A 109,482-nucleotide genomic window follows, 5' to 3' on the forward strand; every position below is an offset into this window, starting at 1 on the left:
CCGTGAACTTGACCGCGTTGCCGACGAGGTTGACGAGGATGTCCTTGATCTGCCGGGCTTCGCCCTTCAGCCAGTAGGGCGTGCGCGGCGTGACGTGGACGCCGAGCCTGAGGCCTTTGGCGCGCGCCTGCGCCGTAAGCAGCCCGCGCGCTTCGGCGAGGACGGCGTGCAGATCGAAATCGACGTGGCGGACCGGCATCCGCCCGGCCTCGATCCGGCTGAAGTTCAGCAGTTCGTCGATCTGCGCAAGAAGCTCCCGCCCGCTGTTCCGGGCGGTCCGCGCCATGTCGCGCTGGTCGTCGTCGAGATCGGTGCTCTCCAGCAGCTCGGTCATGCCGATGACGGAGTTCAGCGGAGTCCGGAGCTCATGGCTCATGCTCGCCAGGAAGAGGCTTTTCGCCCGGCTCGCCTCCTCGGCGGCGACCTTGGCCTGCGACAGCTTGCGGATCAGGGTCGACGCATAGGCCGGGAGCACGAGCAGAGCGAGCAGGAGCCCGAGCGACAGACTGTAGTTCTCCCGCCAGTATGGCGTGAACGCCACGGCGAGCGCGAAGCCCACGACCGCGATCGCCGCCGAGACGCGCAGCGCGGGTATCCCGAAGCGGAAGCCGTTGCCGAAGACGATCCAGAGATACAGCGGATAGAGCACCGCCGTGGTCTGGCCGCCCACATGCATGGAGTAGGACAGAAGGCCGAGGTCGAAGAAGCGCGCGAGCTTCTGGCGCATCGCGGCTTTGCGTGGCCGCGCCAGCAGATGGCCGAAGAACAGGACGCCGCCGGCGCCGTAGGTCGCGGCGAGAAGAAACACCTCCCCCGAGGGGTCCGCGAACGTGAAGTAGCTGACCAGCAGCAGGCCCGCCGCGAGACGGTTCAGCGCCATCTCGTGCTCGCCGTTCGGGCTCTCGCGCAGCCGTAGGCGCACGGCGGCCGCGAGTTCGGACACCCGCCGGAACCGCGAGCCGGCCGTGGTGAGCGGTCTCATGCCGTCTGCGCGAGCAGCGACTCGCGCCGGACGAGGTCGACGAAGTCGGGCGCCGGCATCGGCAGGCCGAAGTAGAAGCCCTGCACCTCGTCGCATCCTTCGGCCCTGAGATGCGCCACCTGCGCGGCGTTCTCGACGCCCTCGGCGATGACGTCGAGGTCGAGGCTGTGGCCGAGGTTGACGATGGCGCGCACGATCGCGGCGTCGTTCGCGTCGGTCTTGAGGTTGTGGATGAATGACTTGTCGATCTTCAGCCGGTCGACGGGGAAGCTCTTCACATAGGCGAGCGACGAATAGCCGGTGCCGAAATCGTCGATGGAGAAGGTCACGCCGCGGCTCTGAAGCGCTTTCAGGGTCGCGACCACGCGCTCGGTGTCCTGCAGAAGGATGGTCTCGGTCAGCTCCAGCTCGAGCCGGGCCGGATCGAGGCCGGAGGCGGCCAGAGCCGCGAGCACGACCTCCTCGACGTTCTGGCGGCGGAACTGGCTGGCCGACAGGTTGACCGCAATGCGCAGCGGCGGCAGCCCGGACTGCGGCCACGACGCCGCCTGCGCGCAGGCCTCGTTCAGCACCCATTCGCTGATCGGAGCGATCAGGCCGCACTCCTCGGCGAGCGGAAGAAAATCGCCCGGCGAAACGAGGTCGCCGTTCTCCCGGCGCCACCGCACCAGCGCCTCGGCGCCGACGATGCTGCCCGACGCCAGCGCCACCTGCGGCTGGTAGTGCAGCACGAACTCGTCGCGCGCGAGCGCCTTGCGGAGATCGCTTTCGAGCACGGTGACGGCGCGGGCGCTGGTGTCCATGTCGGACGCGAAGGCGCGGTACCCGTCGCGCCCGCTCGCCTTGGCCCGGTACATGGCGAGGTCGGCGTTCTTCAGCAGCTCGTCGAAATCGAACCCGTGGTCCGGGAACATCGCGATGCCGATGCTGGCGGAGGTGGTGATCTCCTCGCCGTCGAGGCGGAACGGCTCGCTCAGCGCCTCCCGGACCCGGCGCGCGAGCTCGGTCGTGTCCTCGATCGAGGTCACGTCGGACTGCAGGATCGCGAACTCGTCGCCGCCAAGCCGCGACGCCGTGTCGGTCTCCCGCAGCGTGACGCGGAGGCGTTCGGCCACCGCCTTCAGCAGGCGGTCGCCGATGTGGTGGCCGAGGACGTCGTTGATGCCCTTGAAGCGGTCGAGATCGAACAGCAGCAGGGCGAACTTGCGGCCGTTGCGGCGCGCATGCGCGATCTCGTGGCGCACGCGCTCGTGCAGCAGCGCGCGGTTCGGCAGGTCCGTCAGCGCGTCGTGATGGGCGAGATGCCGGAGATGGCCTTCCGCGCGCTTGCGGTCGCTGATGTCGAGCGACGTGGTCAGCACCGCCACGATCTCGCCGGCTCCATCCCGCAGCGGCGCCTTGGTCGTCAGGAAATGCCGCCGCTCGCCCGCCCGCGTGAAGATCTCCTCCTCGAAGCTCGGCAGCGCCGCGCCGCTTTCGAAGATCAGCCGGTCGAGCGCCGCGCTGCGGCCGCCGTGCTCGGAGCCGAACATCTCGACCGCCGTGCGGCCGAGCAGCGCCTGCGGTTCGACGCCCTTGATGCGCGCCTGGTAGGCGTTGACGAAAATGCAGCGGCCGGATCGGTCGATCGCGCTGATCATCGCCGGCACGGTGTCGATGACCTGACCGAGCCGTTCGGAGCTGTCGCGCAGCGCCTCCTCGCGCGAACGCTCGCTCGACTGGAGCTTGCGTTCGAGCTGCATGGCGCGGCTCGCGATCAGCACCTGCTGGCGACGCATCTTCAGCAGGTTGCGCGCGCGCGTCAGGAATTCGTGGTGGTCGACCGGGCTCTGCAGGAAGTCGGTGGCGCCGGCTTCGAGCGCGCTCAGGCGGAAGCTGCGCTCCTCATAGACCGTGAGCACGACGACCGGCACATCCGCGCAGTTCGGCAGCTCGCGGAAGCGGCGGGTGAACTCCCCGCCGTCCATATCCGGCATCTTGAAGTCCGTGACGACGAGGTCGGGCGTGTTCTCCGACAGCCAGTCGAGCGCTTCCAGGGGCCCTGCGAACGTCCGCACCTCCACGTCCGGCTCGATCGACGCGGCGAGCTTCGCGAAGATGTTCCGGTTCGTGACCCGGTCGTCCAGAATGACAACGAGCGCCATATTCCGCCGCTACCGCCTCCGCCGACCGCTGTTCAGGGTTTCAGGCCGCTTAGTGCTGGGCCGGCTGATGGCTTCCGTCTATCAACAGCGGCTTAAGGAAAAGAGAATCAGATCGCCCGTAGACGGTTAACCTCCCGGCCGATCGCGGCCGAGGACGTCGATGACCTTTCAATCCGCTTCCGAAGTCGGGCTCTCCACGCCGCCTGTCGTCTGCGTCGTCGGCGGCGGGCCCGCGGGGCTTATGGCGGCGGAGCGGCTCGCGAGCCTCGGATTCCGGCCGACGCTGTTCGAGCGCATGCCTTCGGTCGCAAGAAAGTTCCTGCTGGCCGGCCGCGGCGGCCTGAACCTCACCCATTCCGAGCCGACCGAGGCCTTCCTCGGCCGCTACGGCGCGGCGCGCGCCGCGCTCGAACCGGCGCTCGCGCGCTTCTCCGCCGCCGACCTGATCGCCTGGTGCGAAGGCCTCGGCGTCGAGACCTTCGTGGGCTCCAGCGGCCGCGTGTTTCCACGCTCGTTCAAGGCGTCGCCGCTGCTGCGGGCGTGGCTGCGCCGGCTCGACGGCCTGGGCGTTCAACTCCGGGCGGGCCGGCGCTGGACCGGATGGACGGACGACGGCGCGCTCGCCTTCGAGGGACCGGACGGCGTCGAGACGGTCCATGCCGACGCGGTCGTGTTCGCGCTCGGCGGCGCGAGCTGGCCGCGGCTCGGCGGCGACGGCTCCTGGGTCGCTCCCTTCGCGCAGGCCGGCGTTCCCTCCGCCCCGCTCCGGCCGTCGAACTGCGGCTTCCTGGCGCGCTGGTCGCCCGTCCTCGTCGAGCGCTTCGAGGGCGAGCCGCTGAAGCGCATCGCCCTGAGCTTCGAGGGCGCCACGGTCCGCGGCGAAGCCATCCTGACCTCAGACGGAATTGAGGGCGGCGCGGTCTACGCGCTCTCCGCCCGTCTGCGCGACGCGATCGACCGCGACGGCGCGGCGCGGCCCATGCTCGATCTCAGGCCGGACCTCGCCGAGGAGGAGCTGGTCCGACGCCTTTCCGCGCCGCGCGGCGGGCGCTCGCTTTCCACCCATCTCCGCAAGGCCGCGGGCCTCGCGCCGATCGCCGCCGCCCTGCTGCGCGAAGGCCTGCCGTCGCTCCCGTCGGAGCCGCCGGCGCTCGCGCGGAGGATCAAGGCTCTGCCGCTCGAACTCGTCGGGACGAAGGGCCTCGAGCGCGCCATCTCCACCGCCGGCGGCGTGCCCTTCGGTGAGATCGACGACCGCTTCATGCTGACGCGCCGGCCGGGATGCTTCGTCGCCGGCGAGATGCTGGACTGGGAGGCCCCGACCGGCGGCTACCTGCTGCAGGCGACCTTCGCCACCGCCGTCGCCGCGGCGGACGGCGCGGCGAGCTGGCTCGCCGGGCGTTCGGGGACTTAAGCCGACAGCCGCTCCGCCGCCCGCGCGCGGCCGATGAACGGCAGCAGCTTCGCGAGCTCCGGGCCGTGCGGCTCGCCGGTCAGCGCGACTCTCAGCGGCGCGAACAGCGCGCGGCCTTTGGCGCCCGTGGCGGCGGAGACCGCGGAGGTCCACGCCTTCCAGGTCGCCTCGTCCCACGGCTCGGCCGGCAGCAGCGCCAGGGCTTCGGCGACGAGACCGGCGTCCTCCGGCGCGGGCCGCGGGGCGTCGGGCTTAAGCGGACGGGTCGCGATGCGCCACCAGTCGGCCGCCTCCCCGAGCGTGGCGAGGTTGCCGCGCACCGCCTCCCAGAACGCGGGCCCGCCTTCGACGCCGAGGGCGTCAAGACGATCGGCGACGGCGTCATACGGCAAGGCGTGCAGCGTCTTGGCGGACAGCGCCGCTAGCTCCTCCATGTCGACGCGGGCCGGAGCGCGCGACAGCCGCGAAAGCTCGACCAGGCCCGCCAGTTCGTCGAGCGAGGAGACCGGCCGCACCGCCTCCGCCGAGCCGATCAGCACGGCGTAGGCCGCGACCGCGAGCGGCTCGATTCCCTGCTCCCGCAGCGCTCGGAGCGACAGGCTGCCCTCGCGCTTCGACAGTCCGGCCCCATCGGCGGAGGTCAGCAGGTTGTGATGGGCGAAGGCCGGCGGCGGGGCGCCGAGCGCCGCGAACATGTCGATCTGCGCCGCGGTGTTGGCCACATGGTCCTCGCCGCGGACCACAGCGGTCACGCCCATGCCGGCGTCGTCGACGACGCTCGTGAAGACGTAGAGGAACGAGCCGTCGTCGCGTCGGACGACCGGGTCCGACAGGCTGGAGAGGTCGAAGCCCTGCAGCCCGCGCACGCCGTCCGGCCATTCGACGCGGCCGCCCGACAGACGGAAGCGCCAGTGCGGGCGCCGCCCCTCGGCCTCGAGCGCGGCGCGGCGCTCGTCGGTCAAACGGAGCGCGGCGCGGTCGTAGACCGGCGGGCGGCCGGAGGCGCGAGCGAGCTTGCGGGCGAGTTCGAGCTCCGGCTCGCTCTCATAGGCGGGATAGACCCTGCCCTCCGCGACCAGCCGGTCGAACGCCGCGACATAGGCGTCGCCGCGATCAGACTGCCGGACCTCGTCGTCCGGCGCCAGGCCGAGCCAGGCGAGATCCTCGCGGATGCCCTCGACATACTCCTCACGCACACGGGCGCGGTCGGTGTCGTCGAGCCGGAGCACGAAGCGCGCGGCCTGCTTGCGCGCCATCAGCGCGTTCAGCAGCAGCGTGCGGGCGTTGCCGAGATGGAGGAAGCCGGTCGGCGACGGCGCGAAGCGGTAGACGGCCATGCCGGCGCTCACCGGCCGCAGTCGCGGAGCCACATGCCGCCGGTCGGCGTCAGCTCCGGGTCGGGATTGCCGCTCCAGTAGGCGAAGGCGCGCTGCAGCTCGGGGAGGAACACCGCCGCCGGCGCGGGGGCGTCGAGCCCGGCGGGCTCCGCGCGCCGGAAGCGCTCGTCGAAGAAGTGGATCGGCGAGGCTGGGGCGTCGTCGTCCTGCGCCTCGGCCTCGGACCGGGCGCCGATGCGCCCGCCGGGCGTCGTCGGCGTCTTCGAGGCGCGGCGCTGATCGAGGACGAGCTCGGCGTAGCTTTCGCCCGTGCCGGTGGCGGCGGCGAGCCGGAAGCGGTACTGCGCGCCGGAGCCGAGCGACATGGCGAAACCGAACGGGCTCTCGGCGCTGGCGCGGCTGATTGGCGCGAAGCGGAGCGCCGCCGTCTCGCCTTCCGCCGGCCGGTAGGTGGCGGCGCCCAGCGTGCAGCCGGCGGCGTCGGCCTGTCCCGACAGCGCCGCGAGCATGGCGAGGGCCGCGGCCGCCTTCACCTCGCCGCTCCGGGATCGCGGAAGCGGTTGACGATGGGATAGCGGCGATCGCGCCCGAAGTTGCGCGCCGTCACCTTCACGCCGGGCGCGGCCTGCCGGCGCTTGTATTCGGCGAGATAGAGCAGCCGCTCGACCTTGCGCACGGTCTCCTCGTCGAAGCCGTCCGCCACCAGGTCGGCGACGCGCCGCTCGTCCTCGACAAGTCCGATCAGGATCGCGTCGAGCACGTCGTAGGGCGGCAGGCTGTCGGCGTCCTTCTGGTTCTCACGCAGCTCGGCGGTCGGCGGCTTGTCGATGATCGCGACCGGGATCACCTCGCCGTCCGGCCCGAGCGCGTCCTCCGGCTTCCAGCCGTTCCGGAGCGCCGAGAGACGGAACACCTGCGTCTTGTAGAGGTCCTTGATCGGGTTGAAGCCGCCGTTCATGTCGCCGTAGAGCGTGGCGTAGCCGACGGACATCTCGGACTTGTTGCCGGTGGTCACGACCATCGGCCCGAACTTGTTGGAGATCGACATCAGCAGCATGCCGCGGGCGCGGCTCTGCAGGTTTTCCTCGGTGACGTCGCGGTCGCGGCCTTCGAACAGCGGCGCCAGCACGGCCTCGAAGCCCTCGACCGCGGGCGCGATCGGCAGTGTGTCGTACCGGACGCCGAGCGCGCGGGCGCAAGCGTCCGCGTCCCGCAGGCTGTCGTCGGACGTGAAACGGTAGGGCAGCATCACGCAGCGCACGCGCTCGGGCCCCAGCGCGTCGACCGCCATCGCGGCGCAGAGCGCCGAGTCGATCCCGCCGGACAGGCCGAGCACCACGCCGGGAAAGCCCGACTTGTTCACATAGTCGCGGAGGCCCAGCACGCAGGCGCGATAGTCGGCCCGGTCGCCCTCCTCCAGCGTCGCCTTCGGCCCGCCCTCGCAAGCCCAGCGGCCGTCCGCGCCCTTACGCCAGACCGTGGTGACGACCTCGTCCACGAAGCCGCGCATCTGGAAGGCGAGCGAGCAGTCGGCGTTGAGCGCGAAGGAGCCGCCGTCGAAGACAAGCTCGTCCTGGCCGCCGATCTGGTTGAGGTAGACGAGCGGCAGCCCGCTTTCGACCACGCGGGCGGCGACAACGTTCAGTCGCGTCTCCGCCTTGCCGCGCCAGTACGGCGAACCGTTCGGCACGAGCAGGATCTCGGCGCCGGTCTCGACGAGGCAGTCGACCACCTCGTCGCCCCAGATGTCCTCGCAGACAGGCACGCCGACGCGCACGCCCCGCACCGCGATCGGCCCCGGCAGGGGACCGGCCGCGAACACGCGCTTCTCGTCGAACACGCCGTAATTGGGCAGGTCGACCTTGTAGCGCACGCCCGCCACCGCGCCGCCGGCGAGGTGGGCGTAGGCGTTGTAGAGCCCGCGTTCGTCCTTCCATGGCAGGCCGATCAGCACGTCCGGCCCGCCGTCGGCGGTGTCGGCGGCGAGTTCGTCGAGCGCGGCGCGGCAGGCCTCCTGGAAGGACGGCTTCAGCACCAGGTCCTCCGGCGGATAGCCGGCGAGGAACAGCTCCGAGAACATCACCACGTCCGCGCCCTGCCCCGCGGCCTCGGCGCGGAGACGGCGGGCGAGCGCGAGGTTGCCGCGCACGTCGCCCATGACCGGATTCGCCTGGGCGAGCGCGATGCGGAGCGTGTCGGGCGTGTGGGCTGCGGCCATGCCGCCCGTCTAGCGCCAAGCCGCCCCCGCCGCAATCGCGGCGAGGACGGTGAAGCGCGCCGTCCTCAGTTCAAGCGGATTTCGGCGCGCACCGGCCGGAAATCGGCCGGGCCGATCAGCGCCTTGTGCCCGACGCGCACGGAATGAAGCATCCCCTCGATCTCGCGCCGCCACCAGTCGAGGAAGGAGCGCAGGACCGGGTAGTCCGGCGCCCGGTCGTACTCCTGCCAGACATAGGCCTGCAGCAGCGCCGGATGGTCCGGCAACCGATAGAGAATCTCGGCGGTCGTCAGGCCGAAGCCGTCGAGCTGGCGGGCGAACTCGCCCGTCGGCCGCGTCAAGGCCGGTTTCGTCGTTTCGTCGGGGGTTGAGGAGATTCCGCGTCCGCTCATTTCGAACTCCCTCGCTGGCGGGCGCGGTCGCCAGCGCGCCCTAACCTCATGTTGAGACGTCGACACCGATCATGACAATTCTCTAAAGTTAAAAATCTATTGATATCATGTTGTTAGCAGCATTCCACGGCGAGTGCCAGCAGGGGCGCAAGCATTCGTCGATCCGTAAGGGAGCCGCCGCCGTATGTCGTCTTGGCTCCCGCGCCGACAACAACAAGAGACGGTCCCGATGCGCTCCGCCGCCCTCGCCTTCGCCTTCATGGCCGCCGCCTTGGCTACGGCTGCGCCCGAGGCGCGCGCCGGCTGCTTCAACGACTGCTTCGGCTCGAAGATGCAGGGCGACACCGACGACATCGCCGCGAAGGACTTCGCCCGCGAATGCCGCGCGACCTGCGACGCCCAGTCCGCCGACCGGATGGCGAGCGCCGGCGTAGACCCCGCCCGCCTGCAGACGTGCAAGGCCGAGCGGCTCAGCCTCGAGCAGTTTCGCGACGTGCGCGCCGCAAGCCCGTCCTACCGGGTGCAGTCGAACATCTTCCTGTGGGACGTGGTGAACCCCTACCCCGACAAGGCGCTGACCCGGATCGAGGTCTCGACCCAGACCCTGGAGCTGCAGGAGCTGACCCTGACCGGCACGGGCCTCGCGCCGCCCTCCTCGACCGCGACCTTCGTGATACCCGAGTTCTATGAGGGCTATCCCGCCGTGCGCTTCACCGCCAAGATCCGCGCGATCTGGGCGTGCGAGGTGAAATGAGCGAACTGTTCACGATCGGCTACGAGGGCGCGACGCCTTCGGCGCTCGCCGACGCGCTGGTGGAGGCCGGCGTCGAGGTGCTGGTGGACGTGCGGGCGGTGGCGAACTCCCGCCGGCCGGGCTTCTCCAAGCGCGCCCTCGCGGCGGGACTGGACGAGCGCGGCGTCGGCTATCTGCACCTGCGCGCCCTCGGCACGCCGGCGGACGGGCGGGCCGCGGCCCGCGCCGGGCGTCACGCCGAGATGCGGGCGATCTTCGAGGAGCACCTGCGCACCGAAGGCGCTCAAGGTGAACTGCGCGACCTGAAGGAGCTCGTGCGAAACGGCCGCCGGCTGTGCCTGCTCTGCTTCGAGCGCGAGCCGGAGCACTGCCACCGGCAGATGATCGCCGAACGCGTCGACGCGACGCTCGACGACGTCACGATCGCGCATCTGCACCCGCTGCCGGCGAGCTTCGTTCCGGGTTGACCCTTTGCTCTCCTCTCGAGAGCGCCTGCCGTCGACGACTTCTCGACCGCCCCTCAGGCCGCCGAGCGCGCGGTTCCGGCGGAGATCGCGGCGATGGCGGAGGCGGAATCGGACACCCAGCCGAAGATGCCGCCCTGCGCCTTGATCATCTTCAGCCCGTATTCGTGGAACTCCGCGAAGTAGGAGGCGCAGCAGTCGCCGAGGACCACGCAGCGGTAGCCGCGGTCGTTCGCCTCGCGCACCGTGGTGTTGACGCAGACCTCGGTGGTGACGCCGCAGACGAGCAGCGTGTCGATCCCGCGGTTCCGCAGCATCAGCTCCAGATCGGTCTGGTAGAACGCGCCCTTGCCCGGCTTGTCGATCACCGGCTCTCCGGGAGCCGGCGCAAGGTCGGCGATGATGTCGTGGCCGGCCTCGCCGCGGATCAGGATGCGGCCCATCGGGCCGGGCGCGCCGATGCGCAGCGACGGGTCCCCGCGCTCGACCTTGGCCTTCGGCGCGTCGGAGAGGTCCGGCCGGTGGCCTTCGCGGGTGTGGACCACCAGCAGGCCCGCGCCGCGCGCCGCCGCGAGGATCGCCTGGCACGGCCCCACCGCGGCGGCGAGGCGGCCGACGTCGTTTCCGAGCGTTTCGCCGAAGCCCCCCGGCTCCAAAAAATCGCGCTGCATGTCGATGATGATGAGCGCCGTCCTCGCGAGATCGACGAGGATGGGCTGCGGCTCTGCTGCGATTTCGATCACGGCGCACTCCTCGTCCGGGAATGAGGCGGTCAGGCCTCGTCGATCACGCTCACATGGGCCGCGACGACCTTCCATCCGTCGGGAAAGCGGACCCAGGTCTGGCTCTGCCGGCCGATCCGGCCCGGCGCGCCGTCGCGGCGGAACAGCGTGTTGGCGACCGCGAAATCGCGGCCGTAGGTGGTGATCAGCGTGCGTTCTAGCGCGCGCGCGAGGCCCTGCGGCGAGCGCGCCCGCCGGAACGCGCGGATCGCGTCCATGCCGTAGAGGTTCTCGCCGCCGCCGTAGCGCAGCGTCAGCGGATCGTCGCGGAACAGCGCCTCGAGCGTCGGCACGTCGTTGCCGACGAGCGCGGCTTCGTAGGCCGCGAACACGGCCTCGACCTCGGCCTTCACCTCGGGAATGTCGATCTCCAACGTCGCCTCCTAAAACGCCGGGGCGCGAACGCCGGCGACGCCGTCGCGCTCCAGCGCGCGGGCGACCCGCAGGGCGTCCGCCTCCCGCCACGGCGGCGCGATGATCTGCACGCCGAGCGGCAGGCCGTCGTCGAGCCAGACGGGCGCGGCCGCGACCGGCAGGCCGATGAACGAGATCGGCTGGGTGAACAGGCCGAGGTTCGGGCGCACCGGCATGGTCTCGCCGTCGAGCGTGAAGGTGGTCTGGCCGAGCTTCGGCGCGCGGCAGGGCGTCGCCGGCGCGATCAGGATGTCGACGTCCTCGAACGCCTTCGCGACGGCGCCGGCGAACCAGCGGCGGAAGCGCTGCGCCTGCGCGACGAAGGCGGCCGGCACCGTCGCTCCCGCGATCAGGCGGTCGCGCACCGCGGGGTCGAAGTCGTCCGGCCGCGTCCTTAGCCGGTCGAGATGCAGCGCCGCTCCCTCGGTCGCGGAGATCACATAGGCCGCCGCGCGGGCGCGCGCCGCCTCGGGCAAGGTGACGACCCGGTCCGCGCCGAGGCTGTTCGCGACGCGCGCCACCGCCTCGAAGCAGTCGGGCTCGCCCTTCTCGGCGAAATAGCCGCCGAGCGTCGCGATCCGCAGGCCAGCGACGCCGTCCTCCAGCGACGCGGTCGCGGGCTCCGGATCGCGCGTGGTCGTCGCGGCGTCGGCTGAGTCCGGCCCCTGCATCGCGTCATAGGCAAGCGACAGCAGCCACACGGAGCGGGCCAGCGGCCCGACATGGTCGAAGCTGTGGACGAAGGGAAAGGTCCCGGCGCGGGTCAGCCGGCCGTAGGTCGGCTTCAGGCCGAAGCAGCCGCACAGGGCCGACGGCACGCGGATCGAGCCGTTGGTGTCCGAGCCCAGCGCCACGTCGACGAAGCCGGCCGCGACCGCGGCGCCCGAGCCGCCGGAGGAGCCGCCGGTCATGCGGGTCAGGTCGTGCGGGTTGCGCGACGGGCCGTCATGGACGTTCTCGCCGGTGAAGTCATAGGCGTACTCGCCCATGTTCAGCCCGCCGAGCAGGACCGCGCCGGCCGCCTCCATGCGGCGGACGAGCTCCGCGTCGCGCTCCGCCGGGGCGCGTTCGCGGTTGATCTTCGATCCGGCGCGGGTCGGCAGGCCGGCGATGTCGAACAGGTTCTTCGCCGCGAAGGTGACGCCCGCGAGCGGTCCGTCGGCGCCGGAGGCGTCCTGCGCGCGCGCCGCCGCCACCGCACGGTCGGCGGTGACGTCGGTGAAGGCGCCGACACGGCCGTCATGCGCCGCGATTCTCGCGAGCGCCGCGGAAACCGTCTGCTCCATGGCGCCGGACGATGGGGATTTGACGGATGCGGACGCGGTCATGGACGGAACACCGGGGCAGGCTCCAGCTCGTCGTCGAACGCGAAGCGGGACACGAGACGCGCCGCGGCCATCGTCGCGGCGAGATGGGCGAGGGTCGAGGCGCGGGACTCCGGCGCGACGGTCAGGCCGAGCAGCGCGGTCGCCGCGTCGAGATGCGCCTCGAGTTCGGCCGGCGAGAGCGGCGGGACGGCGCTCATGCCGCGGCCCTCTCGCGCATGTAGGCGCGCCAGCCGCCGAAGCGGGTGATGTCGTCCGCGCCCTCCACGCCCTTGGGCTCGACCAGGAAGCCGAGCGCGGTCGAGCCGTCGGCGAGGACGAGCGTGCCGAAGCCGAGCGGTGACGGGACGCCGGCGATGAAAGGCCCGACCGCAGAAGCCGGCAGGGCCCAGACTTCGGTCGCGATCGCGGAGCCGCCCTCCCCGACCCGCAGCAATCCTGGCCGGGCGACCTTGCCGGGCAGCGCGAACAGGCGATAGAGCGGCGCGGTGTCGACCGCGCGCAGGAAGCGGCCGCCGTGGCGGGTCAGCTCGCCGTTGAGCGCCATGCCCGACAGATGGGCGCCGACGACCACCATCTCGATCTCGTCCGGCGCCGGCGCCGGCGCATGCTCCGGAGCGGAGGGCGCAGGCAGGCCGAGCGCGCCGATCGACGTGCCGCCCATGGCGTGCAGCCGCTCGCCGACCGCGGCGATCCGCGCGTCCGCGCCGGCCTCCGCGATCAGGGTCACGCCCGCCGGCAACCCGTCGGCGCGAGGGCGGCCGGGGACCGCCAGCGCGCAGAGATCGAGCAGATTGACGAAGTTGGTGTAGGTGCCGAACTCGCTGTTCAGGCCGACCGGATGCTCGGTCACCTCGGCGACGGTGCGCGGGCGCGGGAAGGTCGGCACCAGCAGCATGTCGACCGCGCCGAGGCTTGGCGCGAGCGTCCTCCGCATGGCGGCGAGCTCGTAGAGCCCGCCGAAGGCGCTCGCGGCGTCGAAGCGGCGCGCGCTCTCGATGATCTTGCGCGTCACCGGGTGCAGGGCTTCCGGTCGGCTCTCGATGAAGCTGCGGATGGCCTCGTAGCGTTCGGCCACGAACGGGCCGTTGTAGAGCAGGCTCGCCACCGCGAAGAACGGCTCGAAGTCGAGCTCGACGATCTCGCCGCCGAGCGCGCGGACATCCTCGAGCGTGGCGACGAAGGCGGCTTCGGCGCCGGCGTCGCCCCCGAAGCTGCGGCTCGCGGGCGTCGGGACGCCGACGCGGAAGCGCGCCGGAGCCGGGCCGACGGCCGCAGTCGGAACGGAGCGCGAGAACGGATCGGACGGCTCCAACCCCGCCATCGCCGCGAACGCGCGGTAGGCGTCGTCGACCGACTGCGCGAACACCGACACGCAGTCGAGCGTCCGGCAGGCCGGCAGCACGCCCTTGGTCGGCACGGCCCCGACCGTGGGCTTGAGGCCCACGATGTTGTTGAGGCCCGCGGGCACGCGGCCGGAGCCGGCGGTGTCGGTGCCGAGCGCGAAGCTGACGAGACCGCGGGCCACCGCGACCGCGGAGCCGGAGCTCGACCCGCCCGGCACGAGCGCGGGATCGACTGCGTTCAGCGGCGGCTGGTAGGGCGAGCGCAGGCCGACGAGGCCGGTCGCGAACTGGTCGAGATTGGTCTTGCCGACCGGGATCGCCCCCGCCGCCTTCAGCCGCGCCACGGCGACCGCGTCCTCCGCCGCCTCATGGGCGAAGTCCGGACAGGCGGCGGTCGTCGGCGCGCCCGCGACGTCGATGTTGTCCTTCACCGCGAACGGAACGCCCCAGAGCGGGCGCCCGTCCGGCGCGCTCCCAAGCGCCGCCGCCGCCGCGCGGGCGGTCGCGCGGTCCGGGATCGAGATGAAGATGCCTGCGTCGCCGCAGGCCTCGATGCGGGCGAACACCTCGTCGACCACGTCGACCGGCGACAGGCCGCCGGCGTAGGCGGCCGCCAGCGAGGCGAGATCGAACCGGAGTTCCCCAAGCGGCGTCGTCATTTCAATGCCCTGCCATGTGTTCGCCGATGACATGCACGTCGGCCTGCGCGATCGGCGTTTCGTAGACGAGCGCGCCGTCCGACATCACGAAGATGCGGTCCGACAGCTCGAGGAGTTCGTCGAGGTCCTCGGACATCAGCAGCACCGCGGCGCCGCCGTTCCGGGCCTTCATGATGCGCGCGCGGATTTCCGCCACCGCCGCGAAATCGAGCCCGAAGCACGGGTTCGACACCACCAGCAGGTCGACCTGGCCGGTGAGTTCGCGGGCGAGCACGGCGCGCTGCACATTGCCGCCGGAGAGCGACTGGATCGGCGACGACAGCGAGGCGGTCTTGACCTTGAACTGCTCGATCAGCCGCGTCGCGTAGGCGCGGATCGCGCGCGCGCTGATCCAGGCGACCGGCTTGCCGTCCGCGTTGAGGTCGAAGGTGCGGAAGGCGATGTTCTCCGCCACCGTCATCCGGGGGGCGCAGGCGTTGCGAAGCGGCTCCTCCGGGATGAAGCGGACGTTGAGCGCGCGCGACTGGGCGCGGCTTGCGTCATAGACCGTGTCCTTGACCACCACGGCGCCGCCCTCGCGCGCCCGCTGCCCGGCGATGGTCTCCAGGAACTCCTTCTGGCCGTTGCCGGAGATGCCGGCGATCCCGACGATCTCGCCGGCCCGCACCTCGAGCCCGTCGATCGCGATCGACTTCAGCCCCGTGCGGTCCTTGGCCTTGAGCTGCTTCACCGTCAGCACGGGCGTCGCGTCCGCCGGCGTCTCGGACCGGCTGTCGAGGGCGACGATCGGCTGGTCGCCGATCATCATCGCCGCCATCTGCTTGCGGTCGAGATCGGCGATGCGCCCGCCGCCGGTGCGGCGGCCCTTGCGCAGCACCGTGACGTCGTCGCAGAACGACGTCACCTCGTGGAACTTGTGGCTGATCATCAGCACGGTCAGCGCGCCGGCCTGGGTCATGCCGCGCACGAGGCCCAGCATCTCCTCCGCCTCGTTCGGCGTCAGCACCGAGGTCGGCTCGTCGAGCACGATGAAGCGGCGGCCGAGATAGAGCTGCTTGACGATCTCGAGCTTCTGCTTCTCGCCAGCCGCGAGCGCCGAGACCGGCTGGTCCAGAGGAATCTTGAACGGCATCGTCTCCATGAAGGCGGCGAGCGCCTTGCGCTCCTTGCGCCAGTCGATCACCCGCGGCGCGTCCTCGCGCGAGATGACGAGGTTCTCGGCGCCGGTCAGCGACGGGACCAGCGTGAAGTGCTGGTAGACCATGCCGAGCCCGAAACTGGCGGCGTCCTTAGGGTTGCGGATCAACGCTTCCTTGGAATCCACCAGCATCTGCCCGGAGGTCGGCGTGTAGAAGCCCATCATGCATTTGACGAGCGTCGACTTACCCGCGCCGTTCTCGCCGAGCAGCGCGTGGAACGAGCCGGCCGGGACCTTGATGGAGACATCGTCGAGCGCCGTGAAGGCCCCGAACCGCATCGTCATGCCGACCGCTTCGACGGCGACAGCGTCGCTCATGAACCGCTCCTGTCGAGGATGATGGCGACCGGGCCGCCGCCGGGCGGCCCCTGATGTTCGGCGCCGCCGGAGACGTAGATCTCGGTCTCGCCCAAGAGCCCCGCGAGCGCGCCGCCGACGAAGGCGCGGGCGTGGCGGGTCGAGGCGATGTCGGAATCGTCGAGCATGGTGTGGCGGCGCCCGCGGACCAGCCCCGAGGGATCGGCCTCCGCTTTCGCCAGCGCCGCGACCAGCGCGCCCGGCCCCATCCGCTCGCGAACCGCGGCGACCGAGCGGACGTCGATCGCGTCGCGCATCACGGCGTGGTCGATTGCGAGCGGCCCGGACCACGCCGCGCTCATGCCGAGCACCACGATCTCGTTGTCCAGCAGCTCCACCCCGGACGAGGCGGACGCGCAGGAGGAGAACAGGCCGTAGTCGCCGCAGACGTCGTCGTCGGACAGCCGGTCCAGCTCGATCTCGCCGAGCGCGGCCGCGACGCCGAGCGCCGACGCCCCGCGCGAAAGCCCCATGGACTTGAGCGTGTCCCGCGTCGCAGTCGTCGCGCCGCGCGCCTCGGCCGCTTCGGCGCGCGCCATGGTCAGCAGCGGGCACTTCACCTGCACGAAATGGACGTCGGCCGCGTCCGTCACGCCGGCGTCGGCCATGGCGCGGCGCACGCCGTCCGCGACCATCTCGGCGTGCGCGCGCCGGCCGAGGGCCTCGGCGGCGACCGCCGCGGTGCGGGCGACGCCGATCGCGAGCGCGCCCTCGGGCTCGTCGTCCACCTCCTCGCGGGCGAACACCGTCCAGTGCGGCGAGAGCGCGCCCTCGGTGCCGCCGGACATCACGATCGCCGCGCCGCCCGCGCCGTGGCGGGCGAACAGGTCTTCGAAGCAGCGCGTGGCGTACCCCCGCGTGAAGTCGTTGACGCAGCCGTTGCCTTCCGTCTTGCCGAGCACCGCCACGACGGAGGCCGGATCGAGCCCCTGCCCGAACAGCGCCTCGACGCCGGAGACGTCGTCCGGCCCGGAGGCGGGCACGCGACGCACGACGGCGCGCCTCGACGCCATCAGGAGATCGCCTCGATCAGGCTCGCCGAGGTCGCGACCGCGCCGAACACGCCGCCCTGCATCTTGATCATCTTGAGCGCGGCCTCGTGGTTGCCCCGGTCGGTCGCGGCGCAGCAGTCCTCCAGCATCACGCACTCGAAGCCGCGGTCGTTGGCCTCGCGCATGGTGGTGTGGACGCAGACGTCGGTGGTCACGCCGGTCAGCACGATGTTGTCGATGCGGCGCTGCTTCAGGATGAGCTCGAGGTCGGTGGCGCAGAACGAGCCCTTGCCGGGCTTGTCGATGACCGGCTCGCCTTTGAGCGGCGCTAGCTCCGGAATGATCTCCCAGCCCGGCTCGCCGCGCACGAGGATGCGCCCGCAGGGGCCGGCGTCGCCGATGCCGGCGCCGAACTGGCGCGACCGCCAGCGCTTGTTCTCGGGCAGGTCCGCGAGGTCCGGCCGGTGCCCCTCGCGGGTGTGGAAGATGTGGTAGCCGCCGGCTCGCATCGCCGTGAGCACGCGCTTGATCGGCTCGATCGGCGCGCGGGTGAGGCTGAGGTCGTAGCCCATGCCGTCGACATAGCCCCCGGGGGCGCAGAAGTCGGTCTGCATGTCGATGACGATGAGCGCGGTGTTTTCGGGCCGCAAATCGCCGTTGTAGGGCCATCGGTAGGGGTCGGCCTCCACGAAGCGCTGCTGGTCGAGGCGAGCGTGCATGTTCATGGCGCTGGCTCCGGCTTTCACTTGGTGATCGACAGCTCGCCCGGCGCGCCGGCGAGCTGCCGGCCCGGCGAGGAGGTGGCGATCATGATGACGAGGGTGAGGATGTAAGGCGCGGCGTAGAACAGGTAGTAGCCTTGGGTGACGCCGACCGACTGCAGAGCCGGCCCGAGCGCGCCCGCGCCGCCGAACAGCAGCGCCGCCGCGAAGCAGCCGAGCGGGTTCCAGCGCGCGAAGATGACGAGCGCGACCGCCATCAGGCCCTGGCCCGACGAGATGCGCTCGTTCCAGCTTCCGGGGTAGTAGAGCGAGAGGTAGGCGCCGCCGACCGCCGCGAGCGCGCTGCCGGCGGCGGTCGCGAACAGGCGCACCGTCGTCGGCGACAGGCCCATGGCGCGGGCCGAGTCGGCGCTGTCGCCGATCACCCGCACGATCAGGCCGAGCTTCGTGTTCTTGAACGCCCACCACAGGAACAGCGCCAGCGCGGCGCCGATGACGAACAGCGCGTTGACGTTGAGCGCCGCGCGCACCTGCGGGATCGACGACCAGTCGCCGAGCGGGATCGCAGGCAGGTGTGGGGCGGAGGGCTGGATGTACGGTTTGCCGAAGAAGAAGGCGAGGCCCATCCCGAACAGCATCAGCGCGATGCCGACCGCGATGTCGTTGACGCGCGGGAACGAGCAGATCCAGCCGTGCAGCAGGCCGAAGCCCGAGCCCGCGACCATCGCCGCGAGCACGCCGAGCCAGGGCGAGCCGGTCTCGACCGCGACGGCGTAGGCCGCCATGGCGCCGAAGACGAGCGTGCCCTCGAGGCCCAGATTGATGCGGCCCGAGCGCTCGGTGATCGCCTCGCCGAGGCTCACGAAGATGAACGGGGTCGAGACCCGGATCGCGCCGCCGAGCACGGCGAGGGGCACGCCCCAGAGGCCGATGTCGTTCTCCATCACGCCCTCGCCCAGCGGTCGGGGTTGAAGATCTTGAAGCGGCCGTAGAGCGTGTCGCTCATCAGCACGACGATGAAGAGCATGCCCTGCAGCACCAGGATGGTGGCGTCGGGCAGGCCCATGCGGCGCTGGATCAGGCCGCCCGCCGCGGCGATGCCGCCGAGCAGGAACGCGACCGGAATGCAGCCGAGCGGGCTCTGCCGGGCGAGGAAGGCGACCAGGATGCCGGCGTAGCCGTAGCCGGCGGCGAGCGAGGCGTTGGCGGAGCCCTGCACCGCCGCGACCTCGAACATGCCGGCGAGGCCTGCGAGCGCGCCGGCGAGCGCGCAGAAGCCGACGATCAGCGGCCCGACCGCAAGGCCCTGGATCTGCGCGGCGCGGACGTTGCCGCCCGCCACCCGCGCGGCGAAGCCCCAGCGCGTCTTGTCGATCAGCACCCAGCAGGCGACGCAGGCGACGACGCCGACCGCGAGCCCCCAGTGCACGTCCATGCCCGGCATCGGCCCGATGCGGTAGGCGGCGTCGAGCGGATGGGTCGACGGCTTGTTGAGCGACGCCGGGTCGCGCAGCGGGCCCTCGACGAGCTGGTTCATCAGCGCGATGGCGATGTAGGCCATCAGCAGGCTGGAGATGGTCTCGTTGACCGCGCGGTAGTGGCGCAGCGCGCCGACGGCGCCGATCCACAGGCCGCCGGCCGCCATGGCGGCGAGGCCCATCCCGAGAATGACGACCGGGTACGGCAGGCCCGAGAGCGCGTGGCCGAAGGCGGCCGCCGCGACGCCGCCCAGCACGATCGCGCCCTCGCCGCCGATGACGGTGAGGCCGAGCCGCGCCGGCAGCGCGACGCACAGCGCCGCGAGCAGCAGAGGCGTCGCCCTGAGCAGCGCGTTCTGGATCGAGAACCAGCTTCCGAAGCCGCCGCGCCACATCAGCTCGAAGAACTGGGCGGGGGATTTGCCGAGCAGCAGCAGGAACACGCTGAACGCGGCCATGCCGGCGACGAGCGCGCCGAGCGGGATCACGATCCCCTCGGCGCGGCGCGCCGTGAAGGCGAGCGCCGCCGCGAGGCGGGGCGGCGCCAGGACGTCAGAGGCGGTCACGTCGGCCATCCCCGCTCCCCCGGCTCAGGACGTGGAGCCCTGCACGCCCTCGACGAGAAAGCCCGTGCTCTCGAGCTCGATCGCGGTCTCCGGGAAGGCCTTGCCCGCGGCCGCGATCTCCTTGCCCTTGTTGTCCTTGAGCGGCCCCTTGATGACGGCGTAGCCGCCCTTCTTGATCTCGGCGAGCGTCGCCTCGAACTGGTTGCGGCCGGCGTCGGAGACGCCCGGCCCGAGCGGGCTCATCTTGACGAAGCCGTCGGCGAGCCCGCCGCGGGTGAAATTCGGCAGCGGCTCGCCGGCGAGGAGATGCTTGGCGTACATCTCGTAGACCGTCGCCCAGTTCCACTCGGCGCCGGTCAGGTATTTCTCCGGCGCGAGCAGCGCCTGGCTGGCGTGGTAGCCGCAGACGAAGGCGCCGCGGTTGGCGGCGGTCTGCACGACCACTTTCGGGCCGTCGACATGGCAGGTGATCACGTCGGCGCCCTGATCCACCAGCGCGTTGGTGGCCTCAGCCTCCTTGACCGCGAGCGACCACTCGCCGGTGAAGATCACCTGGCAGGTGATCGACGGGTCGACGGAGCGCGCGCCGAGCAGGAACGAGTTGACGTTGTTCAGCACCTGCGGGATCGGCTTGGCGGCGACGAAGCCGATCTTCTTCGTCTTGGTCGCATGGCCGGCGACGACGCCGTTCAGGTACTGGCCCATGGCGATGTAGCCGAAGTAGGAGCCGGCGTTGGCGGGATGCTTGTCCTTGTCCCAGAGGCCGCCGCAGTGGCGGAACTGAACGTCGGGGAACTTCTTGCACATGGCCAGCATGTGCGGGTCGAAGTAGCCGAACGAGGTCGGGAACACGAGCGTCGCGCCGTCGAGGTTGATCATCGACTCCATGGTCTTCTGGACGTCGACCGACTCCGGAACGTTCTCCTCCTCGACGACCGTGACGCCCTCCATGCCCTTCAGCATCTTGGCGCCCTCGGCGTGGGCCTGGTTGTAGCCGTAGTCGTCCTTCGGCCCGACATAGATGAAGCCGATGGTCGCCGACGCCGCGCGCGCGGGGCGGAGCGAGAATGGCAGACCCGCCATGCCGAACGCCGCGCCGGCGGCCGAGGTCTTGAGCAGGGTGCGGCGGGAAATCAGCGGATGGGACATGGGCGACGCCTCTCGGTGCGGAACGCGCGGACCCTCGGCCCACGCCAGCGGTATGCACGAGTTCCCGCGCCGGAGAGCGGCGCGGATCATTCAGCGGGAATGCAATGTCGGGGCCGGTTTCCGGTCGCGTTTTCCGCGGCGGCCAAGCCGGCGTGAAGCCATGCGCATCACGATCTTACGGCTCCAAAGTTGCATGCAATCGTGATATTTTGCATGCGCAAATGGTTGTCATGAATGCACAAAGAATGGAGCCGGGACGCGTGGGCCGCGAATGGCGGCTTGTCGCGCGGAGCCGGTTCGAAATGCAGGCGCGTTTCGCCGGCGGCGCGTCGAGCCACGCGCGCATCACGAGGGCGCCGGTCCCGGATGTGCTCGCGGCTTAGGCGCCCGCCCCGCGCCGGCGCGTTCGGAGGGCCGGCGCGCGCTGGATTTTGCGGGCGGCATCGGCCATTTCATTTGGGAGCGGAGCGGACGCGTTTCGAATCGCGCGGCCGCGCCGACCCGACAGCCTGCGAGACGAGATGAGCCTCGTTGAGTCCCCCACCCGCACCGACCAGCTCATAAGCGACCTGTCGGACGCGATCATCGCCGGCGAGTTCACCCCCGGCGAGCGGCTCGACGAACATTCGCTGGCCGAGCGGTTCGGGGTGTCGCGGACGCCGGTGCGGGAAGCGCTGCGGCAGCTCGCGACGACCGGCCTCGTCGACGTCCGGCCCCGGCGCGGCGCCGTGGTGGCGAGCCTGACGCCGGAGCGGCTCGGCGAACTGTTCGGCGCCATGGCGGAGCTCGAGGCGACCTGTTCTCGGCTCGCGGCCATCGGCATGTCGCCGGTGGAGCGGCGCAGGCTCGAGGCGCGGCACGACTCCATGGCCGCGCTGGTGGAGGCGAACGACGCCGAAGGCTTCGCCGCCGCGAACGTCGACTTCCATTCTCTGATCTACGCCGGCGCGCACAACGCGCCGCTCGCCGACATCGCGCGCGGTCTGCGCGAGCGGCTCTCGCCCTACCGCCGCGCGCAGTTCCACACCCCCGGCCGGTTGCCGCGCTCGCACGCCGAGCACGGAGCCGTGGTGACGGCGATCCTGAACGCGGACGCGGCCTCCGCCCACGCCGCGATGCTGCGCCATGTCAGCCTGGTCGAGGACTCGTTCGAACGCCTCGCCGCCACCTACGCCGCCTCCCCCCGCCGCGCCAGAAACAAGGGCTGAAAGCCCCTGGAGTTGCCCGGTCAGCGCAGGCTGTCGAGCCAGGCGCGCAGCGTGTCGCGCTCGTCCTGGGTCATCTCCGTGACGTTGCCGGGCGGCATCGAATGGGTCAGCACGGCGACCGTGCGTAGGCCCGCGGCGTGGGTCTCGATCTCGGCGAAGGTCTCGAGCTTGACGCCCTTCGGCGCGACGCCGACGCCGGGCCATGCGGGCTGTTCCGCGTGGCACATGGCGCAGCGGCTCTGGATCACGATCTCGGCGTTCTCGGCGAGCTCCGTCGTCGGGCCGGCGGAGGCCGCGGCGGCGCGGACCGGCTTGGGGCCGAAGCTCGACAGCGCCATGATCGCGAGGCCGCAGAGCGCGGTCACGCCCCAGGTCCACCACGGCGCCGGGCCGCCCTTGTGCTGGGTGTTGAAGAAGTGGCGGATCGCGACGCCCATCACGATCACCAGCGCGAGGATGATCCACGAGTAGCGGGTGGCGAAGGCGAGCGGGTAGTGGTTGCCGATCATCACGAACACGACCGGCAGCGTCAGGTAGTTGTTGTGCAGCGAGCGCTGCTTGCCCTTGGCGCCGAGCGTCGGGTCCGGCGTCTCGCCGGCCTTCAGCGCGGCGACCACCTTCCGCTGGTTCGGGATGATCACCATGAAGACGTTCGCGGCCATGATCGTGCCCATGATCGCGCCGACCTGCATGAAGGCGCCGCGGCCGGAGAACACGAACGAATAGATCAGCGCGAAGGCGACGATCATCGCGAAGCCGGCGAGCGCGAGCTTGAGGTCGCTGCGGGCGAGGTCGGATTCGCAGAAGACGTTGTAGATGAACCAGCCGAGGAACAGTCCGCCGAGGCTCGCGGCCACCGCCGTGGCCGGATTGATGTCGAGCACGGCCGGATCGATCATGTAGAGCCGCGCGCCGAGGTAATAGACGATCACGAGCAGCGCGAAGCCCGACAGCCAGGTGGCGTAGGCCTCCCATTTGAACCAGGTGACGTGCTCGGGAAGCTGCGGCGGCGCCACGAGATACTTGACCATGTGGTAGAAACCGCCGCCGTGCACCTGCCACTCGTCGCCATAGGCCTGCGGCGGCAGGCTCGCCCTCCGCTTCAGGCTGAGGTCGAGATGCACGAAGTAGAACGAGCTTCCGATCCACGCGACGCCGGCCATCACATGCGTCCAGCGCACGAAGAAGCTCAGCCATTCCCAGAAGATCACGTCCATGGGCTCAGGCTCCGAGAGGCAGGCGTCGTCACAGCGCAGATCATCGTCGTCATGCCCGGCGAAGCCGGGCGTCCACGACTTGAGCGTCGAGCGCTTCCCGCCGAAGGCGGTCGTGGACGCCCGCAAGTGCGGGCATGACGGCGGCGGGTCGGATCAGCGCTCGGCACTGGCCTGGTCCCGATCGTAGAGCTTCTCGCCCGCGACATAGGTCGCGCGCACCGCGCGGTCGTCGGCGAGGATCATCTGCACGAACAGCGCGTCGGACAGGGTCTCGACCGTGCGCATGCGCCGGCGGATCAGCGGCGTCGATTCGAGGTCGAGCACCACCACGTCCGCCTCGTAGCCGGCGGCGAGGTTGCCGATCCTGTCGTCCATCCGCAGCGCGCCGGCGCTGCCGAGCGTCGCGAGCCAGAACGCCTTGACCGGATGCAGGCTGTAGCCGCGGAGCTGCGCGACCTCGTAGGCCGCCTTCATGGTGTCGAACATCGACAGCGAGGAGCCGCCGCCGATGTCGGTCGCGAGCCCGACCCGGATCGGCGCCGCGCAGTCGCGCAGGCCCTTCATGTCGAACAGCCCTGACCCGATGAAGGCGTTGGAGGTCGGGCAGTGGGAGACGGCCGAGCCGCTCTCCGTCAGCCGCGCGATCTCGCGCTCGGTCAGATGGATGCAGTGGCCGAAGTTCGTCCCCTCCCCGATCAGCCCGAAGCTCTCATAGACGCCAAGGTAGTCCGGCGCGTCCGGATAGAGCTCGCGGACCCACGCGATCTCGGCGAGGTTCTCCGACATGTGGGTCTGCATCAGCGTGGTCGGATGCTCGCGCCACAGCGCGCCCGCGGCCTCGAGCTGCTCCGGCGTGGAGGTGATGGCGAAGCGCGGCGTCACCGCGTAGACGAGCCGCCCGCGGCCGTGCCAGGCCTCGATCAGCGCCTTCGACTGGTCGTAGCCGCTCGCGGCGGTGTCGCAGAGCGCGGCCGGCGCATGCCGGTCCATCATGTTCTTGCCCGTCGCGATCCGCATGCCGCGGGCGAGCGCGGCCTCGAACAGCGCGTCGACAGAGCCCGGATAGGTGGCGGCGAACACGCAGGCCGAGGTGATCCCGTTCGACAGGCAGCCGTCGAGATAGGCTTCGGCGCCGGCACGGGCGTACTGGTAGTCGGCGTACTTGGTCTCGGTCGGAAACGTGTACTTCTCCAGCCACTCCAGCAGTTGCTCGCCGTAGGAGCCGATGATCTCCATCTGCGGGTAATGGGCGTGGCTGTCGACGAAGCCCGCCATGATCAGCCCGCCGTCGTAGGCCTCGACCGCGACGCCGGGATGGCGCGCGAGCACCTCGGCCGCCGGCCCGACCTCGACGATCCTGCCGGCGGCGATCACCACCGCGCCGTCCTCTTCCGTCGCGATCGTCTGATCCGGCGGGACGCGGAACGGATCGTCGCGGAACGCGAGCGTGCGGCCGCGGAGGGCGAAGGTCGCAGAAGTGTTCATCAGCCGACGTCCGGCTCCGCGGTTTCCGTCGCGCCACGCGCCAGCCGCGGCGCGACGACGGTTCTTGAAGGAAGCGTCACTTCGGCAGCGAGCCTTCGACGCCCTGGACGAAGAAGTTCATCGAGAGCAGGTCCTTGTCGGAGGCCTTTTCGCCCTCCTTCAGCCAGGGCGAGCCGTCCTGCTTGTTGATCGGGCCGGTGAACGGATGCAGCTCGCCCGAGATGATCTTCGCCTTGGTGGCGTCCGCGAGCGTCCTGACGTCCTCGGGCACGGCCGGGCCGTAGGGCGCGAGCTCGACCATCTTCTCCTTGAGGCCGTCCCAGGTGTCCTTGGTCGCCCAGGTCCCGTCCATCACCGCCTTCACGCGGTCGATGTAGTAGTAGTTCCAGTCGTCGATGATCGAGGTGAGCTGCGCCTTCGGGCCGAAGGCCGCCATGTCGGAGGCCTGGCCGAAGGCGTGGATGCCGCGCTCCTCGGCGAACTTCATCGCGGCGGGGCTGTCGGTGTGCTGCATCAGCACGTCCGCGCCCTGGTCGGCGAGCGCCTTGGCGGCGTCGCTCTCCTTGCCCGGATCGAACCAGCTCGACACCCAGATCGTCTTGATCTTGATGTCCGGATTGACGGTCTTGGCGCCGAGATAGGCCGCGTTGATGCCCATCACCACTTCCGGGATCGGGAAGGAGGCGATGTAGCCGATCGTCCCGGTCTTGCTCAGCTTCGCGGAGATGATGCCGGCGATGTAGCGGCCCTCGTAGAACCGCGCGTTGTAGATCGAGACGTTCTTCGCGGTCTTGAAGCCGGTGGCGTGCTCGAACTTCACCTTGGGAAAGCGCGAGGCGACCTTAAGGGTCGGGTTCATGAAGCCGAACGAGGTGGTGAAGATCAGGTCGGCGCCGCCCTGCGCGAGCTGCGCGATCACGCGCTCGGCGTCCGGCCCCTCGGAGACGTTCTCCACGTAGGAGACCTTCACCTTGTCGCCGAACTCCTTCTCCACCGCCTTGCGGCCGACGTCGTGCTGATAGGACCAGCCGTGGTCGCCGATCGGGCCGACATAGACGAAGGCGACCTTCAGCGGGTCCGCGGCCTGCGCCGCGGCCGTCGCCCCGAGCGCCAGCGTCAGCGCCGCGCCAAGCGCGGCGAACATGCGGAAAGCGCGTTTCATCTCATGTCTCCCCAGAAAAAAAGGATGCGCAGGGCGTCGCTGCGGCGGCCTCAGCTCGTGGCGTAGAACACCTTGCCGAGGCAGGACGGCGCGTTGAGCTTCATCTTCACGCGGTCGCGCGAGATCACGACCAGGACCACGATCGTCGCGATGTAAGGCAGCATCGACAGGATCTGGGCGTCGATCTTCAGGCCGAGCGCCTGGCTGTGGAGCTGCATGATGGTGATGCCGCCGAAGAGGTAGGCGCCGCCCAGCACGCGCAGCGGCCGCCACGAGGCGAACACCACCAGCGCCAGCGCGATCCAGCCGCGGCCGGCGGTCATCTTCTCGACCCAGAGCGGGGTCTGGACCAGCGAGAGATAGGCCCCGCCGAGCCCGGCGCAGGCCCCGCCGAACATCACCGCGAGGTAGCGGATCGCGATCACGGGGTAGCCGATGCCGTGGGCGGCGTCGTGGTTCTCGCCGACCGCGCGCAGCACGAGGCCGGCGCGGGTCCTGGTCAGGAACCACGCCACGGCCGCGACGAGCGCGAAAGACAGGTAGACCAGCGCGTCCTGCCCGAAGATCAGCGGGCCGACGAAGGGGATCTCGCTCAGGACGGGGATGTCGAGCCGCGGGAACTGGGGCAGCGAGACGCCGGAATAGGCCTGCCCGATCAGCGCCGACAGGCCGAGGCCGAACAGCGTCAGCGCGAGGCCGCAGGCGACCTGGTTCGACATCAGCGTCAGCGTCAGCACGCCGAACAGCGCGGCCATGGCGGCGCCGGCGAGCGCGCCGGTCAGGATGCCGACGACGTAGCTGCCGGACGCGACCGTTCCCGCGAAGGCCGCGATCGCGCCGACGATCATCATGCCCTCCACGCCGAGGTTGAGGACGCCGGACTTCTCCGCCACCAGCTCGCCGATCGAGGCGAACACCAGCGGGGTGGCTGCGACGACGACGCCGAGCATCACGTTGAGCAGCAGGTCCATCGGCTCCGTCTCCTCACTCGGCGGGGGTCGGCGCCGCTGGCCGGGCGGCCGCGGCTGCGGGTTTGCCTGCGCGGGCGAGGCGGAAGTTCACCAGCACGTCGGTCGCGAGCAGGAAGAACAGCAGCATTCCCTGGAACACGCTCGTGGTCGCGCTCGGCAGGCTCATCTCGATCTGCGCGGTCTCGCCGCCGATGTAGGTGAGCGCCATCAGCAGCGCCGCGAACAGGATGCCGACCGGATGCAGGCGGCCGAGGAAGGCCACGATGATCGCGGTGAAGCCGTAGCCGACGGGCAGCGACGGCACGAGCTGGCCGACCGGCCCGGCGGCCTCGAACAGGCCGGCGAGGCCTGCGAGCCCGCCCGAGATCATGAAGCAGGTCCAGACGATCTTCTTCTCGGAGTAGCCGGCGAAGCGGGCGGCGCGCGGCGCCTGGCCCAGCACCTTGACCTGGAAGCCGAGCAGCATGCGCTCGAGGTAGACATAGGCCGCGACGACCGCGAACAGCCCGACGACGAAGCCCCAGTGCGCCCGCGTGTCGGGGATCAGCGCCGGCAGCAGCGCGTCATCCTGGAACAGGCGGCTCTCGGGGAAATTGAAGCCGTCGGGATCGCGCAAGGGGCCGTGGACCAGCAGGCTCAGCAGCAGCGTCGCGACATAGACCAGCATGAGCGAGACGAGGATCTCGCTGGCGTTGAACCGGGTGCGGAGAAAGGCCGGGATCGCCGCCCAGGCCATGCCGCCGAGCGCGCCCGCGAGCGCCATCGCCGGCAGCAGCAGCGGCCCGCCCTCGGGATAGGCCGCGAGCGCGACGCTGCCTCCGATGATGGCGCCGATCGTGAACTGGCCTTCCGCGCCGATGTTCCAGACGCCCGCCCGGAAGCCGATCGCGAGCCCGACGCCGATCAGCACCAGCGGCGTCGCCTTCACCAGCATCTCGGCGACGCTGTTGAAGTCGGTCAGCGGCTTGACGAAGATCAGGTACATCGCGTGCAGCGGGTCCTTGCCGAGCAGCGTGAACAGCAGGAAGCCCGCGACGAGCGTCATCAGCACCGCCAGGAACGGCGTGGCGTAGAGCATCGCCCGGTTGGGCTCCTTGCGCGGGACGAGCTTAAACACCGGCCGGCTCCGCGTTCGCGGCGTGCTTCGCCGCCTCGATCTCCTTGGCGCGGCCGCCCATGGCGAGGCCGAGCTTCTCGACCGTCAGCTCTTCGGTCGGCTGCGACGGGAACAGGTAGCCGCCGGCGATCACCGAGATGCGGGTCGAGATCGTGAACAGCTCGTCGAGGTCCTGGCTGATGATCACGACCGCCGCCCCGCTCTTGGCGAGGTCGATCAGGATGCCGTGGATCGCCGCCGCGGCGCCGGCGTCGACGCCCCATGTGGGCTGCGAGGCGATCAGCACCTTCGGGCTCTGCATGATCTCGCGGCCCATGATGAACTTCTGGAGGTTGCCGCCGGAGAGCGAGCGGGCGGCGGACTTCACGCTCGCGGTCTTCACCTTCAGGTCGTCGACCACCTTGGTCGCGAAGCGGTTGGCGTTGAAGAGGCTGATCAGGCCGCCGCGGGCGAGGTCGTTGGTCTTTCCGGCGGAGAGCAGCGTGTTCTCCCACAGCGCCATGCCTGGCACCGCGGCGTGGCCGAGCCGTTCCTCCGGCGCGAAGCACATGCCCATGGCGCGGCGCTCGCGCGGACCCGCCATTCCGATGTCGGCGCCGTCGAGCTGGATCTGGCGGCCGAACCGGCATGCGCGCTCGCCGATCAGCGCCTCCATCAGCTCGGTCTGGCCGTTGCCGGCGACGCCGGCGATGCCGAGGATCTCGCCCGCCCGCACCGCCATGGTGATGTTCTCGAGATCGACGCCGAACTGCTCCTCGCTCTCCATGAAGAGCTCCTGCACCTTCAGGCGGATCTCCCCCGGCTCCGGCAGTTCGCGCTCCGGCTTGTTCAGCGTCGCGCCGATCATCATCTCGGCGAGCGACTTCGCGGTCTCCTGCCGCGGGTCGCAGGAGCCGACCAGCTTGCCGCCCCGCAGCACCGTGGCCTTGGAGCAGAGGGCGCGGATCTCCTCGAGCTTGTGGGAGATGTAGAGGATCGAACAGCCTTCGGACGCCAGCCGCCGCAGCGTCTGGAACAGCACGGAGACCTCCTGCGGCGTCAGCACCGAGGTCGGCTCGTCCATGATCAGCAGCTTCGGCTCCGACAGCAGGCAGCGCACGATCTCGATGCGCTGCCGCTCGCCGACCGACAGCGTGCCCACCAGCCGGTCGGGATCGACCTTCAGGCCGTAGGTGGTCGAGACGTCGATGATGCGCTGGCGCAGGTCGCCGGTCTTCGCCTCCGCCGCGCTCAGGCCGAGCACGATGTTCTCGTAGACGGTGAGCGCCTCGAACAGCAGGAAATGCTGGAACACCATGCCGATGCCCTTGGCGCGGGCCTCGGACGGCTTCGAGGGCGCGAACGGCTCGCCCATGAAGCTCATCTCGCCAGAGTCCGGCTTCTGGACGCCGTAGATCATCTTGACCAGCGTCGACTTGCCGGCGCCGTTCTCCCCGAGCAGCGCGTGGATCTCGCCCTGCCCGACCTCGAACGAGACGTTTTCGTTGGCGACGACGCCCGGAAAGGTCTTAGTGATGCGGTCGAGCTTCAGGATCGGGACGCCGGTCATGGCCTCAGCTCCCCCGATAGGTCGCGTAGCCGAAGCTCTGCAGCAGCAGCGGCACGTGGAAATGCTCCTCCGCCGCGGCGACCCCGAAGCGGATCACCACGACGTCGAGAAAGGCCGGCGAGGTCGGCGACCGGCCCGACGCCGCCAGATAGGGGCCGACGTGGAAGCGCAGCTCGTAGACGCCGGCCGTGAAGGCCGCCCCTTCCAGCAACGGGCCGTCGGTCCGCCCGTCCGCGTTGGTGACGGCCTCGGCCGCCTTCTCGGCGGCGTCGCCCGCGATCCGGAACGCCTCGATCGTCACGCCGGCCGCCGGGCGGCCGCGTTCGGTGTCGAGGATATGCGTGCTGAGGCGTCCCATCGTCAGGTCGCAACCCGTGCGGCGGCCATTTGAACGATCGGTAAAATCAGGTCCCGGAAGCGAATGCGATCGAACACGCGGCCTCTCGTCGATTGTCTGGATGCGAGGCGCCCCGGCCCGCAGACGAAAGCTGCCACCAAAACGGGAAACTGCGCAATGCGTACGCAGGAATAAAAGTTCGGCGCCCCAAGGCGATCGGCGCCGCCGAAATCGGCGCCCGCCGCGCTGGCCCCGCCGCGGCTGCCGCGGCTACAACGATGTTTCCCGCCACCCCAAGGCCCGCGCGACCCCATGGACAACCCTGCCCTTACGCCCTCGTCCATGTCCGAAGCCGCGTTCGTCGCCGCTTATGGCGGGGTCTACGAACACTCGCCCTGGGTCGCGGAAGCGATCGCGGCGCAAGGGCTCACGGCCGCGGACGACGATCCCGCGCAGCTCGCCGCGCGCATGGCGGCCCTCGTCGAAGCCGCCGGCCGCGACCGCCAGCTCGCGCTGCTGCGGTTGCATCCGGAGCTCGTCGGCAAGCTCGGGGTCGGCGAGCGGCTGACGCCGGAATCGCAGCGCGAGCAGGCCTCCGCCCGGCTCGGGGAGTGCACGCCGGACGAGTTCGCCCGCTTTCACGCTCTCAACGACGCCTACAGCGCCCGCTTCGGCTTCCCCTTCATCGTCGCCGTCACCGGGCTGACGCGGAGCGACATCCTCGCCGTGTTCGAGGCGCGCGTCGCCAACGCGCCGGAGGCCGAGTTCCGCACCGCGCTCGATCAGGTGCACCGTATCGCGGGCCTGCGGCTGGAGGCTCTCGCCAAGGCCTGACCGATCGGTCAAATCTGGCATGCGGTTTGCCACGGCCGTTTGCAGGCGGCCGACAAGCGCCGGGGGAGCTCAAGGTTTGGACATCAACACCATCACCGACGTGGTGACGCGCCCCGACCGGAGCGCGCTCGCCGGCTGGCGCGCCGGCGACGCCTGGCTCGGCGGCGGCACTTGGCTCTATTCGGAGCCCCAGCCCGGCCTCGACCGGCTGATCGATCTCGCCGGCTTCGGCTGGGCGCCGATCGAGCTGACCGAGGACGCGCTGACGGTCGCGGCGACCTGCACGATCCGCGCGCTCCACGATTTCGCGGCGCCGGCGGACTGGGCGTCCGCGCGGCTGATTCCGCAGTGCTGCGGCGCGCTGCTGGGCTCGTTCAAGATCTGGAACATGGCGACGGTCGGCGGCAACATGTGCCTCGCGCTTCCCGCGGGACCGATGACCTCGCTCGCCGCCGCGACCGACGCCACCTGCCTGATCTGGACGCCGGAGGGGGATGAGCGCCGCGTCAAGGCGGCCGACTTCGTCACCGGCGACCGCACGAACGCGCTCCGGCCGGGCGAACTGCTGCGGGCGATCGCCTTTCCCGTCGCGAGCTTCCGGGCGCGGTCTGCCTTCCGGCAGATCTCGCTCACGCCGCGCGGACGCTCGGCCGCGCTGCTGATCGGACTGCGTGACGGCCGAGGCGGGCTCGCGCTGACGATCACCGCCTCGACCCGGCGGCCGGTGCGGCTCGTCTTCGCGGAGAGGCCGGACGCGGACGCCCTCGCCGGGGCGATCCAGAGCGCGGTCCCGCCCGCGCTCTGGCACGACGACGTCCACGGCCGCCCCGACTGGCGCCGGGCGCTGACCTTCCACCTCGCCGAAGACATCCGGGCCGAACTCGCGGCATGAGCTTCACCGTCAACGGACAACACCTCGACGCGGTGCCCCGTCCGGGCCAGTGCCTGCGCACCTACCTGCGCGAGCAGGGCTTCTTCGGCGTCAAGAAGGGCTGCGACGCGGGCGACTGCGGCGCCTGCACCGTGCATGTGGACGACGCGCCGGTGCACAGCTGCATCTTCCCCGCCCACCGGGCCGAAGGGCGCGCCGTCACTACGATCGAGGGCCTCGCCTCCTCCGACGGCGCGCTGTCGCCGACGCAGGAGCGCTTCGTCGCGGCGCAGGGCTTCCAGTGCGGCTTCTGCACCGCCGGCATGATCATGACCGCGTCGCGGCTGACCCCCGCGCAGCTCGACGATCTCCCCGGCGCGCTCAAGGGCAATCTCTGCCGCTGCACCGGCTACCGCGCGATCGAGGACGCGGTGCGCGGCGTCGCCCATGTGGAGGCCCCTCCCCCCGGCGCCGCGCCCGGCCGCAACGCGCCGGCCCCGGCGAGCCGGCGGATCGTGACCGGATCGGAGCCCTACACCTTTGACCTCGCGATGGAGGGCATGCTGCACATGAAGCTGCTGCGCTCCCCGCACCCGCACGCGCGAATCCTGTCGATCGACGCGTCGGAGGCCCTGGCCGTGCCCGGCGTGCGGCTGGTCCTGACCCACGAGGACGCGCCGGCGACGCTGATGTCGACCGGGCTGCACGAGCTCGACGCCGACGATCCGGCCGACATGCGCGTGCTCGACGACGTCGTGCGTTTCGTCGGCCAGCGGGTCGCGGCGGTGGTCGCGGACAGCGAGGCCGCGGCGGAGGCCGGCTGCCGCGCGATCCGCGTGACCTACGAGCTCTTGGCCCCCGTGTTCGACGCCGAGGCCGCGCTGCGCCCCGGCGCGCCGCTCGTCCATGACCGCCCCGGCCGCACGGACAACGTGGTCGCCGAGGTGCACGGCGACCTCGGCGACGCCGACGCCGGCTTCGCGGCGGCCACGGCGATCTATGAGGGCGTGTTCGAGAGCCACCGCATCCAGCACGTCCATCTTGAGACCCACGGCTCGCTGGCCTGGATCGGCGCGGACGGGCGGCTGAACGTGCGCACCAGCAGCCAAGTGCCGTTCCTCGCGCGCCGGCGCCTCGCATCCGTGCTCGGCCTGCCCGAGTCGCAGGTGCGGGTGATGTGCGCTCGCGTCGGCGGCGGTTTCGGCGGCAAGCAGGAGCTGCTGACCGAGGACGTCGTCGCGCTGGCGGCGCTGAAGCTCAACCGGCCGGTGAAGCTCGAATTCACGCGCGAGGAACAGTTCACCGGCGCGACCGTCCGGCATCCCATGCGGGTGCGGGTGAAGCTCGGCGCCGCCGCGGACGGCGCGCTGACCGCGATCGAGATGGAGGTGCTGTCGAACACGGGCGCCTATGGCAATCACGGCGTCGGCGTGTTTTTCCACGGCTGCAACGAGAGCGTGGCGCTCTACCGCTGCGCCGCCAAGCGCGTCGAAGGCCACGTGGTCTACGCCAATGTCGTGCCGTCGGGCGCCTTCCGCGGCTACGGCCTGAGCCAGACCAACTTCGCGATCGAGTCCGCTATGGACGAGCTGGCGCGCACGCTCGGGATCAGCCCCTACGAGATGCGCCGCATCAACGCGATCCGGCCGGGCGACGCCATGGTCGCCTTCGACGACCACCCGCACGACGTCGAATACGGCTCCTACGGCCTCGACCAGTGCCTCGACCTCGTCGAGGCGGCGATGGCGGAGGACCGCGGCGCGGCCGGCGCGCCGTCGCCCGACTGGCTGGTGGGCGAAGGCATGGCGATCGGCATGCTCGACACGATTCCGCCGCGCGGCCACTACGCCAACGCCGAAGCGCGGCTGACGGCGGCCGGCGCCTACGAGCTCGCGGTGGGCACCGCCGAGTTCGGCAACGGCTCGACCACCGTGCACGCGCAGCTCGCGGCCGCGGCGCTCAACACCACGCCCGACCGGATCGCGATCGTGCAGTCCGACACCGACACCTCGGGTTATGACACCGGCGCGTTCGGATCGACCGGAACGGTCGTCGCCGGCAAGGCCGCGCACATCGCCGCGATCGGGCTGCGCGCGGCGATCCAGAACGTCGCGGCGGAGCGTCTCGGCGTGACGCCGGAAGGATGTGAGCTTGTCGAGGACGGGGTGGCGGCCGGCAACGCCCGGCTGTCGCTGTCCGAGATCGGGTCGCCGGGCGGGCTGTCAGCCACTGGCTTTTCAGATGGCAGCCCGCGATCCGTGGCCTTCAACGTCCAGGCGTTCCGGGTCGCGGTGCACCGCGTCACGGGCGCGATCCGCATCCTGCGGAGCGTCCACGGCGCGGACGCTGGCGTGGTGATCAATCCGTTGCAGTGCCGCGGACAGGTCGAGGGCGGGGTCGCGCAGGCGGTCGGCGCCGCCCTCTACGAGCATGTGGACATCGGCCCTGGCGGAGAGGTCGTCACGCGCACATTGCGCAACTACCACATCCCCGCCTTCGCCGACGCGCCGCGCACCGAGGTGCTGTTCGCCGACACAAGCGACGCGCTTGGGCCGCTTGGCGCGAAGTCGATGAGCGAAAGCCCGTTCAACCCCGTCGCGGCGGCCCTCGCCAACGCGGTGAGGGACGCGACCGGCGAGCGGTTCTGCGCCCTGCCGCTGGCGGCCGACCGGATTTTTGATCGGCTGTCGCGGCAGGACGGAGAAGCTTAACCCGCGCGGTGGTCCGCGGTGGTCTTCTGCTCGAAGCAGCGCTGCACGATGCCGCTGCGGGCGTAACCGGTCACTCCGTAGGAATCGGCCACCGCGTTGCACGCCGCGATGTTGCGCTGCTGGGTCGAAAGGCTGTCGGTCGCCGCGAAAGCCGGGGCCGCGAAGGGGATCGCCGTTAAAGCGAGGATGAGTGCTGTCTTGCGCATTGCGCTTCTCCTAATCGTCTTGTGAGACGTTCGGCTGCACAATGCGCGGAGGCGCGGGGTGGTTCCCCTCTGAGACCGCAGAGGCGGCATGGAAGGCGCGCGTCCGGCGCATGGCGCGCCGGGCTTGCGGCTCAGCCCACGGGCGCGGCGGGGAACACGCCGGACATGGTGACGAAGCCCGGCGTGCGGCGGAATCGCTCCGACCAGCGACGGATGGCCGGGTAGTCCCTGCGGTCGACGCCGCCCTCCTCCGACAGCATGACGGCCGGGAACGGCGCGAGGTCGGCGAGCGTCGGGTGGGGACCGTCGATCAGCCAGTCCTGCCCGGCCTGCTCCTGGAACCAGAGATGCTCGTCCATCTGGCGCATCAGCCGGTGCGCGCGCTCCTGCGCCAGCGGCAGGTCGGCGTCGACGAACATCGCGAGATGGCGCCGGGCGAGGCCGGAACTGTCCTCCAGTTCGCGCCCCACGGCCATCCACTGCGCGATCGCGCCGGCCCGCGCCGGATTCTGCGGCAGCCAGCGACGGCTTTCGTCGTAGGTCGCCGCGAGATGGATCAGGATCGCCTGCCAGTCCCAGAGCGCGAGGCCTCCGTCCTCCAGCACCGGCACGCGGCCGAGCGGGCTCAGCCGCCGGAACGCCGGCGCCTCGTTGGCCGCGCCGGGATAGACGTCGACGGGCCGCGACTCATGCGCCAGGCCGAGGAACCCCAGCATCAGCCGCGCCGCATAGGCCTCGGACGAGAGTTCGTAATCGTGGAGGATCAGCACGGGCGGCTCCGCCAGTCAGGACGTCGCGTCGAATGAGCGGGCATCTCAGAGGTCCAGCACGAGGCGCGGGGTGAGCGAGCGCGAGGTGCAGGGCGTCATGCAGGTGTCGCTGGCGCGCTCGGCCTTGGAGAGGAACACGTCTTGATGATCCGGTTTGCCCTCGAGCACCGTGGTGATGCACGTGCCGCAGGCGCCCTGCTCGCAGGAGGTCGGAACCGAGACGCCGTGCTCGCGCAGGACGTCGGTGATGGTGCGCCCTGCGGGGATCGCGACCGTGATCGCCGAACGCGCCAGCGCCACCTCGAAAGACGTGCTGTCGTCGACCGCCTTGGCGTTGCCGAAATGCTCGAAATGCACCGCGGAATCCGGCCAGCCGGCCTGCTCAGCGCGCGCGACCGCGGCCTCGATCATCGGCGCCGGCCCGCAGACATAGACATGCGCGTCGTCGGCGCGGTTGGCGAGGATGGAGGCGATACGGTCGCCCGTCGAGGCCGGATCGAGCGCTATGTGCATCTGCACGGACGCGCCCAGCCCGCCGAGATCGTCCGCGAAGGGAGCGTGCTCGGCGGAACGCGCGAACAGGTGCAGCTCGAACGGCCGCCCCGACGCCGCCAGCGCCTTCGCCATGGCGAGCAGCGGCGTGACGCCGATGCCGCCCGCGAGCAGCACATGACGGCCGCCGCCGCGCGCGAGGCGGAAATTGTCGTGCGGCGGGCTTACGGCCAGCAGGTCGCCCTCGCGCACCGCGTCATGGACCGCCGCCGAGCCGCCGAGGGATTGCGGCTCGCGCTTCACGGCGACGACATAGGCGTCGCGCTCGGCCGGGCCGTTGGTCAGCGAATACTGCCGCACCAGACCGTTCGGCAGATGCAGGTCCACATGCGCGCCGGGCGCTGGGGGCGGCAGCGCGCCGGAGACCGGCTCCAGCCGCAGCGCGACGACGTCGGCCGCCACCCGCCATTTGCGCGCGACCCGCACCCGGATGGCCTCGCCGCTTGCGGCGCGCTCGCCGCCTGCGACGGTCGTGACCCGAGGCGAAAGCGGGATCTCGGCCTCTTCGACCGCGGCTGCCGCGTCGGGCTCCCGCGCGTCGGCGGCCTCCGCCTCCTCGCGCAAAGCGGTCAGCGCGGCGTTGTGCGCCTTGAGCGTCGCGACGCGCTCCGCCTCCGCGACGTCGCCGAGCAGAAGGCCGCGGATCACGCAGGCGCGCGCGGCGGTCGGCTGCACGAAGAACGCCGCGGTCTCCACCTCGCTGTCCCGTCGCCAGGACGCGCGCAGGGCGAACGCGCCGTCGGGCCGCAGATCGGTCGCCGGCTCCACGGCCTCGGCGCCGAGACGCGCGGCGTAGCTCCGGAGCGCCTCGACGACGCGCGACGCCGGCGCCGCGACCGGCATCGGCCGCAGCGCGAGAGGCTCAGCCGTTTCGAGCTCCGGGATGACCGGCGGTTCGGCCAGCGGCTCGATCGCGGACCAGATCAGCCCGTAGCGCTCGACCGAGCGGTAGACCCGGTTGCGGATCGTCCGCGCCGGGGCGTTGGCGGGATGCGCCGGGATGTAGAGGCAGCTCGCGTCGCCATTGGCGTAGCGCCAGCCGTGGTACTGGCACTTGAGCTCGGAGCCGAGATTGAGCCCGATCGACAGCCGCACCCCGCGGTGCAGGCAGCGGTTCTCCCAAACGTTGACCGCGCCGTCGTCGGCGCGCCAGACCGCGAATTCGAGCCCGAGAAGCTGTCCCTGGTAGACATGGCGGAAGGGAAGATCCCCGCTCGAGGCGACCGGGAACCAGAGCGCGCGAAGATCCTGCTGCATGATCGATCCGCTCACCCGCGCGCCGGGATGACGCCGTAGCCGACGCCCTTGGCCGAGAGCCAGCGCCGGTAGGCGATCGCGGACTTGTCGGCGCGGATCGGCGTCTCGGCCCGCGGGTCGAGCGGCAGCCGCTTCGGCACCTGGTTCTCGAGGATCGGCTTGTCCTGCGCGAAGATGGTCTGCTGGAAGTTGCGGAGATCGGCGTCGCTGCTGACGTCGTCGATCAGCGACAGCAGCATGTGCGCCCTGACCTGCTCCTCGCCGACCGGCTGCAGGAACAGCGCGATCACGTCCTGCCGTCCCGGCGCGGCCGGGCTGGACTTGTAGAGCACCGAGCAGAACGGATGCGGCACCCGGTAGACATACTCGACCTCGATGCCAGCCTTGGCGCTTGCGGCCGCCATCGGCTGGTAGAACAGGCAGCCGGTCGCCAGCACCTCGTCGCGCTCGGCCGAGACCTCGACGTCGTAGTCCTTCACTTCGGTGTGCGGCTCCTCGCCGAGGATGCCGGTGTGCACGAAGGGGAAGTGGCCCATGTCGAGGAAATTCTCGATCGCGCGCGGCGCCGAGACCCTGACGCCGATGGTGGCGCCGTGCAGGTTGCGGCGGTCGGGCTCGGCGAACTCCGGCAGCGGGAACAGGTCGCCCTCGGGCGCGCCGACGCTGGCCCAGACATAGCCGTAGCGCTCGATCGTGGGCATCGCCGCCCCGTCCGCGCGCCGCGCGACCGCGGCGCCGTCTTCGCGCGCGACGGTGATCGGCTCGCCGAACAGGACCGTGGCGACCCTGCGGCTCGCGGCGATCTCGTCGAGCGAGGACACCACCTGCCAGGCGTTCCGTTCGGCGGCGGACAGTGAAGAGGATTCGGTCATTGCGATCTTATCCAGATGCGTCGCGGAAGCCGGCTCAGGCCGGGATCGCGCCATAAGTGACGCCGAGTTCGCTCAGCCAGCGGCGGTAGGCGATCGAGGACTTGTCGGCGCGGATCGGCGTCTCGGCCCGCGGGTCGAGCGGCAGCCGCTTCGGGACATGGTTCTCGAGGATCGGCTTGTCCTGCGCGAAGATGAGCTGCATGAACGCCCGCACTCCGGCGGCCGTCAGCCCGTCCTCGACATAGGCGAGCAGCGAGTGCGCGACGCAGCGCTCCTCGTCCACCGGCTGCACGAACAGCGCGATGAAGTCGCGCCGGTCGGGCTGCTTCGGGTTGGTCTTGTAGAGCCCGACCGTGAACGGCCGGAACACCCGGTAGGCGTAGTCCGCCATGATGCCGCCGGACGCGCTCGGCGAGGCGACCGGCTGGAAGAAGCGGCAGTTCGTGACGAGGATGCCGCCGTCTTCGGCGCGCGCGACGTCGTAGTTCTCGACCTCGGTGTGGGCTTCGTCACCGAGAATGTCGGTGTGCACGAAGGGCAGATGGCCGAGATCGAGGAAGTTCTCGACCGCCCGAAGCCCGGAGACGCCGACGCCGATCGAGCCGCCGGTCACGACCAGGCGGTCGCTTTCCCGCGCCTCGGGGATGTCGACCACGTCCCGAGCCGGACGGCCGACGGAGGCGAACACCAGCCCGTAGCGTTCCACCGAGGGCAAGACCGCGCCGGTCGCGGAGAGGCTGACCCTCGCCCGTCCGTCGACGTCGAGGGAAATCTGCAGCGCTGCGCCGAAGAGCTTCGTTCGATACAGTTGGCCGAACTTCAGCCAGGACCGATCCACAACGACGTGCCAATCATCGACCAGCGCCCTGTCGGGAGCGCGTCCGGTCATTTGAAAGCTCGCGTTCTTGTACTGGCGAGGACTTAGCCGGCGCGCGCGAACTTTGCCAAGCACATAATTGCGGCCAGTTCTGCATTCTTTTTAATCGTGGCGAGAGATTGATCGAAAGGCGCGGCGTCCGCTAGCGTAACGAACGCGCATGTCCGCGAGGAAGCGCAGCCGCCCGCCGCGGCGGCTTCAACTCCTGTCATCGGACATCCGAGATGCGCTCCTTCGATCCAAAAGTCCTCGACCGCCGCCAGATGCTCGCCGGCCTCGGCGCCGCGGGCGCAGGCCTCGCCGCCGCGTCGCTCGCCGGCTCGCCCGCCCGCGCGGCGGCGCCGCTCAAGATCGCCGTCGCCTATGTGTCCCCGATCTCCGACATCGGCTGGACCAAGCAGCATTCGCTCGGCGTCGAGGCGATCAAATCGACCTTCGGCGACAAGGTCACCGTGACCGTGCTCGAGAACATCGCGAATCCGCAGGACGCGGACCGCACCTTCCGCGACCTCGCCGCCGGCGGCCACCAGCTCATCTTCGGCACCAGCTTCTCGCACGGCACGCCCTTGCAGAAGGTCGCGCGCCAGTTCCCCAAGGTGAAGTTCGAGCACTGCTCCGGCATCGTGCACCTGCCGAATCTTGGCACCTTCGAGGCCAAGTACTACGAGGGCACCTATCTCGCCGGCGTCGCCGCGGGCAAGATGTCGAAGACCGGCAAGATCGGCTTCGTCGGCGGCTTCCCGATCCCGGACATCGTGGGCCCCGCCAACGCGCTGCTGCTCGGCGCGCAGAGCGTCAATCCGGCAGCGACCTGCTCGACGATCTTCCTCAACTCCTGGTTCGACCCCGGCAAGGAGAAGGACGCGGCCGCCGCGCTGATCGCGCAGGGCTGCGACGTGATCTGCGGCATGACCGACACGCCGTCGAGCGTGCAGGCGGCGGAATCCGCCGGCGTCTGGGGCATCGGCTACGCCAGCGACATGTCGAAATTCGCGCCGACCAAGCACCTCACCGCCTTCACGCTCGACTGGACCAGCGAATATGTCGGCGCGACGCGCAAGGTGCTGGAGGGAACCTGGACCTCGGAGGAGCGCTGGGACGGCCTCAAGGAGGGCGTCGTGAAGATGTCGCCCTACAACGCGGCGATCCCGGACGACGTGAAGGCCATGCTCGCCGCCAAGGAGGAAGAGATCAAGGCCGGGACGCTCCACCCCTTCGGCGGCGAGATCAAGGACCAGAAGGGCGAGACCCGCGTCGCCGCGGGCGGCGTGCTCGACGCCAAGGGCATCCGCAGCATCAACTGGTTCGTGAAGGGCATGACCGGCAATCTCGGCTGACGCTTTCGGGCGGCCAAGGGGCGACCGAGGCCGCCTCGCCGTCATGCCCGCGCTTTTGCGCGGGTATCCAGGACTTGGGCGTCGAGCGCCGGCGCTGGCAGGAAGTCGTGGATGCCCGCAAAGGCGGGCATGACGGTCGATCCGATCCGAAGTCCTGGCGGCCTCTCCTCGCCGCGAGCGCTCAGTCCCGCGCCAGCGCGCCGCCGAGGGCGACGGCGGTGATGGTGTCGAGCGCGCTGTCGTAGTCGGCGGGCTCGAGCTTGGCTTTGCCGAGCAGGATCTGCATCTGCGCCGCGAAATCGGCGTAGGCCTGGGTCGAGGCCCACAGCATGAAGATCAGGAAGGTCGGGTTCACCGCAGGGCTGATCCGGCCTTCCTCGATCCAGCGCGCGATCAGGGCCGCCTTCTCCTCGAGCAGCGGGCGCGTGGCCGCGGCGATCTGGTCGCCGATGTGCGGCGCGCCGCTGATGATCTCGTTCGCGAAGATGCGCGAGAGCTGCGGCCGCGCGCGCGAAAACTCCATCTTCCTGCGCAGATAGAGCCGGATGCAGTCCTCCGGCGACTTGTCCTCGTCGATCAGCCGCAGCGTGTCGGCCCAGACCTTCAGGATGCCGTTGAGCAGCGCCCGGTAGAGCGCCTCCTTGCTGCGGTGGTAGTAGTAGATGTTGGACTTCGTCACGCCCGCCCGCTCGGCGATCATCGCCGTGGTGGCGCCGCGGAAGCCGTATTGCGCGAAGACCTGCTCGGCGGCGTCGAGGATCTTGGCCTCGGCGTTGGTAGCCCTCTCGCGCCCGCCCGCCTCGGCCGGCTCCTCGCCGTGATCGCGTCCGGGCCTCGCCTGATCCAACTGCGCCTCGACCTCTCGAAACGGCGGCGTCGCCGTCGAGGGCCTCCATACCCCATGCGGCCGGCCCGGCGCCAGTGCGTCCGTCCGGTCACGAAAAAACGGCCGGCGCGTGGAAAGCGCCGGCCGCCAGTTCGGGAGGAAGCGATAAGGGTCAGGACGCCCGGATCAGAAGCGCACCACCGCGAGCGCCTGGAACGCGCTCTCGTCGACGTCCTTGACGCCGAGCTTGTTGATCCAGAACTGGTATTCGGTGCCGAGGAAGAACACGTCCTTCTTGCCGGTGAAGGCGTAGCCCGCGTCCCAGCGAAGCTGCGGCTGGCCGAGGATCCAGTCGCTCTGCTTGGTGCCGAAAGTCTTGTTTCGCGAGTTGGCCGTGTATTCGACGTGGCCTTCGAAGCTGAAGAACTGGCCGGCGAGCTCGAACGGAGCGACGAACGACCAGTCCGCCTGCCAGCCGTCCTTCTGCTCGGACGGGGCATCGCTGTTATCGATCACGGCGGTGAACTGGGTGCGGAAGTGCACGAAGCCGGGCACCTTCCAGTCGACATAGACGCCCGGCAGATAGCCGAGATAGTTCGAATCCGCGCCGGCGTTCACGCCGGCGACCACGCCGACATCCTTGATCGGCCCGCCATACTGCATGCCGAGCAGCTTGGCGGAGCTGAAATAAGCGTAGAACTCGCCGTAGAATTCCTTGTCGTTGAAGTTGGAGACGTCGGTGCGGCGGTCGTCGAGATAGTCGACGAAGAAGAACACGTCGCCGAACACCCAGCTCGAGGCGTGCTGAAGCGTGACGATCGGCGTCCAGCTCTTGGTGTCGTTGAACGGGTTGTCGAGCTTGCCGAGCTGGAACTGGATCTCGGTGACGCTGAACGAGAACGGCGCAGGCGCCGCGGGCGCGGCCGGGTCAGCGAGATCGGCGGCGGAGGCGGCCGTGGCGCCGAACGCGAGCGCCGCCGCGGTCACAAGGCCAGCGCTCCAGCTCCGGCAGGTATTCAAGGCAGACGTCATTGTTAAGCGCCCCCGATCTGGTCGCAGATTCATGATTTCGCGCAGCATTCATGCGCGAATCTGTGTTTCGGATACATCAATCCCCGATGCGAAACGAAAGGTCACACGCCCTGACCGAACGGTCAATATGACTGGATTGCGGCTTCGCGTGTAATCCATAAGTGTAACCGGACAAACACAATGCCCATATGCGAGGCTGATCGCGCCGTTACTGGTCACAAAATGGTCAAGAGCTCGCCCAGGGTTGCGCTCTAGTGGTGCCGGGCGCCTCAAAGCGCGGCGCCGATCAGCGCCTTGGCCAGATCGGCGTGCCGCCGGAGGGCGCGCTCGCGGTCGACCGTGACGCATCGCCCGCCTTCGACCACCACCCGCCCGTTGACGACGGTGAGGTCCGCGCGCGCCGGTCCGCAGAACACGAGCGCCGCGACCGGGTCCCATTGCGCACCCGCGAAGGCGACGGCGCCCATGTCGAAGGCGGCGAGGTCCGCCGCCATGCCGGGCGCCAGCGCGCCGATGTCCGGACGGCCGAGCGTCTTCGCGCCGCCGAGCGTCGCGAGCTCCAGCGCCTCCCGCGCCGACAGCGCCGAGCCGCCGCGCGCGACCCGCTGCAGCAGCAGCGCCTGACGGGCCTCGTTCAGCATGTGGGCGGAGTCGTTCGAGGCCGAACCGTCGACGCCGAGCCCGACCGTCACGCCAGCGTCGAGCATGGCCCGGACCGGCGCGACGCCGCTGCCGAGCCGCATGTTCGAGCACGGACAATGCGCGACGCCGGTCCCGCTGCGAGCGAACAGGGAGATCTCGCCGGGATCGAGCTGCACGCAGTGGGCGTGCCAGACGTCGTGGCCGCACCAGCCCAGCTCCTCCGCATAGGCGCCCGGCCGAACGCCGAACTGCTCGAGCGAATAGGCGACGTCCTCCACGTTCTCGGCGAGATGGGTGTGCAGCCCGACGCCGTAGCTGCGGGCGAGCTCGGCCGAAGCCCGCATCAGGTCGCGGCTGACCGAGAACGGCGAGCAGGGCGCGACGCCGACGCGCACCATCGCGAACGGCGCGGGGTCGTTGAACGCCTCGATGACGCGGCGGCAGTCGGCGAGGATGGCGTCCTCCCGCTCCACCAGCGCGTCCGGCGGCAGGCCGCCCTGGGACTCGCCGATGCTCATCGAGCCGCGCGTGGGATGGAACCGAACGCCGATCTCGACCGCCGCCTCGATCGAGTCGTCGAGGCGCGCGCCGTTCGGATACATGTAGAGGTGGTCGGAGCTGGTGGTGCAACCGGTCTCCGCGAGCTCCATCAACCCGACCAGCGTCGAGACATGGATGTGCTCCGGCCCCATCCGCGCCCAGATCGGGTAGAGCGTCCTGAGCCAGCCGAACAGCAGCGCGTCCTGCGCCGCCGGCACGACGCGGGTGAGGTTCTGGTAGAGGTGGTGGTGGGTGTTGACGAGGCCGGGCGTCACCACGCGGCCCGTCATGTCGATCACCCGGTCCGCCTCCGCCGGCAGCTCCGCCGTCGGCCCCACTTGCTCGATGACGCCGTCGCGGGCGAACAGGCCGCCGTCGGGGATCTCGCGGCGCGCGCCGTCCATGGTCACGAGCACGTCGGCGTGGCGGATCAGAAGCGTGGGCACGGGCGGATCACCTGTGTCGGGAGGCCGGAGGCGGCGGGCCGCGACGATCCGGCCCGCGCGCCGCCAATTCAAGCGCCGTGCCAGCGGGGCCCACGCCGTTCGAGCGAACCCGCGGGGAAAACTAGGGCTCCCGGCTAGGTCCCCGCGCGTCACCGGCCTATGACGGGTGCGCGGCGCGCCGTCTGCGGGGCGCCAGCGCGGACGACACAAGGAGGCGGCGTGAGCGCGGAAGACAGACTGAAGGAGCTCGGACTGGAGCTCCCGGCGACCTACACCCCGGTCGCGACCTACGTGCCGGCGAAGCGCGTCGGCGACCTGCTGTTCCTCTCGGGCCAGGGCCCCCGCCTCGCCGACGGCTCGCACCATGTCGGCAAGGTCGGCGCCGAGGTCACGGTCGCGGAAGCCTACGAGCACGCGAAGATGGTCGGGCTCGGCCTGCTCGCCGCCATCAAGGCCGCGGTCGGCGACCTCGACAAGGTCGAGATCGTCAAGCTGCTCGGCATGGTCAACGCGGCGCCGGACTTCACGCAGCAGCCGGAGGTGATCAACGGCTGCTCGGACCTGCTGGTCGCGGTGCTGGGCGAGCGCGGACGCCACGCCCGCTCCGCGGTCGGCATGGGCTCGCTGCCGAACGGCATGACGGTCGAGATCGAGGCGATCGTCCGGATCCTGCCGTGACGACGCCGCTTGGCGCCGAAATCGCCCGAACCTTCGGGACTCCCGCGGTGGTGGTCGATCTCGACGTGGTGGAGGCCAACGTCGCGCGCGTGCAAGGCTTGTGCGACGCCGCCGGCCTCGCCAACCGCCCGCACGTGAAGACCCACAAGTCGCCGGAGTTGGCGAAGCTGCAGGTCGCGGCTGGCGCGAAGGGGATCACCTGCCAGAAGCTGGGCGAGGCCGAGGCTATGGCCGACGGCGGGCTCGACGACATCCTGATCAGCTACAATCTGCTGGGCGAACGCAATGTCGGCCGCCTCGGCGCGCTGCTGAAGCGGGCGCGGGTGACGGTCGCCGCCGACAGCCCCGTCACCGTGGACGGCCTGCGGCCCGCGGCGGCGATCGCCGGCCGCCCGCTCGACGTCGTCGTGGAATGCGACACAGGCCTGAAGCGCGCGGGCGTCGAGACGCCGGCGGAGGCGGTCGCGCTCGCGAAACGGATCGCGGCGACGCCCGGGCTCACCTTCGCAGGCCTGCTGCTCTACCCGCCGCCGGACCGCTGGCCGGAGACGCAAGGCTTCCTCGACACGGCCGCCGCGGGCCTCGCCGCGGAGGGGCTGAAGCCTCGCATCGTGTCGACCGGCGGCTCGCCGAACCTGAAGAACCTCGGCGCGCTGAACGGCGCGACCGAGCACCGTCCCGGCACCTATATCTTCAACGACCGCATGCAGATGGCGGCGGGGGTGGCGACGCTCCGGGACTGCGCCGCCCATGTCTACGCCACGGTCGTGAGCCGCGCGGGGCCTGAGCGCGGCATCGTCGACGCCGGCTCCAAGACGCTGACCAGCGACCCCGGCGGCCTCGACGGCCACGGCCTCATCCTCGAACACCCCGACGCCCGCATCGGCGCGCTCTCGGAGGAGCACGGGTTCCTCGACCTCCGGGCCTGCGCGGCGAAGCCCGCCGTCGGCGACGTGGTGCGGATCGTGCCGAACCATGTCTGCGTGGTGGTGAACATGGTCGACCGCCTCGTCGCCGTGCGCGGGGCTACGATCGTCGGCGAGATCCCGGTCGTCGCCCGCGGCCTGAGCGTGTGAGGCGCGGCGTTTCGCGCGGCCGCCATCCTCGCCGTCATGCCGCCTTTGCGGGCATCCACGACTTGGGGGGTCCGTCACAGCCCCCTCACCCGGAGGGCTGACGCCCTCCGGCCTCTCCCCGGCGGGGAGAGGTCGGCCCGTAGGGCCGGGTGAGGGGGAATAACGACCGCGCCCTACCCCGCCAGCACGCTCCGCGCGGCCTCGAACAGCACCTCGACCCCGAGCGCGAGGTCCTCTTCCTTGGTGTCCTCCGACCAGTGGTGGCTGATCCCGCCGATCGAGGGCGTGAACAGCATCGCGGCCGGCATGATGCGCGCGAGGTTCTGGGCGTCGTGGCCCGCGCCGCTCGGCATGCGCCGCCACGCGCCCGGCGCGAGGCGCTCGGCGGCCGCCGACAGCGCGTCCATCAGGCCGGGATCGCAGACGGCGGGGACGGCGCGGCTCAGGACCTCAATTGTGGTGTGGCAGCGCTCGCGGCGGTTGCTCTCCTGAACGAGGCGGCGAAGGCAGTCCTCCATCCGCTCCAGAACCGCGATCTCGACGTCGCGGAACTGGAACAGCACGTCGGCGGTCCCCGGAATGATGCTGGGCGCGCCGGGGTCGAGCGCGATGCAGCCCGTGGTCCAGGTGCTGCGCTCTCCGCAGACGCGCGGGAACTCGGCGTCGATCGCGGCGAGCAGCCGGACGGCGGTGAGGCCGGCGTCCCGGCGCTCGGCCATGGTGGTTCCGCCGGCGTGGTCCTGCGCGCCCTCGACGATCAGCCGGAACTGCCAGATCGCGACGATGCCGGTGACGACGCCGACGCGCTCGCCGGCGTTCTCCAGCGTCGTGCCCTGCTCGATGTGCATTTCGAGATAGCCGCGGTAGCGGGCAGGATCGAGCGTCAGGCGCGGGCGGCCTTCGAGCCCCGCCGCCTTCAGCGCGGCGCGCAGCGGCGTGCCGTCGGTGCGGTTGCGGGAGCCGTCGATCTCGGCTTCCGTCAGGTCGCCGATCGCCGAGCGGCTGCCGAGGAAGCCGACGTCGAAATGCCCCTCCTCGTCCGCGAAGGCGATCGGATCGACCGCGAGCCCCGAGCGCGCGAGCGCGAGCGCCGCGACCACGCCGAGCGCTCCGTCGAGCCAGCCGGCCTCGTTCTGGCTCTCGATATGGCTGCCGGCGAGCAGGCGGGGGCCGGCGCCCTCCCCGCGGCCGATCACCGTGCCGACGCCGTCCATCTCGGGGGCAAGTCCGATCTCCGCCATCTTCCGCATCAGCCATTCGCGGGACTCCATGTCCTGCGGCGAATAGGTCGGACGATGGACGCCGGTCTTGAACCGGCCGATCTGGCGCAGTTCGTGGAGGTCGGCGAGGAAGCGGGCCGTGTCGACGGTCGGGGCGGTCATTGCATGTCCTTGGAGATCAGGCGTCAGGCGGGTTGAGCGCGGCGCGCGGCCGCTCGAAGCTCCGCCGCCCGCGCTTCAGGCCCCAGAGCGGGGCCGCGATGTCGGCGAAGGCCTCTCCGGCGTCCGCCGCGTCGAGCACGACGAGATCGGCCGCGGCGCCGACGCGCAGGCCGTAGTCGTCGAGGTTCATCAGCCGCGCCGGCCCGTCGGTGACGAGGTCGAGGCAGGCGTCGAAACCGTCGGGGCCGACTTGCGCCACGTTGGCGTAGAGGTTCGCCATCCGCATCAGCGACAGGTCGCCGAACGGCGTGAACGGGTTCTGCACGTTGTTGGTGGCGATCGAGGCGGTGACGCCGCGGCGCGCGAGCTCGTGCGCGGGCGTCACGCCGCGGGGCCGGTCGGCGAAGCGGTCGCGCCCCATCAGGTAGAGGTCGGTGGCGGGCAGCGCCGTCAGCGCAACGCCGGCGCCCGCGAGCCGGGCCGCGGCGCGCTCGAAGGCGCTCGGCGTCATGGCGGAGAGTTTGGTCACATGGCCGACCGCGACCCGGCCGCCGCGGCCGAACGCCTCCGTCCGCCGGCAGACGTCCTCCAGATGGCCGGTGGAGGCGTCAAGATCGAAGTCGAGATGGAGATCGAGCGCGACGTCATAATCCGCGGCGAGCTCGAACAGGCGGTCGAGCTGGGCGATCGGGTCCGTGTCGGTGTAGGGGCAGCCGCCGAGAACATCGGCGCCCTCCTCCAGCGCCGCGACCAGCAGCTCCTCGCAGCCGGGATCGTTGGTCAGCCCCTCCTGCGGGAACACGCAGAGCTCGAGGTCGATCCCCCAGGCGTAGTCGCTGCGCGCCCGCTTCAGCGCGCGGAAGCTGCGCAGGCCGGCGCGCGGGTCGACCTCCACATGGGTCCGCATCCGTGTCGTGCCGTGGGCGATCGCGCGGTCGAGGCAGCGGCCGGCGCGGGCGAGCACGTCCTCTTCGGTGAAGTCCGCCTTCAGCCGCGCGACGGTCGCGATCGCGGCCTTCAGGTCGCCATGGGCGTGGCCGCAGCGCCCGAGCAGGCAGGCCTTGTCGAGATGGACGTGGGTGTCGACGAAGCCCGGAAGTCCCAATCGCCCGCCGGCGTCGATCACGGGCGCGTCGCACACGATCTCGCGTTCGATCGCCGCGATCCGTCCTCCGGCGATCCCTATCGCGACGGGCGCCGGGGCGTCACGCGTGTTGAGATTGGTGACGACGAGATCGAGGGTCATGCGCAGCGTCCGCGGAACATGCCCACAAAACTAGCGCCGGGGGCGCAAAATGCATGAACTAATTGCATGCACTTTGCCTCGCATTCTGCTTAAAGCTTGGACGTCCCGCAGCCGTGAGGATGAATCCGATGTCCGACGCCCTGTCCCCTGACGCCGCGCTGGTGCGCGATTTCCTCGAAGCCTCGATGGTCCCGGATCCCGAGCGGGCCGCGAGCTACATGGCCGACGACGTGCGGATCACCTTCACCGGCGGCCGTCCCTTCACGCATCCGAGCGGCCCCACCGCCTTCAACGCCATGCGCTACGCCTGGGTGAAGAAGCGGATGGAGCGGTTCGACGTGGCCCCGGGCGACGGCGAGACGGTGGTCTACAGCGTCGGCACGCTCTACGGCGCGTGGCCGGACGGCGAGCCGTTCGAAGGCAACCGCTACGTCGACCGCTTCCTGGTGCGCGGCGGCAAGATCGTCACCATGGACGTCTGGAACGACAGCGCCGAACGCATTCTTACGCGGCTCGGCGTCGAGGCCTGAACGGCCTCAGGCTCGTCGTCATGCCCGCCTTCGCGGGCATCCACGACTTCCTTTTGACCCGTAGCGCCAGACGTAAAAGTCGTGGATACCCGGCTTCGCCGGGCATGACAGGCGCTTGGGTCGCGCGCCCCGTACATTTTGCAAACGCAGTCACCGCCCTCCGCGCCCGCCCTTCGGCGGCGCGGCGTCGTGCGCGTAAGGGGCCAGCACGTCCATGATGTTACGCGGCTTCGACGTCGACTCGGACACCAGCGCGCGGCCGGCGACGGCTTCGAGGTGGTGGTCCATCAGGGCCGTCGCCCGTTCCGCGTCGCCGCCGGCGAGCGCCGCCACGATCTCGAGGTGCTCGCTGACCGCGCAGTCCGAGGAGTGCGGCCGGGCGAACAGCGCGAGCGTCAGGCAGCAGCGATAGGCGATCTCGCTGACGTAGCGGATGAGCACCGGGCTGCCGGTCATCTCGGCGAGGCGGATGTGGAACTCGGTCGCGAGCCGGATCGAGATCGGCTCCGGGCCGCCCTTCGCCTGCCGCTCGCGCTCGATGCCCTCTTCCAGCTCCGCCACCTGAGCGCGGGTCAGCCGGCCCGCGAGCCGCTTCACCACCAGCCGTTCGAGGCCGGCGCGCACGTCGAACAGATCGCGCGCCTCATCCCAGCTCGGGGTCGCGACCACGGCGATGCGGTTGCGGCGAAGCTCCACCAGCCCCTCGGAGCCGAGCTGGCCGAGCGCGTGGCGGGCGATGGTGCGGCTGACGCCGAAGCGCTCGCCGAGCGCGTCTTCGGGCAGCCGGTCGCCCGGCATGAGCGCCCGCTCGATGATCGCGCGGCGCAGCGCCTGACAGATGACGCCGACCCGGTCCGGCGCGGTCTTCGAAGCAGCGTCCACGTCCGCCTTCATCGCGCGAGTCCCTCCCGAGGCCGCTGAGCCCCTCGCGTGATAGCGCCGGGCGGCGGGACTGCGCAAGGCGATCTGGGGCCACGCTTGCATGCACTTTCGCCATGGAGGCGCATGCATGATGTCCGGAACACACCGTCACGACCCTGGCGCGGAGCGCGTCGCGATCGCCCTGTCCGGCGCAGCCGTCACCTTTGGCCGCGGCGCGCGGAAGACCGCGGCGCTCAGCCCGACCACGCTGAAGATCGCCGAGGGCGAGTTCGTCGCGCTGGTCGGCCCGTCCGGCTGCGGCAAGTCCACCATCCTCAAGCTCGCGAGCGGCCTGCTGCAGCCGAGCGAGGGCACCGTCATCGTGGGCGGCCGCGAGACCGCCGCCAAGGCGATGCGCATCGGCATGGCGTTCCAGAACCCGACGATGCTGCCCTGGCTCACCGTCGAGCGGAACATCATGCTGCCGCTCAAGATCGTGCGGCCGTTTCGCGGCGAGTACCGCGCCAAGCGGCGGACGGAGTTCCGCGACCGCGCCCACGCGCTGCTCGATCAGGTCGGGCTGAAGGGCTTCGCCGAAAAGTATCCGTGGCAGCTCTCGGGCGGCATGCAGCAACGGGCGAACCTCTGCCGCGCGCTGATCCACGAACCGCGGCTGCTGCTGCTCGACGAGCCGTTCGGCGCGCTCGACCAGTTCACCCGCGAGGAGCTCTGGGGCGTACTGCAGGACCTGTGGCTCGCGCGCAAGCCGACCGTGCTGCTCGTCACACACGACCTCAAGGAGGCCGGGTACCTCGCGAGCCGCATCTGCGTGATGAGCGCCCGCCCCGGCCGCATCCTCGACGACAGCCCGGTGGATTTCCCGCGCCCGCGCACCGTCGCCATGACGTTCGACCCGGATTTCGTCGCCCTCAACCAGCGCCTCAGGGCGCGCATCGTGGAGGCCCGCGGCGGCGCGGAGCAGAGCTGATGACCGATTTCGCCGCCGTACGCCGCAAGCTCTGGGCTGTCGCCCTGATCGTCGGCTTCTTCCTCCTCTGGGAGGCGCTCTGCCTCGCCCTCGACGTCTCGGACCTGGTGCTGCCGCGCCCGAGCCAGGTGTTCGCCACCCTGTTCGCGCGGCTGCCGATCCTGTGGCCGCACATCCTGCAGACGCTGATGACGACCATGATCGGCTTCGTCGGCGGCGTGGTGATCGGCGTCGCCATCGGCGCGCTGATCGGCGTCTCGAAGGTCGCCTACGACACCGCCTATCCGCTGCTCATCGGCTTCTCGTCGATCCCGAAGGTCGCCGTGGTGCCGATCTTCGTGCTGTGGTTCGGCTCCGGCACGGTTCCGGCCGTCCTGACCTCGCTCGTGATCTGCTTCTTCCCGATCGTCGTGAACGTCGCGACGGGCCTCGCCACCACCGAGCCCGAGCTCGAGGACGTGCTCAAGGCGCTCGGCGCCTCGAAGGCCGACATCCTCTGGAACGTCGGCCTGCCGCGCGTGACGCCGTTCTTCTTCGCGGCGCTGAAGGTTTCAATCACCTACGCCTTCGTCGGCACCGTGCTGGCCGAGACCGTCGCGTCGAACCGCGGCGTCGGCAACGTGATGATGAGCGCGTCGTCGAACTTCGACGTGCCGCTGGTCTTCGCCGGGCTGTTCGTGCTCGCGGGCCTCGGCGTCGCCCTCTACGTCGCCTTCTCCCTCATCGAGCGCCGCGTCACCGGCTGGGCCTCCCGCCGCGACGACTTCGCGGCCGCCTGACCATTCCCAAGCAGGAAGGATCCCCGAGATGCTCAAACCGCTCCTCGCCGCGCTCGCGCTCGGCGCCCTCGTCTCGGCGCCCGCCGCGGCGGCCGACACCAAGATCAAGTTCACGCTCGGCTGGAAGACCCAAGGCTCCGACGCCGCCTTCATGCTCGCCAAGGACAAGGGCTACTTCAAGGAGGAAGGGCTCGACGTCCAGATCGACCAGGGCGAGGGCTCGGGCGCGACCGTCACCCGCATCATGTCGGGCGCATGGGACGCGGGCTTCGGCGACGTCAACGCCATCATCCAGAACGCCGCCCAGCGCCCGGACGCCGCGCCGGTGATGGTCTACCAGATGTGGAACCGCCCGCCCTTCGCGGTCGTGACCAAGGCGGAGGCCGGCGTGAAGTCCCCGAAGGACCTCGAGGGCAAGACGCTCGGCGGCGCGCAGGGCACGCCGACCACGCGCCTGATCTCCGTCTTCGCCAAGACCAACGGCGTCGACATGGAAAAGGTCAAGCTCTCCAACATGGCCCCGAACCTTCAGGAGCCGATGCTGATCCGCGGCGACATCGACGGCGCGATGGTGTTCACCCTCACGAGCTACTTCAACCTCGTGCTGAACCGGCAGGACCCGGACAAGGACTACCGCTGGCTGAACTTCGGCGACTATGGCCTCGACCTCTACTCGAACGGCATGATGGTCTCGCGCAAGCTGCTGAAGGAGAATCCGAAGGCGGTGGCGGGGCTGGTCAAGGCCGTCAACCGCGCGGCGATCGAGATCGGCAAGGACCAGGAGGCGGGCATGAAGGCGATCGAGGCCTATGACAACCTCGTCAACCTCGCGGTCGAGAAGCGCCGCCTGCAGTTCGCCTACGAGAAGCTGATGGTCTCGCCCGAAGCCGCCGAGATCGGCCTCGGCGACATCAAGGACGACCGCATGAAGAAGGCGATCGACATCGTGGTTGCGGGCTACGGCCTGCCCCGCGCGCCGGAGCCGGCCGAGATCTTCTCGCGGGAGTTCCTGCCGGCCCGCGCCGAGCGCGAACTCGTCTACACGGCGAACTGACCATGGCCGGAGCCGTCGCCGCCGCGGCGCTGTTCGACGGCGAACGCCTTCGCCACGACGTCGCCCTCGCGCATGAGGGCGGCGGCGTCGCGGCGATCGAGCGGCTTGGCGAGCCGCCTCGCGGGCCGCGACGCCTGGTGACGCCGGCGCTCGTCAACGCGCACGACCATGCGCGGCCGCTGTCGACGACCTCGTTCGGGTCGGCCTTCCTGCCGCTCGAAGCCTGGCTGCCGCGCAACGTGTTCGTGACGCCGCCGGACCCCTATCTCGCGGCGATCGCCCCGCTCGCCCGCGCCGCGCGGGCCGGCTGCGGCGCGGTGATGGTCCATTACACCCGGCCGAGCGGGACGCTGTCTCCGGTCGACGAGGCCCGCTCCATCGCCCGCGCCGCGAACGACATCGGCGTGCGCATCGCCTTCGCGCCCGCCGTGCGCGACATGAACCCGCTGGTCTATGGCGACGAGACCGAGATGCTGGCGCGCCTGCCCCCGGCGACCGAGGCGCTGTTCCGCGAGGCCTTCGTCCGCGAGCCCACGACGCCGCAGGCCTATCTCGACCTCGTCGACGAGATCGCGGACGCGATCGCGGGGCCGCTTGTCGACGTGCAGTACGGGCCGGCGGGCCCGCAATGGTGCTCGCGCCCGATGCTGGAGGCGATCGCGGACGCTTCCGCCCGCACCGGGCGGCGCGTGCACATGCATCTGCTGGAGACCGAGCGCCAGCGCGCCTGGGCGGACCGGGCCTTCCCCGACGGCGTCGTCCGGCATCTGGAGGAGATCGGCCTGCTGTCGGAGCGGCTGACGCTCGCCCATTGCGTCCATGCGCGCCCCGACGAACTCGACCGGATCGCGGCCTCCGGCGCGCGGATCGTCACCAATTTCAGCTCGAACATGTATCTGCGCTCGGGCCTCGGCCCCATCCGCCAGGCCCACGCCCGCGGCTGCCGGGTCGCGGTCGGCGTCGACGGGCAGGCGCTCGACGAGGACGACGACCTGCTGCGCGAGATGCGGCTGGTGCACGGCGTCCACGCCGGGGCGAAGCTCGATCCCGCATGGACGCGCGCCGGCTTTCTGTCGGCCGTGATCGCCGCCGGCCGCGCCGCCGTCGGCGCGCCCGGAGACGGAGCGCTGACGCCCGGCGCGCCGGCGGATTTCGTGACGTTCGATCTCGACGCGCTTGACCGCGACCGGATCGCACCGGTCGATCCGCTCGACCTGCTGTTCACCCGCGGCGCCGCGGCCCATGTGCGCGAGGTCGTGGTGGCGGGCCGCACGATCGTCGCCGACGGCCGCGTCACGGGCGTCGATCTCGACGCGGTCGAGGCCGAGCTTCGGACGCTGTTCCGGGCGAACGCCGGCCGCCATCGCGCGCTCGAAGCCGCATGGGGGCCGTTCGACGCCGGCTTGCGCGACTGGTTTCGGGGCTGCCTCGGCTGCGGCTGAAGCCGCGGCCCGTCGACGAAGCGTGACTTGCCGCCCTCGCCCCGCGAGGATGAACTGACCGACCAGAAGCCGAACAACGACAGAGAGGACGAGACGCCATGCCGAAGGAGATTTTCGTGTCCTACGGGATCGACGTCGACGCCGTGGCCGGCTGGCTCGGCTCCTACGGCGGCGAGGACAGCCCCTGCGACATCTCCCGCGGCGTGTTCGCCGGCCGCGTCGGCTCGCCCCGCCTGCTGCGCCTGTTCGACAAGTGGGGGATCAAGACCACCTGGTTCATCCCCGGCCACTCGATCGAGACCTTTCCGGAGGAGATGAAGGCGGTCGCCTCCGCCGGCCACGAGATCGGCATGCACGGCTACAGCCACGAGAACCCGATCGCGATGACGCCGGAGCAGGAGGAGGCGATCTTCGACAAATGCGTCGAGGTGATCGCCGAGCTGTCCGGCCAGGGCCCCCGCGGCTATGTGGCGCCGTGGTGGGAGTTCGGCGCCAAGACCAACGAACTGCTGCAGAAGAAGGGCGTCCGCTACGACCACTCGCTGATGCACAACGACCATCACCCCTATTACGTGACGGTCGGCGACCAGTGGACCAAGATCGACTACTCGCAGCACCCCTCGACCTGGATGAAGCCGTTCACCTCGGGCGCGGAGACCGACCTGATCGAGATCCCGGCCTCGTGGCATCTCGACGACCTGCCGCCGATGATGTTCATCAAGGCCGCGCCCAACAGCCACGGCTTCGTCGATCCGCACGTCATCGAACGGATGTGGCGCGACCAGTTCGACTGGGTCTACGAGAACTACGACTACGCCGTGTTCCCGCTCACCATCCACCCGGACGTCTCCGGCCGCCCGCACGTGCTGCAGATGCACCAGCGGCTCTACGACCACATGCGCGCCCATGCCGGCGTGAAGTTCGTCGCGATGGAGGAGATCGCGGAGGATTTCGCCAAGCGCTATCCGCGCTCGGGAAGCGCGCGGCCGCAGTCCTGACGGCCATGTGCGGGCTCTGCGGGTCGTTCGGATCGGAAGCGCACTGGAGCGACGGCGTCGCGGACCCTGCGCTGACGCCGACCGCCGAGCGCCACCGCCGCGCGGCGGTGGCGAACGAGACGCTGGCGCTCTACGGTCTCGGCGTCCGCGAATGGGGCGGCCGCTTCACGCTGTCGTCCCGCACCGGCAAGGTCGCGGTGGTCGACACGCTCGGCGCGGTCTGGCCCGCGGCCGAAAAGCTGATCCGCCGCGACTGCGACCCGCTCGATCCCGCCGTCATCGCGGCGCTGGAGCGGTGAGCCGCCTTCCCGTCAACATCCTGACCGGCTTCCTCGGCTCGGGGAAGACGACGCTGCTGAAGCGCCTGCTGGCGGAACCTGAGCTCGCCAACACGGCCGTGCTGGTCAACGAGTTCGGCGAGGCCGGGCTCGACCACCTGCTGCTGGAGCGGATCGCCGACGACGTGGTGCTGCTGAAGAGCGGCTGCCTCTGCTGCACCGTGCGCGGCGATCTGCGCGACGCGCTGATGGCGCTACTCGGGCGGCGCGCCCGCGGCGAGATCGCCGGCTTCGATCGGATCGTGATCGAGACCACAGGCCTTGCAGACCCCGGTCCGGTCGTTGCGACCCTCGCCGCCGACCCGGCGCTGCGCCACCAGCTCCGCACCGGCGCGATCGTGACCGTGGTGGACGCCATGTTGGGCGAGGCGACGCTCGACGCCCACGAGGAATCCGTGCGTCAGGCCGCTGTCGCCGACCGCCTGATCCTCACCAAGACCGATCTTGCGCCGGAGGCCGCGGCCGCCCGCGTCAGGACACGGCTCGCGAACCTCAATCCGGCAGCGCCGGTGATCGAACTTTTCCCCGACGACGCGCCCTCGCCCGACCTGCTGCTCGCCGACGTCCATGACGACGCGACCCGCGCCGTCGAGGTCCGGCGCTGGCTCGCCGCGGGCGCCGGCCGCCACGGCGCCGTGCGCGCCTTCGCGCTCGCTGCGGAGCAGCCGCTGGACTGGGCGCGCTTCGGCCTCTGGCTGTCGATGCTGCTGAACCGGCACGGCGACCGCATCCTGCGGCTCAAGGGTCTGGTCGCGGTCGAGGGCGTCGACACGCCCGTCGTGATCCAGGGCGTGCAGCATCTGGTGCACGCCCCCGTCCATCTCGACGCATGGCCGGACGGGCGCCCCGCCACCAAGCTGGTGGTGATCGCGCACGGGCTGGACCCGGCGCTGGTGGAGCGCTCGTTCCGGGCGTTCTGCCGCGTCGCGCCGCCCGCCGCTCACGTCGCGGCCTGATGACGGAAGACGGCGCCGGCCGTTGACACCGCCGGCCGCCGCCCCCATCGTCTCGGAACCCGAGGGGTGCCCGCGAGGGCTGAGACGGCGAGAGCCGAACCCTTTGAACCTGATCCGGGTCATGCCGGCGAAGGAACGGGGGCGCCAGACCGACGCTTTCCGCATTTCGCCGGCTCGACCCGCCACACGCGGAAGCGAGCACCCGCGCCCATGCGCGTCACCGTTCTCGGCGCCGGCGTCGCCGGCCTGACCACCGCTCTGGAGCTTGTTCGTCGCGGCGCGACCGTCACGGTCGTGGACCGCGCGGCCGCGCTCGGCGCAGGCGCCTGCTCCTGGTCCGCCGGCGGCATGCTGGCGCCGTGGTGCGAGCGGGAGAGCGCCGAGCCGGTCGTCGCCACGCGCGGCGCGGTCGCGCTCGACTGGTGGGACGAAGCGACCGGCGCCGTGACGCGCCACGGCACGCTGGTGGTCGCGCCGCCGCGGGACTCGGCCGAGCTCACGCGCTTCGCCCGCCGCACCGAGCGCTACGAGACCATCGACGGCGACCGGGTGGCGGAGCTGGAGCCCGACCTCGCCGGCCGCTTCCGCGCCGGCCTGTTCTTCCCCGACGAGGGGCATCTCGACCCGCGCGGCGCGCTCGCCTCACTGGAGCGCTCCTTGCGCGAGCGAGGCGTCACGTTCCGCTACGGCGTCGAGGCCGACCCGGCGGAGGTCGGGGACGACGCCGTGGTGGACTGCCGGGGCTTCGCCGCCCGCGACGCCCTGCCGGACCTGCGCGGCGTTCGCGGGGAAATGCTGGTGGTGCGGACCGACGAGATCCGCCTGTCGCGGCCGGTGCGGCTGCTGCACCCGCGCATTCCCTTCTACGTGGTGCCGCGGGCCGGCGGCGTGTTCATGCTCGGCGCGACCATGATCGAGAGCGCCGAGCGCCGCGGCGCGACCGCCCGCTCGGTCGTCGACCTGCTGAATGCGGCCTATGCGCTGCACCCGGCCTTCGGCGAAGCCGAGATTCTCGAAGTGCGGGCCGACGTCCGTCCCGCCTTCCCCGACAACCTGCCGCGCGTTGAAAGACGCGGCGGAACAACCTACGTCAACGGTCTCTACCGTCACGGATTTCTGTTGTCGCCCACATGCGCTCAGCAGGCCGCGGAGATCGCGACGCGACCGGAGGACACGTCCCATGAAGCTGACCGTGAACGGCGACGAGCATGATCTCGCCGCGGCCGACCTCGCCGAGGCGCTGCGCCTGCTCGAGCTCGACAGCGCGGTGGTGGCGACGGCGCTGAACGGCGCCTTCGTGCCCGCCGCCTCCCGCGCCGCCACCGCGCTCGAGGACGGCGACCGCATCGAAATCGTTTCGCCCCGGCAAGGAGGCTGACATGCTGAACTTCTACGGCGTCGAGATCGCGTCCCGCCTGCTGCTCGGCACGGCGCAGTACCCCTCGCCCGCCATCCTCGCCGACGCGGCGCGGGCCTCCGGGACCGAGATTCTGACCGTGTCGCTGCGTCGCGAATCCGGCCGGCTGCGCGAGGGCCAGGACTTCTGGGGGCTGATCGCCGAGCTCGGCGTGCGGGTGCTGCCCAACACCGCCGGCTGCCACTCCGTGAAGGAGGCCGTGACGACCGCGCAGATGGCGCGCGAGGTGTTCGGGACGTCGTGGATCAAGCTCGAAGTGATCGGCGAGGCCGACACCCTGCAGCCGGACGTCTTCGGCCTGGTCGAGGCGGCGCGCATCCTCACCTCTGAAGGCTTCGAGGTGTTTCCCTACACCACCGAGGACCTGGTCGTGGCCGAGCGCCTGCTCGACGCCGGCTGCAAGCTGCTGATGCCTTGGGGCGCCCCGATCGGCACCGGCATGGGGCTCAACAACGTCTATGGGCTGCGGTCGCTCAGGGCGCATTTCCCGGACGTGCCGCTGGTGATCGACGCCGGCATCGGCAGGCCGAGCCACGCCGCCGCCGCGATGGAGCTCGGCTACGACGCCGTGCTGCTCAACACCGCCGTCGCCAAGGCCGGCGATCCGGTGGCCATGGCCGGCGCCTTCGCCCGCGCCATCGAAGCGGGCCGAGCGGGCTTCCTCGCCGACCCGATCGAGCCCCGCGACATGGCCGCGCCCTCGACGCCGGTCTTCGGCCGCGCGAGCCTCGCATGACGGCGCGGCTCGATCCGTTCTACCCCGTCGTCGACAGCGCGGACTGGGTGGCGCGTCTCGTGGGCGTCGGCGCGCGGCTGATCCAACTTCGGGTTAAGAACAAGCCGCAAGACGTTGTTAACCATGAAATTAACCGCGCGTTGCAGCTTTGCGCGACGGCCGGTGCAACTCTTGTCGTCAACGACTACTGGCAGGCCGCCATCGATCTCGGCGCGCCCTTCCTCCATCTCGGGCAGGAGGACCTCGACGGGGCCGACCTCAAGGCGATCCGCGCCGCGGGCGTTCGCCTCGGCGTCTCGACCCACACGCCGGCTGAGCTCGACCGGGCGCTGTCGGTCGATCCGCACCATGTGGCGCTCGGGCCGATCTGGCCGACGATCCTGAAGCAAATGCCTTTTGCGCCTCAAGGGCTTGAGCGCATCGGCGAATGGAAGCGGGTCATCGGCGACCGTCCGCTGGTCGCGATCGGCGGCCTGACGCCCGAGCGCGCCGCGCAGTGCCTCGCCGCCGGCGCGGACGTCGTGGCCGTCGTCAACGACGTGGTCGGCGCCGCCGATCCGGAAGCGCGCGCCCGCGAGTGGATCGAGATCACACGCGTTCAGGCCTGAAGTCGAGAGTATGTAGGCGCGAAGCGCAACCGCTCATCCCGCGGCGTCGTCGGATTCGCTGTCGAGCTTCTCCGGATCGATCGCGCCCGGCGCGCTCTTCGGCGTCTTGCGCGCGTCCCCGGCCCTGCGTTTCACGCCGGCCGTCTCGGCGGCGTCCGGAGGGCCGTCGGGAGCGTCTCCCTTGCCGGGGCCCGCGTCCGGTCGCCGCTCGAACTTCACGGGCCGGACAGCGTCCGCCTCGGAGGCGCCCGTCGCGGCGCTGCGGTCCTTCTCAGGTGTCGGCGAGCCCGCCATGCGTCATCTCCCTTGTTCGAGGGAGAAACCCGCCGGGCCGCGGTCGGTTCCCCTAGCCCCCCGCCCGCCTGCGCGGTCAGTGCAGGATCTGGCTGAGGAACAGCTTGGTGCGCTCGTGCTGCGGGTTGGCGAAGAAGGCGTTCGGCTCGTTCGACTCCACGATCTGGCCGGCGTCCATGAAGATCACGCGGTCGGCGACCTGACGGGCGAAGCCCATCTCGTGCGTCACGCACAGCATCGTCATGCCGTCGTTGGCGAGGCCGACCATGGTGTCGAGCACCTCCTTGACCATCTCGGGGTCGAGCGCCGAGGTCGGCTCGTCGAACAGCATGATCTTCGGCTTCATGCAGAGCGCGCGGGCGATGGCGACGCGCTGCTGCTGGCCGCCCGAGAGCTGGCCCGGATACTTGTGGGCCTGATCGGGAATGCGCACCCGCTTGAGGAAGTGCATCGCGATCTCTTCGGCGTCCTTCTTGGGCATCTTGCGCACCCAGATCGGAGCCAGCGTGCAGTTCTCGAGGATCGTCAGATGCGGGAACAGGTTGAAGTGCTGGAAGCACATCCCGACCTCGCGCCGGATCTCGTCGATCTTCTTGAGATCGTTGGTGAGTTCGGTGCCCTCGACGATGATCTGGCCCTTCTGGAACTCCTCGAGCCGGTTGATGCAGCGGATCATCGTCGACTTGCCGGAGCCGGACGGCCCGCAGATGACGATGCGCTCGCCGCGCTTCACCCTGAGGTTGATGTCCTTGAGGACGTTGAACTCGCCATACCACTTGTGCATGCCGATGATCTCGACCGCGATCTCCTTCGAAGGCGGCGCCTTGTCGACGGACGGCAGTTCTGAGGCTTCGACGACGGATTCGGCCATGACGGCGGCTCCCTGTGCTTAGCGCTTGTGGCCGGTGTCGAGCCGCTCTTCGACGAACCTCGAATAGCGGGACATGCCGTAGCAGAAGATGAAGTAGACGATGCCCGCGAAGGCGAACCCGGTGTAGACCGTCATCGGCGTCGCCCAGTTGGGGTCGGCGAAGGCCGCACGGATGATGCCGAGGAAGTCGAAGATCGAGACGATCGCGACCAGCGTCGTGTCCTTGAACAGGCCGATGAAGGTGTTGACGATGCCGGGGATGACCAGCTTCAGCGCCTGCGGCAGCACGATCAGCAGCATCATCGGCCAGTAGCGCAGGCCCATCGCCATCGCGCCCTCGTACTGGCCTTTCGGGATCGCCTGCAGACCGCCGCGCACCACCTCGGCCATGTAGGCGGCGGAGAACAGCGCGACGCCCACGAGCGCGCGCAGCAGGCCGTCGATCGTCCAGCCGGACGGCAGGAACAGCGGCAGCATATAGGTGGCGAAGAACAGCACGGTGATCAGCGGCACGCCGCGCCAGAACTCGATGAAGGCGATCGAGACGAACTTGATCAGCGGCAGCTTCGACCGGCGGCCGAGCGCCAGCAGAATCCCGAGCGGCAGCGAGGCGACGATGCCGGTCGTCGCGACGACGAGCGTGACGAGCAGGCCGCCCCAGGCCCGGGTCTCGACCGTGCGGAGGCCGAAATAGCCGCCGTGCAGCATCACGAAGGCGAAGATCGGGAACGCGACGAAGAACAGGAGCGCGTTCGCCTTCTTATAGGGCGCCTTCGGGATCAGCAGCGGAACGATCAGCGCGACCGCCACGAAGAACACCGTGGCCGGGCGCCAATGCTGGTCCGCCGGATAGAACCCATACAGCAACTGCCCGAAACGGTTGGTGATGAAAGGCCAGCACGCGCCGACGCCGGGCGCGACGCAGGCTTCGCGATTCGTTCCGGTCCACACCGCGCGCAGAAACAGGAAGTCGATGAAAACCCAGGCGAGATAGACGGCGAGCGCGGCGCAGACGAGCGTCAGCAGCGCGTTCATCGGACCGGAGAAGAGGTTCTGCCGCGCCCAGCCGGAGAAGCCCGACACCGCCGCCGGCGGCGGCTGCGGCGTCAGCATCTCGGTGCGGATGAAAGGACGGTTCGGTCCCGCGATGGTCGTGTCGGTCATGCCGCCGCCCTCACCGTTCGATCAGCGCGACGCGCTTGTTGTACCAGTTCATGAAGCCCGAGGTGACGAGGCTGATCACGAGGTAGATGCCCATCGTGATCGCGATGATCTCGATGGCCTGGCCGGTCTGGTTGAGCGTGGTGCCAGCGAAGACCTGGACCAGCTCGGGATAGCCGACGAAGGCCGCGAGCGACGAGTTCTTGGTCAGGTTGAGGTACTGGCTCGTCAGCGGCGGGATCATGACCCGAAGCGCCTGCGGGATCACCACCAGCCGGGTGGCCAGGCCGGGCTTCAGCCCGAGCGAGGCGGCGGCCTCCGACTGCCCGTAGTTCACGGCCTTGATGCCGGCGCGGACGATCTCGGCGATGAAGCCGCCGGTGTAGATCGAGAGCGCGATGACAAGCGCCGCGAACTCCGGCAGCAGCCGCGAACCGCCGTTGAAGTTGAAGCCCTTCAGGACCGGGTGGTCGATCGTGACGGGGAAGCCGACGGCGAGCAGCGCGACCAGCGGCAGGCCAATCAGCAGGCCGACCGAGGTCCAGAACACCGGAAACTGCTGGCCGGTCGCGTTCCGCCGGGCCGTCGCCCACTTTTTCAGGACCACCACGCCGACGATGGCGACGGCGAAGGCGATCAGCCCGACGCCGCTGCCCTCGCCGAATACGAACCTCGGGATGTAGATTCCGCGATTGTTTATGTAGATCTCACCAAACAGCGAATAGCTGTTGCGCGCCGCCGGCATCGCCGCGAGCACGGCGAGGTACCAGAACAGGATGTGGAACAGCAGCGGCAGGTTGCGCGTCACCTCGACATAGGCGGTGCAGACCTGCCGGACCATCCAGTTTTTCGAAAGCCGGCCGACGCCGACGAGGAAGCCGAAGATCGTCGCGAAGAAGATGCCGACGCCGGCGACCAGCAGCGTGTTGATGATGGCGACGAGGAGCGCGCGGCCGTAGGTCGAGGTCTCGTTGTACTCGACCATCGTCTGGTTGATGCCGAAGCCGGCGGTCTGGTTCAGGAACCCGAAGCCCGAGGCGATGCGCTGGTTGGCGAGGTTGGTCTGGGCGTTCCAGACCATCATGCCGATCGCGAAGACCACGATCGCGGCCACGACCGCCTGCGCGACCAGGCCCCGGAAGCGCGCGTCGTTCAGGATGGACGAGCGCGAGCGGGCCGGCTCAGCGGGGGCTGGACCTTCGTGAGTGATCGCCATTCGGGGCTCCACGAATGAGACGGGCGGGCCGCTGCGGCTCCGGGCCGACTGATGCCGCGACGGGACATGCGCCCATCGACGTCCGAGCCGGTCCCCGCGCCGTCGCGGAGACCGGGCGGCCGGAGCGGGACGTAGGACGCCCGCGCTCCGGCCGAACCGTCTTCAGCGGATCGGCGGACCGTACTGCAGGCCGCCCTTGGTCCAGAGCGCGTTCTTGCCGCGCTCGATCTGGAGCGGCGAACCGGCGCCGACATTGCGGTCGAAGGCCTCGCCGTAATTGCCGACCTTGCCGACGATGCGGACGACCCAGTCCTTGGTCAGGCCGAGCTGTTCGCCGAAATTGCCCTCGACGCCGAGCATGCGGCGGACGTCGGGGTTCGGCGAGTTCAGCATCTCCTGGACGTTCTTCGACGTGATCCCGGCCTCTTCGGCGTTCAGCATCGCGTAGTGCACCCACTTCACGACGTCGAACCACTGGTCGTCGCCCTGACGGACGGCGGTGGCGAGCGGCTCCTTCGAGATCAGCTCCGGCAGCACCATGTGCTCGTCCTTATTGGCGAGCTTCAGGCGCAGCGCGTAGAGCTGGGAGGAATCCGAGGTGAACACCTCGCAACGGCCGGACTCATAGGCCTTCAGCGTCTCTTCCTGGCCTTGGAAGGCCACGACTTCGTACTGGAGGTTGTTGGTGCGGAAGAAGTCCGCGACGTTGAGCTCGGTCGTGGTGCCGGACTGGGTGCAGACGGAGGCGCCGTTGAGCTCCAGCGCCGACTTCACGCCGAGCGCCTTGCGCACCAGGAAGCCCTGGCCGTCGTAATAGTTGGTGGCGGTGAAGTTCAGGCCCTGGGTCGCGTCGCGCGACGACGTCCAGGTGGAGTTGCGCGACAGCACGTCGACTTCGCCGGACTGCAGGGCCGTGAAGCGGTCCTTCGCGGTCAGGGGCGTGAAGCGGACCTTGGTCGGATCGTCGAGGATCGCGGCGGCGACGGCGCGGCACAGGTCGACGTCGAGCCCTGTCCACTCTCCCTTTTCGTTCGGGTTCGAGAAGCCCGGAAGGCCGGTGCTGACGCCGCATTTCAGCACGCCGTCCTTCTTGACCTGGTCCAGCGTGGCGGCGCCCGCCGCGCCGGACGCGAAGACCGCCGAAGCGCCGAGCGCCAGAGCGGTAAGGATTTTTTTCATAAATCTTCTCGCCTTGTTCGCCGCTCGCTCCATTGCGACCAAAGTCGCAACACCGGCGGCTTCCTGCCTTGGCATTTTCAACGCCCGCCAGCCCGGCGCTCGAAAGCCGCCGATGACCGACGCCTTATCTTTGCGCGAACCTCCGACGGCTGCGAGATGAATTTCGCGCCAGTTGCAATTATTGGTCAAGCTTGACGCCGCCCTATGGGCGAACGCATGAACGAAGGTCGTTCACGACCACGCGAGAGGTTCGCCGATGGCGCGAAAGAGCGGTCGCTCCTACGGGCCGATGACCTACCTCGTCCTCGGCGGGCGCGACGTCGTCGACCAGCACGGCTTCGTCAACCCTCCAATCGTGCGCGGATCGACCGTGCTGTCGCCGACGGTCGCCGACCTCACGAGCGGCTCGGGCCGATACACCTACGGCCGTCGCGGCAGCCCGACCTACGAGTCGCTGACCGAAGCGCTGCAGGAGCTTGAGGGCGGAGCGCACGTGGCGCTGACCCCGTCGGGCCTCTCGGCGGTGACGACGGCGCTGCTGTCCGTGCTCGGCTCCGGGGACCATCTGCTGATGGTCGATTCCACTTATCAGCCGACGCGGCATCTCTGCGATACGCTGCTCCGCCGGCTCGGGATCGAGACCACCTATTACGACCCGCTGATCGGGGCGCAGATCGCGGACCTGATCCGGCCCGAAACCAAAGCGGTCTTCGTCGAGAGCCCGGGGTCGCTGACCTTCGAGATTCAGGACGTCCCGGCCATCGCGGGCGCGGCCCATGCGCGCGGCGCGGCCGTCGTAATGGACAACACGTGGGCGACGCCGCTGCTTTTTAAGGCGCACGATCACGGGGTCGACCTGTCGCTGACGGCCGGCACCAAATATCTCGGCGGGCATGCCGATCTGCTGATCGGCACGATCTCGGCGAATGAATCCTACGCTCCGGCGCTGAAGGCGGCGCATGGCGCGATGGGAATTCACGTCGGTCCGGAGGATATATTCCTTGCGCTTCGCGGCCTTCGCACACTGGGCGTCCGGCTCGCGCATCAGCAGGAGGCGGGGCTACGGGTCGCGCGCTGGCTGAACAGCCGGCCGGAGGTCGCGCGCGTCATGCACCCGGCGCTCGAGACCGATCCCGGCCATGCGCTCTGGAAGCGCGATTTCGAGGGCGCGTCGAGCCTGTTCGGGGTCGAGCTCGCGCCCGGATCGCGGGCTGCGGTGGCCGCGTTCCTGGATGGGCTGGAGCTGTTCGGCCTCGGCTACTCCTGGGGCGGCTTCGAAAGCCTCGCGATCCCCTACGACGCCGGCCGCATCCGCACCGCGAGCCGCTGGGCGCCGGAAGGCCCGACGATCCGCATCCATATCGGGCTGGAGGAGGTCGAGGACCTGCTCGCGGACCTGGAAGCGGGCCTCGCCCGCTACACGTCGACGGCCTGAACGCCGCTCGACAGCGTCGGGAATGGTCCCTCGCCGAGCAGATGCGATCGACCCCTGCCCGGAAACGACGAAGCCCCGCGCGGCAGGGCCGCGCGGGGCTTCGAAACTGATCGTCAGAGCTTAGAAGCTCAGAGCTCAGCCGGGCTGTACGAGGTGACCTCGAGGCCAACGGGGGTCTCTTCGACGATCGGAGCGGTCCAAACGGCCATAGTAGCCTCCTGTGTTTGCCCGCGGCGGCGTCGCCGCGTGTTCGATGATTGAAACATAGGAAGCCCGCTTTCCCGCCGCCAGTTAATTCTCTGTCATGTTTCGAGAGCGGTCCCGCGGCTGCTCCCGCGGCGCAATGCGGACGCCGGGCGGCTGCGCCCTATAACGCGGGTCGCCCGTCACCGCGCCGCGAGACCCGATGCTGACCCCCTCTCCGCCGCCCGCCGCCCTGCTCGCGCCCGGCGACACCTGCTGGCGGATCGAGCGCGCCGACCGCTTCGCGCTGATCGTCGACGCCGCCGACTACTACCGCGCCGCCAAGCAGGCGATCCTGAAGGCGCGGCGCTCGGTCATGCTGATCGGCTGGGACTTCGACAGCCGGATCGAACTCGAGCCCCACGGCGCGACGATCGAGGGGCCCAACCGGCTCGGCCCCTTCCTGAGCTTCGTCGCGGACCGGCGGCCGGAGCTCAGCATCCACCTGCTGAAATGGAACCTCGGGGTCCTGGAGACGCTCGGTCGCGGCGAGACGCCATTCTACCTCGTGCAGTGGATGCTGAAGAAGAACATCCGCATGAAGCTCGACGCCAGCCATCCGCCGCTCGCCGCCCACCACCAGAAGATCGTGGTCGTGGACGACGCGCTCGCCTTCTGCGGCGGCATCGACATGACGCTCGGCCGCTGGGACACGCGCGAGCATCGCGCCGACGACAAGGGCCGGCGCTCGCCCTGGGGCCGGCAGCTTCAGCCGTGGCACGACGCCACCACCTGCATGGACGGCGCGGCGGCGCGGGCGCTCGGCGATCTCGCCCGCGCGCGATGGCGGATCGCGACCGGCGAGGAGCTGGACGCGCCGCCGAGCGGCAGCGATCCCTGGCCCGACGACCTGCCCGCCACCGTCGCGGACGTCGACGTCGCGATCGCGCGCACCTTCGCCGAATATGGCGACCAGCCCCAGGTGGCGGAGATTGAGCGGCTCTACCTCGCCGCGATCGCGCGCGCCGAGCGCTTCCTCTACATAGAGAGCCAGTACTTCGCCTCGCGCCGCATCGCGGAGACGATCGCCGCGCGGCTTTCCGAGCCGGACGGGCCTGAGATCGTGGTGATCAACCCGGAGTCGCAGGACGGCTGGCTCGAGGAGAGCACCATGGGCGCGGCGCGGGCGAAGCTCGTGCGCCTCGCCCGCCGCGCCGACGTCCATGGACGGTTCCGAATCTACTGGCCGGCGACGCCGGACGGAACGCCGATCTACGTCCACGCCAAGGTCATGATCGTCGACGACACGTTGCTCAAGGTCGGCTCGTCGAACCTCAACAACCGCTCCATGGGCTTCGACACCGAGAGCGACGTGGCGATCGAGGCCGCGGCCGACGACGACCGGCTGCGCGGCGTGATCGCGCGCATGCGCGACGACCTCCTGGCCGAGCATCTCGGCGTGACGGCCGACGAGATCGCCGCCGAGTTGTCCCGGACCGGCTCGCTGATCGCGACGATCGAGTCGTTCCGCGGCGCCGGCCGCCGCCTCGAACCGCTGGAGGCCCGCGAGGTCGACGACGTCGAGGACGCGCTGTCGGAGACCGATCTGGTCGATCCCGAGCGTCCCCCAAGCCTGTGGCGGCGGGCGCGGAGGCGGATCGGGCTGCGGTAGAAAGCTCTCCAGCTTCGCCGCCACGCGCTTTGCGCCGGAGGCGCGCGCCTCTATCGTCGCGCACCCGCAACGGCGCGAGGCTGCGTTGGAACCCGAGTACGGCCTGCTTCTGCTGGCGCTGATCATCGTCCCGATTCTCGGCGTCGTGGGCTTCGCGCTCGCTCTCGCGTCCCGGTCGCGCATCGCCGCGCTCGAACGGCGGATCGCGACGCTGGAGGCGGAGATCGGCCGGCGCGCCGCGGGCGTGGTTCCCGCCGACGCTCGCCCCTCCGCGGCGCCGCAACCGCAGCAAAAACCCGCGCCGCAGGTCGCGCCCAGACCGGCGAACGTCGTTCCCCCGACGCCGAAGCCCGCCGCCGCGCCGCAGCCTCCGAAGCGCTCGCTGGAGGAACGGCTCGGGGCGCGCTGGTCGGTGATCGTCGGCGGACTGGCGCTCGCGCTCGGCGGCGTGTTCCTGGTGCGCTACTCCATCGAGCAGGGACTGCTCGGCCCCGCGGCGCGCACCCTGCTTGGCGCGGCCTTCGCCTCCGGCCTGCTCGCGCTCGGCGAACGCATGCGTCGCGCCGAGGCGCGCGCCGGCCGCCCGCGCCGCGCGATCGATATCCCGGCCGTCGTGACCTCCGCCGGCGCCGTCAGCGCGTTCGCGACCGTCTACGCGGCCTATGCGCTCTACGGCTTCATCGGTCCGGCGCCGGCCTTCGTGCTGCTCGGCGCAGTCGCCGTGGCGACGCTGCTCGCGGCTGCCCTGCACGGTCCGGTGCTTGGAGCGGTCGGCCTCATCGGCGCCCACGCCGCGCCGCTGCTGGTGTCGTCCACCGAGCCGAACCTCTACGCCCTCCTGACCTACCTGCTCGCGCCGACGGCCGCGGCCTTCGCGGTGGCCCGCATCCGGAACTGGCCGGCGCTCGCGCTCGCCGCGGGCCTCGCAGGCGCCGCGTGGGGCGCGCTGGCCGCGACTGGCGTCGCCGAAAGCGGCGACGGTTTCGCGCTGATAGCCTACGCCTCGGCCCTCGTGGCGCTCGCCGCCGCGCTGCGGGCGGGCGAGGCCGCTCCGCCCCGGCCCCCCGTCGTTCCGAACGCGCTGATCGCGCTGTTTGGTCTTCTCGCGCTCGCCGGCCCGGTGATCGACGGCTTCGCCGCGCTGTCGCTTGCAGGGCTCGCCCTGCTGCTCGCGGCCATGCTCGCGCTCGCCGCGCGCGTCCCGGTCTTCGCGCCCGCCGCGGTCGCGAGCGCAGCCCTCGCCGGCCTCGCCGCTCTGTCGTTCGACGACGCCGCGCTCGCGCTGCTCGCCGAGACCACGACCTATCCCATGCCTGGCGACCCTGCCGCCACGCCGGTCGGCGTGGCGCGCTTCCTCGTCTTCGCGGCCGTCCTCGGCGCCGTCCATCTGGCAGGCGGGGCCTATGCGGCCCGCCGCGCGCCGGCGACCCCGCTCTGGAGGGCGGGCTGCCTCGCGGCGGCGGCCGTTGCGGCGCCGCTGGCGCTGCTCGGCGTCGCCTACTGGCGCGTCGCGGGCTTCGCGACCGATTTCGGCTTCGCGGCGTGCGCCGCCCTGCTCGCCGCGGTCTACGTCGCGCTGAGCGAGAACGCCGTCCGCCGCGAAGCCTCGGCCTCCGGAGGCCCCGCCGCCACGGCGGCCTATGTCACCGGCGCGGCCGCCGCTCTCGGCCTCGCGCTCGCTATGGCGATGCGCGACGGAGCGCTGACCGTCGCGCTTGCCTTCCTGACGGCGGCGCTCGGCTACGCCGCGACCGCGCGGCCGATCCGGGCGCTCGGCTTCGTCGCGGTCGCGGCGGCTAGCCTCGTGGCCGCGCGGGTCGCGATCGACCCCCGGATCGTCGGCGAGGCGCTGTCGTCGACGCCGGTGTTCAACGCCCTACTCTGGGGGTACGGCGCGCCGGCGGCCGCGTTCTGGTTCGCCTCGCGCCGGTTCGACCGCGCCGGACAGCCGTGGCCGGCGCAGGTTCTGGAGGGCGCGGCGCTGCTGTTCGCGCTGCTGCTCGGCTTCGCGCAGGCGCGCCATCTCGCGCACGGCGATCTCGTCGGCGACGGGGTGCGGCTGCTCGAAGCCGGGCTCGACGCCACCGTCGCCTTCGGGCTCGCGGCGCTGGTCGGGCGGCTGCGGCTGAAGCGGGCGAGCCCGGTGCTCGCCTATGGCGCGCTCGCCGCGGGCGGGCTCGGCGTCGCGGTCGCGCTGCTCGGGCTGTTCCTGGCCGCGAATCCGCTCTTCACCGGCGAGCCGGTCGGCGACGGCGTCCTGCTCAACGCGCTGCTGCCGGGCTATCTCGTTCCAGCGCTCGCCGCCGCGGCCGCTGCCCGCTTCGCCGCTCCGGAAGCGCCGACGTGGGTCGCCCGCGTCTTCGGCGGCGTCGCGCTGGCGCTCGGCCTCGCCTGGGCCAGCCTCGTCGTGCGGCGCGCCTTCGCAGGCGCCACGCTGGACGGGCCGATCACCAGCGATCCCGAATGGTACGCCTATTCCGCGGTATGGCTCGTCTTCGGCCTCGCCACGCTTGCGGCGGGCGTCGCGCGCCGGTCGAAGGCGCTGCGCCTCGCCTCAGCCGCCGTCGTCACCGCCGTGACGCTGAAGGTGTTCCTGTTCGACATGGCCGGCCTCGGAGGGGCCCTGCGGGCTCTGTCCTTCATGGGGCTCGGCGCGGTGCTGGTCGGCATCGGCCTCGTCTACCAGCGCCTGCTAGCCCCACGTGCGAGCGCATGACAATCTTGAAATGATGCGCTAAGCGCATTGCATCGGCGCAATGGATTGGGGGGCTGCGACGACGACATGCTCGCCTGGGATGATTTTCGCCTGGTGAAGTCGATCGCTGAAAGGCGTTCGCTGGCGGGCGCGGCGACGGTGCTCGGCGTCAACGCCTCCACGGTGTTCCGCCGGCTCGGCGCGCTGGAGCAGTCGCTCGGCGCCCGGCTGTTCGAGCGCGGCCGGGCCGGCTACGCGCTCACCCCCGCCGGCGAGGAGATGGTCGGCATCGCCGCGCGCATGGGCGACGAGATCGTCGCCTTCGAGCGCCGGGTGTCGGGCCAGGACCTCGCGCCTGCGGGCGAGCTGCGCGTCACCACCAACGATTCGCTGCTGATCCACCTGCTCACCGGCATCTTCGCGGATTTCCGCCGCGCCTATCCCGACATCACGCTCGACATCGTCGTCGGAAACGCCGCGCTCAACCTGTCGAAGCGCGACGCGGACGTCGCGATCCGCGCGACGGCGAGCCCGCCGGAGACGCTGGTCGGCCGTCGCATCGCCAGCATCGGCTGGGCGATCTACGGCGCGGCGCCGCTGGAGCCGGTCGACGACATCGCCGCGCTCGACGCGTTGCCGTGGATCGGACCGGGCGAGATGCTCGGGCCGCTGCAGAAGTGGCTGCGCGACGCGGTCGGCGAGCACCGGGTGGTCTACCGGCTCTCCACCGTGCTCGGCATGGCGGAGGCGATCGCCGCCGGCATCGGCGTCGGCCCGCTGCCCTGTTTCATCGCGAGCAGCGTGCCCAACCTCGTCCGCCTCTACGACCCGCCGGCGCAGGTGCCCGCCGCGCTGTGGCTGCTGACGCATCCGGACCTGCGCTCGAGCGCAAGGGTGCGGGCGTTCATGGACCACGTCGGACAGGAGCTCGCCCGCCGGCGCCACGCCTTCGAAGGCACCCGCGAACCCGCCTGATTCAGGCCCCGACCCCCACACGACGCCAAGACGTCCAAGGAGCACCCATGTCCCTGTCCGACGGTCCGACTGGCCTCGCCTCCGCCCTCAGCGCGCTGAGCGAGGCGCGCGCGAGCGGCCGGCGCCTGACCGCCCCGCCGGAAGGAGCCGTTCTCTCAGACGAACGGGAAGCCTATGCGGCGCATTTCGCGGCGGTCGCGCTCGTGGGCCCGATCCGCGGCTGGAAGGTCGGCGCGCCGTCGCCCGAGGCGGCGCCCGGCTACGGCGCGCTGACGGCGGACACCATCTTCGACGGCCCCGTCACGCTGCCGGCCTTCGCGCTCGGCGCGGTCGAGGCCGAGATCGCGGTCCGCTTCGCGCGCGACCTGCCGGCGCGCGAAGAGCCCTACGGCAAGGACGAGGTCTTCGCCGCGATCGGAAGCTGGCACGCGGCGATCGAGATTCTCGAAAGCGCCTTCGCGGACTGGAAGGCGGCCCCGAAGCTCTGGAAGATCGCCGACCGCCAGAGCCATGGCGCGCTGGTGCTCGGCCCCGCGGTCGACGCGCCGCCCTCGCCGCCGCTCGCCGAGACGCCGGTGAAGCTGATCGTCGACGGCGAAACCGTGTTCGACCATGTGGGCGGCAACACCGCCGGCGATCCGGTGCGGCCGCTGCTGTGGCTCGTCAACGAACTCCGCGACGGACCGAACCACATCAAGGCGGGCGACGTCATCACCACCGGCTCGACGACGCCGTTCCACGTCGCCGGCGCCGGCCAGACGGTTCGGGCCGAATTCCCGGAGCTCGGCGCCGCGGAGCTGACGCTGTCCTGAGGAGGAGCGCCGTCAGCCGCGCCGGAAGAATTGGAACCAGACGAGATAGATGATGATCGGCACGCCGACGATCAGGAACGGGACGAACGCGTCGTCCCGCCAGTGATTTGGTCCATCCGTTCGGGTCAGAAGTTTGACCGTCGGCAGCTCCGCGACCGTCAGAAGCGCGTCCATCGTTATTCGCCCTCGCGGCTACCGCAGGGAATCGAACGTTCCGCCGACATTGCCGCGGACATCGTTCAGCCGGTCGCCATAGTTGCGCCGGCTGGCGGGATCCACGATCGCGATGGGGGCGGTGACGATCGCGCCGGCGGCGGAGCCCGCCGTCGCCGCGGCGCCCGCCGCCGCCTGCCCGACGCGCTCGCCGAGGCTGAGCTCGTTGGCGGAGATTTCCTGCCCGGCCACCAGCCGGCCGCCGATCGCCTTCACCACCTGCGGGCTCGCCGCGAACTTGCCGTGGGCGAGCGGATCGGCGGTGCGCAGATCCGTCAGGTCGAAGGCGTCGATCTTCTGGGTCTCGAACTCGGAGCGGTAGGGCTCCGCCTTGGGATCGATCGCGCCGAGCCGCGGCACTTGCCCCGCGATCCGGCTCGACACCCTGAGCGCGGTGTCGTCGCGCGAAACGAACACCGTGAAGCGCGGCCGCCGCCCCGGCGCGCCCATTTCACCGAGCTGCTGCTTGAACACGTCGACGTCCACGTCCGGCGCCGCGAGGATGACGTTGCGGATCTTGGGCGCGATGCGGCCGTCCCGGATCGCCATCTGGCGCAGCGACTCCATCGCGAGGAAGCTGCCCATGGAGTGCGCGAGCACCGACACGTCCTTCACCTCGGGGGCGGCGGCGAGGTTCTGCAGCACCTCCTCAAGCGCGTCGCGTGAGTAGTTGGTGCTCTCGCGGTCGTAATTGTAGGCGAACAGGCTGCCGCGCGAGGGCCAAGTGAACAGCACCGGCACCGCGTCCGTCCCGCTGTCGTGGACGATCTGCGCGAAGCGGTAGACCGCGTCCTCATAGCCGTTGTTGAAGCCATGCACGAACAGCAGCACATGCTTCTTGCGGCCGGTGGTCTCGCTGCGGAACCACGCCCGCGCCTGCTCGCGGTCCATCTGACGGGCCGCCACCGTCGAGAACTCCTTCGAGGGGTCGGCCGGAAGACGGCGGGGCCACTGGACCTCGCCGGCCTTGCGGGCGGCGTCCGGCGGTATAGACACCGAGATCTGCGTCAGCGCCAACCGCGTGCCGCGTTCGCCCGAGAACAGCACGCCCGGCTGGACGGTGCTCTTGCGCGTCGTAGCGACCATCAGGTCGACGCGCGACGCGCCGGGCGCCTCGGCGGCCGAAGGAACCAGCACGCCCTCCGCGCGGCCCGCGCAGCCGGCGAGCCCCAGCACGAGCGCCAACGCCGCCCATTTCGCCCACTTGGCGCCCGCCATCGTCCTGACCCCGTTTCGGCCGCGCCTGCGCGCGGTTCATGCTGCGTTCAGATCGTCTAGCTCAAATCTGAGCCCATGAGCAAAACCTGCAGCATTTCGACCGACGCCCTCAAATCGTGAGGGAACGTTATGGCGAGTTCGAGCGTTCGGTGGAGCTAATGTCTGCATTCGACTTTGGTCAATGGCAGTCAGATACCGTTGAGCCAAGTTTGCTCCAAGGTCGAATAGCTCGGAAGCGACGCAAAAAAGCCACCATGACGGCGCTGTCCGCCGGAACTTGACTGCATCAACTGGGGCGAACAAGGCGCGCCGCGCGCTGTGCGACGACGCCGGAAACACACAAGGCTGGTGATGAAAACGACCCGACTTCTTCTCCTTGCGGGCGCCGCGCTGCCCGCTCTGGCGCTGTCCGCGCCGACGATCGCATTCGCCGACATGCGCGGAGCGACGGATCGTCCGATCGTTCTGGCGCAGTCCGACGAAGAGGGCCCACGCCGCGGCGGCGGGCGTGAGGAACGTGGCGGCGGACGTGAAGAGCGCGGCGGAGGCCGCGAGGAGCGCGGCGGCGGACGGGAACGCGCCGAGCGTCCTGAGCGGGCCGAGCGTCCCGAACGCGCGGAGCGCCCCGAACGAGCCGAACGTCCCGAACGGGCTGAACGCCCCGAGCGTACGGAGCGGCCTGAACGCGCCGAACGGCCGGATCGCGAACAGCGCCAGCAGCAGCGTGAGCAGGCGCAGGAGCAGCGTCAGCAGGAACGCCAGCAGCAGCGTGAACAGGCCCAGGAGAAGCGCCAGCAGGAGCGACAGGAGCAGCGCGAGCAAGCTCAAGAGAAGCGCCAGCAGGAGCGTGAGCAAAAGCGCGAGCAGGCGCAGGACAAGCGCGAGGACCGGCCGGCGCGTGACGCCGAGAAGCCGGGGCTCAACCGCGCGGAACGCCTGAAGGAGTATCAGGACGAGCAGCGCGAAAAGCGGCAGGACCGCCAGCAAGACCGCGGCGAGACCGCAGGCGACAAGCGTGACGAGCGCCGGAACGACGCGCGCGACAACGCGCAGGAGCGCCGGGAGAACCGCCAGGAGCGCCGCGAGGACGCCCGCGACGATCGCCAGGACCGTCTGCGGGAGCTTCGCGAAGAGCGGCGCGAGAACGCTCAGGATCGCCGCGATGAGCCGCGCGATCGCCGCGACAACGCCCGCGACGACCGTGAGGATCGTTTGCGGGAGCTGCGCGAGGATCGGCGCGACCAGGCGCGAGACGACCGTCGCGACGACCGGCGGGACCGCCGTCAGGAAGGCCGCACGGCCGATCAGGAGCGTCGCATCGAGCGGCTCGAGCAGCGGATCCGCGAGGAGCGCCGCGAGGACCGCGCCGACCGGCGCGACGAGCGGATCGACCGGCTGCGCGACCAGCGCCGCGAACGCCGCGACGGCGACCGGATCATCATCACCGAAGGCGACCGCACGATCATTCGTGAGGGCGGGCGCACCTACATCCGCCGCGACGAGGGCCTGCGCTTCCGCGACGGCTCCCGCGACTGGCGCGAGGAGCGCCGCGGCTCGGAGACGGTGCGCATCTCGGTCCGTCCCGACGGGTCGGAGATCTACACCTACGTGGACGACGACGGCCGCCTGCTGCGCCGCAGCCGCCGCTACCGCGGCGAGGAGGTCGTGCTGATCGACAACCGTCCGCGCGGCGGCTTCCGCGGTGGGGCCTTCGTGCCGCTCGACCTGCCGCCGCCGGTGATCGAGATTCCGCGCGAGGAGTACATCGTCGACGCGGACGAGGCCTCCTACGGCCAGATCGAAAGGGCGTTCACCGCGCCGCCGGTGCGCAAGCTCGAGCGCAAGTACACGCTCGACGAGGTGCGCTACAACCCGCCGCTTCGTGAAAGCGTGCGCAGCGTCGATCTCGACTCGATCACCTTCGACACCGGCTCGTGGGAGGTCCGCGACGACCAGATCACGAAGCTCGAGAACATCGGCCTCGCCATGGAGGACGCGGTCAAGAAGGACCCGAAGACGATCTTCATGATCGAGGGCCACACCGACGCCGTGGGATCGGACGACGACAACCTGTCGCTTTCCGACCGGCGCGCGGAGTCCGTGGCCTCGGTGCTGACGAAGTACTTCAACGTGCCCGCCGAGAACCTGACGACGCAGGGCTACGGCGAGCAGTACCTCAAGGTGAAGACGGACGGCCCGGAGGAGCGCAACCGCCGCGTCGCGATCCGCAACATCACGCCGCTGCTGCAGACCAGCTCGGCGGACTGATGCGACGTCGGGGCAGCGGCCCCGACCGCAACGAGACGAGGCGCGCCGGCTTCCCCGCCGGCGCGCCTTTTTTGTCCATGCCCGCCACGCAGGCGAAATTGCGGCGAGATGACGTCCCGCCTGCTGGTTGCGCCAACATCGCGCCCTAAGCTCACGTGGTAACGCAGCCGCCGACGCAGATGTGAACGGCCGGACAAGGGGAGCTTCGAGCACGATGACCGCAAGCGACGTCGCCGCAGGCCGGGGAGCGGACGGAGAACCGACCCTCGATCGTTCCGTCACGCTGTTCCAGATAACGCTCTACGGCCTCGGCTCGATGCTGGGCGCCGGCATCTACGGCCTGATCGGGCAGGCCGCCGGCCAGCTCGGCTCCGCGGTGTGGATGGCCTTCGTGGTCTCCATGATCGCCGCCATGCTGACCGGCCTGTCCTACGCCAACGTGGTGTCGCGGCATCCGAAGGCGGGCGGCGCGGCCTATGTGACCCAGCGCGCCTACGGAATTCCGCTCCTGTCCTACGTCGTCGGCCTCGCCGTGGTGTGCTCGGGCCTGACCTCGATCGCCACCCAGTCGAACGTTGTGGCGGCGAGCGTGCAGAAGCTGCTCGGGCTCACCGCCATTCCCGTCTGGATCCTCGCCTTCGGCTTCCTGCTGCTGATCGCCGGCATCCTGCTGCGCGGGATCAAGGAGTCGATGTGGTTCAACGTGCTCTGCACCATCATCGAGGCCTCCGGCCTGCTGCTGGTGATCGCGGTCTCCGTCAGCTACTGGGGAACCAACCCGCTGATCGAGTTCCCCCCGGAGGCGAGCCACAACGGCGAGCTCGGAACCATCGCGATCCTCGTCATGCAGGGCGCGGTGCTGACCTTCTTCTCCTTCATCGGCTTCGAGGACATGCTGAACGTGTCCGAGGAGTGCAAGGACGCGAGCCGCAACGTGCCGCTGGCGATCATCCTCGCCATGATCGGCGCCACCATCATCTACATGGCGGTCGCGATCTCGGCGGTGTCCGTGATGCACTACAGCGAACTCCCCTCAGAGCTCGCGCTGGTCGAGGTGGTGAAGCGCGCGGCGCCCTGGTTCCCGCCGATCATCCTGTCGGTCGTCACCATCTTCGCGGTGTCGAACACGGCGCTCGTCAACTGGATCATGGGTTCGCGCCTGCTCTACGGCATGTCGAAGCAGGGGCTGATGCCGCCGGTCCTCGGCAAGGTGCATCCCACCCGCCGCACACCCCATGTCGCCATCCTGACCCTGCTCGTGATCTGCGCCGTGCTGTCGCTGCTCGGCGACATCAAGGCGCTGGCGCAGGCGACGGTGCTCCTGCTGCTCACCGTGTTCACCGTGGTGAACGTCGCGCTGATCGTGCTGAAGAAGCGGCCGGGCGAGAAGCCGGGCCGCTTCGAGGTGCCGATCATCGTGCCCTATCTCGGCGCGGCGGTGTGCGCGACGCTGATCGTCGTCCGCCTGTTCCAGTCGGGCGGGTTCGCGGCTCCGGCCATCGCCTTCGGCCTGATCGCCGTGATCGCGGCGCTCTACTTCGTGACGGGCGCCGGCAAGGACCAGGAACGCCTGCAGCGCTTCATCGCTCAGGAAGAAGCGGCCGAGGCGTGAGGCCCGCAGGGAAGATCGCGTGAAGGTCGCGCTCGTCGTCAACCGCTCAGCGGGCGCGCTCCTCGGCCGGGCCGATCCGGCCGAGGAGATCGCGGAAAAGCTCGCCGCGGCGGGCTTCGAGGTGGGCGCTGTCTCGGACGGCGACGCCTCGGACGTTGTAGAGCGGATGGAGCACGCGCGCGACCTGCCGGTCGACGCGATCGTCACCGCAGGCGGCGACGGCACGGTCGCCGCCGCCGCCCAGCTTCTCGCCGGCACGGACAAGGCGCTCGCCGCCCTGCCCTTCGGCACCATGAACCTGCTCGCCAAGGACCTCGGGCTGCCGCTTGAGCTCGACGCGGCGATCGCCGCGATGGCCGCCGGCGAGACGCGCGCGATCGACATCGGCGAGGTCAACGGCCACGTCTTCCTGTGCAACTCCATGCTCGGCCTGCCCTCGCGCCTCGCCGAGCGGCGCGAGAAGAGCCGCGAGCACATGGGCGCGCTTGGCTGGTGGCGGCTGTTCGCGGCCGGTCTCAAGGGGCTCTACCGCTACCCGCCGATGCGGATCGGCCTCGACCTCGGCGATGGACCGACGGCGCTCCGCTCCAAGGCGATCGTGGTCGCCAACAACGCGTATGACGAAGGCTTCGGCCACGTGCTCACGCGATCGCATCTCGACCGCGGCGAGCTCGTCCTCTACGCCACGAGGCGTCTCAGCGTCTGGCCGCTCGTGCGCCTGTCGGTGCGCATGGCGCTCGGGACATGGACGAAGGACGTCGACCTCGAAACCCACTACGTCCGCGAGCTGCAGGTGACGAGCCGCCGCCGGCTGCTGCGGGTGATGAACGACGGGGAGACCATGTTGCTCAAGCCGCCGCTCCATTACGTGATCCGTCCGCTGGCGCTCAAGGTGCTCGCGCCCCGCCTCGCCTCCGCCGCGGCGCCGGGCGACGCCGCCCTCTCCGCGCGGGAGCCGGCCGAGGGCGCGGCGTGACCCGCCTCGTCCACATGTCCGACATCCACTTCGAACGTGTCGATCCGGTCGTGGTGGAGGCGCTCCGGGCGGAGATCAACGCCGATCCGCCGGACCTGATCATCGTCTCGGGCGACCTGACCCAGCACGCCTATCGCCACGAGTACCGCGCCGCCGGCGCCTTCCTGCGCAGCCTGAACGCGCCCGTGCTCGCCGTGCCCGGCAATCACGACATCACCTACATCCACCTCGCCCAGCGCTTTCTCGACCCCTACGCCCGCTGGCGGCGCTTCATATCGCGCGAGATCGAGCCGACCTGGACGGACGACACCGTGGCGGTGGTCGGGCTCAACACCGCGCGCCGCATGGCCTGGGGCTTCGACTGGTCCAAGGGCCGGTTCGGGCTCCGCCAGCTCCACCGGCTGAACAAGCGCTTCGAGGCGCTGCCGAAGGAGCTGTTCCGGATCGTGGTGGCGCACCATCCGCTGCACGCGCCGGAACACGCGCCCGATCTCGACATCGTGGGCCGCGCGGACGAGGCGCTCGCCTGCTTCCGGAAGAACGGCGTCGGGCTGGTGCTCGCGGGCCACCTGCACCGGGGATATGTCCACGCCCACGAGATCGCGCAGGAGGGGCTGCCGCCGCTGCTGGTGATCCAGGCCTCCACCGCCACCTCGACGCGGCTGCGCGGCGAGCCCAACGCCTATCACCGGCTGGAGGTCGACAAGTCCGGCACAGTCGCGCTCGAAGTGCGCGCCTGGGACGGGCGCGCGTGGCGTCAGGTCGCCACCCGCGAGCAGGGCGCGCGCAGGCCGAAGGACGAGCCGGGCGACTTCCACCGGCCGCAGGTGGTCGAGGTCGCCGGCCGAGAGAACGCCCCGGCCGGGCTGGGGTGACGCGCCGCGGCGACGGCGGCCGCTGAGGCGGTAGCCCTACGCCGCGCCGGCCCCGCCCAGCCTGCGAAGACGAGCCACCTGCAACGTCAGGCCGACGAGCAGCGCGATGAGCAGGCCGCCCTGCGCTCCAAGCAGCAGCGGAGCATGCGGGTCCGTCACGAAAGGATGGCCGTCCGGCACGCGCCGCAGCACCTCCGTCACCGTCGGCAGAAACAGCAGGAACGCCGTCAGGCTCAGGCTGATCGTCTCGACATAGGCCTTCGCTTTCGCGGACGCCGGGAGACGGTTCGCGCCGTAGCCGACGAAAAGAAGCAGCAACGTCGCCGCGCCGAGCCCGTAGCCGACCGGATCGCGCGTGACCAGAAAGACCGTGGCGGCGCCGATGAACATCGAGACGAAGTAGACGGCGCCGAGCTTTGAATGCGGCGTGATCCTGCCATGCCGCGCAAACATGTACAGGGCGATCGGAATGGCGGGCAGGCTGCCGAGCGTATGCGCCCAGCCGAGCGGAGAGATCCCGAACATGCGTATGTCCTTCCTCTGATGATGGCGGCGACGCCGCCATGGGCGGACGCTCGCGGAAGCGCGGCGTCCTCTGTGAAACCAAGTCTACCTACTGATCGGTAGACAACGGAGACGCAGACGCCCCCTCCTGCAAGCCGGCCTCAGGCTTGAACCATGAGGCGCTCCAGTGCCGGACGGGTGACGACGCCGAACATCCCCGGGTCGCCGTAGGCGCGGGCCGAAAGCATGGCACCATGGACGAGAGCCATGAGCGCTTCGGCCTCCGCCCCGGCGGAACCGGTCAGTTTGAGCGCGCCCTGCCGCGCGCCGCGTTCCAGAACCGAGGTCAGCCACGCCGAAAGCGCCCGGAAATGCGCCCGGACCTCGCTCGCGATCTCCTCCGGCAGGATCGGAATTTCGCTGGCGAGCAGCGCGCACACGCAGAACGGCGCGCTCGCGTCGGCGATGCAGGCGTCCCAGTGGCCGACATAGGCCCGGAGCTGATCTGCCGGATCGGGAACGCTCCGCTCCAGGTCGGCGATCCCGGCCTCGACCTCGGCGCGGTAGCGGACGACGAGCGTCCGGACCAGTTCCGCCTTGCTCGGAAAGTGATGGTGAATGCTGGCGTTGCGGATGCCGACCACCTTGGCGATGTCGGCGTAGCTGAAGCCCTTGTACCCGCCCGCCAGGATCAGCGAGCGCGCGCATGTCAGGATGTCGTCGGAGGTGGTCGAAGAGCTAGCCATACGTCTTCCTACATACTAGTAGGTAGTCGGTCAAGTTGAACCTGCCGGCGGTGACCTTGAGCGGCGACATCCCCAGATCGGGGGCGACGACGGTCGACCGACGGAAACAGTCACGGGGTCCAGATGAACGTCAGGCTTTTCGCGTATGTCGCCGCCTTCCTGACGAACCTTTTGGCGGCGATGTGTATCGCGCCGTCCGTGGTCGATGTCATCGCGCGGGATCGCTGCCTCGACGCCGGGGGCGCTTGGCGGGACGGCCGCTGCGAGCATTGAACTTGCCCCGCGGCGTCTTTTCGCTCACACCGCCCGCCATGACCGACGCCGCTCTCGCCACGCCCAAGACACCGCTTGCCCGGGAAGTCGCCCGCCGGCGCACCTTCGCCATCATCTCCCATCCAGACGCGGGCAAGACCACGCTGACGGAGAAGCTGCTGATGTTCGGCGGCGCGATCCAGCTCGCCGGTCAGGTCAAGGCCAAGGGCGAGCGGCGGCGCACAAAGTCCGACTGGATGGGCATCGAGCGCGAGCGCGGAATCTCAGTCGTGACCTCGGTCATGACCTTCGAATACCGTAACTGCGTGTTCAACCTGCTGGACACGCCGGGCCACGAGGACTTCTCCGAGGACACCTACCGCACGCTCACCGCGGTCGACAGCGCCGTGATGGTGATCGACGCCGCCAAGGGCATCGAGGCGCGGACGCGGAAGCTGTTCGAGGTCTGCCGGCTGCGCGACATCCCGATCGTCACCTTCATCAACAAGATGGACCGCGAAAGCCGCGACCCATTCGAGATCCTCGACGAGATCGAGAAGACGCTCGCGCTCGACGCCACCCCGCTGACCTGGCCGATCGGGCGCGGCCGAGACTTCGCCGGCACCTACGAACTCGCGACCGGCCGCATCCGCCTCGTCGACGGCTCGGGCGAGGTTGCGGGCGAAGGCATGGAGGCGCTGGCCGGGCTCGTCGACGCGAACCGGCTGGCGGAGGTCACCGAGGAGATGGAGCTCGCGGCCGGCGCGCTGAAGCCGTTCGACCTCGCCTCGTTCCGCGAAGGCCACCTGACGCCGGTGTTCTTCGGCTCCGCGCTTCGGAACTTCGGCGTGCGCGACCTGCTCGACGGCCTCGCCGATCTCGCGCCCGCGCCGCAGGGGCTCGAGAGCGACAAGCGCGCGGTCGCCCCGGAGGAGGACCGCATGACCGCCTTCGTCTTCAAGGTGCAGGCGAACATGGACCCGAACCATCGGGATCGCATCGCGTTCGTAAGGCTTTGTTCAGGAAAGCTCTCACGCGGCATGAAGGTGCGCCAGACGCGCACCGCGAAGACGATCGGATTGCACGCTCCGCAGTTTTTCTTCGCCCAGGACAGGGCCTTGGCGGAAGAAGCTTATGCGGGCGACGTGGTGGGCATCCCCAATCACGGCCTGCTCCGGATCGGCGACACCCTCACCGAGGGCGAGGACATCTCCTTCGTCGGCGTGCCGAGCTTCGCGCCGGAAATCCTGCGCCGCGTCCGGCTCGAGGACGCCATGAAGGCGAAGAAGCTGAAGCAGGCGCTGCAGGAGATGGCCGAGGAAGGCGTGGTGCAGGTGTTCCGTCCCTTCGACGGCTCGCCGTCGCTGATCGGCGTGGTCGGCCCGCTGCAGATCGACGTGCTGGCCGACCGGCTGAAGGGCGAGTACGGGCTCGAGGTCGGCTTCGAGCAGAGCCAGTACGCCCTGGCCCGCTGGGTTTCGGCGGCGAACAAGGCCGACCTCAACGAGTTCCTGAACGCAAACCGCTCGAGCCTCGCCGAGGACCTCGACGGCGATCCCGTGCTGCTGACCGGCTCCGCCTTCCAGATGACCCGCGCGCAGGAGCGCTGGTCCAAGATCGCCTTCACCGACATCAAGGACGTGCGCAAGCAGGCGGCTTGAGGGGGCGTCTCTTGTCGCGGCTCAAGGCCGAGACAGGTAGGGCTGCGAGATCCCGTCCAGCAGCGCCGCGACCTCGTCCGCGCCGTCGGGAAAGCCGGCCGCGATCCACGCCTCCTCCGCGGCCTTGAGCGCCTGTCCGAGCGCCGGACCGGCGGAGACGCCGCGGGCTAGGAAGTCCTTCGCCGCGAAGGGCTGCGCCGGCGGCGGCCAACGCTCGGGCAGCGCGAGAAGCCCGGCCCAACCCGCATCGCCCTCCCCGGCCCCAGCCTCGGCGCGAGCGAGCGTCGCGCGGTCGCGGAACGCCGGCGCGCCGAGCCGGTAGAGCGCGACCTTCGCGGCGGCCTCCCCCATGGCCGGCGCGAGCGGCGGGCGGGCGTCGCCGATCGCCGCGAGCCGACGCGCCTCCGTCTTCGAGAGCCGCAGCCACTCCTGAAGCCGCTCCGCGTCCTCGGCGACGAACAGTCCGAGCCCGGCCAGCCGCAGAAGGGCGTCGCCGCCGGCGTCGAGCGCCGCCAGCCGCTCGAAACGGACGAGACGCGCCACGCCTCCCAGCACGGGGCCGAGCAGCCCCGCCTCCGCCATCGCCCGCACGGTCCCCGGCGCGCCGGGAGCGACCAGCAGCTTCAGCAGTTCCGCCCGGACGCGTTCCCGCGAGAGCCGCCGCAGCCCGCCGCGGTTCGCGATCGCCGCGTGAAGTCCGGCGGCGTCGATCGGTCCGCGCGCGAAACGGGCGTGGAAGCGGAAGAAGCGCAGGATGCGCAGATAGTCCTCTCGGATGCGCTCGTCCGGATCGCCGATGAACCGCACGCGCCCGGCGTGGAGGTCGCCGAGGCCGTCGACATGGTCGTGCACGCAGCCGGCGCGGTCGAGATAGAGGCCGTTCATGGTGAGGTCGCGCCGGGCCGCGTCCTCCGCCCAGTCGCGGGTGAAGGCGACCGTGGCGCGGCGGCCATCGGTCGCGACGTCGCGGCGCAGCGTCGTCACCTCGAAGGGGTGGCCGCGCGCGATCACGGTCACGGTGCCATGGTCGAGCCCGGTCGGCGCGGTCTTCCAGCCCGCGGCGGACGCGCGGCGCACGACCTCGTCCGGCGTCGCAGTGGTGGCGATGTCGATGTCGCCGCGCGGCAGGCCGAGCGCCGCGTCGCGCACCGCGCCGCCCGCGATCCGCGCCTCCTCGCCGTCCGAGTCGAGGATGGCGAGGACGTCGGAGAGCGGCCGCCTGGCGAGCCAAGGCGCGTCGATCCGCGCCGTCGCGGTCATTGTCCACCGGGCTCCACGATCCGGCCCGGCACGAACACGCCGTCCTTCATATGCGCCGGAACATACAGCGCCTTGGTCGAGCCGCCGCTCGTAAGGCCAACCGCGAACAGGCTGCCGACCGTCAGCGCGACGCCGGCCGCGACCAGCCAGGCGAGCGGCACGCCGCGCCAGCGCTCCGGGGCGCGCCAGCCGTGGCCGGCGAAATGCAGCCAGATCCCATAGGCGATGAACGGGGCCAGAAACAGCAGCGCCTGGAAGAGGATGCGGGACATCAGCCGTAGAGCCTTTCATAGAGGTTCCGCAGCAGGCCCGCGGTAACCCCCCAGATATGGCGTTCGCGCCACGGCATGTGGTGAACTTTTCGCAAGCCGCCGGCCCATTCGCGCATCTCGACGCTGTGGTTCTCCTCCCGCATCAGAAAGCCGAGCGGAACCTCGAAGGCGTCGTCGACCTCGTCCGGCGAAAGCCGCAGCACGTACAGCGGATCGATCTCCGCGACGCAGCCGACGATCGCGAAACCGGAATTGGTGACGTAGAGGTCGAGATAGCCGAGCGGCCGGACCAGCCGGGCGTCGAGCCCGATCTCCTCCTCCGCCTCCCGCAGGGCCGCTGCGAGCGCCGAGGCGTCGGAGGGCTCGCGCTTGCCGCCGGGAAACGAGATCTGGCCGGCGTGCACGGGCAGATGCTTCGCGCGCTGGGTGAAGAGCAGCTGCGGTTCGTCGCGTGCGACCACGCCGACCAGCACCGCCGCCGCGCGCGGGACGCGGTCAGGCGCGAGCAGCGCGTGCTCCCCGATCGGCACGGTCTCGGGATCGTCCGGGTCTGGCTCATGGGCGAGGAGACGCGACGCGGCGCGGTCGCGGAAGTCGGCGAGCGAGAACGGCGCGGCGGCGGCGCGGACGTCGTTCACGCCAACGCCTCGGGCAGCGCGAAGAACCGCCCGCCGCCCCAGACGCCGAGCACGCCGTCGCGCTCCTCGGCAAGGTCGACGAGGTCATAGACGGCCGAGCGCGCGACCAGCGCCCAGAGATCGGAGCGGACATGGACGTAGGGCTTGAAGCCGCCGTCCGACGCCGTCTCGAACCTGAGCGAATGGTCCTCGCCCACGTCGACCACCTCGTCCACATTGGTGCGAAAGCGGATGCGGCGACCCTCGCCCTCGCCTTCGCTCGCCATCTCCACGGCGAGGAAGGGCGCGTCCTCGACCGTGATGTCGAGCTTCTCCGCGGGAGTGACCAGCACGTAGCCGTCCGGATCGCGCCGCAGCACGGTCGAGAACAGCTTCACCAGCGCCGGACGGCGGATCGGAGAGCCCTCGTAGATCCAGGAGCCGTCGGCGCGGATGACGAGATCGAGCGCGCCGCAGCGCTCCGGATGCCATTTGTGCACAGGCGCGACGCCGCGCGAGCAGGCCTCGCGGGCGGCGTCGGCGAGCGCCTGCATGCGGTCGGGCGCGGCGGCTGCGGCTGTGCGGTCTTCGGCCATCACGTTCGGTTTACGCTCCTCATGGGCGGAAATGGGCCTTGGTCTCGCCCCTTTCCTGCTCTCTGCCTAACGTTAAGGCGGCGATCGCGCGCGGTCAGCCTCCCCAAGGCCCGGCTCTCGACCTTTAGCCCAAAGGGCGCGAGGCTTGCATTGTGGGCCATACGGTCGTCCGATGCGTAACAGTCCGGCGACACAGCATGCGAGGAAAGCTCCATGATCCAGGCGGCAAGCGACGGCGCGACCGATCTCGACGCGGCCATCGTCAAGGGCGCGGAAGCGATCGGGGGCCATGTCGCGGCGGCCCGCGCGGCGATCGGGCAGGTGATCTACGGCCAGGACCAGGTGGTGGACCGCGCGCTGCTCACGGTGCTCTGCGGCGGCCACGCGCTGCTCGTGGGCGTGCCCGGCCTCGCCAAGACGAAGCTCGTGGAGGCGCTCGGCACCGTGCTCGGCCTCGACGCGCGCCGCGTGCAGTTCACGCCGGACCTGATGCCGTCCGACATCCTCGGCTCCGAGGTGCTGGAGGAGGACGACCACGGCCGCCGCTCTTTCCGCTTCGTCTCCGGCCCGATCTTCGCACAGTTGCTCATGGCCGACGAGATCAACCGCGCGAGCCCGCGCACCCAGTCGGCGCTGCTGCAGGCGATGCAGGAGTACCACGTCACCGTCGCCGGCCACCGCTACGACCTGCCGCGCCCGTTCCACGTGCTCGCGACCCAGAACCCGCTGGAGCAGGAGGGCACCTACCCGCTGCCCGAGGCCCAGCTCGACCGCTTCCTGATGCAGATCGACGTCGGCTATCCCGACCGCGACGCCGAGCGCCGCATCCTGCTCGCGACCACCGGCGCCGAGGAGGCGAAGCCGAAGGCCGCCATGTCCGCCGACGACCTGCTGTCGGCCCAGCGGCTGGTGCGGCGCCTGCCGGTCGGCGAATCGGTCGTCGAGGCGATTCTCGATCTGGTGCGCTCCGCTCGGCCCGAGACCGCCGAGAAGGGCTTCGCCGACAAGATCGCCTGGGGCCCCGGCCCGCGCGCGAGCCAGTCGCTGATGCTGGCGGTGCGCGCCCGCGCCCTGCTCGACGGCCGCTTCGCGCCCTCGATCGACGACGTCGCGGCGCTCGCCGATCCCGTCCTCAAGCACCGCATGGCGCTCACCTTCTCCGCCCGGGCCGACGGAGACACGCTCGACGGCGTGATCGGCAAGCTCGTCGAGCGGCTCGGCTGACGCCGATGGCGGTGAGGACCGGGCTGGTCGATCCTTCCGAGACGCGCGTCGCGCCCCGGCATGAGGAAGCGGCGCTCGGCCTCGCCGGAAGTCTGCCGCGCCTCGTGGTCGCGGCCCGCCGCGCCTCGGCGACCGTGGTCCACGGCCTGCACGGCCGCCGCCGCTCCGGGACGGGTGAGAATTTCTGGCAGTTCCGGCGCTTCTCCGCCGGTGAGCCGGTCGGCCGGATCGACTGGCGCCGCTCGGCCCGCGACGACCATCTCTATGTGCGGGAGCAGGAGTGGGAGGCCGCCCACACCGTCTGGATCTGGATCGACCGCTCCCGCAGCATGGCGTTCCGCTCCAGCCTCTCGCCAGTTCCGAAGATCGAGCGCGCGGCGGTGCTGGGGCTCGCGCTCGCGGACGTTCTGGTGCGCGGCGGCGAGCGCGTCGGACTGCTCGGCCTGACGCGGCCGACCGCGAGCCGAAACGCGGTCGAGACGCTGGCGCAGTCGCTCGGGGGCGCCGCGGCGGACGATTCCGGCCTTCCGCCGGCCGCGACGCCGATCGCGCGCCTGTCCGAGGCGATCCTGATCGGCGACCTGCTGGCGCCCGAGGCCGAAATCGCGGCCTCCGTCGGCAATCTCGCCGCGAGGGGCGGACGGGGCCACATGGTCATGATCGTCGATCCGGTCGAGGAGACCTTCCCCTTCACCGGCCGCACCGAGTTCCACGATCCCGATCTCGCCGGCATGAAGCTGATCGCGGGCCGCGCCGAAGAATGGCGCCAGGGCTACGCGGAGCGGCTCGCCCGCCACCGCGCGGCGCTCAGCGAGATCGCGCGCCGCCACGGCTGGAGCTTCACCATCCACCGCACCGATCGCCCGGCGACCGAACCGCTGCTCGCGCTGCACGGCCGCCTCGCCGAGGCCGCCGCATGAGCGCGCTCCCCCTCGCCTTCCTGAGCCCCTGGCTGCTGCTCGGCCTGCTGGCGCTGCCGGCGCTGTGGCTGCTGCTCAGGCTGACGCCGCCGAAGCCGCGGCGGGTCGACTTTCCGCCGGTCCGGCTGCTGCTCGAGGTCGCCGCCAAGCGCGAGACGCCGGTGACCACGCCGTGGTGGCTGCTGCTGCTCAGGCTCGGCCTCGCCGCGCTGATCGTGCTGGCGCTGGCGAAGCCGGTGTGGAACCCTTCCGCCGCGGCCCCCGCCGGATCCGGCCCGCTGCTGGTGGTGCTCGACAACGGCTGGGCGGCCGCGCCCGACTGGGACGAGCGGGTGCGGTCGGCCGACGGCGCGATCTCGGCCGCGGGCGACGCCGGCCGCGGCGTGGCGCTGGTCGCGACCGCCGAAGCGCCCCGCGACGTCGGCCTCGCCACCGCGGACGAAGCGCGCGAGCGCCTGCGCGTCCTCCAGCCGGAGCCCTACTCGGCCGACCGGCGGGCGCATCTGCCGTCGATCGAGCGCTTTCTCTCCGCGAACCGGGAGGCGGAGGCGGTCTGGATCGCGGACGGGCTCGGCTCCGGAGAAGCGCGCGCCTTCGCCGAGGCGCTGAAAGCCGCGCTCGGAAGCCGGGCGCTGACGGTGCGCGTCGACCAGACGGGCTCCGCCCGCGGCCTCGCCGGCGCCGACAACACGCCGGCCGCCATGACTGTGAAGGCTCTGCGCGCCGAAGCGGCCGGCCCCGAGACGCTGCGCGTACGCGCGCTCGACCTTCGCGGCCGGGCGCTCGGCGAGGCGGACGCCGCCTTCGGCGTCGGCGCGCGCGAGGCGACCGCGAGCTTCGAGATGCCGGTCGAGCTCCGCAACGACGTCGCCCGGCTGGAGATCGTCGGCGCGGGCTCAGCCGGCGCGGTCCAGCTTCTCGACCAGCGCTCCAAGCGGCGCGCCGTGGGCGTCGTGACCGGCGCGACCGCCGACACCGCCCAGCCGCTGCTGTCGCCGACCTACTACGTCACCCGCGCGCTGAAGCCGTTCGCCGACGTGCGCGAGGCGCGCGGCCAGGGCGCGAGCGCCGCGGTCGAGGGCTTCATCGAGCAGAAGCTGCCGGTGATCATGCTCGCCGACGTCGGCGCGCTGACGGAGACCGCGCGCGAACGCCTGCGCGGCTGGATCGACGCCGGCGGCGTGCTCGTGCGCTTCGCCGGCCCCCGCCTCGCCGGCGCCCCGGAGGACGGCCTGAGCCCGGTGCGCCTGCGCCAGGGCGGCCGCACGCTCGGCGGCGCGCTCGCCTGGGAGACGCCGCAGCCGCTCGCGAGCTTCGCCGCCGACGGCCCGTTCGCGCCGCTCGCCGTGCCCGGCGACGTGACGGTGAACAGGCAGGTGCTGGCCGAGCCCGACGCCGACCTGCCCGACCGGGTGTGGGCGACGCTCGGCGACGGGACTCCCCTCGTCACCGGCGCACGCCAGAACAAGGGCATGACCGTGCTGTTCCACGTCACCGCGGACACCCGCTGGTCGAACCTCCCGCTCTCCGGCGCCTTCGTCGACATGCTGCGGCGGGTGGTCGATCTCGCAGGCTCCGGTCCCGCCCCGACCGAGGCCGCCACTGCGCAGGGCGCGGCCGCGGCGGGCCAGCCGGCGCAGCCCGCGCCGCAGGGTCCGCGCGCGACGCTGCCGCCGACGCGCACGCTCGACGGCTTCGGCGCGTTCCGCAATCCGCCGGCGACCGCGAAGCCCGCGCCCGCCGAAGGCCGCGCCTTCGCCACCGCCGAGAATCCGCCCGGCCTCTACGGCCCGGTGGACGCCGGCGTCGCGATCAACGCGCTGCCGGCCGACGCGGCGCTTACCCGGCTCGATCTGTCTGGCCTCGACGTCGGCGTGGGCGCGGTGGTCGTCGCAGAGCCCACGCCGGTCGCGCCCTGGCTGTTCACGGCGGCGGCGATCGCTGCGATCGTCGACGGGCTGATCGTGTTCCTGCTCGGCGGCGGTGCGGCGCTGCTGGCCCGGCGGCGGCCGCAGGCGGCCGCTCTGGCGCTGGTCGCGGCGGCGCTGGCGCTCGCGCTCGGCGCCCAGCCCGTCCTCGCGCAGCAGACCGCGCAGGCGCCCGCGAAAGCCGCGGACGCTTTCGACGAACGCTTCGCGCTCGAGGCGACGCTCGCCACCCGCTTCGCCTATGTGGCGACCGGCGATTTCGAGGTGGACCGCATCGCCAAGGCGGGCCTCGAGGGCCTGACCCAGTCGCTCGCCGCGCGCACCGCGCTTGAGCCCGGCGCGCCGATCGCGATCGACCCGGCCAAGGACGAACTCGCCTTCTTCCCGCTGATCTACTGGCCGGTGACGGCCGACGCGGTCCAACCCTCGCCGGAGGCGTTGGCCCGCATCGACGCCTACATGAAGCAGGGCGGCACCATTCTGTTCGACACCCGCGACGGCTTCACCGCCGGCGGCGGGCCCGAGGGCGCGGCGCTGAAGCGGCTGCTGGAAGGGCTCGACGTGCCGGCGCTGGAGCCGGTGCCGCGCGACCACGTGCTGACCAAGGCGTTCTACCTGCTCGACGAGTTCCCCGGCCGCTACGCCGACAGCCCGCTCTGGGTCGAGACGCTGCCCGCGGCCGACGAGGGCGAGGAGCGCCCGGCGCGCGCGGGCGACGGCGTCTCGCCGGTTCTGATCACCGGCGCGGACCTCGCCGGCGCCTGGGCGATCGGCGCCGACGGCCAGCCGCTGTTCCCGACCTCGAGCGACGAGCGCCAGCGCGAGATCGCCTATCGCGTCGGGGTCAACATCGTGATGTACACGCTGACCGGCAACTACAAGGCCGATCAGGTCCACGTCCCCGCCCTGCTCGAAAGGCTCGGCCAGTGAGGGGCGCGCGATGAACCTCGACGTCGCCTTCGCGCCGCTGATCCCGCTCGTCCCGCTGATCGCGCTCGGCGTCGCCGGCGCCGTCGTGGCGGCGCTGTGCGTGCTGGGGCGCACGCGCGGCGCGTGGCTCCGGGCGGGCGCGATCGCCTGCCTGCTGCTCGCGCTCGCCAACCCGTCCTTCACGCGCGAGGACCGGGAGACGCTGACCAACATCCTGCCCGTGGTGGTCGACCGCTCCGGCAGCCAGACGCTCGACGGCCGCGGCGCCCAGACCGACGAGGTGCGCCGGCAGGTCGAGGCCCGCCTTCAGGGCCTGCCCAACACGGAGGTGCGCTGGATCGAAGCCGGTCAGGACGGGACCTCCGCCGACGGCACAGAGCTGTTCGCGGCGCTACGCACGGCGCTCGCCGACGTGCCGCCGGAGCGCGTCGCCGGCGCGCTCTTCGTCACCGACGGCGTGGTGCACGACGCGCCCGCCGACGCCCGCGACCTCGGATTCGCCGCGCCCGTCCACACGCTCGTCACCGGCCGGCCGGATGAGCGCGACCGCCGCGTCGCGCTGACGCATTCGCCCCGTTTCGGCATCGTCGGCCAGGCCCAGCGGGTCGGCTTCCGGGTGCATGAGACCGGATTCCAGGGCGGACGCCCGGTGCCGGTGGTGGTGCGGCGCGACGGCGAGGAGATCGAGCGCTTCGAGGCCTTTCCCGGCGAGGAGACGACGTTCGAGGCGCCGATCAGCCACGCCGGCGTCAACTTCATCGAGATCGAGGCCGAGACCGCGCCCGGCGAGATCACCGCGGTCAACAACCGAGCGGTGCTGCCGATCGACGGCGTGCGCGAGAAGCTGCGCGTGCTGTTGGTCTCGGGCGAGCCCCACGCGGGCGAACGCACTTGGCGCAACCTGCTTAAGGCCGACGCCTCGGTCGATCTCGTGCACTTCACCATCCTGCGCCCGCCGGACAAGCAGGACGGCACCCCGATTAACGAGCTGTCGCTGATCGCCTTCCCGACGCGCGAGCTGTTCGCCCAGAAGATCGACGAGTTCGACCTCATCATCTTCGACCGCTACGCGCGCCAAGGCATCCTGCCGATCATCTATTTCGAGAACATCGCCCGCTACGTGCGCAACGGCGGCGCGGTGCTGGTCGCCTCCGGGCCGGACTACGCCGAGCCCGGCTCGCTGTTCGAGACGCCGCTCGCGCAGGTGCTGCCGGCTGAACCCATGGGCGGCGTTCTGGAGCGGGCCTTCAAGGCCGAGCTTTCGCCCGTCGGCCGCAAGCATCCGGTCACGCGCGGGCTGCCGGGGTCGGAGACGACGCCGCCGAGCTGGGCGCCATGGTTCCGCATGGTCGACAGCCGCATGCACGAGGGCGAGTCCGTGCTCAACGGCCCGGACGAACGCCCCCTGCTCGTGCTCGCCCGCGAGGACAAGGGCCGCGTCGCCCTGCTGCTGTCGGACCACGCCTGGCTGTGGGCGCGCGGCTTCGATGGCGGCGGGCCGCATGTGGACCTGCTGCGGCGGCTGTCGCACTGGCTGATGCAGGAGCCGGACCTCGAGGAGGAGGCGTTGCGCGCCAAGGCGACCGGCAAGACCATCGTGTTCGAGCGCCAGACGCTGAAGGACGATGCGGCGCCGGTCGAGGTGACGCTGCCGAGCGGCGCGACCCGCCGGATCGAGCTTAAGGAGGCCGAGCCCGGCCTGTGGCGCGGCGAACTGGAGACGCCCGAACTTGGGCTGCACCGCGCGGTCGACGGCACGTTTTCGACGCTCGTCAACGTCGGCCCGCCGAACCCGCGCGAGTTCACCGAGGTGACGAGCACGGCGACCCGCATGACCGCGATCGCCAACGCCACCGGCGGCTCGGTGCGTCGCGTGGTCGCCGAGGCGGGCGACGACATCGCGATCCCGCGCGTCGTCCAGGTGGCTGCCGGCGCGCGCGCGTCCGGCTCGGACTGGATCGGCGTCCGGCAGGCCGACGCCTCGGTCGTGCGCGGCATCGGCATCCTGCCGGTGTTCGCCGGCGTGCTCGGCCTGCTGCTGCTGCTCGGCGCCTTCGCCGCGGCATGGGCGCGGGAGGGCCGGTGATCCCGGCGCCCGCCCGCGGCGGCCCCTGCTCCGCTTCTCTGTAGACGGCGCCCATGAGCTGGTGGATCGACCTCCTGCAGCAGTTCCTGCTGGTGTTCTCGGCGCTGTTCTCGATCGTGAACCCGATGGGCGGCGCGCTGATCTTCAGCCAGGTCACCGCCGCCCGCACGCAGGCGCAGCGCGCCGATCTCGCCCGACGCATCGGGATCTACGCCGCCATGGTGATGCTCGGCGCGCTGTGGATCGGCGTCTACGTGCTGAACTTCTTCGGCGTCACGGTCGACGCCCTGCGCGTCGCCGGCGGCCTCGTGGTCGCGGTCAACGCCTGGCAGTTGCTGTCGGCCCCGGAGGTGCACGAGGACCGCAAGCAGTCCCACGCCGACGAGGCGCGCACCGCGCCGCCGGACGTGGCGTTCTTTCCGCTCACTATGCCGCTGACCACAGGCCCCGGCACCATCTCGGTCGCAATCGCGCTCGGGGCCAACCGGCCTTCCGAGCCGTCCGGCTTCCTCGCCTTCACGCTCGCCTCGACCGCCGCGGCGGGCGCGCTGGCGCTCGTGATCTGGATCGCCTATCGCTGGGCGGACACGATCGTGAACCTGCTCGGCACGGCGCGGGTGCAGATCGTCGCCCGGCTCGCCGCCTTCCTGCTTCTGTGCATCGGCGTCCAGATCACCATAAACGGCTTCACGGACGCGCTGCGCCACGCCGGCATCGGCGCGTCCTGACATCGTCCGGAGATCCTTCGTGATCCGCCTCTTCGTCTCCGCCGCGCGCGTCGCGGCCCTGATCTGCCTCATCGTCGCGGCGCCTCACGCCGCGGCCGCGCGCGCGCCGGTCGTCCAGGCGATCTCGGCGGCGGAAAGCGACAAGCCGAAGGAAGACAAGAGCTGCCGGCAGGGCGCGCGCACGAAGGCCTTCGGCTGGATGCTGGTGGACTACGGCGTCGCGACGCTGAAATACGTCGTCGGCCTGTTCCTGATCCCGGTCGGGCTGCTGCTGGTCTGCATCGGCGTCGTGGTGGAAGTGGTAGAGGCGGTGGCCTGCTGAGGCGCAGGACCGCTCAGATCGCCCGGCGCGCCTCGCCGGCGACGCCCTCGGTCGCGCCATCGACGAGTGGCCGCCACAGCACCCGCCGCGGATCGACCGGGCCCGGCAGCGTCACCCGGCCCGTTGGGACGCGCTCGAACCCGACCCTTGCGTAATAGGGCTCGTCGCCGACGAGCATCACCAGCCGGTGTCCCGCCTTCTCCGCCGCCTCGAGCGAAGCGTTGAGCAGCGCCTGGCCGATGCCCTTGCTCCGGAACGCGGGGTCGACCACCAGCGGCCCGAGCAGCAGCGCGGGCGACGGACCGATGCGGATCGGCGTCAGCCGGTTCGAGCCCACGAGGAAGGTGCCGACCCGCGCCACATAGGACAGGTCGCCCGCCGGCGGCACGCCTTCCCGCAGCCGATAGGCCGAGCGCGCGAACCGCCCGGGGCCGAACGCGCGTTCGTGCAAATAGTCGACGGCGGGATCGTCGCCTGGCTGCTCGTGGAGAATAGCGAGAGGAAGGGAGGTCATGGATGCGCTCGGGCGAAAAGGGTCGTCGGGGCCGGCCGAGCGGAGGCGTTCCGTCAGCCGCGCGCGGTCGCCGCGCCGGAGGCGCGGAGCGGACGACGTCGTCGCGAGGGGGAGCGGAGAGCGCGGATCATGACGGCGGAGCGCGTAGCACGTCGCGCGGGCGCACGCAAAGCGCGGCGCGCGCGCATGAACGCGCCGCGCTATGTTCCAGACGCGCAGCGGAGGAGAAGAACGAATGGGATTGCTCGTCGACGGCGTCTGGCGGGACCAGTGGTACGACACCTCCAAGACCGGGGGGCGCTTCGAGCGCCAGGCCTCGCAGTTCCGCAACTGGGTGACCCCGGACGGCGAGCCCGGCCCGAGCGGCGAAGGCGGCTTCGCAGCCGAGGCCGGCCGCTACCATCTCTACGTGTCCTACGCCTGCCCCTGGGCGCACCGAACGCTGATCTTCCGCAAGCTGAAGCGGCTCGAGGACCTGATCTCGGTTTCCGTCGTCGATCCCCGCATGGGCGACGAGGGCTGGATCTTCGGCGATTTTCCCGGCGCGACGCCCGACGAGGTCAACGACGCGCGCCGTCTCTACGAGGTCTACGTCAAGGCCGCGCCGGAGGCGACGACGCGCGTGACCGTGCCGGTGCTGTGGGACAAGGCGCGCGGGACCATCGTCTCGAACGAGAGCGCCGAGATCATCCGCATGTTCAACTCGGCCTTCGACGACCTGACCGGCGACACGGGAGACTTCTACCCCGCGCGGCTTCGCGCCGACATCGACGCGCTCAACGCGCGGATCTACGAGCGCGTCAACAACGGCGTCTACCGCGCCGGCTTCGCGACCACGCAGGAGGCCTATGAGGAAGCGTTCGAGGCGCTGTTCGACGAACTCGACGCCCTCGACGACCGGCTCTCCGACCAGCGGTTCCTGACCGGCGACCAGGCGACCGAGGCGGACTGGCGGCTGTTCACCACGCTCGTCCGCTTCGACGCGGTCTATGTCGGCCACTTCAAGTGCAACCGGCGCCGGATCGCCGACTATCCGTCGCTCTCGGGCTACCTGCGCGATCTCCACCAGTGGCCCGGCGTGCGGGAGACGGTGCGGCTCGACCACATCAAGACCCACTATTACTGGTCGCACACCACCATCAACCCGACCCGCGTCATCCCGCTCGGACCGGTGCTCGACCTCGACGCGCCGCACGGACGCGAGGCGCTGGGCTGACGCCGCGGCGTCGACGCCGCCTCACCACCTCGCCGTCGGAGGGGCCCCGGCGGCGATTTCGTCGAGGCGTCGCCGCGTGGCGGCGGTGACGCCGTCAGGTAGGGCGTCGAGCGGAAACCAGCCGCGCTCGGCGATCTCCCGGTTCGGCGCGGGCTCCGGTCCGGCGCGGAACGCCGTCAGGCGGAAGGTCGCCACATGGTCGCGCCCACCGAAGGCGGGATTGTAGAGCATGCCGAGCAGGCTCAGATCTGCCTCTTCGCCGAAGACGCCGGTCTCCTCCCGCAGCTCGCGCAGCGCGGCTTCCGCCACCGTCTCTCCGGGATCGACCGCGCCGCCCGGCAGGTGCCAGCCGGGGGCGTAACCGTGACGCACCAGCAGGACGCGACCGTCGCCGTCGATGACGACGATCCGGACGCCCAGCGTCATGCCGCGCGCCACCCGGCCCCAGCGGGCGAGAAGCCAGAGGATAAGTCGTCGTTTTCGGATCATCGCCGCCCTTGATGCCCGCTCACCGCATAGGTCGCAGCAAGACCGGCAGCAGCTGCATACCCGTCATTCATTTGTCCGACTGTTCAAAATGCGGGCGGCCTGCCTATATGCGCGTCAGGAGATCGCTGAAGCGCCCTATGTCGATGGGCGTGGCTCTCCCTCTGGTGATGTTATGTTCTGGCTGTTTTCGTTCCGCTCGCGCAACCCGCAGGCGGAGTATTCCTGGCGTCCGAGCCTGCGCGCCCCCAACGGCCGCGCGATCGCCGCGCTGATGACCTTTTCGGGCAACTGAGCTTCAGGTTCCGCTTTCTCGGTTTTGCCGCCTGACGCCGGCCGCGCTCTCAAGCGCGCCGGCGTTTTGCATTTTTGAGCCACGGTCCGGTGCGCAGACGGCGCCGAAGCGGCTATAACGCCGTCCGTGACCGTGCTCGCCCATCTTTCCGACCCTCACCTCGGCCCCCTGCCCCGTTTCACCGCCTTCGAGCTGATGTCGAAGCGGGGCCTCGGCGCCATCAACTGGTTCCGCCGCCGCAGGCGCTGGCACGATATGGTCGTGCTGGAGAAGCTCGTCGCCGACGTGCTGGACGAACTGCCGGACGCGGTGGCGGTCACCGGCGACCTCACCAATCTCGGGCTCGAGGCGGAGTTCCTGCCGGCCGCGGCCTTCCTCGGGCGGCTAGGGCCCGCCGACAAGGTCGCGGCGATCCCCGGCAACCACGACGCCTATGTGCGGCGCGTGGCGAGCGCGCCGGCGCGGGTGTGGGGCGCGCACATGTCCGGCGACGACGGCGCGGTCGGCTTCCCTTACGTGCGCCGGCACGGGCGGATCGCGCTCGTCGGCCTGTCGTCTGCGGTCGCGACCTGGCCGCTGGCCGCGACCGGCGAGCTCGGCCCCGGCCAGCGCGACCGGCTCGCGCCGCTGCTGCGCTCGCTCAAGCAGGAAGGCCTGTTCCGGGTGGTGATGGTGCATCATCCCGTCGCGGAGGACGGCACGCCCTGGCTGCGCCGCCTGCGCGACGCGCCCGAGCTGCGCGCGCTGCTCGCCGCCGAAGGCGCGGAGCTTGTGCTTCACGGCCACAATCACGAGCCCGCCCGCCACGCCGTCACGGGGCCCGGAGGTCCGATCCCGGTGATCGCGGTGCCGTCCTGCTCATCAGGCCTCGTCAGCCACGAGCCGCTCGCGGCCTACAATCTCTACTCCGTGGACGGCGAGCCCGGCGCCTGGACCTGCGAGGCGGTGACCCGCGGCCTGAAGCCCGACGGGACCATCGGAGAAACCGACCGCTTCCGCGTGGTGTGAGACGGTAGCGTTCAGACCTCGGCTCAGCCGATCCCCGGCAGCACGCCCTTGGCGGCGGCGACCATGAGCGCGACCACCACGATCGCGCCGACCGTTCCCCCGATGACGAAGGCGCCCAGCACCGCGAGCGCGCGTACCCAGCGGCTGCGCGCCGGACGCGCGGCGACCGGCGCCGGCGCCGGCGCGACGTCGGCGGTAGGCGCGTAAGGCTGCGGCGCGGGCTCGGCGGCGGGCGCCGCCGCGACCGGCGCGGGGTCCGGCGACGGGCGGTGTTCGTGGTCGTCCTGCGCCAGCAGGCGCTCGCGCTCCACGAGCCGGCGCGCCACATAATCGGTGACGGCGGCGACGATCGGCTCGACCTGCTCGCTCTCGGCTGCGACCGAGCGGCCATGGCGGCCGTCGCGCAGGAAGCGGTAGACCTTCCGGTCGCGTCCCATCTCGACGAACGAGACCATGTCAACGAACAGCCGTGGCCGGTCGCCGGGCACGAGGCCAACGTCGAACAGGTCGACCTCCGGGGGCACGTCGGCGAACACCGGCGCCAGCGCGTCGCGCAGGATCTCAAGCCGGGCGATTTCAGCCTGCCGCAAGTCGATCACCACGTCGCTGCGCTCGGCCGCCTCGATCCGCGCGCGCCGCAACGCTTCGCGCAGCGGCCCGCTTGAAGCGGGGCGCGCGGATGCTGTTGCGCTCGGAACGTCGTCGGCCATGCGCGGCACGATAGCCGCTCCCGCGCTGCGGCGGGAGGGCTTCGCCTCATTCCTCCACGACGACGAGCAGATCCTTGGCGTCCACCGGCGATCCCGGCGACACCAGAACCTCCTTGACCACGCCTCCGCGCTCGGCGTGGATCGAGGTCTCCATCTTCATGGCCTCGATCGAGAGCACCACGTCGCCGGCCTCGATCTTCTGGCCCACCTTCACCGACACCGTGGAGATGATGCCCGGCATGGGCGCGGCCACATGACCGGGATCGCCGGGGTCCGCCTTGCGGCGCGCCTCCCTTGCGGCGGCGGAGCGGTTCGGCACCTTGATGATGCGCGGCTGCCCGTTCAGCTCGAAGAAGACCTTCACCTGGCCCTCCTCGTCGGTCTCGCCGACGCCGAGGTTGCGGATCACCAGCGTCTTGCCGCGCTCGATCTCGACCGGGATCTCGCCGCCGGCGCCGAGGCCGTAGAAGTAGATCGGGGTCGGCAGCGCCGAGACCGGGCCATACTTCTTCTCGGCCTGGGCGAAGTCCGAAAACACCTTCGGATACATGAGGTAGGAGGCGAGATCGAAGTCGCTCGGCTCGCGCTCGATCTTCTTGGCGAGTTCGGCCCGCGCGGCGTCGAAATCCACCGGCGGCATCAGGGCGCCGGCCCGGCCTTCGATCGGCTGTTCGCCCTTCAGCACCTTGGACTGGATGCCCTTGGGGAAGCCGCCCGGCGGCTGGCTGAGCTCGCCCTTCATGAGCTGGACCACGCTTTCGGGGAAGGACACGTCCACCGCCGGGTCCTCGACGTCCGCTCGGGTGAGCCCGGCCGAGACCATGGACAGCGCCATGTCGCCCACCACCTTGGAGGTCGGCGTCACCTTCACGATGTCGCCGAACATGTCGTTCACGTCGCGATAGGTGCGCGCCACGTCGTTCCAGCGCGTCTCCAGTCCCATGGAGCGGGCCTGCTCCTTGAGGTTGGTGAACTGGCCGCCTGGCATTTCATGCAAGTACACCTCTGACGCCGGCGCCAGCAGGTCGTTCTCGAACGCGGCGTATTGGGCGCGCGCCTGCTCCCAGTAGAGCGAGATCGCCCGGATGGCGTCGAGGTCGAGACCGGTGCTCCGCTCCGAGCCTTTGAGCGCCGCCACGATCGAGCCGAGGCAGGGCTGGGACGTCATGCCGGAGAAGGCGTCCATGGCCGCGTCCACCGCGTCCACGCCGGCGTCGATGGCGGCGAGCACGGTGGCGCCGGCGATGCCCGAGGTGTCATGGGTGTGGAGATGCAGCGGGAGGCCGGTCTCCTCCCGGAGCGTCTTCACCAGCAGCCGGGCCGCGGCGGGCTTCAGCAGGCCCGCCATGTCCTTCAGGCACAGCACATGGGCGCCGGCCTTCTCGAGCTGCTTCGCCAGATCGACGTAGTATTTCAGGTCGTATTTGGCCCGCGACGGATCGAGCACGTCGCCGGTGTAACAGATCGCCGCCTCGCAGATTTTGCCGGCGTCGATGATCGCGTCCATGCTGACGCGCATGTTGTCGATCCAGTTCAGGCAGTCGAACACCCGGAACAGGTCCACCCCGCCCTTCGCCGCCTGCGCGATGAAGAACGCCACCGCATTGTCCGGATAGTTGGCGTAGCCGACGCCGTTCGAGCCGCGCACGAGGCACTGCAGCAGCAGGTTCGGCGCGCTCTCGCGGATTTTAGCGAGGCGCTCCCACGGATCCTCGGTCAGGAAGCGCATGGCCACATCGAAGGTCGCGCCGCCCCAGCACTCTAGGCTGAGAAGCTGCGGCAGGCCCGACGCGTAGGACGGCGCGGAGGCCGCGATGTCGAAGCTCCGCACCCGGGTCGCCAGCAGCGACTGGTGCGCGTCGCGCATGGTGGTGTCGGTGACGAGCACCCGGGACTGGGCGCGCATCCAGTCGCCGAACGCCTTGGGCCCCAGGCTCTCCAGAAGCTGCCGGGACCCGTCGGCCGGCTCGCCGAACCGGGGCGCGGAGGGCGTGGGGATGCCGTCCTTCGGCTTCGCCCGGCCCTTGGCCTCCGGGTGGCCGTTGACGGTGACGTCGGCGATGTAGGTAAGCAGTCGCGTGGCGCGGTCCTGCCGCTTCTCGAACGCGAACAGCTCTGGCGTCTCGTCGATGAAGCGGGTGATGGTTTCGCCCGCCACGAAGGTGGGATGGCGCACCACGTTCTCAAGGAAGGCGAGGTTCGTCGCCACGCCACGGATGCGGTACTCGCTAATGGCGCGCTGCATGCGCAGGCACGCCTCCTCGGCCGTGGGCGCCCAGGCCGTCACCTTCTCCAGCATAGGGTCGTAGAAGCGGGTGATGACCGCGCCCGAATAGGCGGTGCCGCCGTCCACCCGGATGCCGAAGCCCATGGCGCCGCGGTAGGCGGTGATGCGGCCGTAATCGGGAATGAAGTTGTCTTCCGGGTTCTCGGTTGTGATGCGGCACTGCAGGGCGTTGCCGTTAAGGCGGATGTCGCCCTGCGCCGGCACGCCCGACTCCGGCGTCCCGATCGCCGCGCCCTCGATCACCCGAATCTGCGCCTTCACGATGTCGACGCCGGTGACCACCTCGGTCACCGTGTGTTCCACCTGGATGCGCGGATTGACCTCGATGAAGTAGAATTGGCCGCTGTCGGCGTCCATCAGGAACTCGACCGTGCCGGCGCCGAGATAGTCGGTGGCGCGGGCGATCTTCAGCCCGCTCTCGCACAGGGCGGCGCGGCCCTCGTCGTCGAGGTAAGGCGCCGGGGCGCGCTCGACCACCTTCTGGTTGCGGCGCTGCACCGAACAGTCGCGCTCGAACAGGTGCACCGTGTTGCCGTGGCGGTCGCCGAGAACCTGCACCTCCACATGGCGGGCGCGCTCGACCAGCTTCTCCAGATAGACCTCGTCCTTGCCGAAGGCGGCCTTGGCCTCGCGCTTGGCGTTGGTGACCTCGGACGTCAGCTTGCCCATGTCGCGGATGACGCGCATGCCGCGTCCGCCGCCGCCCCAGGAGGCCTTCAGCATCACCGGCAGGCCGATCTCCTCGGCCACCTTGCGGATGGCGTCCGGATCGTCCGGCAGCGGCGGGGTGGCCGGCATCACCGGCACGCCGACGCTGATCGCGAGGTTGCGCGCCGCGACCTTGTTGCCGAGCTTGCGCATGGTCTCGGGCGACGGCCCGATGAACAGGATGCCGGCCTCGGCGCAGGCTTCGGCGAATTCGGGGCTTTCCGACAGGAAGCCGTAGCCGGGATGGATGGCGTCGACGCCCGCATCGGTCGCGACCCGGATCACCTCGGGGATGGAGAGATAGGCCTCCAGCGGCCCCATGCCCCGGCCGACCTGATACGCCTCGTCCGCCTTGAAGCGGTGGAGCGAGAGCTTGTCCTCCTCGGCATAGATTGCGACCGTGCGGATGCCGAGCTCCGCCGCGGCCCGGAACACGCGGATCGCGATCTCGGAGCGGTTGGCGACCAGCAGCTTCTCGATCTTGCGGGGCGAAGCGACGGTCCGGGCGGCGTTCATGCGCGCAGGCTCCTTCTTGCCGTCGGCCGCGCGCTGCGACCGCGAAGGCGGCATTCTCGCAATTGCGGTAAGCCATGCAAGAGGCGGCGGGAACGCTTCGACCGCTCAGCGGGCCGCGACGGCGGCGATGCGTTCGGCGAGGCGTTCCGGCGGATCGGAGAACGGCGCGCGATCAGCCACCACGCCGTTCGCGTCGACCAGAAAGAGCGCCGCGGTGTGCTCGATCGTATAGCCGCCGTCCGCGAACGTCCGCCTGCGGGCGACGGCGCCGAAGGCGGCCGCGGCTTCCGCGAGCTGGCGCGGCGTCCCGGTCAGCCCCACGATGCGCGGATCGAAGCTCGACAGAAAGGCCGCCACCGCCTGCGGCGTGTCCCGCTCGGCGTCGAGAGCGACGAAGTAGACGCGGAAGCCGGCCGCCTTCTCGCCGAGGCCGCGCAGCGCCAGCGTCACGTCGGCGAGCGTGCTCGGGCAGACATCAGGGCAGTGGGTGAAACCGAAGAACACACCATAGGCCGCGCCGTCGAGATCGAGCCCGTCGACCGTCCTGCCGTCGACCGCCGTCAGCGTGAACGGCCCCGGCGTCATCACCAGAGCCGCGGGCGGCGGGGTTTTCGGAGCGGCCTCGGCGACGGCCGCGAGCGCCGCCATCGCCAACAGGACCAAGGCCGCGCGTCGTCTCACTGGACGCGGACGATCTTGGCGACGCTCGGCACGCCGGCCTTCGTCATCGCAAACAGCATCCAGTCGCCCGGCAGCAGCACCCCGCGGTCGCTCGGCAGCCGGAGCGTGTAGGTCGTTCCCCGCGTCGCCTCTATGGGCGCCGAGATGCGGCGCTGGTCGTTGTTGACCGAATGCGTCACCGCATTGAGCCGGATCATGGCGAAGGACGCCACCTCGCGGTCGGTCGCCACTGAAATCCGCTCTCCGTACCCGGCCGTCGCGGGCGCCGTGGTGATCGTAGGCCGGACCGCGGGGGAGCCATTGGCGTTGAGCAGATAGGGCGGCGTCAGGATCTGGGCGTCGGGATGATTGGTCGGGCAGTCGCCGCACAGGCCGCCGCCTCCGACCCAGACCCGGCCGTCGAGCATCAGCGTCGCGACGCTGTGGTAGTTGCGCGGGATCGTCATCGGCGCAAGGCGCTCGAAGTTTCCGGTCCGAATCCGCCAGATCTCGGGAATGTAGACGCCGCGGTAGTCGCTGAAGAGCTGGGCGTAGTTCTGCCCGCCGATCACGACCACGTCGCCGGTCGGCAGCACTACCGAGTTCACGAAGGCGCGGGCGAACGCCATCGGCCGCTGCTTCGCGACCTTCACTCGGGCGAAGGGACCTTCCGCGAAATCGATGCTGTAGACGCCGTCCACGGCGCGGACGAGCTCGTAGGCCGGCGCGCCGCCGAGCTTCAGCAGCTTGCCGGCGTCGTACATCACCACGTTGCCGTTCATGGAATAGACGTCGTCGCCGCGCGGTCCCGCGGACTTGATCGCGCCGCCGCCGGTGGTGCGGATCCAGTTCATGTCGACGCCAGGACCGGCGTGGAACGCGTAGCCGAAGCTCGAACCGAACAGCCACATGTGGTTGTCGGAGCGGTAGATGCCGCCGGGATCGTTCTTCGCCGCCAGCGCCTCGGCCGGCACGCCCGGCAGGGTGCGCCAGCCGCGCGCGGGTGACCAGATTTCGCCGACCTTGCCGCCCTCGCCGCCGCTCCACGAGCCGCCGATCGTCAGCACCTCGCCGGTGCCGAGGACGGTGTCGCCCTGATAGCCCCGCGGCACGTTCATCGGCGCGCCCGTGGTCCAGACGTCGGTCGCCGGATCGTAGATGGAGGTCTTGGCGCTCGAGGAGCCGCCGTTCACGAGGATGCGGCCGTCCGGCAGCGTCGCCGTGCCGGGGCAGAACATGTCGTGCCCCGTCGACGACACCAGCCGCTCGGTCGAGCGGTTGGTCGCGGGGTCGTAGAGCGCGCTGTAGGTCTTGCCCTGGTCGCCGCCATAGGCGAAGCGGTCATAGGCCGACCAGACGAGAATCTTGCCGTTGCGCAGCGTCGCGGCCGCGACCGGCACGAGCGGCAGCGGTATCTTGGGCGACCAGACGGAAGGCTGCGCGCGCCCGTAAAGGGTCCATTTCTGGCTGCTGGCGCCGCCGCAGGGACGCTGGATCAGCAGCCCGCCGTCGTCGATCGAGGCGTCGCGCAGATCGACGCACAGACCGCCGACCGTGACGAGGCGCACCCAGCTCTCGATCGGCTCGGCCCGGAACACCTGCTTCGCCGAGCCGTCGCACACCGCCTGGTTGACCGAATGGCCGTCCTGCGTCGAGGCGTCGATGATCTCGAGGCAGCGGCCGCTCGCGGCGTTGCGGATGACGTAGTTGCTCTTAGAGCGCGTCAGCGTCCAGCGCTGCTCGGGCAGGTCCTTGCAGGGGTACTGGACCGCCCAGATGCCCGGTTCGGCGTTCCCGCGCGGGATCTCGACGCACATGCCGCTGTTGCGGTTGACGAGGAGCGTGTCGGGCTGCGTCTGCGCGCGCGCCGCCTGCGGGGCCGCGCAGAGGACGATGAACGTCAGCAGAGCGCTGCCGAGTGCGCGACGCATGGGCGGTTCCCCGAGACACGCTCCACGGCGCGACCCGAACGCGATACCAGCGCCGACCGTAAAAAACCATGAAAGCGGGCGCCGAAACACGGCGTCCCGCCATCGGTCGTGATGGCTACCGGGCCTCCGGAATCACGCTCGCCGCGCCGGTCGGAGGCGCCTGGGGCTTGGCCGCAGCCGGCTCCGGCCGCGGCGCCGAGGGCCGCGGTGGAGACACGCGCTTGGTGGTGCGCAGCTCCTCGCTGGCGAAGGCGAGCGCGATCAGAATGGCGGCGCCGCCGAGCGAGAACGCGATCTGCACCGCCGCGCCGTGGCCGAACCAGTCGAACACGCCATGGCTCGCGGCGGCGAACACCGTCGACAGCACGAACAGAGGCAGGCTCTTGCGGCCGATCAGCACCATCGAGCGGCCGAGGAAGGTGGAGCCTAACCGGCTTTCGCGCCGTACGAACAGCGACGCCAGATGCGCCATGGCGAGGAAGTGCGCGAGCCGGACCGGCGAGGCGTTCGCCTTGTCCGCGACGTCGGTGATGATGCGCAGCGGCCGCCACTCGTAGAGGCCCAGCGTCGCCCAGGGCGCCGCCGCGATGAAGGCCACGATCACGATGGTGATCGACAGCGCGATCGTCGCCGGCGCCGCCATCAGGTCGCGGAACCATGTCTCGCCGCGGGCGAGGAAGGCCGCGAAACCGGCGAGGAACACGGCCTGCCAGGCGAAGGGATTGAACGTCCAGAGCCGCGTGTCGGGGTAGGACGACAGCGTCGCGCCCGAGATCTGAGCCCAGCTCCAGACGACGACCGCGAAGCCGACATAGAACGCCCAGCGGTCGCGGAACGCCGCGAACAGCACGCCGATCATCAGAGTCAGGATGATGTAGAGCGGCAGGATGTCGAGCAGCGGCGGCAGATAGCCGAGCGTCGCGAGCTTCGGCAGCACCGTCTCGGTGGCCACCAGAAACGGCCGCACGAACAGGTCGCGCTCCATCACGCTGGAGCCCGCGTACTCCCGATAGAGCACGGCGAGCGTCGCGATCACCACGAAAGCGGTGATGTGGTGCAGGTAGAGCGAAAACGCGCGCTGCACGCCGTAGGGAATCGCCATGACCGGGCGGTCGAGAAACTTGCCCGTGAACATGCTCGCCATCGCGAACCCGGACAGGAACACGAACAGCTCGGCCGAATCCGACACGCCGAAATTCTTCGTCGTGAGCCAGCTCATGACGTTGTCGACGGTGTGGTTCCAGAAGATGAACACGATTGCGAGACCGCGCCAGAAATCGAGGCGCCAGTCGCGCGCCGAGACCGGCGCGGCGCCGCCGGGATGCTTGCTCGCCGCAGCCCCGGCGCCCGACGATCCGGCGGGATGGGAACGCGGAACGCCTGCCGCCTGTTCAGCCATGGGCTCTCCTCGCCGTCGGCGACCGCCGCGCTTCGGACATGGATGTAGACCGCGCCGAATCAGACGGCCCGCTCGCGAACGGCTAACGCCGGAATGCCGCGAAGGTTGCTTCGCCCGGGCCGATCGCGCAAGGCGGCGCGACCACCGGCCGCTAACCGACCCTCGAGATCGGCGCGGCGACGTCCTCGAGCGACCGCCCTTCCGCGTCGACGCCGTAGCGCAGCGCCGCGAGCCCCGCCCCAATCATCAGGGCGGCGGCGAAGGCGTAGCCGCCGAAGATCGGCCAGCGGTCGTTCCCGCCGATCAGGACGCCAAACACATAGGGCGCGACGACGCCGCCGAGCGCAGTGCCGATCGCGTAGAACGCCGCGATCGCGAGCGCGCGCACCTCGAGCGGAAACACCTCGCTCGCAGTGAGGTAGGCGGAGCTCGCGGCGGCGGAAGCGAAGAAGAAGATCGCCGACCAGGCGAGCGTCTGCGTCACCGCGGTCAGCGCGCCGGCCGCGAACAGCCAGCCGGTCGCGAGCAGCAGCGTCCCGGAGACGGCGTAAGTGAAAAAGATCATCTTCCGCCGACCGACGGTGTCGAACAGCGGCCCGAGCACGATCGGTCCGACCACGTTTCCGAGGGCGAACGGGATGAGGTAGAGCCCGACATGGCCGGCGGCGACGCCATAAAATTTCGTCAGCACAAGCCCGTAGGTGAAGAAGATCGCGTTGTAGAGGAATGCCTGCGCGGTCATCAGCGCGAGCACCAGCGCCGAGCGGCCCCGGTAGTCGGCCAGCATCGCGCGGAACACGACGCCGAGCCCGAACACCCGCTGCGGCCGGATGAGGATCGATCCGGCGGCCGGCGGAAGCGGCGCGCGCCTCTCGGCCTCGACCTCGCGCTCGATCTCGGCGGTGACCGCCTCGCCCTCGGGGATGCGGTCGTGGGCGGCGAGCCAGCGGGGGCTTTCCGGCACATGGCGGCGGGCGAACAGGATCAGCAGGCCGAGCGCCGCCCCGATGCCGAAGCCGAGCCGCCAGCCGAGATCCGCGTCAAACAAGGCTTCGTCCAGCAGCACGACGCTGCCCATGGCGCCGAGCGCTGCGCCGGCCCAGAAGGTGCCGTTGACGATGAGCGCGATCCGGCCGCGCAGGCGCGCTGGCATCAGTTCGTCGATCGCCGAGTTGATCGCGGCGTACTCGCCGCCGATGCCGACGCCGGTGATCAGGCGGAAGACGGCGAGGCTCCAGACGTCCCATGCGAACGCCGAGAGCGCGACCCCGACGATGTAGACGCCGAGAGTCGTGAAGAACATCAGCTTGCGGCCGAGCCTGTCGGTGAGCCAGCCGAAGCCGAGCGCGCCCGCCACCGCGCCGACGAGGTAGAACGAGGCCAGCATGCCGACGTCGGCGTCGGTCAGCCCGAGCGCGTCCGGGCTCTGGAGGCGCGGGGCGAGCGCGCCGACGATCGTCACCTCGAGACCGTCGAGCGCCCAGGTGACGCCGAGCGCCACGACGACGAGCAGATGGAACCGCGACCATGGCAGCCGGTCCATCCGCGCCGGAATGTCGATCGCGGCGGCCTTTCGGCCGGCGAGCGACAGCTTGCTCACGCGGCGGCGCGCCGCACGCCCGCCAGGCTCGCTTCCCATGCGAGCGCGCTCGCGACGATCGCGTCGAGGTCGTCATGCTCGGCGCGCCAGCCGAGTGTGGCCCGGATGCGCGAGGGATCGGCCACCAGCGAGGCGGGATCGCCGTCGCGGCGCGGCGCCTTCCGCACCGGGAAATCGACGCCGGACGCACGCTTCACCGCGGCGATGACCTCCTTCACCGAAGCGCCGCGCCCGTAGCCGCAATTGGCGACGAAGCTTTCGGCCCCGTCGGCGAGGTGGTCGAGCGCCAGCACATGGGCCCGCGCCAGATCGGAGACGTGGATGTAGTCGCGCACGCAGGTGCCGTCGCGGGTGGGATAATCCTCGCCGAAGCACTCGAGATGGCCGCGTTGTCCGAGCGCCGCCTGGGCCGCGACCTTGATGAGGTGCGTCGCCCGAGCGCCGGACTGGCCCGCCCGCCCGTGGGGGTCGGCGCCCGCCACGTTGAAATACCGCAGCACGCCGTAGGACAGGCCGTAAGCCACGCTCGCGTCCGCGAGCATCCGCTCGGTCATAAGCTTCGAGGCGCCGTACGGGGAGACCGGGTCGAGCGGCGCGTCCTCCGACAGCGGCTCGGACGAGGCCTCCCCGTAGACCGCGGCGGTGGACGAGAACAGGAAGCGCTTCACGCCGCCTGCGACGGCGGCGGCGATGAGCGCGCGCGAGCGCACCGTGTTGTTGAGATAGTAGTCGATGGGGTCCGCCACCGACTCCGGCACCACGATCGAGCCTGCGAAATGGGCGATCGCCTGGACGCCGTGGTCCTTGATGACCCGCGCCATCAGGGCCTCGTCGCCGACGCAGCCCACCACCAGCGGCACATTGGCAGGCACAGCGGATCTGAGGCCCGTCGACAGGTCGTCGACGACGACCACGTCGCGCCCCGCATCCCGCAGCGCGAGGACCATATGACTGCCGATGTAGCCGGCTCCGCCGGTGACGAGAACGGTCATGACGATCTCCCAAAGAGTTGAGCGATCGAAAATCGGCGTCTGTCGCCGCACTTCAACCCGGGCGCGGCAAAATTCACGCAGCCTCGATCAGATGATTGGACGAGGCGCCATATCCTTTTCGAAATGCTGGGCGAGCCGGCCCACTGCGCGCGGATTGTCGAGCGTGAGGCGGCCGTCGGCGATGCTGAACAGCCCGCTGGACTTCAATTTGGCTAGCGTCTTGTTGGTGTGCACGAGCGACAGGCCGAGCGCGTCCGCGATGTGCTGCTGCGTCAGCGGGAACGCCATCGAGTTGCCGCGCACGGCGCCGAGCGTCTCCATGCGCTTGTAGAGCGAGGCCACCAGCGCCGCGATGCGCTCGGCGGCGTTCCTCCGGCCGGCGCTCAGCAGATTCTCGTCGACGAGCGCGACCGTCTGCGCCCCGAGCCAGGTCACGTCGTAAGCGACCTCAGGCATTTTTTCATAGAGCTGCCAGAGCTTCCGTCGCGGGATGACGCACAGCTCCACGTCGGTGAGCGCGACCGCGCCGTGGAGCGCCTTTTCGAACAGCGAGGCCTGCAGCCCAATCAGGTCGCCCGGCAGCGCGAAATTCAGGATCTGGCGACGGCCGTCCCTGAGCTCCTTGTAGCGGAAGACCCAGCCCGAATAGACCGTGAAGAGTTCGGCGTCCTCCTGCTCGGGCAGAATGATGTCCGCGCCTTCGGGCAGCCGCAGGTGCTCGGTCTTCAGCGTCTCGATGAAGCGCACCTCCTCGTCGCTCTTTTGCCGAAACGCGGGGCGGCGGCGCAGCGGGCACGAGGCGCAGCGGATGAACATGGCGGTAGAGACTCACAACGCGGAAGCCGCGAACCGGCGGCGAAGGATCATCGGGTCCATAGAACGTCGCCACTACGTCAAAACACATAGGTCGGCCGCGCGATAGGCGATAAATCCCAAAGGCATGATCCGTCATCCCGCATTCTCCCCCCAAGACGACAACGCGCAGGCCGGCATGGTCCACGGCGCCTCCGGCGCGGGGGCGCGGCTGGTGTTCGTGGCTGAAGCGGCCGGACCGGACTTCGTCGTGCTGGCGGCGGGCGCCGACGCGTCGCCGGCCGCCAAGGGCGCGCCGCTGCGGGAGGCGCTTCGAGGAAGGCTATCCTCCGAAGAGGAGGTTCTGCTCGCCGCCGGGCTCGCGGCCGGCGGCGCCTTCACCCTGGAGACGTTCGGCTCCAAGGCCGGCGCCATGACGCTGAGGGCCACGCCGGTGGAGGGCTCCGGCCCCGCGATGGTGGTCGTGACGCTCGAACCCACGCTGGCGGGGACCCTGTGGCATCGGTTCCGCAATCAGGTCCAGAGCATGACGAGCCTCGCGGCGCTTCAGGCGCGCAGGCTTCCTCCCGGCCAGGGCCAGGACGCGCTGATCGACCTGAGGGCGCGTTTCGAAGCGCTGTCGACCGAGATCCCGGAGGAGGCCGACGCCCTCGCCCGCGTCATCGAGCGGGTGGTCCAGCTTTTCGATCCGCTTCGCAGGCGGCAGACGGCCGTCACGGTGTCGCCCTTGCCGGCGATGTCGCCGCGCCGCGCTGGGCTTCACGCGCAGGTCGCCACGGAGTTCGTGATCGACCTGTTCCGGTGCGGGCTCGGCGAACGGCCGGGACAGGCCGCACTGTCCGTCGCGGCGACGCCGGACGGCGGCGTAAGTTTTCGCGCCTCGACGGACGCGCCGGCGGCGGCCGCTCCGACCGGTTCGGTGGAGCTCGGCCTCGCCCTCGCCCGCAGCCTCGTGGAGAGCGCGGGCGGCGACTTCGTCCGCCAGACCGAACCGACCTTCCGCGTAGAGGCGCGGATACCGCCGGAAACAGCTTCCGGTTGACAAGCTTCGCAGGGGCTTGCTCACTCCGCGTCCCGCCATATTTCGACCCCCGGGCGTGCCGCCCGATCGGAACAGTAAACGACGTCTGGAATCGCGCGTCATGGCTCTCGCCGACACCATCGCTCCACACCTGCCCTTCCTTCGCCGCTACGCCCGCGCCCTCACCGGGCGGCAGGACAGCGGCGACGCGTATGTCGCCGCAGTGCTGAAGGCGCTGATCGCCGACCCGTCGATCTTCCCGGCGGATCTGGAGCCGCGCGTCGGCCTTTACGCGATCTTCTCGCGCATCTGGTCCTCCGTCGCCCTCAACGTCGAGACCGGAGCGGAAGCCGCCCATTCCGAGCGCAACATCGAGGCGCTGACCCCGCGGTCGCGACAGGTGTTCCTGCTGGTGTCCGTCGAGGGCTTCACGCCGGCGGAAGCGAGCCAGATCCTCAATCTTTCCCAGGCTGAGATCGCGCGGGCGATCGACGACGCCGGCCGCGAGATCGCCGAGCAGGTCGCGACCGACGTGCTGGTGATCGAGGACGAGCCGATCATCGCGATGGATCTCGCCAAACTGGTCGAGGGCCTTGGCCACCGTGTCGTCGGCACCGCCCGCACCCACACCGAAGCGGTCGCCATGGCCGCGAAGAGCCGGCCGGGCCTCGTCCTCGCCGACATCCAGCTCGCCGACGGCAGCTCGGGCCTCGACGCCGTGCGCGAGATGCTGCCGCAGCTCGAGGTCCCGGTGATCTTCATCACCGCCTATCCCGAGCGCCTTCTTAGCGGCACCCGGCCTGAGCCGGTGTTCCTCGTGACCAAGCCGTTTCAGGCCTCGACCGTAAAGGCGATCGTCAGCCAGGCGCTGTTCTTCGGCGCCCGCGCCCGGAATCCGGATCGCGCCGCGGTCTGAACGTCCCGCGAGGGCCCGCCTTTCAGCGGCGCCCTCGCATTTTCGATCGCGACCCGCGGTCGGCTGAAACCTTCCCCGCGATCCCGCGTTGTCGTGTTGAACAATCCG

Annotated in this window: 103 protein-coding genes and 1 riboswitch (1 of these 104 cut by a window edge); of the genes, 43 read left to right on the forward strand and 60 right to left on the reverse strand. The window is 70.6% G+C overall.

What is annotated here, in order from left to right:
• Together ACFSCV_RS13790 and ACFSCV_RS13795 are read right to left on the reverse strand one after the other, a co-directional pair.
• On the reverse strand, positions 1-982 hold the 5' end (the start) of the coding sequence (locus tag ACFSCV_RS13790) for a hybrid sensor histidine kinase/response regulator (RefSeq protein WP_378800153.1). The gene continues 1,598 nt to the left of window position 1, outside the view; only the first 982 of its 2,580 coding nucleotides appear in the window; it begins with the start codon at positions 980-982; the stop codon falls past the left edge of the window.
• Positions 979-3,126, reverse strand: a complete 2,148-nt coding sequence (locus ACFSCV_RS13795; RefSeq protein WP_378800154.1) for a putative bifunctional diguanylate cyclase/phosphodiesterase — start codon at positions 3,124-3,126, stop codon at positions 979-981. Before ACFSCV_RS13795 ends, ACFSCV_RS13790 begins: the two co-directional genes overlap by 4 nt.
• A 160-nt stretch (positions 3,127-3,286) precedes the next feature.
• Between ACFSCV_RS13795 and ACFSCV_RS13800 the strand changes: the two genes are divergently transcribed.
• The gene (locus ACFSCV_RS13800) at positions 3,287-4,540 is read left to right on the forward strand and encodes a BaiN/RdsA family NAD(P)/FAD-dependent oxidoreductase (RefSeq protein ID WP_378800155.1); all 1,254 of its coding nucleotides are present in this window, start codon (positions 3,287-3,289) and stop codon (positions 4,538-4,540) included.
• On the opposite strand, the gene ACFSCV_RS13805 is transcribed toward ACFSCV_RS13800, so the two are convergent.
• The 4 genes from ACFSCV_RS13805 to ACFSCV_RS13820 form a co-directional block, all read right to left on the reverse strand.
• On the reverse strand, positions 4,537-5,877 hold the full coding sequence (locus tag ACFSCV_RS13805) for a glutamate--tRNA ligase (RefSeq protein WP_378800156.1): 1,341 nt from the start codon (positions 5,875-5,877) through the stop codon (positions 4,537-4,539). The genes ACFSCV_RS13800 and ACFSCV_RS13805 overlap by 4 nt on opposite strands.
• Positions 5,878-5,885: 8 nt before the next feature.
• Positions 5,886-6,410, reverse strand: a complete 525-nt coding sequence (locus ACFSCV_RS13810) for a hypothetical protein (protein WP_378800157.1) — start codon at positions 6,408-6,410, stop codon at positions 5,886-5,888.
• On the reverse strand, positions 6,407-8,095 hold the full coding sequence (locus tag ACFSCV_RS13815; RefSeq protein WP_378800158.1) for an NAD+ synthase: 1,689 nt from the start codon (positions 8,093-8,095) through the stop codon (positions 6,407-6,409). Before ACFSCV_RS13815 ends, ACFSCV_RS13810 begins: the two co-directional genes overlap by 4 nt.
• A gap of 65 nt (positions 8,096-8,160) precedes the next feature.
• On the reverse strand, positions 8,161-8,436 hold the full coding sequence (locus ACFSCV_RS13820) for an usg protein (protein WP_378800159.1): 276 nt from the start codon (positions 8,434-8,436) through the stop codon (positions 8,161-8,163).
• A gap of 280 nt (positions 8,437-8,716) precedes the next feature.
• Between ACFSCV_RS13820 and ACFSCV_RS13825 the strand changes: the two genes are divergently transcribed.
• Together ACFSCV_RS13825 and ACFSCV_RS13830 are read left to right on the forward strand one after the other, a co-directional pair.
• Positions 8,717-9,241 (forward strand): hypothetical protein, encoded by a 525-nt coding sequence (locus ACFSCV_RS13825; protein ID WP_378800160.1) that lies wholly within the window; start codon positions 8,717-8,719, stop codon positions 9,239-9,241.
• A complete protein-coding gene (locus tag ACFSCV_RS13830) occupies positions 9,238-9,708 on the forward strand; it encodes a DUF488 domain-containing protein (RefSeq protein ID WP_378800161.1) in 471 nt (156 codons plus the stop codon). The genes ACFSCV_RS13825 and ACFSCV_RS13830 overlap by 4 nt, the downstream gene beginning before the upstream one ends.
• A gap of 53 nt (positions 9,709-9,761) precedes the next feature.
• Here ACFSCV_RS13830 and ACFSCV_RS13835 read toward each other — a convergent pair whose 3' ends face one another.
• Genes ACFSCV_RS13835 through ACFSCV_RS13885 form a run of 11 tightly spaced genes read right to left on the reverse strand, consistent with a single transcriptional unit; the run spans position 9,762 to position 20,693 of the window.
• The gene (locus ACFSCV_RS13835; protein ID WP_378800162.1) at positions 9,762-10,448 is read right to left on the reverse strand and encodes a cysteine hydrolase family protein; all 687 of its coding nucleotides are present in this window, start codon (positions 10,446-10,448) and stop codon (positions 9,762-9,764) included.
• 29 nt (positions 10,449-10,477) lie between these two features.
• On the reverse strand, positions 10,478-10,861 hold the full coding sequence (gene hpxZ, locus ACFSCV_RS13840; RefSeq protein ID WP_378800163.1) for an oxalurate catabolism protein HpxZ: 384 nt from the start codon (positions 10,859-10,861) through the stop codon (positions 10,478-10,480).
• A gap of 9 nt (positions 10,862-10,870) precedes the next feature.
• Positions 10,871-12,229 (reverse strand): AtzE family amidohydrolase, encoded by a 1,359-nt coding sequence (locus ACFSCV_RS13845; protein ID WP_378800164.1) that lies wholly within the window; start codon positions 12,227-12,229, stop codon positions 10,871-10,873.
• Positions 12,226-12,426: an AtzG-like protein gene (locus ACFSCV_RS13850; protein WP_378800165.1), complete on the reverse strand. Its 201-nt coding sequence runs from the start codon at positions 12,424-12,426 to the stop codon at positions 12,226-12,228. The genes ACFSCV_RS13845 and ACFSCV_RS13850 overlap by 4 nt, the downstream gene beginning before the upstream one ends.
• Positions 12,423-14,231 (reverse strand): allophanate hydrolase, encoded by a 1,809-nt coding sequence (atzF, locus tag ACFSCV_RS13855; protein WP_378800166.1) that lies wholly within the window; start codon positions 14,229-14,231, stop codon positions 12,423-12,425. Before atzF ends, ACFSCV_RS13850 begins: the two co-directional genes overlap by 4 nt.
• Before the next feature lies 1 nt (position 14,232).
• Positions 14,233-15,747 carry an ABC transporter ATP-binding protein gene (locus ACFSCV_RS13860; RefSeq protein WP_378800167.1) on the reverse strand — a complete coding sequence of 505 codons (1,515 nt, stop codon included), beginning with the start codon at positions 15,745-15,747 and terminating at the stop codon, positions 14,233-14,235.
• A complete protein-coding gene (gene atzD / locus ACFSCV_RS13865) occupies positions 15,744-16,799 on the reverse strand; it encodes a cyanuric acid amidohydrolase (protein ID WP_378800168.1) in 1,056 nt (351 codons plus the stop codon). The genes ACFSCV_RS13860 and atzD overlap by 4 nt, the downstream gene beginning before the upstream one ends.
• Positions 16,799-17,497, reverse strand: a complete 699-nt coding sequence (gene biuH, locus ACFSCV_RS13870; RefSeq protein WP_378800743.1) for a biuret amidohydrolase — start codon at positions 17,495-17,497, stop codon at positions 16,799-16,801. Before biuH ends, atzD begins: the two co-directional genes overlap by 1 nt.
• 23 nt (positions 17,498-17,520) lie before the next feature.
• Complete coding sequence (locus tag ACFSCV_RS13875; protein WP_378800169.1) at positions 17,521-18,447, reverse strand: ABC transporter permease; 927 nt, start codon at positions 18,445-18,447, stop codon at positions 17,521-17,523.
• On the reverse strand, positions 18,444-19,553 hold the full coding sequence (locus ACFSCV_RS13880) for an ABC transporter permease (protein WP_378800170.1): 1,110 nt from the start codon (positions 19,551-19,553) through the stop codon (positions 18,444-18,446). Before ACFSCV_RS13880 ends, ACFSCV_RS13875 begins: the two co-directional genes overlap by 4 nt.
• A 15-nt stretch (positions 19,554-19,568) precedes the next feature.
• Entirely contained in the window at positions 19,569-20,693 is a 1,125-nt protein-coding gene (locus ACFSCV_RS13885; RefSeq protein ID WP_378800171.1) for a BMP family ABC transporter substrate-binding protein, read from the reverse strand.
• A gap of 521 nt (positions 20,694-21,214) precedes the next feature.
• Between ACFSCV_RS13885 and ACFSCV_RS13890 the strand changes: the two genes are divergently transcribed.
• Positions 21,215-21,901: a GntR family transcriptional regulator gene (locus ACFSCV_RS13890; RefSeq protein ID WP_271198975.1), complete on the forward strand. Its 687-nt coding sequence runs from the start codon at positions 21,215-21,217 to the stop codon at positions 21,899-21,901.
• Positions 21,902-21,921: 20 nt separating this feature from the next.
• On the opposite strand, the gene ACFSCV_RS13895 is transcribed toward ACFSCV_RS13890, so the two are convergent.
• From ACFSCV_RS13895 to uraH, 7 genes are all read right to left on the reverse strand, one after another.
• Positions 21,922-23,118: a urate hydroxylase PuuD gene (locus tag ACFSCV_RS13895; RefSeq protein WP_378800172.1), complete on the reverse strand. Its 1,197-nt coding sequence runs from the start codon at positions 23,116-23,118 to the stop codon at positions 21,922-21,924.
• 153 nt (positions 23,119-23,271) lie between these two features.
• On the reverse strand, positions 23,272-24,603 hold the full coding sequence (guaD, locus tag ACFSCV_RS13900) for a guanine deaminase (RefSeq protein ID WP_378800173.1): 1,332 nt from the start codon (positions 24,601-24,603) through the stop codon (positions 23,272-23,274).
• A gap of 76 nt (positions 24,604-24,679) precedes the next feature.
• Positions 24,680-25,765: a BMP family ABC transporter substrate-binding protein gene (locus tag ACFSCV_RS13905; RefSeq protein WP_378800174.1), complete on the reverse strand. Its 1,086-nt coding sequence runs from the start codon at positions 25,763-25,765 to the stop codon at positions 24,680-24,682.
• A 50-nt stretch (positions 25,766-25,815) separates the two neighbouring features.
• Positions 25,816-26,736: an ABC transporter permease gene (locus ACFSCV_RS13910; protein WP_378800175.1), complete on the reverse strand. Its 921-nt coding sequence runs from the start codon at positions 26,734-26,736 to the stop codon at positions 25,816-25,818.
• Positions 26,737-26,749: 13 nt separating this feature from the next.
• Positions 26,750-27,853, reverse strand: coding sequence for an ABC transporter permease (locus ACFSCV_RS13915; RefSeq protein WP_378800176.1), 1,104 nt, complete (start codon positions 27,851-27,853; stop codon positions 26,750-26,752).
• A complete protein-coding gene (locus tag ACFSCV_RS13920; RefSeq protein ID WP_378800177.1) occupies positions 27,846-29,402 on the reverse strand; it encodes an ABC transporter ATP-binding protein in 1,557 nt (518 codons plus the stop codon). Before ACFSCV_RS13920 ends, ACFSCV_RS13915 begins: the two co-directional genes overlap by 8 nt.
• 4 nt (positions 29,403-29,406) lie before the next feature.
• Entirely contained in the window at positions 29,407-29,760 is a 354-nt protein-coding gene (uraH, locus tag ACFSCV_RS13925) for a hydroxyisourate hydrolase (RefSeq protein WP_378800178.1), read from the reverse strand.
• 321 nt (positions 29,761-30,081) lie between these two features.
• On the opposite strand from uraH, the gene uraD reads away from it, so the two are divergent.
• From uraD to ACFSCV_RS13940, 3 genes are all read left to right on the forward strand, one after another.
• Positions 30,082-30,573: a 2-oxo-4-hydroxy-4-carboxy-5-ureidoimidazoline decarboxylase gene (gene uraD / locus ACFSCV_RS13930; RefSeq protein WP_378800179.1), complete on the forward strand. Its 492-nt coding sequence runs from the start codon at positions 30,082-30,084 to the stop codon at positions 30,571-30,573.
• A gap of 76 nt (positions 30,574-30,649) precedes the next feature.
• Positions 30,650-31,465, forward strand: coding sequence for an FAD binding domain-containing protein (locus ACFSCV_RS13935; protein ID WP_378800180.1), 816 nt, complete (start codon positions 30,650-30,652; stop codon positions 31,463-31,465).
• The gene (locus tag ACFSCV_RS13940) at positions 31,462-34,155 is read left to right on the forward strand and encodes a molybdopterin-dependent oxidoreductase (protein ID WP_378800181.1); all 2,694 of its coding nucleotides are present in this window, start codon (positions 31,462-31,464) and stop codon (positions 34,153-34,155) included. The genes ACFSCV_RS13935 and ACFSCV_RS13940 overlap by 4 nt, the downstream gene beginning before the upstream one ends.
• Here the strand turns inward: ACFSCV_RS13940 and ACFSCV_RS13945 are convergent.
• The 5 genes from ACFSCV_RS13945 to ACFSCV_RS13965 form a co-directional block, all read right to left on the reverse strand.
• The gene (locus tag ACFSCV_RS13945) at positions 34,152-34,361 is read right to left on the reverse strand and encodes a hypothetical protein (RefSeq protein ID WP_378800182.1); all 210 of its coding nucleotides are present in this window, start codon (positions 34,359-34,361) and stop codon (positions 34,152-34,154) included. The genes ACFSCV_RS13940 and ACFSCV_RS13945 overlap by 4 nt on opposite strands.
• 131 nt (positions 34,362-34,492) lie before the next feature.
• A complete protein-coding gene (locus ACFSCV_RS13950) occupies positions 34,493-35,131 on the reverse strand; it encodes a glutathione S-transferase family protein (RefSeq protein WP_378800183.1) in 639 nt (212 codons plus the stop codon).
• A 45-nt stretch (positions 35,132-35,176) separates the two neighbouring features.
• Complete coding sequence (locus ACFSCV_RS13955; protein WP_378800184.1) at positions 35,177-36,940, reverse strand: Rieske 2Fe-2S domain-containing protein; 1,764 nt, start codon at positions 36,938-36,940, stop codon at positions 35,177-35,179.
• Positions 36,941-36,951: 11 nt separating this feature from the next.
• Positions 36,952-37,812, reverse strand: coding sequence for an aromatic ring-hydroxylating dioxygenase subunit alpha (locus ACFSCV_RS13960; protein WP_378800185.1), 861 nt, complete (start codon positions 37,810-37,812; stop codon positions 36,952-36,954).
• 34 nt (positions 37,813-37,846) lie between these two features.
• A complete protein-coding gene (locus tag ACFSCV_RS13965) occupies positions 37,847-38,701 on the reverse strand; it encodes an aromatic ring-hydroxylating dioxygenase subunit alpha (protein WP_378800186.1) in 855 nt (284 codons plus the stop codon).
• Between the two features lie 212 nt (positions 38,702-38,913).
• Here ACFSCV_RS13965 and ACFSCV_RS13970 point away from each other — a divergent pair, with 212 nt between their 5' ends.
• The gene (locus ACFSCV_RS13970; RefSeq protein WP_378800187.1) at positions 38,914-40,026 is read left to right on the forward strand and encodes a BMP family ABC transporter substrate-binding protein; all 1,113 of its coding nucleotides are present in this window, start codon (positions 38,914-38,916) and stop codon (positions 40,024-40,026) included.
• Between the two features lie 181 nt (positions 40,027-40,207).
• Here the strand turns inward: ACFSCV_RS13970 and ACFSCV_RS13975 are convergent, their stop codons facing one another.
• The 3 genes from ACFSCV_RS13975 to ACFSCV_RS13985 all read right to left on the reverse strand — a co-directional run bounded on the left by ACFSCV_RS13975 (position 40,208) and on the right by ACFSCV_RS13985 (position 43,512).
• The gene (locus ACFSCV_RS13975) at positions 40,208-40,873 is read right to left on the reverse strand and encodes a TetR family transcriptional regulator C-terminal domain-containing protein (protein WP_378800188.1); all 666 of its coding nucleotides are present in this window, start codon (positions 40,871-40,873) and stop codon (positions 40,208-40,210) included.
• 165 nt (positions 40,874-41,038) lie between these two features.
• Entirely contained in the window at positions 41,039-41,839 is an 801-nt protein-coding gene (locus ACFSCV_RS13980) for a hypothetical protein (RefSeq protein ID WP_378800189.1), read from the reverse strand.
• Between the two features lie 314 nt (positions 41,840-42,153).
• Positions 42,154-43,512 (reverse strand): 8-oxoguanine deaminase, encoded by a 1,359-nt coding sequence (locus ACFSCV_RS13985; protein ID WP_378800190.1) that lies wholly within the window; start codon positions 43,510-43,512, stop codon positions 42,154-42,156.
• Between the two features lie 219 nt (positions 43,513-43,731).
• Here ACFSCV_RS13985 and ACFSCV_RS13990 point away from each other — a divergent pair, with 219 nt between their 5' ends.
• Both ACFSCV_RS13990 and ACFSCV_RS13995 read left to right on the forward strand, forming a co-directional pair.
• Positions 43,732-44,190, forward strand: a complete 459-nt coding sequence (locus ACFSCV_RS13990; protein WP_378800191.1) for a RidA family protein — start codon at positions 43,732-43,734, stop codon at positions 44,188-44,190.
• Positions 44,187-45,266, forward strand: coding sequence for a D-TA family PLP-dependent enzyme (locus tag ACFSCV_RS13995; protein WP_378800192.1), 1,080 nt, complete (start codon positions 44,187-44,189; stop codon positions 45,264-45,266). Before ACFSCV_RS13990 ends, ACFSCV_RS13995 begins: the two co-directional genes overlap by 4 nt.
• 173 nt (positions 45,267-45,439) lie before the next feature.
• On the opposite strand, the gene ACFSCV_RS14000 is transcribed toward ACFSCV_RS13995, so the two are convergent.
• Positions 45,440-46,648 carry a Zn-dependent hydrolase gene (locus ACFSCV_RS14000; RefSeq protein ID WP_378800193.1) on the reverse strand — a complete coding sequence of 403 codons (1,209 nt, stop codon included), beginning with the start codon at positions 46,646-46,648 and terminating at the stop codon, positions 45,440-45,442.
• 16 nt (positions 46,649-46,664) lie between these two features.
• A complete protein-coding gene (locus ACFSCV_RS14005) occupies positions 46,665-47,894 on the reverse strand; it encodes an amidohydrolase family protein (RefSeq protein ID WP_378800194.1) in 1,230 nt (409 codons plus the stop codon).
• Positions 47,895-48,022: 128 nt separating this feature from the next.
• Between ACFSCV_RS14005 and ACFSCV_RS14010 the strand changes: the two genes are divergently transcribed.
• Positions 48,023-48,424, forward strand: a complete 402-nt coding sequence (locus ACFSCV_RS14010) for a nuclear transport factor 2 family protein (RefSeq protein ID WP_271198999.1) — start codon at positions 48,023-48,025, stop codon at positions 48,422-48,424.
• Between the two features lie 150 nt (positions 48,425-48,574).
• Here ACFSCV_RS14010 and ACFSCV_RS14015 read toward each other — a convergent pair whose 3' ends face one another.
• A complete protein-coding gene (locus ACFSCV_RS14015; protein ID WP_378800195.1) occupies positions 48,575-49,318 on the reverse strand; it encodes a GntR family transcriptional regulator in 744 nt (247 codons plus the stop codon).
• A gap of 115 nt (positions 49,319-49,433) precedes the next feature.
• On the opposite strand from ACFSCV_RS14015, the gene ACFSCV_RS14020 reads away from it, so the two are divergent.
• The 11 genes from ACFSCV_RS14020 to ACFSCV_RS14070 all read left to right on the forward strand — a co-directional run bounded on the left by ACFSCV_RS14020 (position 49,434) and on the right by ACFSCV_RS14070 (position 58,601).
• Complete coding sequence (locus tag ACFSCV_RS14020) at positions 49,434-50,273, forward strand: ABC transporter ATP-binding protein (protein WP_378800196.1); 840 nt, start codon at positions 49,434-49,436, stop codon at positions 50,271-50,273.
• Entirely contained in the window at positions 50,273-51,052 is a 780-nt protein-coding gene (locus tag ACFSCV_RS14025) for an ABC transporter permease (RefSeq protein WP_378800197.1), read from the forward strand. The genes ACFSCV_RS14020 and ACFSCV_RS14025 overlap by 1 nt, the downstream gene beginning before the upstream one ends.
• 28 nt (positions 51,053-51,080) lie before the next feature.
• Positions 51,081-52,106 (forward strand): ABC transporter substrate-binding protein, encoded by a 1,026-nt coding sequence (locus tag ACFSCV_RS14030; RefSeq protein ID WP_378800198.1) that lies wholly within the window; start codon positions 51,081-51,083, stop codon positions 52,104-52,106.
• 2 nt (positions 52,107-52,108) lie between these two features.
• Positions 52,109-53,548: an amidohydrolase family protein gene (locus ACFSCV_RS14035; RefSeq protein WP_378800199.1), complete on the forward strand. Its 1,440-nt coding sequence runs from the start codon at positions 52,109-52,111 to the stop codon at positions 53,546-53,548.
• Between the two features lie 98 nt (positions 53,549-53,646).
• Positions 53,647-54,546 carry a polysaccharide deacetylase family protein gene (locus ACFSCV_RS14040; protein ID WP_378800200.1) on the forward strand — a complete coding sequence of 300 codons (900 nt, stop codon included), beginning with the start codon at positions 53,647-53,649 and terminating at the stop codon, positions 54,544-54,546.
• A gap of 5 nt (positions 54,547-54,551) precedes the next feature.
• Positions 54,552-54,845, forward strand: coding sequence for a hypothetical protein (locus ACFSCV_RS14045; RefSeq protein WP_378800201.1), 294 nt, complete (start codon positions 54,552-54,554; stop codon positions 54,843-54,845).
• Positions 54,842-55,840, forward strand: a complete 999-nt coding sequence (locus ACFSCV_RS14050) for a CobW family GTP-binding protein (RefSeq protein ID WP_378800202.1) — start codon at positions 54,842-54,844, stop codon at positions 55,838-55,840. Before ACFSCV_RS14045 ends, ACFSCV_RS14050 begins: the two co-directional genes overlap by 4 nt.
• 52 nt (positions 55,841-55,892) lie before the next feature.
• A riboswitch (TPP riboswitch) is annotated at positions 55,893-55,993 on the forward strand.
• A gap of 57 nt (positions 55,994-56,050) precedes the next feature.
• Complete coding sequence (locus ACFSCV_RS14055; RefSeq protein WP_378800203.1) at positions 56,051-57,052, forward strand: FAD-dependent oxidoreductase; 1,002 nt, start codon at positions 56,051-56,053, stop codon at positions 57,050-57,052.
• Complete coding sequence (thiS, locus tag ACFSCV_RS14060) at positions 57,021-57,218, forward strand: sulfur carrier protein ThiS (RefSeq protein ID WP_271199010.1); 198 nt, start codon at positions 57,021-57,023, stop codon at positions 57,216-57,218. The genes ACFSCV_RS14055 and thiS overlap by 32 nt, the downstream gene beginning before the upstream one ends.
• 1 nt (position 57,219) lies before the next feature.
• Positions 57,220-57,993 (forward strand): thiazole synthase, encoded by a 774-nt coding sequence (locus ACFSCV_RS14065; RefSeq protein WP_378800204.1) that lies wholly within the window; start codon positions 57,220-57,222, stop codon positions 57,991-57,993.
• Positions 57,990-58,601: a thiamine phosphate synthase gene (locus ACFSCV_RS14070; RefSeq protein WP_378800205.1), complete on the forward strand. Its 612-nt coding sequence runs from the start codon at positions 57,990-57,992 to the stop codon at positions 58,599-58,601. Before ACFSCV_RS14065 ends, ACFSCV_RS14070 begins: the two co-directional genes overlap by 4 nt.
• Positions 58,602-58,634: 33 nt before the next feature.
• Here ACFSCV_RS14070 and ACFSCV_RS14075 read toward each other — a convergent pair whose 3' ends face one another.
• The 5 genes from ACFSCV_RS14075 to ACFSCV_RS14095 all read right to left on the reverse strand — a co-directional run bounded on the left by ACFSCV_RS14075 (position 58,635) and on the right by ACFSCV_RS14095 (position 63,322).
• Positions 58,635-58,895, reverse strand: coding sequence for a hypothetical protein (locus ACFSCV_RS14075; RefSeq protein WP_378800206.1), 261 nt, complete (start codon positions 58,893-58,895; stop codon positions 58,635-58,637).
• 76 nt (positions 58,896-58,971) lie between these two features.
• Positions 58,972-59,679, reverse strand: a complete 708-nt coding sequence (locus ACFSCV_RS14080) for an amino acid ABC transporter ATP-binding protein (protein ID WP_378800744.1) — start codon at positions 59,677-59,679, stop codon at positions 58,972-58,974.
• Between the two features lie 105 nt (positions 59,680-59,784).
• A complete protein-coding gene (locus tag ACFSCV_RS14085; protein WP_378800745.1) occupies positions 59,785-60,915 on the reverse strand; it encodes an amino acid ABC transporter permease in 1,131 nt (376 codons plus the stop codon).
• Between the two features lie 25 nt (positions 60,916-60,940).
• Positions 60,941-62,143, reverse strand: a complete 1,203-nt coding sequence (locus ACFSCV_RS14090) for an amino acid ABC transporter permease (RefSeq protein ID WP_378800207.1) — start codon at positions 62,141-62,143, stop codon at positions 60,941-60,943.
• A 162-nt stretch (positions 62,144-62,305) separates the two neighbouring features.
• Positions 62,306-63,322, reverse strand: a complete 1,017-nt coding sequence (locus ACFSCV_RS14095; protein ID WP_378800208.1) for an amino acid ABC transporter substrate-binding protein — start codon at positions 63,320-63,322, stop codon at positions 62,306-62,308.
• Between the two features lie 256 nt (positions 63,323-63,578).
• Here ACFSCV_RS14095 and metC point away from each other — a divergent pair, with 256 nt between their 5' ends.
• A complete protein-coding gene (gene metC / locus ACFSCV_RS14100) occupies positions 63,579-64,757 on the forward strand; it encodes a cystathionine beta-lyase (protein ID WP_378800209.1) in 1,179 nt (392 codons plus the stop codon).
• Between the two features lie 128 nt (positions 64,758-64,885).
• Here the strand turns inward: metC and pqqA are convergent, their stop codons facing one another.
• Positions 64,886-65,023 carry a pyrroloquinoline quinone precursor peptide PqqA gene (pqqA, locus tag ACFSCV_RS14105; RefSeq protein ID WP_378800210.1) on the reverse strand — a complete coding sequence of 46 codons (138 nt, stop codon included), beginning with the start codon at positions 65,021-65,023 and terminating at the stop codon, positions 64,886-64,888.
• Positions 65,024-65,163: 140 nt separating this feature from the next.
• Between pqqA and ACFSCV_RS14110 the strand changes: the two genes are divergently transcribed.
• The 4 genes from ACFSCV_RS14110 (at position 65,164) to ACFSCV_RS14125 (ending at position 71,094) form a co-directional block, all read left to right on the forward strand.
• Positions 65,164-66,612, forward strand: a complete 1,449-nt coding sequence (locus ACFSCV_RS14110; protein WP_378800211.1) for a phospholipase D-like domain-containing protein — start codon at positions 65,164-65,166, stop codon at positions 66,610-66,612.
• A gap of 85 nt (positions 66,613-66,697) precedes the next feature.
• Positions 66,698-69,328, forward strand: a complete 2,631-nt coding sequence (locus ACFSCV_RS14115) for a DUF2339 domain-containing protein (protein ID WP_378800212.1) — start codon at positions 66,698-66,700, stop codon at positions 69,326-69,328.
• A 66-nt stretch (positions 69,329-69,394) separates the two neighbouring features.
• Complete coding sequence (locus tag ACFSCV_RS14120) at positions 69,395-70,282, forward strand: LysR family transcriptional regulator (protein WP_378800213.1); 888 nt, start codon at positions 69,395-69,397, stop codon at positions 70,280-70,282.
• Positions 70,283-70,329: 47 nt separating this feature from the next.
• Entirely contained in the window at positions 70,330-71,094 is a 765-nt protein-coding gene (locus ACFSCV_RS14125; RefSeq protein ID WP_378800214.1) for a 2-keto-4-pentenoate hydratase, read from the forward strand.
• A gap of 12 nt (positions 71,095-71,106) precedes the next feature.
• Here ACFSCV_RS14125 and ACFSCV_RS14130 read toward each other — a convergent pair whose 3' ends face one another.
• The 3 genes from ACFSCV_RS14130 to ACFSCV_RS14140 are packed head-to-tail and all read right to left on the reverse strand — an operon-like array spanning position 71,107 to position 73,512.
• On the reverse strand, positions 71,107-71,268 hold the full coding sequence (locus ACFSCV_RS14130) for a hypothetical protein (RefSeq protein ID WP_378800215.1): 162 nt from the start codon (positions 71,266-71,268) through the stop codon (positions 71,107-71,109).
• A gap of 18 nt (positions 71,269-71,286) precedes the next feature.
• Entirely contained in the window at positions 71,287-72,525 is a 1,239-nt protein-coding gene (locus tag ACFSCV_RS14135) for an alpha/beta hydrolase (protein WP_378800216.1), read from the reverse strand.
• Between the two features lie 36 nt (positions 72,526-72,561).
• The gene (locus tag ACFSCV_RS14140) at positions 72,562-73,512 is read right to left on the reverse strand and encodes a hypothetical protein (RefSeq protein WP_378800217.1); all 951 of its coding nucleotides are present in this window, start codon (positions 73,510-73,512) and stop codon (positions 72,562-72,564) included.
• A 225-nt stretch (positions 73,513-73,737) separates the two neighbouring features.
• On the opposite strand from ACFSCV_RS14140, the gene ACFSCV_RS14145 reads away from it, so the two are divergent.
• The 4 genes from ACFSCV_RS14145 (at position 73,738) to ACFSCV_RS14160 (ending at position 78,256) form a co-directional block, all read left to right on the forward strand.
• Complete coding sequence (locus ACFSCV_RS14145) at positions 73,738-74,793, forward strand: OmpA family protein (protein WP_378800218.1); 1,056 nt, start codon at positions 73,738-73,740, stop codon at positions 74,791-74,793.
• A 214-nt stretch (positions 74,794-75,007) separates the two neighbouring features.
• Complete coding sequence (locus ACFSCV_RS14150; protein ID WP_378800219.1) at positions 75,008-76,405, forward strand: APC family permease; 1,398 nt, start codon at positions 75,008-75,010, stop codon at positions 76,403-76,405.
• A 19-nt stretch (positions 76,406-76,424) separates the two neighbouring features.
• Positions 76,425-77,381 carry a diacylglycerol/lipid kinase family protein gene (locus tag ACFSCV_RS14155; RefSeq protein ID WP_378800220.1) on the forward strand — a complete coding sequence of 319 codons (957 nt, stop codon included), beginning with the start codon at positions 76,425-76,427 and terminating at the stop codon, positions 77,379-77,381.
• Entirely contained in the window at positions 77,378-78,256 is an 879-nt protein-coding gene (locus ACFSCV_RS14160) for a metallophosphoesterase family protein (RefSeq protein ID WP_378800221.1), read from the forward strand. The genes ACFSCV_RS14155 and ACFSCV_RS14160 overlap by 4 nt, the downstream gene beginning before the upstream one ends.
• Before the next feature lie 36 nt (positions 78,257-78,292).
• Here the strand turns inward: ACFSCV_RS14160 and ACFSCV_RS14165 are convergent, their stop codons facing one another.
• Both ACFSCV_RS14165 and ACFSCV_RS14170 read right to left on the reverse strand, forming a co-directional pair.
• Positions 78,293-78,781: a hypothetical protein gene (locus ACFSCV_RS14165; RefSeq protein WP_378800222.1), complete on the reverse strand. Its 489-nt coding sequence runs from the start codon at positions 78,779-78,781 to the stop codon at positions 78,293-78,295.
• 140 nt (positions 78,782-78,921) lie between these two features.
• The gene (locus ACFSCV_RS14170; protein WP_378800223.1) at positions 78,922-79,506 is read right to left on the reverse strand and encodes a TetR/AcrR family transcriptional regulator; all 585 of its coding nucleotides are present in this window, start codon (positions 79,504-79,506) and stop codon (positions 78,922-78,924) included.
• Positions 79,507-79,817: 311 nt separating this feature from the next.
• On the opposite strand from ACFSCV_RS14170, the gene ACFSCV_RS14175 reads away from it, so the two are divergent.
• On the forward strand, positions 79,818-81,419 hold the full coding sequence (locus ACFSCV_RS14175) for a peptide chain release factor 3 (RefSeq protein WP_378800224.1): 1,602 nt from the start codon (positions 79,818-79,820) through the stop codon (positions 81,417-81,419).
• 21 nt (positions 81,420-81,440) lie between these two features.
• Here ACFSCV_RS14175 and ACFSCV_RS14180 read toward each other — a convergent pair whose 3' ends face one another.
• Genes ACFSCV_RS14180 through ACFSCV_RS14195 form a run of 4 tightly spaced genes read right to left on the reverse strand, consistent with a single transcriptional unit; the run spans position 81,441 to position 84,164 of the window.
• The gene (locus ACFSCV_RS14180; RefSeq protein WP_378800225.1) at positions 81,441-82,679 is read right to left on the reverse strand and encodes a CCA tRNA nucleotidyltransferase; all 1,239 of its coding nucleotides are present in this window, start codon (positions 82,677-82,679) and stop codon (positions 81,441-81,443) included.
• The gene (locus ACFSCV_RS14185; RefSeq protein ID WP_378800226.1) at positions 82,676-82,951 is read right to left on the reverse strand and encodes a DUF6111 family protein; all 276 of its coding nucleotides are present in this window, start codon (positions 82,949-82,951) and stop codon (positions 82,676-82,678) included. The genes ACFSCV_RS14180 and ACFSCV_RS14185 overlap by 4 nt, the downstream gene beginning before the upstream one ends.
• The gene (locus ACFSCV_RS14190) at positions 82,951-83,589 is read right to left on the reverse strand and encodes an NUDIX hydrolase (RefSeq protein ID WP_378800227.1); all 639 of its coding nucleotides are present in this window, start codon (positions 83,587-83,589) and stop codon (positions 82,951-82,953) included. Before ACFSCV_RS14190 ends, ACFSCV_RS14185 begins: the two co-directional genes overlap by 1 nt.
• Positions 83,586-84,164 (reverse strand): DUF1285 domain-containing protein, encoded by a 579-nt coding sequence (locus ACFSCV_RS14195; protein WP_378800228.1) that lies wholly within the window; start codon positions 84,162-84,164, stop codon positions 83,586-83,588. Before ACFSCV_RS14195 ends, ACFSCV_RS14190 begins: the two co-directional genes overlap by 4 nt.
• A 213-nt stretch (positions 84,165-84,377) precedes the next feature.
• Between ACFSCV_RS14195 and ACFSCV_RS14200 the strand changes: the two genes are divergently transcribed.
• The 6 genes from ACFSCV_RS14200 to ACFSCV_RS14225 are packed head-to-tail and all read left to right on the forward strand — an operon-like array spanning position 84,378 to position 92,302.
• Positions 84,378-85,388 carry an AAA family ATPase gene (locus ACFSCV_RS14200; protein WP_378800229.1) on the forward strand — a complete coding sequence of 337 codons (1,011 nt, stop codon included), beginning with the start codon at positions 84,378-84,380 and terminating at the stop codon, positions 85,386-85,388.
• 5 nt (positions 85,389-85,393) lie between these two features.
• Entirely contained in the window at positions 85,394-86,308 is a 915-nt protein-coding gene (locus ACFSCV_RS14205) for a DUF58 domain-containing protein (protein ID WP_378800230.1), read from the forward strand.
• Positions 86,305-89,166 (forward strand): DUF4159 domain-containing protein, encoded by a 2,862-nt coding sequence (locus ACFSCV_RS14210; protein WP_378800231.1) that lies wholly within the window; start codon positions 86,305-86,307, stop codon positions 89,164-89,166. The genes ACFSCV_RS14205 and ACFSCV_RS14210 overlap by 4 nt, the downstream gene beginning before the upstream one ends.
• 10 nt (positions 89,167-89,176) lie before the next feature.
• Positions 89,177-91,252, forward strand: coding sequence for a hypothetical protein (locus ACFSCV_RS14215; protein ID WP_378800232.1), 2,076 nt, complete (start codon positions 89,177-89,179; stop codon positions 91,250-91,252).
• A gap of 53 nt (positions 91,253-91,305) precedes the next feature.
• Complete coding sequence (locus ACFSCV_RS14220; protein WP_378800233.1) at positions 91,306-91,980, forward strand: MarC family protein; 675 nt, start codon at positions 91,306-91,308, stop codon at positions 91,978-91,980.
• 19 nt (positions 91,981-91,999) lie between these two features.
• Positions 92,000-92,302 (forward strand): hypothetical protein, encoded by a 303-nt coding sequence (locus tag ACFSCV_RS14225; RefSeq protein WP_378800234.1) that lies wholly within the window; start codon positions 92,000-92,002, stop codon positions 92,300-92,302.
• Between the two features lie 13 nt (positions 92,303-92,315).
• Here the strand turns inward: ACFSCV_RS14225 and ACFSCV_RS14230 are convergent, their stop codons facing one another.
• A complete protein-coding gene (locus tag ACFSCV_RS14230) occupies positions 92,316-92,816 on the reverse strand; it encodes a GNAT family N-acetyltransferase (RefSeq protein ID WP_378800235.1) in 501 nt (166 codons plus the stop codon).
• A 235-nt stretch (positions 92,817-93,051) separates the two neighbouring features.
• On the opposite strand from ACFSCV_RS14230, the gene ACFSCV_RS14235 reads away from it, so the two are divergent.
• Complete coding sequence (locus tag ACFSCV_RS14235) at positions 93,052-94,032, forward strand: glutathione S-transferase family protein (RefSeq protein ID WP_378800236.1); 981 nt, start codon at positions 93,052-93,054, stop codon at positions 94,030-94,032.
• Positions 94,033-94,053: 21 nt separating this feature from the next.
• Here ACFSCV_RS14235 and ACFSCV_RS14240 read toward each other — a convergent pair whose 3' ends face one another.
• Entirely contained in the window at positions 94,054-94,458 is a 405-nt protein-coding gene (locus ACFSCV_RS14240) for an NUDIX domain-containing protein (RefSeq protein WP_378800237.1), read from the reverse strand.
• On the opposite strand from ACFSCV_RS14240, the gene ACFSCV_RS14245 reads away from it, so the two are divergent.
• Together ACFSCV_RS14245 and ACFSCV_RS14250 are read left to right on the forward strand one after the other, a co-directional pair.
• Positions 94,457-94,813: a hypothetical protein gene (locus ACFSCV_RS14245; RefSeq protein WP_378800238.1), complete on the forward strand. Its 357-nt coding sequence runs from the start codon at positions 94,457-94,459 to the stop codon at positions 94,811-94,813. The two genes, ACFSCV_RS14240 and ACFSCV_RS14245, sit on opposite strands and share 2 nt — an antisense overlap.
• Positions 94,814-94,939: 126 nt before the next feature.
• Positions 94,940-95,821: a metallophosphoesterase family protein gene (locus ACFSCV_RS14250; protein WP_378800239.1), complete on the forward strand. Its 882-nt coding sequence runs from the start codon at positions 94,940-94,942 to the stop codon at positions 95,819-95,821.
• 23 nt (positions 95,822-95,844) lie between these two features.
• Here ACFSCV_RS14250 and ACFSCV_RS14255 read toward each other — a convergent pair whose 3' ends face one another.
• The 8 genes from ACFSCV_RS14255 to ACFSCV_RS14290 form a co-directional block, all read right to left on the reverse strand.
• Complete coding sequence (locus ACFSCV_RS14255; RefSeq protein WP_378800746.1) at positions 95,845-96,531, reverse strand: hypothetical protein; 687 nt, start codon at positions 96,529-96,531, stop codon at positions 95,845-95,847.
• A gap of 46 nt (positions 96,532-96,577) precedes the next feature.
• The gene (gene pyc, locus ACFSCV_RS14260) at positions 96,578-100,042 is read right to left on the reverse strand and encodes a pyruvate carboxylase (protein ID WP_378800240.1); all 3,465 of its coding nucleotides are present in this window, start codon (positions 100,040-100,042) and stop codon (positions 96,578-96,580) included.
• A gap of 105 nt (positions 100,043-100,147) precedes the next feature.
• The gene (locus ACFSCV_RS14265; protein ID WP_378800241.1) at positions 100,148-100,705 is read right to left on the reverse strand and encodes an SCO family protein; all 558 of its coding nucleotides are present in this window, start codon (positions 100,703-100,705) and stop codon (positions 100,148-100,150) included.
• A 14-nt stretch (positions 100,706-100,719) separates the two neighbouring features.
• Positions 100,720-102,633 (reverse strand): RICIN domain-containing protein, encoded by a 1,914-nt coding sequence (locus tag ACFSCV_RS14270; RefSeq protein WP_378800242.1) that lies wholly within the window; start codon positions 102,631-102,633, stop codon positions 100,720-100,722.
• 115 nt (positions 102,634-102,748) lie between these two features.
• Positions 102,749-104,032, reverse strand: a complete 1,284-nt coding sequence (locus ACFSCV_RS14275) for an OpgC family protein (protein WP_378800243.1) — start codon at positions 104,030-104,032, stop codon at positions 102,749-102,751.
• A gap of 151 nt (positions 104,033-104,183) precedes the next feature.
• Positions 104,184-105,575: an MFS transporter gene (locus ACFSCV_RS14280; protein ID WP_378800747.1), complete on the reverse strand. Its 1,392-nt coding sequence runs from the start codon at positions 105,573-105,575 to the stop codon at positions 104,184-104,186.
• A gap of 53 nt (positions 105,576-105,628) precedes the next feature.
• Positions 105,629-106,624 carry a UDP-glucose 4-epimerase GalE gene (gene galE / locus ACFSCV_RS14285; RefSeq protein WP_378800244.1) on the reverse strand — a complete coding sequence of 332 codons (996 nt, stop codon included), beginning with the start codon at positions 106,622-106,624 and terminating at the stop codon, positions 105,629-105,631.
• Positions 106,625-106,711: 87 nt separating this feature from the next.
• Complete coding sequence (locus ACFSCV_RS14290; protein WP_378800245.1) at positions 106,712-107,371, reverse strand: Crp/Fnr family transcriptional regulator; 660 nt, start codon at positions 107,369-107,371, stop codon at positions 106,712-106,714.
• A 193-nt stretch (positions 107,372-107,564) separates the two neighbouring features.
• Between ACFSCV_RS14290 and ACFSCV_RS14295 the strand changes: the two genes are divergently transcribed.
• Positions 107,565-108,479, forward strand: a complete 915-nt coding sequence (locus ACFSCV_RS14295) for a sensor histidine kinase family protein (protein ID WP_378800246.1) — start codon at positions 107,565-107,567, stop codon at positions 108,477-108,479.
• Between the two features lie 100 nt (positions 108,480-108,579).
• The gene (locus tag ACFSCV_RS14300) at positions 108,580-109,374 is read left to right on the forward strand and encodes a response regulator (protein WP_378800247.1); all 795 of its coding nucleotides are present in this window, start codon (positions 108,580-108,582) and stop codon (positions 109,372-109,374) included.
• Positions 109,375-109,482 lie beyond the last annotated feature (108 nt).

The organism is Methylopila henanensis (genome assembly GCF_042681025.1).
Taxonomy (GTDB): Bacteria; Pseudomonadota; Alphaproteobacteria; order Rhizobiales; family Methylopilaceae; genus Methylopila; species Methylopila henanensis.

What these genes read in the sequence shown, in the direction of transcription:
- ACFSCV_RS14000 (WP_378800193.1), bottom strand. Translation starts at nt 46,648, where the DNA reads ATGACCGCCCCGACCGTCGACACGGCCCGCTTCCTCGCCGACCTCCAC.
- metC (WP_378800209.1), top strand. Translation starts at nt 63,579, where the DNA reads ATGGCGCGAAAGAGCGGTCGCTCCTACGGGCCGATGACCTACCTCGTC.
- ACFSCV_RS14200 (WP_378800229.1), top strand. Translation starts at nt 84,378, where the DNA reads ATGATCCAGGCGGCAAGCGACGGCGCGACCGATCTCGACGCGGCCATC.
- ACFSCV_RS13860 (WP_378800167.1), bottom strand. Translation starts at nt 15,747, where the DNA reads ATGAGCGACGCTGTCGCCGTCGAAGCGGTCGGCATGACGATGCGGTTC.
- ACFSCV_RS13960 (WP_378800185.1), bottom strand. Translation starts at nt 37,812, where the DNA reads ATGACCGAATCCTCTTCACTGTCCGCCGCCGAACGGAACGCCTGGCAG.
- ACFSCV_RS14065 (WP_378800204.1), top strand. Translation starts at nt 57,220, where the DNA reads ATGCTGAACTTCTACGGCGTCGAGATCGCGTCCCGCCTGCTGCTCGGC.
- ACFSCV_RS13825 (WP_378800160.1), top strand. Translation starts at nt 8,717, where the DNA reads ATGCGCTCCGCCGCCCTCGCCTTCGCCTTCATGGCCGCCGCCTTGGCT.
- ACFSCV_RS13850 (WP_378800165.1), bottom strand. Translation starts at nt 12,426, where the DNA reads ATGAGCGCCGTCCCGCCGCTCTCGCCGGCCGAACTCGAGGCGCATCTC.
- ACFSCV_RS14230 (WP_378800235.1), bottom strand. Translation starts at nt 92,816, where the DNA reads ATGACCTCCCTTCCTCTCGCTATTCTCCACGAGCAGCCAGGCGACGAT.
- atzD (WP_378800168.1), bottom strand. Translation starts at nt 16,799, where the DNA reads ATGGCGTCGAGGCGCGCCGTCGTGCGTCGCGTGCCCGCCTCCGGGCCG.
- ACFSCV_RS14170 (WP_378800223.1), bottom strand. Translation starts at nt 79,506, where the DNA reads ATGGCTAGCTCTTCGACCACCTCCGACGACATCCTGACATGCGCGCGC.
- ACFSCV_RS14215 (WP_378800232.1), top strand. Translation starts at nt 89,177, where the DNA reads ATGAACCTCGACGTCGCCTTCGCGCCGCTGATCCCGCTCGTCCCGCTG.
- ACFSCV_RS13830 (WP_378800161.1), top strand. Translation starts at nt 9,238, where the DNA reads ATGAGCGAACTGTTCACGATCGGCTACGAGGGCGCGACGCCTTCGGCG.
- uraH (WP_378800178.1), bottom strand. Translation starts at nt 29,760, where the DNA reads ATGGGACGCCTCAGCACGCATATCCTCGACACCGAACGCGGCCGCCCG.
- ACFSCV_RS14080 (WP_378800744.1), bottom strand. Translation starts at nt 59,679, where the DNA reads ATGCACAAGTGGTATGGCGAGTTCAACGTCCTCAAGGACATCAACCTC.
- uraD (WP_378800179.1), top strand. Translation starts at nt 30,082, where the DNA reads ATGTCCGAAGCCGCGTTCGTCGCCGCTTATGGCGGGGTCTACGAACAC.
- ACFSCV_RS14270 (WP_378800242.1), bottom strand. Translation starts at nt 102,633, where the DNA reads ATGCGTCGCGCACTCGGCAGCGCTCTGCTGACGTTCATCGTCCTCTGC.
- ACFSCV_RS13795 (WP_378800154.1), bottom strand. Translation starts at nt 3,126, where the DNA reads ATGGCGCTCGTTGTCATTCTGGACGACCGGGTCACGAACCGGAACATC.
- ACFSCV_RS14275 (WP_378800243.1), bottom strand. Translation starts at nt 104,032, where the DNA reads ATGGCTGAACAGGCGGCAGGCGTTCCGCGTTCCCATCCCGCCGGATCG.
- ACFSCV_RS13970 (WP_378800187.1), top strand. Translation starts at nt 38,914, where the DNA reads ATGCGCTCCTTCGATCCAAAAGTCCTCGACCGCCGCCAGATGCTCGCC.
- ACFSCV_RS14030 (WP_378800198.1), top strand. Translation starts at nt 51,081, where the DNA reads ATGCTCAAACCGCTCCTCGCCGCGCTCGCGCTCGGCGCCCTCGTCTCG.
- ACFSCV_RS14245 (WP_378800238.1), top strand. Translation starts at nt 94,457, where the DNA reads ATGCCGCGCGCCACCCGGCCCCAGCGGGCGAGAAGCCAGAGGATAAGT.
- ACFSCV_RS14235 (WP_378800236.1), top strand. Translation starts at nt 93,052, where the DNA reads ATGGGATTGCTCGTCGACGGCGTCTGGCGGGACCAGTGGTACGACACC.
- ACFSCV_RS14095 (WP_378800208.1), bottom strand. Translation starts at nt 63,322, where the DNA reads ATGAAAAAAATCCTTACCGCTCTGGCGCTCGGCGCTTCGGCGGTCTTC.
- ACFSCV_RS13955 (WP_378800184.1), bottom strand. Translation starts at nt 36,940, where the DNA reads ATGCAGCAGGATCTTCGCGCGCTCTGGTTCCCGGTCGCCTCGAGCGGG.
- ACFSCV_RS14120 (WP_378800213.1), top strand. Translation starts at nt 69,395, where the DNA reads ATGCTCGCCTGGGATGATTTTCGCCTGGTGAAGTCGATCGCTGAAAGG.
- ACFSCV_RS14020 (WP_378800196.1), top strand. Translation starts at nt 49,434, where the DNA reads ATGATGTCCGGAACACACCGTCACGACCCTGGCGCGGAGCGCGTCGCG.
- ACFSCV_RS14025 (WP_378800197.1), top strand. Translation starts at nt 50,273, where the DNA reads ATGACCGATTTCGCCGCCGTACGCCGCAAGCTCTGGGCTGTCGCCCTG.
- ACFSCV_RS14240 (WP_378800237.1), bottom strand. Translation starts at nt 94,458, where the DNA reads ATGACGCTGGGCGTCCGGATCGTCGTCATCGACGGCGACGGTCGCGTC.
- ACFSCV_RS14005 (WP_378800194.1), bottom strand. Translation starts at nt 47,894, where the DNA reads ATGACCCTCGATCTCGTCGTCACCAATCTCAACACGCGTGACGCCCCG.
- ACFSCV_RS14280 (WP_378800747.1), bottom strand. Translation starts at nt 105,575, where the DNA reads ATGGACCGGCTGCCATGGTCGCGGTTCCATCTGCTCGTCGTCGTGGCG.
- ACFSCV_RS14110 (WP_378800211.1), top strand. Translation starts at nt 65,164, where the DNA reads ATGCTGACCCCCTCTCCGCCGCCCGCCGCCCTGCTCGCGCCCGGCGAC.
- ACFSCV_RS13885 (WP_378800171.1), bottom strand. Translation starts at nt 20,693, where the DNA reads ATGTCCCATCCGCTGATTTCCCGCCGCACCCTGCTCAAGACCTCGGCC.
- ACFSCV_RS13940 (WP_378800181.1), top strand. Translation starts at nt 31,462, where the DNA reads ATGAGCTTCACCGTCAACGGACAACACCTCGACGCGGTGCCCCGTCCG.
- ACFSCV_RS14175 (WP_378800224.1), top strand. Translation starts at nt 79,818, where the DNA reads ATGACCGACGCCGCTCTCGCCACGCCCAAGACACCGCTTGCCCGGGAA.
- ACFSCV_RS13945 (WP_378800182.1), bottom strand. Translation starts at nt 34,361, where the DNA reads ATGCGCAAGACAGCACTCATCCTCGCTTTAACGGCGATCCCCTTCGCG.
- ACFSCV_RS14035 (WP_378800199.1), top strand. Translation starts at nt 52,109, where the DNA reads ATGGCCGGAGCCGTCGCCGCCGCGGCGCTGTTCGACGGCGAACGCCTT.
- ACFSCV_RS14135 (WP_378800216.1), bottom strand. Translation starts at nt 72,525, where the DNA reads ATGGCGGGCGCCAAGTGGGCGAAATGGGCGGCGTTGGCGCTCGTGCTG.
- ACFSCV_RS13895 (WP_378800172.1), bottom strand. Translation starts at nt 23,118, where the DNA reads ATGGACGTGATCTTCTGGGAATGGCTGAGCTTCTTCGTGCGCTGGACG.
- biuH (WP_378800743.1), bottom strand. Translation starts at nt 17,497, where the DNA reads ATGCACGCTCGCCTCGACCAGCAGCGCTTCGTGGAGGCCGACCCCTAC.
- pqqA (WP_378800210.1), bottom strand. Translation starts at nt 65,023, where the DNA reads ATGTTTCAATCATCGAACACGCGGCGACGCCGCCGCGGGCAAACACAG.
- ACFSCV_RS13800 (WP_378800155.1), top strand. Translation starts at nt 3,287, where the DNA reads ATGACCTTTCAATCCGCTTCCGAAGTCGGGCTCTCCACGCCGCCTGTC.
- ACFSCV_RS14195 (WP_378800228.1), bottom strand. Translation starts at nt 84,164, where the DNA reads ATGGCCGAAGACCGCACAGCCGCAGCCGCCGCGCCCGACCGCATGCAG.
- ACFSCV_RS14090 (WP_378800207.1), bottom strand. Translation starts at nt 62,143, where the DNA reads ATGGCGATCACTCACGAAGGTCCAGCCCCCGCTGAGCCGGCCCGCTCG.
- ACFSCV_RS14150 (WP_378800219.1), top strand. Translation starts at nt 75,008, where the DNA reads ATGACCGCAAGCGACGTCGCCGCAGGCCGGGGAGCGGACGGAGAACCG.
- ACFSCV_RS14205 (WP_378800230.1), top strand. Translation starts at nt 85,394, where the DNA reads ATGGCGGTGAGGACCGGGCTGGTCGATCCTTCCGAGACGCGCGTCGCG.
- ACFSCV_RS13965 (WP_378800186.1), bottom strand. Translation starts at nt 38,701, where the DNA reads ATGACCGGACGCGCTCCCGACAGGGCGCTGGTCGATGATTGGCACGTC.
- ACFSCV_RS14300 (WP_378800247.1), top strand. Translation starts at nt 108,580, where the DNA reads ATGGCTCTCGCCGACACCATCGCTCCACACCTGCCCTTCCTTCGCCGC.
- ACFSCV_RS14295 (WP_378800246.1), top strand. Translation starts at nt 107,565, where the DNA reads ATGATCCGTCATCCCGCATTCTCCCCCCAAGACGACAACGCGCAGGCC.
- ACFSCV_RS14255 (WP_378800746.1), bottom strand. Translation starts at nt 96,531, where the DNA reads ATGGCCGACGACGTTCCGAGCGCAACAGCATCCGCGCGCCCCGCTTCA.
- ACFSCV_RS14010 (WP_271198999.1), top strand. Translation starts at nt 48,023, where the DNA reads ATGTCCGACGCCCTGTCCCCTGACGCCGCGCTGGTGCGCGATTTCCTC.
- ACFSCV_RS13815 (WP_378800158.1), bottom strand. Translation starts at nt 8,095, where the DNA reads ATGGCCGCAGCCCACACGCCCGACACGCTCCGCATCGCGCTCGCCCAG.
- ACFSCV_RS13920 (WP_378800177.1), bottom strand. Translation starts at nt 29,402, where the DNA reads ATGACCGGCGTCCCGATCCTGAAGCTCGACCGCATCACTAAGACCTTT.
- ACFSCV_RS13880 (WP_378800170.1), bottom strand. Translation starts at nt 19,553, where the DNA reads ATGGCCGACGTGACCGCCTCTGACGTCCTGGCGCCGCCCCGCCTCGCG.
- ACFSCV_RS14220 (WP_378800233.1), top strand. Translation starts at nt 91,306, where the DNA reads ATGAGCTGGTGGATCGACCTCCTGCAGCAGTTCCTGCTGGTGTTCTCG.
- ACFSCV_RS14165 (WP_378800222.1), bottom strand. Translation starts at nt 78,781, where the DNA reads ATGTTCGGGATCTCTCCGCTCGGCTGGGCGCATACGCTCGGCAGCCTG.
- guaD (WP_378800173.1), bottom strand. Translation starts at nt 24,603, where the DNA reads ATGAACACTTCTGCGACCTTCGCCCTCCGCGGCCGCACGCTCGCGTTC.
- atzF (WP_378800166.1), bottom strand. Translation starts at nt 14,231, where the DNA reads ATGACGACGCCGCTTGGGGAACTCCGGTTCGATCTCGCCTCGCTGGCG.
- ACFSCV_RS14185 (WP_378800226.1), bottom strand. Translation starts at nt 82,951, where the DNA reads ATGTCCCGCATCCTCTTCCAGGCGCTGCTGTTTCTGGCCCCGTTCATC.
- ACFSCV_RS14075 (WP_378800206.1), bottom strand. Translation starts at nt 58,895, where the DNA reads ATGGCGGGCTCGCCGACACCTGAGAAGGACCGCAGCGCCGCGACGGGC.
- ACFSCV_RS14125 (WP_378800214.1), top strand. Translation starts at nt 70,330, where the DNA reads ATGTCCCTGTCCGACGGTCCGACTGGCCTCGCCTCCGCCCTCAGCGCG.
- ACFSCV_RS14055 (WP_378800203.1), top strand. Translation starts at nt 56,051, where the DNA reads ATGCGCGTCACCGTTCTCGGCGCCGGCGTCGCCGGCCTGACCACCGCT.
- ACFSCV_RS13910 (WP_378800175.1), bottom strand. Translation starts at nt 26,736, where the DNA reads ATGGACCTGCTGCTCAACGTGATGCTCGGCGTCGTCGTCGCAGCCACC.
- ACFSCV_RS13905 (WP_378800174.1), bottom strand. Translation starts at nt 25,765, where the DNA reads ATGAAACGCGCTTTCCGCATGTTCGCCGCGCTTGGCGCGGCGCTGACG.
- pyc (WP_378800240.1), bottom strand. Translation starts at nt 100,042, where the DNA reads ATGAACGCCGCCCGGACCGTCGCTTCGCCCCGCAAGATCGAGAAGCTG.
- ACFSCV_RS14210 (WP_378800231.1), top strand. Translation starts at nt 86,305, where the DNA reads ATGAGCGCGCTCCCCCTCGCCTTCCTGAGCCCCTGGCTGCTGCTCGGC.
- ACFSCV_RS14130 (WP_378800215.1), bottom strand. Translation starts at nt 71,268, where the DNA reads ATGGACGCGCTTCTGACGGTCGCGGAGCTGCCGACGGTCAAACTTCTG.
- ACFSCV_RS14040 (WP_378800200.1), top strand. Translation starts at nt 53,647, where the DNA reads ATGCCGAAGGAGATTTTCGTGTCCTACGGGATCGACGTCGACGCCGTG.
- galE (WP_378800244.1), bottom strand. Translation starts at nt 106,624, where the DNA reads ATGACCGTTCTCGTCACCGGCGGAGCCGGCTACATCGGCAGTCATATG.
- ACFSCV_RS13805 (WP_378800156.1), bottom strand. Translation starts at nt 5,877, where the DNA reads ATGGCCGTCTACCGCTTCGCGCCGTCGCCGACCGGCTTCCTCCATCTC.
- ACFSCV_RS14045 (WP_378800201.1), top strand. Translation starts at nt 54,552, where the DNA reads ATGTGCGGGCTCTGCGGGTCGTTCGGATCGGAAGCGCACTGGAGCGAC.
- ACFSCV_RS14015 (WP_378800195.1), bottom strand. Translation starts at nt 49,318, where the DNA reads ATGAAGGCGGACGTGGACGCTGCTTCGAAGACCGCGCCGGACCGGGTC.
- thiS (WP_271199010.1), top strand. Translation starts at nt 57,021, where the DNA reads ATGAAGCTGACCGTGAACGGCGACGAGCATGATCTCGCCGCGGCCGAC.
- ACFSCV_RS14070 (WP_378800205.1), top strand. Translation starts at nt 57,990, where the DNA reads ATGACGGCGCGGCTCGATCCGTTCTACCCCGTCGTCGACAGCGCGGAC.
- ACFSCV_RS14180 (WP_378800225.1), bottom strand. Translation starts at nt 82,679, where the DNA reads ATGACCGCGACGGCGCGGATCGACGCGCCTTGGCTCGCCAGGCGGCCG.
- ACFSCV_RS13845 (WP_378800164.1), bottom strand. Translation starts at nt 12,229, where the DNA reads ATGACCGCGTCCGCATCCGTCAAATCCCCATCGTCCGGCGCCATGGAG.
- ACFSCV_RS13890 (WP_271198975.1), top strand. Translation starts at nt 21,215, where the DNA reads ATGAGCCTCGTTGAGTCCCCCACCCGCACCGACCAGCTCATAAGCGAC.